Origin of the sequence: Spirillospora sp. CA-128828 (assembly GCF_050945415.1) — a bacterium.
In the GTDB taxonomy this organism is placed as follows: Bacteria; Actinomycetota; Actinomycetes; order Streptosporangiales; family Streptosporangiaceae; genus Spirillospora.
In genome coordinates this window covers 3,120,472-3,232,873 of sequence record NZ_CP191986.1, presented here as the reverse complement: position 1 = coordinate 3,232,873, position 112,402 = coordinate 3,120,472, and the positions used below count along the sequence as shown (strand labels likewise).

The window sequence follows — 112,402 nt, the reverse complement described above, 5'->3', positions numbered from 1 at the left end:
CGCACGAGGGCCTCCTGCGCCGCCGCCAGCTCCGCGTCGAACCCGCTCATGTGACGGGTTCCAGACCGGAGGCCTCGGCGATGGCGTCCAGCTCGGCCTGGAGTTCGCGGGCGGCCGGGTAGCGGCCGTCGCGCTCCAGCAGGAACCCGGGCGGGCGTCGCCGCGCGCACAGCTCCGCTATCAGGTCCAGGACCTCGGACGGGACGGCCGCCGCATGGGTGTCGTGGTACCGCCCGCCCGCCTCGGAACCGCCCGCGACGTGGCAGTAGGCGACGCGTTCGAGGGGCAGGCGGTCGACAAGGTCGATGGGGTCCTCGCCGCGGTTGCGCGCGTTGGCGTACACGTTGGCGACGTCCAGCAGCAGGAGGGCGCCGGTGCGTTCCAGCAGCTCGGTCAGGAAGTCCGCCTCGGTGTACTCGGCGTCCGGCCAGTCGAAGAGCGTGGCGATGGGCTCGACGGCCAAAGGAACCGGCAGCTCCGCCTGCGTCCGGCGGACGTTGGCGGTCAGCGCGTCCAGCGCCGCCCGGGTGCGCGGCACCGGCAGCAGATGCCCCGCCTCGATCCCGCCCGCCCGGACGAAGGCGACATGCTCGCTCACCAGCGGCGCACCGAGCGCCTCGGCACAGGTGGCCAGGTGCGCGACCCGCTCGGCGGCCACAGGCTCGGCGCCGCCGAGCGACAGCTTCACCCCGTGCGGGACGATCTTCACGCCGCGGGCGCGCAGCTCCAGCAGGCCGTCCGCGGGATGCGTGGGATGCACCGATTCGGCGACCACCTCGGTGAAGCGCAGCCCGGGCAGCGCGCCGACGAACCCGGCGATCTCGGGACGCCACCCGATCCCCACCCCCAGATCCGGCACATCAGCCTCCGCCGCCACCACAGCCGCCGCCTCCTCCCCCGCAGCCCCCGCCGCCACCGCAACCGCCGCCACCACCGCCGCAACCGCTCCCGCCACCACCGCACGAACCGCCGCCACCGCAGGACGACGACGAGCACACCGAGGCGGTGGACGAGCAGGAGGAGCCCGAGAATCCCCCGGAGGAGGCCGTGACCCCGCTCATCTCCAGGTACCGGCCGAGCCCGACGGTCTGGGCGAACATCGAGTCGAACGCCATCAGCGCGGCGGTGCCGAACAGCGCCACGCCCAGCAGGATCTCGGCATGGGCGAACCCGGCGTAGGACGTCGCGTGCGCCGGGTCGAGGTGGGGGGTGGACTCCTTGATCCGCTCGACGGCCCGCTCGCCCTCCTTCGTCCGCTCACCGCCCGAGCCGAGCGTGACGCCGGCGACGTAGAGGGCCATCAGGCACGCGATCGGGAGCAGAACGCCGGGGAAACCGTCGAAGACATCACCCACGATGAAGCCGAAGAAGCCGACGGCCAGCCAGACGTTGTAGACGACCCGCCAGGTCTTCAGCCGGCGGCGCCCCTCCGGCGGGACCACCATGCCCTGGGCAGACAGCCCGTCGCGGAGCTGGTCGAGGGCGGCGCGGACGCCCGCCTCCGCGGTGAGCGCGGCGAGCGTCCCGCCCCGGCCGCCCGCGATCGCCCCGAAGACCGCCGCGTCCAGCGGTGTCCCGGCCGCGCGCGGCCCGGCGCCGGACGGCCCGGTGGCGATGAGCCGGCCGTCGGCGTAGGTGTCGACCGCGCGGTCCAGCCGCAGCGCCGTGATCGATGCCGCGATCGCGTGCCGCCCCCCGCCGTGCAGGTAGGCGACCTCGTAGGGATGGAGGTCCCGCGTCTGGGGGCTGCCCCCGCGCACCTTGGCCCGCACGTCGCGCAGGACCTTCAGCAGGGCCAGCCCGACCAGGACGTGGGCCGCGAGGAACCCCAGGCCGGGGCCCACAATCTCGTCCACCATGGCGTGCTCCCGTTCCGTCGCACGTTCTCCGTGATCAGACGCGTGGGGCGACGCCCGGGTTCATCCCGTCCCGCTACTCCTCGTCGTCGAGGCCCTTCTCGATGGCGTAACGGACGAGCTCGACGCGGTTGTGGAGCTGGAGCTTGCCGAGAGTGTTCTGCACGTGGTTCTGCACCGTCCGATGGGACAGGACGAGACGCTCCGCGACCTGTCTGTACGTCAGGCCCTTGGCGACGAGGCGCAGCACCTCGGTCTCGCGGTCGGTCAGGCGCGGCGCGTCGTCGTCCTCGCGGGCGGGGGCGGCCGCGAGGCGCCGGTACTCGCCGAGGACGAGCCCGGCGAGGCCGGGGGTGAAGACGGCGTCGCCCTCGCCGGTCCGCCGGACGGCGTCCAGGAACTCCTCGCGGGCGGCGGACTTGAGCAGGTATCCGGTGGCGCCCGCCTTGACCGCCTCCAGCACGTCCTGCTGCTCGCCGCTCGCCGACAGCACCAGCACGCGGACGGGCGGGTCGGCGGCCGCCAGCCGCCGGGTCACCTCGACACCGCCGATATCGGGAAGCTGGAGGTCGACCACGGCCACCTGCGGCCGCGCGGCGGCGGCGATGCGCACCGCGGCGCGCCCCTCCCCGGCCGTCGCGACCACGTCGTGGCCGGCCTCGGCGAGGTCGCGGGCCACGGCCTCGCGCCACATCGGATGGTCGTCCACGACCATGACTCGCAGCGGTTCGGTCACGGTCACACCCTAGTCCGCGGCACGGTCATCTCGATCTCGGTCCCGTCGCCCGCCGCGGACCAGATCGCGACCGTGCCGCCGAGGTCGGCGATACGGCCACGGATCGACTGGGCGACGCCGAGCCGCCCGTCCGCCGCCGCCTCGTCCAGCCGGCCGGCGGGCATGCCCGGGCCGTCGTCGCGGACGCTGACGGTGACCTCGCCCGCCCCCTCCTCCAGCAGGACCCAGGCGCGGGCGCCGCCGCCGCAGTGCCGCCGGACGTTGTCGAGCGCCGCCGCCACCGCCGCCTCGACCTCGCGCGCGGCGTGCGCGGGCAGCCGCACCTCCGTCGCCGGGGTCGAGACCGTGACGGACGTGGACGCGTGCCCGGTCAGCAGGGGGCGCAGATCCGCCTCCGCTCCGGCGTCGGAGGCCAGGGCGGGCGGGGCCGTGCCGGTGCCGATGAGGGAGCGCAGCGCCGCCTCCTGCTCGCCCGCCAGCCGGCCCAGCTCGGCCGCCTCGCCGCCGAGCTCGCCGCCGCGCCGCTGCACCATGGCGAGGACCTGCAGCACCGAGTCGTGGATGCGGCGGGCCAGCCGCTCGCGTTCCCGGGTGGCCGACTCCAGCTCGACGGCCCGCGCGAGCCGCGCCTCCGCCTCCAGCGCCAGCCGGACGACGTGCCCGACCACGAGCCCGGCGAGGAACAGCAGCACGATGCCGTTGAACGTGGTGCTGCCGATCCCGCCGCTGCTCCTGGCGGCCACGTGCACCATCAGGTTCGCCGCGGCGAGGACGAGCGCCGCGGCGATGCCGAGCCGCCGGCCGCCCGCGACCGCCCACGACAGCACCGCGGCCGCCACCCACGACACCGGCAGCGTCGGCCGTCCGGCGCCGATGTTCGGGGCCGTCTCCACCCACGCCGTCGCGAGCACGCAGGCCGCCGCGACGGAGAGATCGGCGACCAGCAGCGGCCATCCGCGCCGGCGCGGGTCGCTGAACGCGATCACGGTATAGCCCGTCCACCCCGTCATGACGGCGAGGACGGCCCAGCCGCCGACCGGGTGGGCGTACCCGTCGAAGTTCATGGCGATCACGACGGCGGCGTAGACCAGCGCCAGGCCGCGGTAGACCGCCACGGCCCGCCACAGCGCGGCCTCCAGCCCCAAGCTCCGTGCCCCCCGTTCGCCGCCGCTCATCCGTGCCCCCTGTGGGGGCGCCCCCACGCCCCCCGGTTCGCCGCCGCTCATCCTTGGTCGCTCAGGCCTCCGTCGTCCTCGGCCGGTTGTACCTCCTTGCCGGCCATCTCGGCCTTGACCTCGGCGGCGTACCGGTCCACGTACTCCTGCCCGGAGAGCTCCTGGATCGCCTTCATGATCTCGTCGGTGATCTCCCGCAGCACCTGGTGGTCGTCCTCGCGCCCGTAGTGGCGGGAGAAGTCCATCGGCTTCCCGAACCGGACGCCCGGCCGGACGCCGAGCCGCGGGTACGGCTTACCGGGCGGCATCAGCTCGAACGTGTTGATCATCGCCATCGGGATCACCGGGACACGGGACTTCAGCGCCAGCCGCGCCACCCCCGTCTTGCCGCGGTACAGCCTGTCGTCGGGCGCCCGGGTGCCCTCAGGGTAGATGCCGAGCAGCTTGCCCTCGCCGAGGATCCGCAGCCCGGTCCGCAGCGCCGCCTCGGCCGCGTCCCCGCCGGTCCGGTCGACCGGCACCACGCCCACACCGGTGAAGAACCCCTTGCTGATCAGCCCCTTGAACCCCTTGCCGGTGAAGTACTCGCCCTTGCCGATGAAGAAGATCGGGCGCATCAGCGGCAGCGGCCCGAAGAAGTGGTCGGCGAACGAGAGGTGGTTGCTCACCATCAGCGCCGGCCCCCGCTTCGGGACGTTCCGCCGCCCCCGGTTCCGCGGCCACCACCCGAGGTACAGGATCGGGGAGAGAACGATCCTGAGCAGGATCCAGAACCAGAGCATGCGGGCACCTTCCTCGGACCGGACGCCCTGGGGGCGGGCGCGCTCCGATCCTGGCCGACGGGAGATGATGGGACATCCTCCCACTCTCCGTCCCACCGATCTACCGGCCGGTACCCGCGACCGGAACCCGGCGGCGGAGCGCCGGAGGGCCGGGAATGAACGTAGGCTCTGAGCGGTAAATCTCAATCGGGTGCACCCGGGGACTTGTTCCGGGCGGCGCAGCGAATACCGTGGGACACACGTTTCGGGGTGTCCGGGAGTGTCTCCGCTCGGGGGGCGCGACCGGACACCACATGTCAATGGGGGGAGCGGAGGCCGTCATGCCGGTGCTGTCGGTCACGCCGGAGTCGTCGAAGGAGCCGGCCCCGTGAATCGCCGTGGCAATGGACTGTCAGCGGAGACCTACGCCCCACTGGTCGATCTCGCGCCGCATCTCGCGGACGCGATGCTGGCGGCCCTCGGCGAGGCGGGCGTCGCGGCCTATGCCGCGTCGCCGTCCGACCTGCCGGAGATCGGCGAGCCGCCCGTGGAGCCGGTCGCCGGCGACGTCCTCGACCGGCTGTACGTGGACGTCGACATGAAGCCGGCGGCCGAGGGCATCCTGCGCGCCCATCTCGCCCGGCTGCGCGACGCGTCCGCCCGCGGCTCCGACCCCGAGACGGAGCGCCCCGACACCGTGGAGCGCGCCGAGACCGGCCTCGCCGACCCCGGCGGTGACGCCGAGGACACCGGCGGCGCCGCCGAACGCGACGAGGACGCCATCTGGGCCGAGATCGTCGCCGGGTTCGACAAGGCCCCCGAGGGCGACGAGGTGCCCTGGCCCGACGAGGAGAACATCCGCGAGCCCGACGGGCCCCGCGACGAGGGCGAGGACCGCACCGGCCGGCTCCCCCGGGCACGCGTGATCAAGCCGTCCGAGGCGCCCGATTTCCCGCCGGACGACGACGAGGAGGGCCACTACGTCCCGCCCCCTCCCCCGCCGCTGCCGAGCGCCGACCCGCTCACCAAGAGCGCCTGGATCGCGCTGATCGGCGGGCCCGTCTACCTGCTGGTCACCGTCATCCTCGACTGGGAGGTCCCCGGCTGGGCCGCCTTCCTCGCCGTCGCCGCCTTCATCGGAGGTTTCGTCACCCTCGTCCTCCGCATGGGCGACGAGCCCCGCGACCCCGACGACGGAGCCGTCGTCTAGGGCACCGTCAGATCGGCCGCCAGGGGGCGGTGGTCGGTGGCCCGGACATGGTCGCCGGCGTCGTCGTCCGGAACGCCGCAGGCGGTGATCCGGACCTCCGGGTCGGTGAAGACCGCGTCGATGCGGCGGCGGGGGTCGCGGGCGGAGAAGGTGAACTCCCCGCCCGCCGGTGCGACCGCGTGGGCGTCCTGGAAGTGCTCGGTGAGCAGTGACCAGGACCGGCCGCCCGGTTCCTCGTTGACGTCGCCCGCCAGGATCACCGGGGCGCCGTACCGGTCACGGGCCCTGTCCAGATGGGCGAGGATCTCGCCGACGTGCCGCAGGCGCGGGCCGTCCGCCAGGTCCAGATGGGTGCTCGCGGCGATGAGGCGGGATCCGTGGACGTCCAGGACGGCGATCGCCAGCGCGCGGCGGTGCAGGCCGCGGTCCGGGGTGAGCAGGTGGAACTCGCGGGCCACCCGGCCGGCGTCCGGCGCGGCCAGGACGGCGAGCCCGCAGGCCCGCCGTCCCGCCGCGATCCGCAGGCCGCAGGCCCGCGCGAGGCGGCGGCGCCGCAGCCGCCAGGCCCGGAAGCGCGGGACCTCCTGCAGGCACACCACGTCCGGGGCACCGGCACGGACGACGCGGGCCACGGCGGCCGCGTCGTCGCGCAGCGACCGGATGTTGTAGCTCAGCAGGCGGACGGCGGCCACGCCTAGACGATCACGCCCTGGAAGGAGCGGAGCCGGGCGAGGTCCGCGGCGCCGACGATGCCCGCCGCGGAGCCGAGCTCGGCGATCCGGATGTCGGGCAGCGGGCGGTGGCCGCGGCCGGTCAGCGCGTCCTCGAACGCGGCCCGGATCGGGTCGATCAGCAGGTCGCCGGCGTCGGAGAGGCCGCCGCCGATGATGAACGCGCCCGGGTCGAGGATCGCGCTGAGGTCGGCCAGCCCCTGGCCCGCCCAGTGCGCGATCGTCCGGAAGCACTCCAGGGCCGCCTTGTCGCCCTCCCGGGCCGCCTGCGACACCTCGGGGCCGCTGATTCCCTCCGGGCGGCCGTCGCCGAGCTCCAGGAGGCGTCCCGCCATCGCGGGCGCCACCCGGGCGAGGTCGCGGGCCTCGTGCACGAGGGCGTTGCCGCTGGCGTACTGCTCCCAGCAGCCGCGGTTGCCGCAGCCGCAGCGGCGCCCGTTCGGGACGACCCGGAAGTGGCCCATCTCGGCGCCGATGCCGAACCGGCCCCGGTACAGCTCGCCGTTGATGATGATGCCGGCCCCGATGCCGGTGCCGAGGGTCACCAGGACGATGAAGTTCTCCCCGCGCCCGGCGCCGAACCGGGCCTCGCCCCACGCGGTGGCGTTGCCGTCGTTCTCCACGACGACCGGCAGCCCGACGAGGCTCTCGACCTTCTCCTTGATCGGTTCGTCGCGCCAGGCCAGGTTCGGCGCGAACAGCACGGTGGAGCGGTCCTCGTCGACGAAGCCCGCGGTGCCGAGCCCGACCGCCGAGACCTCCTCGTACTTGCCCTTCAGCAGGTCGACGACCTCGGCGATGGTCTCGGCGGTCTCCTTCGGGTTCGTCGACGGAGTCGGCCTGCGGACCTTCTCCAGGATCGTCCCCCGTTCGTCGACGACCCCCGCGGCCACCTTCGTGCCGCCCACATCCACGCCGATGGTCAGGGCCATGTAACGCTTCCTCCTCCTCGCATCGCCCCGGCCGAAGCCGATGACCGAACTATCCGATGTCGATGGGGCCGCCGCCGGTGGCGGCCGACCACGGCTCGCCGGGCTCGGCGGGTCCCGACCGATCGGACGTACCCGCCCGGGCGCGCTCCGACGCCTCCCGCGGCCGGTTCTCCCGCGCGGGGGGCGGCCGAGTCCGGTCGAACGCGCCCAGCACGTCCAGCGCGGCGGCGAACAGCGACTCCCCGGCCTCGCGCAGGTGCCGGCCCACGTCCCCGCCGGACTCCCGCTTGATCGCGATGGCCCTGCAGACCGGGCAGTCCCGGCACTCGGGGGCACCGGTGGCGATGTGCGGCCCCCGGTCCTCGCCGGCGCCGGGCTCCGTGCCGGGCTCGCCGGCCGTCGCACGGTCCCACACGTCGCCGTCACGCTCGTCCCGGTCCGCGCGCTCGTCCCGGCCGCCGCCCCCGCCCACCCGCCTGATCAGCGCGTCGAGGAGCTTGGCCGCCTCATCCAGGACGTCGCCGGGTTGCTCGCTCATGACTCCATCTTCCATCCGTCGTCGGCGTGCACGGTATCTCCTCCGTGCCGGTGCTCTGCTCGCGAACGCCGTGCTCAGCGCTCCACGTGGCGCTTGAGGCCCTTGAGCGCGGAGTCGATGATCCGCTTCTCGCCCTTGCGCTTCACCATGCCGATCATGGGGATGCGGACGTCTACGGCGAGCTCGTAGGTGACCTCGGTGACACCGCCCTCCTCCACCAGGCCGTAGGTGCCGTGCAGGCCGGTGACGACCGTGCCGGCCTCCACCAGCTCCCACGTGACCCGGTCGTCGCCCTCCCAGGTGTAGGCGAGGCCGACGGTGTCGCTGAACGGGCCGCCGTCGAACGTCAGCCGGGCGCGGCCCGCCCTGCCGTCCGCACCCGTCTCCTGCACGGTGAACTCGCGGATGCCGCTCGCCCACCGCGGGTAGGCCTCCAGATCGGCGATCACCGCCATGATCTCGGCCTTCCCCGCCTTGACCGTGATGGTGGAACTCGTGCGGTCCGCCATCTGCGTCTCCCTCCGGCTCGCCGCGGGCCCCTGCAGGCCCGCTGTCCTAGAGAAAAGTACCTTCACACGGTCAGGACGTACGGCACCCCGCGGGCGCGGAAGTGCCCGACGTTCACGCATTCGGTGCGGCCGATGCGGATCCGGTTCGCGAGCGGCTGGTGCACGTGCCCGAACAGCACGTACCTCGGCTGCGTCCGGTGGATCGCGTCCAGGATCGCCTCGCTGCCCCGCTCGAACCTTCGTGCCACCGTGTCGTACAGCAGCTCGGGCACGGCGGGCGGGATGTGGCAGCACAGCACGTCCACCTCGCCGACGGCAGCCACCTTGGCGGCGTAGGTGTCGTCGTCCAGCTCATTGGGGGTGCGGTACTCGGTGCGAAGGCCGCCGCCGACGAACCCGAACCGGAGCCCGCCGATCTCGGTGGTCTCGCCGTCCAGGACGCGGTGGCCGTCGCGCAGGTGCGCGCCCCACATGCGCGGGACGTCGACGTTGCCGTAGGTCAGGTACGCCGGGGACGGCATGGCGGCGAACAGCTCCGCGTACTGCCGGTCGACGGCGCGCTCGATGTGCGGCCAGGCGTCCCCTTCGAGCGAGGCCCACAGGCCCCGGGAGAACTCGCGGGCCTCGTCGAAGCGCTTCTCCGTCCGCAGCGCGATGAAGCGGTCGGCGTTGTCCTGGCCGAAGAGGTCGGCGAAGATCCCCTGCCCGTGGTCCTGGTAGTCGACGAAAAGGATCAGGTCGCCCAGGCAGATGAGCGCGTCCGCGCCGTCCGCCGCGCCCGCCAGCGCGTCCGCGCGGCCATGGACGTCGCTCACCACGTGGATCCGCATGAACAGACTGTAATAGTGCGTACCGCCCCCGAAAACGGCCGGGGCGAACCGGGGCCGCCCCGCGGAACCCGCGCGGGCGGATCACCCGGCGGCGGCCGCCACCAGGGTGCGCCACTCCCGCACCAGCGCGGCGTCGACGGGGGCGTCCCAGTCGCCGTCCGGCCGGACGGCCGTGCCCACATGGAACGCGGTGACGCCCGCGGCGGCGAGGGCCGCGACGTGCCTGCGGCGCAGCCCGCCCCCAGCCATGATCATCTTGGCCGCGTCAGGGTCGTCGGCCGCGCGCCGGACGAGCACGTCCACCCCGGAGTCAACGCCACGCGCCGAGCCGGCCGTGAGGACGGTGTCCAGGCCGCCGCCGAGATCGCGGACGATCGGCCACGCCTGGACGGGGTCGGCGGCGTGGTCCAGCGCCCGGTGGAACGTCCAGGGCAGCGGGGCGGCGTCGGCGGCGAGCTTGCCGGTGGCGCCCGCGTCGATGTGGCCGGCCGAGTCGAGGAAGCCGAACACGAACCCGTCCGCGCCCGCTTCGGCGAGGCCGGCGGCGGCGCGGCGCAGCCGGTCCAGTTCGGCTCCGGTGGTGCGGAACCCCGCGTTGGCGCGCAGCATCACCCGCATCGGCAGGGAGGTGGCCTCCCGGATGGCGGCGACGAGGTCGGGATCGGGGGTGAGCCCGTCCGCGGCCATGTCGGCGACGACCTCGATCCGGTCGGCACCGCCGTCCTGCGCGGCCCGCGCGTCCGCCGCGGTCAGCGCGATCACTTCGAGCAGCGACATGGCGTTCCCCCGAACCGCGTCCATTGTGCGACCGGGCCCAAGCGTAGGCGACCGGACGGCTCCCGCCAGGACCGGCGTCCGGTCTTTGCCGTGCCGTTAACCAGCGGATCGGGCGGCGAAATTCCTACTCGTGGGTATCATGCGGCTTCGGAGAAGTCTTCCTTCCCCGCCGACCTCGAAGATCGACTACAGGAGTGGGCCGTGCGCGAGTTCAGCGTCCCCGCGATGGTGGAGGTCCCCGACTCCGCCACTCTGACCGACGCGCCCTTCACCCGGGCCGAAGAAGAGCCCGGCACCATCGTGGCGCGCCGCAAGAGCGGCTCCGCCGACACACCGGCCTGGAGCGCCGTCACCGCGGCGGAGTTCGCGGCCGAGGCGGCGGGCGTCGCCAAGGGCCTCGTCGCCGCCGGGATCGGACCCGGCGACCGCGTCGGCCTGCTGTCGCGGACCCGCTACGAGTGGACGGTCCTCGACTACGCGATCTGGGCGGCGGGCGCGATCTCCGTCCCCATCTACGAGACGTCCTCCGCCGAGCAGATCGAGTGGATCGCCGGCGACTCCGGCGTGAAGGCCGTGTTCGCCGAGACCGCCGAGCACGTCGCGACGGTCGAGGGGCTCCGGGACCGGCTTCCGGAACTCGCGAACGTCTGGGGCATCGACGCGGGCGGCGTCGACGAGGTCACCCGGCTCGGCTCGGACGTCGGCGACGACGTCGTCGAGGAGCGCCGCCGGTCCCGGACCTCGGCCGACACCGCCACCCTCATCTACACCTCCGGCACCACCGGGCGGCCCAAGGGCTGCGAGATCACGCACGGGAACCTGGTGTCGACCGCCCGCAACGCCGTGCAGGGCGCGATCGCCGAGATCGCCGTCGAGGGCAGCTCCACCCTGCTGTTCCTGCCGCTGGCGCACGTGTTCGCCCGGCTGATCGAGGTCGCCACCATCGAGGGCGGCATCGTCCTCGGGCACAGCGACGTCCCGAACCTGCTGCCCGACCTCGCCTCGTTCCAGCCGACGTTCCTGCTGGCCGTGCCGCGCGTGTTCGAGAAGGTCTACAACGGGGCCGAGCAGAAGGCCGCGGCGGACGGCAAGGGCAAGATCTTCAAGGCTGCGGCCGAGACCGCGATCGGCTACAGCCGGGCACTGGACGACGGCGGTCCCGGCCTCGGCCTCAAGGTCAGGCACAAGGTCTTCGACGTGCTCGTGTACAAGAAGCTGCGCGCCGCCGTCGGAGGCAGGGTCCAGTACGCGGTGTCCGGCGGCGCCGCGCTGGGCGAGCGCCTCGGGCACTTCTTCCGCGGTGTGGGCATCACGATCCTGGAGGGTTACGGCCTCACCGAGACGACCGCGCCGGCCAGCGTCAACCGCCCCTCCGCCATCAGGATCGGCACGGTGGGGCAGCCCATCCCCGGCGTGGACGTCCGCATCGCGGAGGACGGCGAGGTCCTCGTCCGCGGCATCAACATCCTGCACGGCTACTGGAACAACGAGGCCGCCACCAAGGAGGCCATCGAAGACGGGTGGTTCCACACCGGCGACCTCGGCTCCCTCGACGCCGACGGCTTCCTGAAGATCACCGGCCGGAAGAAGGAGATCCTGGTCACCGCGGCGGGCAAGAACGTCGCGCCCGCCCCGCTGGAGGACCGGCTCCGCGCGCACCCGCTGGTCAGCCAGTGCCTCGTCCTCGGCGACGGCCGCAAGTTCATCAGCGCACTCGTCACGCTGGACGAGGAGGCGCTCGGGCCGTGGAAGGCCCGGCACGGCAAGGCCGAGGCGATGCCGCTGGACGAGCTGCGCCGCGACCCCGACCTCGTCGCCGAGATCGAGGCCGCGGTCGCCGACGCCAACAAGTCGGTGAGCCACGCGGAGGCGATCAAGAAGTACGTGATCCTCGGCGTCGACTTCACCGAGGAGGCCGGCCACATGACGCCCAGCCTGAAGGTGAAGCGCAACGTCGTGATGAAGGACTTCGCGGACGAGATCGACTCCCTCTACGCGGCCTGAACCGCCGCGGGCCGGCCCCGGCTACTCCGGCCGGCCGCCGCCGAGGGCCGGGCGCAGCGCGGCGACGGCGTCCGCGATCCGGGTGGGGCCGTTGAGCAGGTCCAGCGTGCGGCGGCGGACGTCGCGGGCGTCGAGCAGCGCCACGATGACCGCCGCCACGTCGTCGCGGGTGACCACGTCGTGCCCGATCGGCGGCTCGGCGAGCGTCACGAGGCCGGTGGGCGGGTCGTCGGTCAGGCGGCCGGGGCGCAGGATCAGCCACTCCAGGGCGTCGCGGCGCTTCAGGTCGTCCTCGGCCTCGCCCTTGGCCCTGAGGTAGGCCTCCCAGACCTCGCCGCGCCCCGGCGCGGACCGCTCCCCCGCGCCCATCGCGGAGATCTGCACGAAGCCGGGGACGCCCGCGCGCTCCGCCGCGTCCGCCGTCAGCACGGAGGCGGCCCGGTCGACGGTGTCCTTGCGCGCCACGCCGCTGCCAGGCCCCGCCCCGGCGGCGAACACGACGGCGTCCGCCCCGGTCAGGTGGTCGGCGACCTCGCCGAGACCGGCCGACTCCAGGTCGCACACGACCGGCCCGGCGCCGGTGTCCCGGACGTCGCCGGCATGGCCGGGGTTGCGGATGATGCTCAGCACGGTGTCCCCCCGTGCGGCCAGCAGCCGGGACAGCCGCAGCGCGATCTGCCCGTGCCCGCCCGCGATCACGATGTTCATGCCGTGATCGTAGGACGCCGGAGACCCGGCCGCGCGGGGGCGCGACCGGGTCCGCGGTTCGGGGGACCGGTTCAGCGGCGGCGGGGCCGGGGCCGCTTGATCTTGGTTCCGGACTTGGCGCCGGAGCCGGCGTTGATCGCGTTGACCGCCTTCTGCATCAGCTGCTCGTCCATCACGTTGATGAAGTCGCCGTGGTCGGTCAGCGGGTCATGGCCCGACTCGGGGAAGCTGTCCAGCGCGAACACCAGCGGCTTGGCGGGCACGTTGTAGGCCAGCGTCATCCGCAGCTGCGGCACCGCCTTCGTGCCCTGCGGGCACTGCCCGGTCGCCTTGTCGGCGAACTTGATGTGGTCGCGGTGGTTGGCGCTGTCGGTGTTCTGCCCGTCCCAGCAGCTCGGGAAGTTCAGCACGCGCTCCACCTGGCTGCCCTGGGGGCAGAGCGGGTACTTGTCGGTGAACGCCTGCTTCTCGAAGCCGCTGCACGTCCAGCTCGCGTTGGCGTTCGCCGGGCCGTTCGTCACGGCCTTCGCGTCACCGGCGACGACCCGGATGAACCGCGGCATCGCCGTCACCTTGCTGCGCGGGTTGCCCATGAACTGCAGCTTCACGCTCGACGGGGTGACGATGCTGCCGACGTTGCCGTCCTTCGTGCTCTGCTCCGCCCGCTCCGAGTCGTCCTGGCCGTTGCGGAGGCGGATCACCGGCCAGAAGTAGGCCGACTTGTCGCCGTTGGTGCAGGTCGTCCCGGCCGCCGCGAAGGTCTCATCGGTCGAGAACGCGTTGGTGTCGAGGTTCCCGACGTAGTCGTGGATGTGGTGCGCGCCGTTCACGACGCCGGGCGCGGCGAGGACGTTGTCGGGGTTGCTGTGCGCCTGCCCCTCGTTCACACCGCAGCTGGACGCGAACACGCCGGTGGACCCTCCGCGGCTGGGGGCCGCCTGCTGGACGCGCGGCGCCTTGCGGATGTCGACGTACTGGTCCGCGCGCAGCTCGGGTATCTCCACCTCGCCCTGGTCGCCCTGGCCGTTGCCCTGCCCGCCGTTCTGCCCGTTGCCCTGGTCGCCCTGGTCGCCCTGGTCGCCCTGCCCGTTGCCCTGGTCGCCCTGCCCGTTCCCCTGGTCACCGTTCTGGCCGTCGCCCTGCTGACCGCCGTTCTGCTGACCGCCGTTCTGCTGGCCACCGTTCTGCTGGCCGCCGTCGCCGATCGGGCCGCCGTCGCCCATTCCGCCCTGCTGACCACCGTTCTGCTGACCGCCGTCCTGCGGGGCGCCGGTCTGCTGGCCGCCCTGAGGTGGGGCCGTGGGGTCGCCCTGGCCGCCCTGGAGGTACGGAGTGCCGGTGCCGCCGTCGGTCGGCTGGGCCGGGTAGGCGGCCGGGTTCGCCGACTGGGTGGTCGCGGGAGTGTACGGCTGGGCCGCGGCTCCGGGCGTCTCCTGGCACGCCGTCGCGACAAGGGCGAGCGCCGGGATCAACGCGGCGAATGCTTTTTTCTTGCTTCCCATGGAAAGTGCTCCCTTTGCGGGGGTGGGATGTGGATGTCAGTGCAGCGCGCGCCTGGGGACCAGGCCCGTGCCCTCCAGCAGAGAAATGTGCGTGTTGACGATTTTCAGGGCGCGTTCGGAGAACTCGCGGATCAAGGTGTTATTGGTCTGCGCACGAACCTTGGAGATGAGCTGGGACACCTTCCGGTCCGCGGCGTGGAGCCGCTGCACGAACGTCTTGTCGTAGTCGGCACCGAACTTGCCCGACAATTCCCTCAGCCAGTTCCTCTGCGTGCCGTCGGGCTCGTTGGGAATCAGCACACCGAGTTGCTCCGCCACATAGCGGACATCAGGGTCCGTACTCTGCAAGTGCTGCGTCGAGATGGTCTCCCCGACCTTCTGCACCCGGGCGGACTCGGAATGCTGCTGAGCCTGCTGACCCGTGGGCATCTCCCACAGGGCGGTCTTTCTGACCTCGACGAGCAGCCCCCTGTCCGGCGCGCTCAGCGGTCCCCACTTGGTGTTCACGGTGCCACCGGTATTCGCCACACCGCTGGCGGGGGCTCTGATCGGATTCATGATGGCCACAAGGGCGGCCGTTATGGCGACCGCGGTCGCCAGAATCATGAGCGCGCGCCCCCGGCCAAGGCGCGAGAGCCATCGCACTTCAGTCATTCCGTAGGAATTCTTCATGGCTCTTCCTCCGCCTCCTCAGTGCAAAGCGCGCCTGGGAACCAGGCCCGTGCTCTCCAGCAGCGAGATGTGGGTGTTGACGAATTTCATCCCGGCTTCGATGAAGGGGCGCATCTTCGTGTTCTCGGTCTGCGCGCGGGCCTTGGCGAGAAGCTGGAATACCTGCCCGTGGGCAGCGCGGAGCCGCAGCACGAAGGTCTTGTCGTAGTCGGCGCCGTACTTGGCCGACATTTCTCTCAGGTAGCTCTTCTGCGCCCCGTTGGGTTCGACGGGAAGGAGCACGCCGAGCTCCTCCGCGACGTCCCTGGTGGCAACGTCCAGCTGTATGTGCTGGCTCGAGATGATCCCGGCGACCTCCCGCACCCGCGGGGAGGACGCACGCTGCTGAGCCTGCTGGCCCGCGGGCATCTCCCACAGATTGGCCTGCCTGACCTTGACGAGAACCGTCCTGTCCTGGCTGCTCAGCGGTCCCCACTTGGTGTTCACGGTGCCGCCGAGGTTCGCCGCGCCGCTGGCGGGGAGGCCGACCGGATTCATGACGACCCCGACGGCGGCCGCCACGGCGCCGCCGGCCCCCACGAGCAGGAACCCCCGCCTCTGGAGAAGGCGCGGCCTGCGCGTTTCATCCATTCCGTAGGAGCTTTTCACAATTCCTCCTCCGTCTCTCGTGGTCTCCGTCGCCCACAGCACGGAGTCCATAGGAAATACGCACCGCGTCGACGACGGGTTCAACAGTGTCCACTTGAATTCGTTTTCCCGCACGGCCGCAATTCACCGCCTCAACGGTGCTCCCGGGACGCCGTCGACGATGCGCAGCGCCAATGCCGGGCACATCGCGACCGCCTTCTGGACGTCCTTCTCCATCCACGACGGAATGTCGGTGCCGAGCACCACGGGGAAGCCGTACCGGTCGAGCTGGATCAGCTCGGGGACGAGATAGGCGCACAGGCCGTGCCCGTCGCACCGGCTCCAGTCGATCGCCACCCGCCCCTCCGTGCCGTCGGGCACCGGGAGCGGCAGCACGCCGTAGGTCGACATGCCGCAGCCGGCGCCCCACCGGTGCGCGTCGATGTCGGGGCCGAACGCCTCCATCGCGGACAGGACGAACCTGGCCGTCCCGTCCGGGTGGGTGCAGGCGCCGCGGCCCCGGCCGACGCCGGCGGCACGGCGGACGTCCTCCACCGTCCCGGCGCCCTCGGTCAGCGCGTTCAGCGACCGGACGACGTCGGGCAGCCCGAGCCGGCACGGCCCGCACTGCCCGGCGGACTGCGCGGCCAGGTAGGAGGCGATCCGGGTGACCTCGCCGAGCGGGCAGGTGCCCTGGGTGAGCGGCAGGATGATCCCCGCGCCCACCGTCGCGCCGACCCGCCGCATCCCGGCGCGCGACAGCACCGCCCTCGACACGCCTGCCGGGTCGAGCCACATCCCGTGGTAGCCGCCGACGAGCACGCCCGGGGACGGCGGCACGTCGCAGTGGTCGAGGACGGCCTGCAGGGGCGTGCCCAGCGGCGCCTCGACGACCTGGGTCTTGCCGATGGTGAGCAGCGTGGTGCCCGGCTCGTCCTCCGTCCCGGCCGAGGCGTAGAGGTCGGAGCCGAGCGAGACCAGCACGGCGAGCTGCGCGAACGTCTCGGTGTTGGACAGCAGCGTCGGGTAGCCGTCCACCCCGGCGTCGGACGCGCGGACCTTGACGCCCGGCGGGATCGGCGTCTCCCCGTTGATGGCGCGGATCACCGCGCCGCTCTCCCCGGAGATGAACCGCTCGGTCAGCCGCACGACCCGGGCCGGCATCCGCCGCTCGCTGATCGCGGCGCGGACCGACCGGGCCGCCTCGTCGCTCTCGACGGCCAGCACGATCCGCTGGGTGCCGAGCGCGTTCGCGGCGATCTGGGCGCCGTCGAGCACCAGGTGCGGGGCCCGGCCGAGCAGGACCTTGTCCTTGGAGCTGCCGGGCTCGCCCTCGGCGCCGTTCACCACGACGACGACGTCCTCGCTGGACCCGCGCTCGCCGCCCTTCTCCCCGGGCAGCAGCGCGGTCTGGTCCGCGGTCGGGTAGTTGACCCGCGCGGCGACCGCCATCAGCTTGCGGGCGAACGGGAAGCCCGCACCGCCGCGCCCCCTCAGGTCGATCTGCTCCGCCATGCGGACCAGGTCGTCCAGCGCCGGCGCGCGGAGCTTGCCGTGCACCGCGAGGTGCCGGTCGAGGTCCAGCCGGTCGAACCGGTCGAACCCGAGCGTCAGCCGGGGGCCGCCGATGTTGGAGACGGTGACGGTCGAGGTCATCGGATGACCTCGGTGTCACCGCCCTGCCCGGTCACGGGCATGCCGCGCAGATCGGAGACGGTCCGGCGGGGGTCGTCGTAGCCGCGGGAGCCGAAGTCCCTGTCGTCGAAGTTCCGGTTCCCGAAGTCGCGGGCGTCGCCGAAATCGCGCGAGTCGTCCAGACCGCGCGGGTCGTCGAACACGCCGCGGGGGTCGTCTCCCGCCCTGGCCCGCGCCATCGCGGCGACGCGTCCCTCCTCGTGCTCCCGCTCCGCCATGGCGCGCCGGTCCCGGCGGCGTCCGGCGCCGTCGGGCACCGAGAACGGGTCGATCTCGTCGCCGGCGCGGGACAGCTCCCGCGGCTTGAACACCACGACCATGCGGGTGACCAGGGCGAGCACGACGAGTACGACGCTCATCACGTAGCTGAGCACCACCCAGTTCGCCGCGGGCCGCCCCGTGATCAGGCCGTGCACGATCGCCATCGGCCAGGCCGCGTAGACGAGCGCGTGCATCGACCGCCACACCCAGGCTTTGCCGCGGGACACGAACCGCGCTCGCACCGCACCGGTGATCAAGGTGAGGAACATCAGCCAGGCGGCGACCGTGCCCAGTCCGACCGCCCCCCGCGGGACGACGATCTGGATCGGCGCGGCGATGCCGTTCATCACCTTCACCGAGATGTGCGCGACCAGCATCGCCGTTCCCATGGTCGCGGCCGCGCGGTGTACGGCCTGTGCCAGCACCCGGTGCCGGATCTCCAGGATCAGCCTGTCGGTGGCCAGCACTCCGACCATCACCGCGGTGGTGTAGGACACGAGCGCGAAGACGCCCGCGTAGAAGTTGAGGAAGTACTGCACGTTCGCGACCGCGACGGCACCCTGCGGGGTCGCCGCGCCGACGAGCACCAGGACCGCGCCGGCGAGCACCAGCCGAAGCGCCCAGCTGGGCACCACGGGATCATCACTGTTGCGAATTCGCACCGCTCGGACTCCTCTTCTATGTTGCGGCCGGCGCCGGGGCGGCGGCCGGTCCGGCGCCGTCCTCCGGCGTGGCGCGGGGGGACGGCGATGACGACGGCGGGTCGTCCGCCGCGGGGACCGGGCCGAGGTTGGCCAGCAGGGCCCCGGGAAGCACCTGGAGAACGCCGCGTTCGGCGAAGCCGAGGAGCGGCTTCGCGCGCTCCCGAAACGTCCAGCCGCCGATCACGGCGCCGTCGAGCGCGATCGGCGCGGCGCCGCGGCGCAGCCCGAACGCGACCTCGGCGCGGGGTGCGGGAGCGCCGCCGCAGGGCCGGGAGGTGCCGGTGCGCCCGAGGACGTCGCCCTGCTCGACGACGCTGCCGTCGCGCAGCTGGGTCACGTTCCGCATGCCGTAGTAGGTGGTCGCGAGGCCGCTCGGGTGGATCAGCATGACGAGCGCGCCGGCCTGGCTGGAGCAGAACCGGTAGAGGCGCCCGAGGCCGGACGCGACGACGCGGCCGTCGCCGCCGGAGAACGCCAGCGACGCCAGCGGACGCGCGGACGGGGAGTCGTCGGAGGTCGTCAGCGACCATGCCTGGCCGATCTTCCACGGCAGCATCAGCTTGTCGCCGGTCCGCGTCCCGTTGACGAGGGCGGTGGCCTGCGCCGCGGTCAGCGCCCCGTACTTGCGCAGGAGGCGCGCCTCCGACGCCGACATCATGTTCGCGGGGAGCGTCCCGAGCATGGCGGCGAACGCCCTCCCGCCCGAGAGGCCGACCTGCCACTCCTTGCCCGTCCAATGGGCGGTGTAGAACGCGATCTCGGGGTTGGCGGAGCTGGCGGCGGGGACGGGGATCGCGGTGGTGCCGAACACCCACGTCCGGTCGGCGCTCGTGCGGGTGGCGTCCACGAAAGGGTTCCGCGTCAGCGCGGCCCCGTAGGCCTGCCTGGCGGCCGTTCCGCGCTGCGCCAGGGTCAGTTTCCGGACCTGGGCGGCGAGCACCGCGAGGTCGGGACCGGCCGGGGCCGTGGCGGTGCCGCCGCCACCGGGCTGCTGCGACGGCTGCTGCGGCCGCGCGGACGTGCCGGTGCCGGGCTTCGGCGGCTGGATCGCGCGCTGCGAGCCGACGGGACCGGACGAGCCGCCGATGGGGCCGCCGTCCAGCAGCGCCCGCTCGACGATGCCGAGCAGGGACAGGCCGACGGCGGTGGACAGCACGATCGCGCCGATGCCCATCCGGTCGGTGCGCCGCCGCCCGCGGCGCGGCGTGGCCTTCGGGCCCGGGCGCGGCGGCGTCTGGCGGCCCCGGGGCTCCGGGCGTCCCTGCGGCCGGCGCTCGGGCCCCCGCTCCGAACGGCCGCGTTCCCGGCGGCGCGACCGTCCGCCGGGCGGCGGGAAGTCGCGGGAGCGGTCCCTGCCGGAGCGTCCTCCAGCCGCACCGTAACCCTCGGCGCGCGCGTCGAACCGCTCCGCCCGGCCCCCCGGACGCTCGTTGCGCAGGTCGAACTGCCGCGTGCGCGCATCGGGACGCTCGCTGCCCGGGCCGGAAGGCCGCGCGCGACCGCCCGGCCGCTCCTCACGGGCATCGAACTGCCGTGTGCGGGCGCCGGGCGGCTCGTTCCGCGTCCCGAACTGCGGCGTAGGCGGCTCGGAGCGCACGTCACGGGCGTCGAACTGCCGCGTGCGGGCGTCGGAAGGCTCGTTGCGCGTCCCGAACTGCGGCGTGCGCGTGTCGGTACGCTCGTCGCGCGCGTCGTAGGGCCGCGTGCGGGCGCCGGGACGCTCGTTGCGGGCCTTGAAGCCGCCGCCGCGGGGGTCGGAACGGTCCGTTCCCGCGTCAGAGCCTCCGTTGCGGGCACCGAAAACGTCGGAGCGCTGTGCGGGCGGCTCCGGCCGCCGCGCACGTGCCCGCGGCCGCTCGGCGCCCTCGCCGGAGCGGCGCGTGCGAGCCCTGCCCTCGCGCCGCTTCATCTCGCGCCGGGACGGTTCGCGCCGGGACGGCCGTCCCCGCTCGGACCAGTCCGGCTGCTCCGACCACCAGGACCCTTCGGGCCACTGGGGCTCCTCGGACCAGAGCCCGCGCTTGGGCTCGGATCGCGAGCTGGGGCGCCCAGGCGTTTCCGCCCACGGTGCAGCATGCGTTTGGCTCCGGGACGCATGCCCGTAATCGCGTCGCGCCATGCCCTCTCCTGTGGAGGAGACGGAGGGCTCGGCGAACGCCGGTAGGCTCCGCGCCGCCGGGCCTGTCGCCCGGCGGCGGTCCCGCTGAGACATGTCGGGACCGCGATGTAGGAGCCCGCTCGCTCCCACCACGATCCCTGAACGGATTCTCGCGAATCCGCTCGATCACTCCGGGAGCATACGCCCCAAGAGCCACTCGGATGCTAGTCGGTTCCAGAAAAAAACCTGCGGCCCCTCCCCCGCGGAGGTTCCGCTCTCCAGAGGAGTACGCGCGAAATCCGAAACATGTTCACGCATCCGGACGACGGATTCCGAGCCCGTGACCAGGCGCGCCGCGCGCCACAGGCCGTCCGCCGCGAACTCGCGCATGGTGTCCGGGTCCCCGCATGCATGGCTTGCCGGTTTTCCTGGGCGAACGTGGAGGGCGGCTTAGCGACGGCTGATCCGCTCCTTAAGCGCGCTTTAACGTGCTGCCGCCGGCGCCGTCCGGGCTCTAGCTTCGGGAATGTCAGCGACCGCGGACGCAAGCAGCAGCAGCAGGAGGTGGCCCCAATGACACGATCACCGCGACACGGGATCAGCCCAGGGGCCGTTCACCCCTCCTGCGCGTCCGCGGCCGGGCACCGTCGCGGGGCCGGGCCCCACGGTGCCGGATGCCGGGGTCGTGCCCCGCGCTCCCGTCCACGCGGACTCGATCCGGGCCTGCGGGCCGTCCCAAGCGGCGCGCCCATCTCCAGGTTCTCCCCCACAGGGGCGCCGGGCCGGCCGGCAGCGGATCAAAACAACCCCACCTCGGCAGGGGCGTCCGCGTGGAACTGGTCTCCGGGGGCGGGGCACGAGCCCATGGCGTTGTTCCGGGCTCGGGCGTTCAGGGCGCCCGAGCCCGGAACAACGCGCCCGCCGGCGGAGCGGGCGCTCACCCGGCCGGTGTACCGGCTGATGTAGCCGGAACGGCCGGGCCGGTCCGTGCCGACCGGTCCCGGCCGCCTCTGGTCCCCGAGGCGAGGACCCGCCTACGGCGCGGGGGCGGGTCCTCGCCCCGGATCACTTCTCCGGCCTCCGGACCCGGGCGCGAGCAGGTCTCCCAGGCGGGCGGCCTGGACGTCCCAGCGCCATTCGCGTTCGATCCAGGCACGGCCCTTCTCACCCATGGCCCGGGCCCGTTCCGGGTCCGACAGCAGGCTCGTCACGGCTTCGGCGATCCTGGGGATCGAACGGCCCGGGACGACGGCGCCGGTCTCGCCGTCCAGGACGGCATCGGGTGCGCCGCCGGAGTCGCCGGCGACAACGGGCAGTCCCGTGGCCGACGCCTCCAGGTAGACGATGCCCAGACCCTCCACGTCCAGGCCGCGACGCCGGGTGCGGCACGGCATCGCGAAGACGTCGCCCGCGTCGAAATGCGCGGGCAGCTCCTCCCAGGGGACGCCGCCGGCGAAGACGACGGAGCGCTCCACGTCGAGGGAGACGGCGAGGCGTTCGAGGTCGCGCCGGTAGGGGCCGCCGCCGACGAGCAGCAGGGCGGCGTCCGGGATCGCCCTGAGGACGCGCGGCCATGCATGGATGAGGGCGTCCTGCCCCTTGCGCGGCACCAGGCGGGACACGCAGACCGCCACGGGACGGTCGGTCAGCCCGTGCCGGGCGCGGATGTCCGCGCCTCCGGCGCCCGCCCGGAAGAGCTGCTCGTCGACGCCGGGGGCCAGCCGGGCCAGCCGGGCCGCGGCGGCCGGCGACAGGGCCCTGGCCATCCGGGACCGCGTGTACTCGCCCAGGTAGGTCAGGACGTCCACGCCGTCCCCGATGCGGCCGAGCAGGCTCCGCGCCACCGGCAGCGCCGCCCAGCCCGCCTCGTGCCCGTGCGTGATCCCGACGAGCCGCCCCGCCCCGCGCCGCCGCAGCGCCGGGGCCAGCAGGCCGAGCGGCGCCGCCGCCCCGAACACGACCGAGTCGCAGCGCTCGCCGCGCAGCACGTCCGCCGCCCGGCGCAGCACGCCCGGCTCCGGCAGCATCAGCGTCCCCGGATGCCGGACGACCGGGAACGGCTGCGCCGCGTCGAACTCCGCCGCGCCCTTCCACGCGGGGGCGTACACGACGACCGAGCCGGGCGGGCGGCGCACGGCGAGGCCGTGCACGAACGCCTGGATGCCGCCCGGACGGGGCGGGAAGTCGTTGGTGACGAACAGCGTCGTGGTCATCGTCCGGCCAGCATACGAACCGCCCGGCGCGCGGAAGGGCCCGCCACCGGCGGTGCGGTGACGGGCCCTGCGGAACCGGTCGCGATCAGCGGCTGATCTCCTGCGACGTCTTGCCGCCCTCGATCTCCCGCTGCTCGCCGTGCTCGTGCTCGTGCTCCTCGACGGGGACGTCGTCGAAGGTCCACGCGCGGTTGAGCCGCGAGCGCAGGTGCCCGAGCGGGCCCTTGGTGCTGGGCGCCGGGATGCCCCTGGCGTCGCGGGCGGGCGCCTCCGGCCGGTTGTTCTCCTTGGACAGGATGACGACCTTCTCCTCCTCGCGCGCGGCCTCGTGCCGCTCGGAGAACGCGCCCTCCGGCGACATCATGATCACGCCGCTCTCCACGCCGTGCCCGATGACGGCGGCGTCCTTGCGCTGGAGGCCCAGGCAGATCCGCTTGGTGATGACGAACGCCAGGAAGGGGCCGACGAAGAACGTCACCCGGAAGAACCACGTCGTGGCGAACAGCGACACGTGGAACTTGTCGGCGAGGACGTCGTTCGCGCCGGCGAGCCACAGCAGGCCGTAGAAGGTGACCGCCGCCATGCCGGTCGCCGTGCGGACCGGGGCGTTGCGCGGCCGCGTGTTCACGTGGTGGTGCCGCTTGTCGCCGGTCACCCACTGCTCGATGAACGGCCAGGCCCCCGCGCCGCCGAACACGATGCCGAGCGGCACCAGCGCCGGGATCAGCACGTTCAGGCTGAGCGTGTGGCCCCAGGCGGTGATCTCCCAGTTCGGCATGATGCGCAGCGCGCCCTCCAGGACGCCCATGTACCAGTCGGGCTGGGAGCCCGAGGAGATCGCGCCGGGGTCGTACGGGCCGAACAGCCAGATCGGGTTGATCTGCGCGAACGCGCCCAGCAGCGCGACCACGCCGAACGTGAACATGAAGTACGCGCCCGTCTTCGCCATGAAGACCGGGTAGAACGGGTAGCCGTACACCTGGTGCTCGGTCTGGTTCTTGACCGGCATCGCGGTGTGCTTCTGCACCCACATGATCATCATGTGCGCGGTGACCATGCCGAGCAGCAGGCCGGGGATCAGCAGGATGTGCAGCATGTACAGGCGCGGCACGATGTCCTGGCCGGGGAACTCACCGCCGAACAGGAACATGTAGATGTAGGTCCCGACCAGCGGGATCGACTCCGCCACACCCTGCGTGATGCGCAGGCCGGTGCCGGACAGCAGGTCGTCCGGGAGCGAGTACCCGAACAGGCCCTCCAGCATGCCGAGCGTGAACATGCCGATGCCGATCAGCCAGTTCAGCTCGCGCGGCTTGCGGTAGGCGCCGGTGAAGAACACCCGCAGCATGTGCGCCAGGATCGAGGCCATGAACAGGACCGCGGCCCAGTGGTGGATCTGCCGCATGAGCAGCCCGCCGCGCACGTCGAAGCTGATGTGCAGCGTCGAGGCGTACGCCTCGGACATCCGCACGCCGTTCAGCTTCGTGTACGAGCCGTCGTACACGACCTCCTTCATGCTCGGCTGGAACCAGAGCGTCAGGAACGTCCCGGTCAGCAGCAGGATGATGAAGGAGTAGAGGGCGATCTCGCCCAGCATGAAGGACCAGTGGTCCGGAAAGACCTTCTTCATGTTCCGCTTGAAGAAGGTCGTCGAGCCGAGGCGGTCGTCGAGGAACGTCAGCGGGGCCTCGACCGCCTTCGGAGCTGTCGCCTCGCTCATCCGCGCTCCCAGAAGCTCGGGCCGATCGGTTCGTGGTAGTCGCTCGTCGCGATGAGGTACCCGTCCTCCACCGCCAGCGGCAGCTGCGGCAGCGGTCGCGCCGCCGGGCCGAAGATGACCTTCGCCGCGTCGGTGGCGTCGAAGGTGGACTGGTGGCACGGGCACAGGATGTGGTGCGTGGTCTGCTCGTAGAGGGCCGCGGGGCAGCCGACGTGCGTGCACACCTTGGAGTAGGCGACGATCCCGTTGACGTGCCAGTTCTCACGGCCCTTGGCGGGCTTGAACTGGTCCGCGGGGATGTTGATGAGGATCGTGACCGCCTTGGCGTTCTGCGTGAGCACCTGGTCCTCGGGGACCTCCTCCTCGATCCCCTCGGGCAGGACGGTGATCATCGAGCCCGGGGAGGAGAAGTCGCTGACCCGCAGCGGCCTGTTGGTGCCGTCCACCACCAGGCGGACGCCCTTCTTGCCCTCCGCCTGCGCCTTCTTGACGGCCTCGCCCCAGAAGGTGTGGCGGAGCCGCTTCTCGGGCAGCGGGCCGAGGTCGCGCAGCAGCACGAGCGGGGCCAGGCCGAGCGGCGCGGCCGCCAGCAGCAGCGTGCGGCGCAGCAGCGGCCGCTTGGTGATGCCGCTGTCGCCGGCGCCCTCCAGGAAGTCCTCGGTGAAGGCCGCCCGGGTCTCCTCGTCGGCGGCCAGCTCGTGCCGCTCCTGGACGATCGGCTTGCTGGTCATCAGCCGGCGCACCCAGATGGTGATGCCGACGGCCATCGCGAGGAACGACAGGGCCATCATGCCGCCGAGCCACAGGTTCGACTCGCGGGCCCGTGTGACGCCGTGCATGCCGCCGTCGCGGCCGCTCCAGCCGATGAAGTACGCGATGAACGTCACGCTCGCGGCGAACGCGAGCAGGAAGAACGTCGCGACGATCCGCTCGGCGCGCTTGGCCGACGCCTCGTCCAGCTGCTCCCCCACGCCCGCGGGCGCCGAGATGTCGTCCTCGGCGAGGAGCGCCTTCTCCCGCGCCGGGGACGGCGTGCCGATCACGCGTTCGCGGCGGGCCGCCCCGTCGCGCGGGCCGTTCTGGCCCGCCGTGTCCTTGTCGTCGTCGCTCATGACTTCTTCAGCTTCTTCGGCTTCTTCGCGGTGATCCACATGGCCGCCAGGACCAGCAGGCCGATGCCGATCAGCCAGCCGGCCAGGCCCTCGGTCACCGGGCCGATGCGGCCGAGGCCGTTACCGCCCGGGTTCGGCTCCTCGCGCGTCTGGACGAGGTAGGAGATGATCGCCTGCTTGTCCTGCGAGGTGAGCGTGGTGTCGTTGAACACCGGCATCGCCTGCGGACCCGTCAGCATGGCCTCGTACATCTGAGTGGGCGTGACGTCGCTGTTCGACAGCGGAGGCGCGTACTTGCCACCGGTCAGCGCGCCGCCCTGGCCGGTGAAGTTGTGGCACTGGGCGCAGTTGGTGCGGAACAGCTTCCCGCCGAGCGCGACGTTGCCCTTCTCCGGGTCCACGGCCGACGCCGGGGGGACCTCCGGCCCGCCGCCGAGCGAGGCGACGTAGGCGCGCAGGTCGGCCAGGTTCTTCTCGGCCTCCGCCTTCTGCTTCTCGGCCTCCGCCCGCTCCTTCGGGTCCTCGTAGTCGGTCTTGATCGAGGTGTCGAAGGCGGGGATCGGCGTCTTGCGCGGCACCTGGGCGCCAGGGTTCATCGCGGGCATGCGGCCCGTGCTGACCTGGAAGTCGACGGCCGCGGCGCCCACGCCGATCAGGCTGGGGGCGATCGAGTTGCCCTTGGCGTCCTTCGTGCCCTCGGCGTTCAGCCCGTGGCAGCTCGCGCAGTTCTTGTTGAACAGCTGCTGGCCGTTCTTCAGATCCTGCGCCGCCTGGGCGGCACTCTGCGCCTCGGCGCGGTCAGTCCGCGGCGAGAAGCCGGCGTAGATCACGCCGATCGCCGCCAGGGCCGCCAGCACGACGGCGTAGCCCGCCCACGGGCGCCGTCGCCATGCGGTGATCCTTTTCACGGAAATCCCCGTTCGGGTCATGTCGTCGGGTAGGTCGGGGTGAGGTCAGTGGTCGAGCAGGTAAACGACCGAGAACAGGCCGATCCACACCACATCGACGAAGTGCCAGTAGTACGAGACGACGATCGCGCTCGTCGCCTGCTCGTGCGTCCACCTCTTGGCGGCGTAGGTGCGTCCGAGAAGGAACAGGAACGCGATGAGGCCGCCGATGACGTGCAGGCCGTGGAAACCGGTGGCCAGGTAGAACACCGAGCCGTAGGCCGAGGACGAGAAGGTGAGCCCGTCCTTGGAGACCAGCTGCGAGTACTCGTAACCCTGGCCCGCGACGAAGTAGGCGCCCATGAGGAACGAGAGCACGTACCACTCGCGGAGACCCCAGCGCGCCACGTTCAGCAGGCCGCCGTCACGTCCGACCTTGCCCGCCTCGGCCTTGAACACGCCCATCTGGCAGGTCACCGAGGACAGCACCAGGACGGTCGTGTTGACCGCGGACAGCGGCAGGTCCAGCGGGGCGCCCGGCCACGCGTCGTGGCCGGACTGGCCGATCGTCACAGAGCGGATCGTGAAGAACATCGCGAACAGCGCCGCGAAGAACATCAGCTCGGACGACAGCCAAACGATCGTCCCCACGCTGACCAGATTGGGACGGTTCGCCCGTGCGTGAGGTGTTGTCTCTATCGCGGATGCTGTCACGGGCAGCATTATTGCGCCCCCATCCAGTGAGTGACGCATGACCCCCCTCCTAGGGTTCCCCGAGCGTGTCTCCGGCGCCCCGACCCGGTACTCTTCACGTCCATGAGCACCGCCCCGGAGAGCCCGATGAAGGTTCTCGTCTACAGCGACGACGCGAACACCCGCGCACAGATCCGGATGGCGATCGGCCGCCGCCCCGCAGCCGACCTCCCGAAGGTCGAGTTCGAGGAGTGCGCGACCCAGCCGGCGGTCGTGGCGCGGCTCGACCAGGGCGGCGTCGACGTCCTGATCGTGGACGCCGAGGCGCAGCCCGCGGGCGGTCTCGGCGTGTGCCGGCAGGCCAAGGACGAGGTGTACGACTGCCCGCCCGTCCTCGCCGTCATCGGCCGCCGCGACGACGGCTGGCTCGCCACCTGGTCGCGCGCCGACGCCGTCGTGAGCCTGCCCATCGACCCGATGGCGCTCGCCCAGGCGCTCGCCGGCCTCATGCGCCACCGCCTCCAGCACCGCCTCCCGGCCCTGTAGGCCCGCGCGACGCAGGCCCGCACGACCCGGCAGACCCGCACGACCCGGTAGGGGACATGGACGCGCGCACCAACTGGCCCGCACTGCTCAACGCCCTTGTGTCGGGCGACTCGCTGTCCCGCCAGGAGACCTCCTGGGCCATGAACCGCATCATGGCCGGGGAGGCCACGGACGTGCAGATCGCGGGCTTCGCGGTCGCGCTGCGCGCCAAGGGGGAGACGGTCGAGGAGGTCACCGGCCTCGCCGAGGGCATGATGGACAACGCCACGCCCATCGACGTGCCGGGGCCCATCGCCGACCTCGTCGGGACGGGCGGCGACCGCGCCCACACCGTCAACGTCTCCACGATGGCCGCGGTGGTCGCGGCCGCGTCGGGCGTCCGGGTCGTCAAGCACGGCAACCGCGCCGCGTCGTCCTCGTGCGGCGCCGCCGACCTGCTGGAGCACCTCGGCGTCGCCATCGACCTCCCCCCGGAGGCGACCGCGCGGGTCGCCGGGGAGATCGGCATCACCTTCTGCTTCGCGCCGCTCTACCACCCCGCGCTGAAGTACGCCTCGCGCACCCGCAGCGAGCTGGGCACGCCCACGGTGTTCAACTTCCTCGGCCCGCTGACGAATCCCGCCCGTCCCTCTTCCCAGGCGGTGGGCGTGTTCCACCCGCGGATGGCCGGCGTGATGGCGGGCGTGTTCGCCTCCCGGGGCTGCTCGTCACTGGTGTTCCGCGGCGACGACGGCCTGGACGAGCTCACCACCACCGGCACCTCGACGGTGTGGGTCGTCCGCGACGGCACGGCGACCGAGACGACCTTCGACCCGGCCGACCTCGGCATCCCGCCGGCGAAGCCGGAGGACCTGCGCGGCGCCGACGCCGAGTTCAACGGGCGCGTGGCGCGCGAGACGTTCGGCGGGCGGCAGGGCCCCGTCCGCGACATGGTGCTGCTGAACGCCGCCGCGCTCATCGCCGCCTACGAGGGCGCGCCGCCCCCGGCCGAGCTCACCCGGACCCTGGCGGACGCCTACGAGCGCGCCGCGGTCGCCGTCGACTCCGGCGCCGCGAGCACCCTCCTCGACCGCTGGGTCGAGACCACCCGGCGCCTGCGCGCGTAAACAGGGCCCGACCGCGCGGCCCGGCACGACCGCGCCGCCCGGCGCGATCGGAGCGGTCAGACCCTCTGGGCGCCGGCGGAGAGGCGCTGGGCCATGTAGATCGGGATGATCGACAGCACGATCAGGGCCGCGGCCAAGACGTTGACGACCGGGGCCTGGTTCGGGCGGAACAGGTTGTTGAAGATCCAGATCGGCAGCGTCTCCGCGCCCGGGCCGGCCGTGAACGTCGTCACGATGATCTCGTCGAAGGACAGCGCGAACGACAGCAGCCCGCCGGCGAGCAGCGCCGAGCGGAGCGCCGGGAACGTCACGTACCAGAACGTCTGGAACGTGTCCGCCCCGAGGTCGGCCGACGCCTCCTCCAGGCTGGAGCCCGTCCGCCGGAGCCTGGCGAGGACGTTGTTGAAGATGGTGACGACGCAGAACGTCGCATGCCCGACGATGACGGTGAACAGGCCGAGCCCGATCCCGAGCGGCTTCAGCACGACCTGGAAGGCGTTGCTGAGCGCGATGCCGGTGACGATGCCCGGCAGAGCGATCGGCAGCACGACGACCAGCGAGACGGTCTCCCGCCCGAAGAACCGGTACCGCGCCACCGCGAACGCCGCCATCGTGCCGAGCACGAGGGCGGCGGCCGTCGCGCCGAGCCCGGCCTTGACGCTGGTGAGGACGGCCTGCCGGGCGCCCTCGTTCTCCAGCGCCTGCGACCACCACCGCCCGGTGAACCCGGACGGCGGCCACCCGAACGTCTTGTCCGCGTTGACCGAGTTGATCAGCACGACGAGGAGCGGGACGTAGATGACGGCGAGACCGAAGGCCATGAGGACGCGCAGCGCGATCCGCGCGGCCGGCGAGAGGGTCATCACAGCTCCCTGAGGGCGCCGGTGCGGCGGGCCGCGGCGAGATAGCCGAGCATGACCACCACCGGGATCGTGGCGACCGCCGCCGCGAACGGCAGGTTGTTGGCGGCGCCGATGTTGTCGTAGACGACGTTGCCGAGCAGTTGGCTCCGGCCGCCGACGATCTTCACGGTGATGTAGTCGCCGAGCGACAGCGAGAACGTGAAGATCGACCCGGCCACCAGGGACGGGAACACCAGCGGCAGCATCACGGTGCGGAACGTGCGCAGCGGCCGGGCGCCGAGGTCGCCGGACGCGTCCAGCAGCGAGTCCGGGAGCCGCTCCAGGCCCGTGTAGACGGGCAGGATCATGTAGGGCAGCCAGAGGTAGGACAGGACCAGCACGGTCGCCGTCAGCCCGTAGCCCGGGCCGGACAGGCCGAACGGCTTGAGCACCTCGTCGACCAGGCCGCCCTGCGACAGCATCACGCGCCACGCGTACGCCTTGACGAGGTAGGCGGCCCACAGCGGCGCCAGGATCGCGATCATCAGGTACGGCCGGTACTTCGGCTTGGCGACCTTGGCCATGTACAGCGCCATCGGGAACCCGATCGCGGTGTCGATGACGGTGACGGCCACCGCGACGCCGAGGCTGCGCAGCGCCACCGTCCGGTAGACCGGCTCGTCCAGCAGCGTCTGGAAGTTGGAGAGGGTGAACTGCCGGACGACCTCGCCGGTGAAGACGTCGGTCGACCAGAACGCGGTCAGGAAGATCGCGGCGAGCGCCCCGAGGTAGACGACGACCAGCCAGGCGAGCGGCGCCGACAGCAGCAGCGAGAGCCGCAGCCGCGGCCGGCGGTGCAGCAGGGCCGCCGCCCGGCGCCGGGGACCCGGCGCCGGGCGGACGTCCGTCCCGCCCGCCTTGGCGGTGACGGTCATCCCTTGATCGTGGTCCACGCCTGGGTCCACTTGGAGTAGTCGACGCACTTGACGTTCGTGCGCCCGTCGAGGCACTGCGCGATCGGCGTCGTCCAGAAGTGCACCTTGGAGAAGTAGTTCTCGTCGGTGGCGTGGAAGGTGTCGCAGAACTTCTTGTCCGAGGTCTCCGCGCACGCCTTGGCGTTGGCCGGGGCCTCACCGAACCACTCGGCGACCTGTGCGTTCGTCTTCGGGGAGACGATCCAGTCCAACCACTTGTAGGCGCAGTTGGGGTGCTTGGACTTGGCGCCGACCATCCAGGTGTCGGACCAGCCGGTGGAGCCCTCCTTGGGCAGCGTCACGTTGACCGGCGCCTTCTCGGCCTGGGCGAGGTTGGCGATGACCTGCCACGTCGTCCCGAGGACGGAGTCGCCGCTCTTGAACGCCTGCACCTCCTTGGTGTAGTCCGACCAGTACTCGCCGATGAGCCCCTTCTGGGTCTTCAGCAGCCCGACGGCCGCGTCGAACTGCTTCTGGTCGAGCGCGTACGGGTTCTTGATGCCGAGTTCGGGCTTGGCCGACATCAGGTAGAGGGCGGCGTCGGCGATGTAGATCGGCGAGTCGTACGCGGTGACCTTCCCCTTGTACGGGGAGTTCGGGTCGAACACCGCGCCCCACGAGTCGGGGGCGGTCTTCACCTTGTCGGTGCGCCACATCAGCAGGTTCGCGCCGCGGCCGTGCGGGATGCCGTAGGAGACGTTGTTCACCGAGTTCCAAGGCTTCATCTTCAGGCCGGGGAACACGTCGGCGTAGTTCGGGACGAGCTTGGTGTTGACCGGCGCGACCGTCCCGGAGGCGATCAGCCGCAGCGACGCGTCACCGGAGGCGGAGACCGCGTCGTACTCGCCGGTCTTCATCAGCGTCACCATCTCGTCGGACGTCCCGGCGACCTTGGTGTTGACCTTGCAGCCGGTCTGCTTCTCGAACGGGGTGACCCAGTCGACCTTGGGGTCGTTGGAGCCGTCCTCGGCGTACCCGGCCCAGGCGACCAGGTTGACCTGGCCCTCGCCCTGCCCGACCGACTGCTGCATCGGAACCTTGGGGACCGTGAAGCCGCCCTGCCCGGCGGCGGTCGCCTTGTCGCCCGAGTCGCCGCCGCAGGCGGCGGCCGTCAGTCCGATCGCCAGCGTCGCCGTCGCGGCGAGCGCCATGCGCGTGGACCACATGGGGAACTCCTTATTTTTCGGGGGTTTCGGAGATTCTTGCGGGGTTGGTTCAGGAAGCGGGCGCCGGCGCGGGGCCGGTGCCCGAGACATGGAACTCGTGTGCTTCGTGCCAGCTGATCCGGACGCGCGCGCCGCGGTGGCCCATCACGTCCATGGAGGAGGTGCGCAGGTTCTGCTGCAGCGCCACGACCCGGTCCCCCGACTCCAGATCGATGACGAACCGGGTCACCGCGCCCGCGTAGACGACCTCGGCGACCGTCCCGCGCGCCTGCCGGTCTCCCGTGCCCGGCCCGCCCGCCGTGTCCGCGCCGTCCCCCGTGTCGACGTGGATCTTCTCCGGCCGGACGCAGACGTCGCCGATCCGGTTGGAGGTCCCCACGAAGCCCGCCACGAACTCGGTCGCGGGACGCTCGTACACCTCGGCGGGCGTGCCGACCTGCTGGACCCGGCCGCGGTCGAGCACGGCGACGCGGTCACTGAGGGTCAGCGCCTCCTCCTGGTCGTGGGTGACGAACACGAACGTGATGCCGGCCCGCCGCTGGATGCTCTTCAGCTCGACCTGCATCTCCTCGCGCAGCTTCAGGTCGAGCGCACCGAGCGGCTCGTCCAGCAGCAGCACCTTCGGCTCGTTCACCAGGGCGCGCGCGAGCGCGACCCGCTGGCGCTGGCCGCCCGACAGCTCGCCGGGACGGCGCGACCCGAGGCCGTCGAGCCGGACGCTGTGCAGCGCCTCCAGCGCCCGCTCACGGCGCTTGGCCTTCGGCACCCGCCGCACCCTCAGGCCGTACTCCACGTTGCGGAGCACGTCCATGTGCGGGAAGAGCGCGTAGTCCTGGAAGACGGTGTTGACGTCGCGGTCGAACGGGGCGAGCCCCGTCACGTCCCTGCCGCCGAGCTCGACCGTCCCGGAGGTGGGCCGCTCGAAGCCCGCGATGAGCCGCAGCACGGTCGTCTTCCCGGACCCGGACGGGCCGAGCATCGAGAAGAACTCGCCGTCCCCGATGTCGAGGTCGACGCCCGCCACCGCCTCGACGGTGCCGAAGGTCTTGCGCAGATCGCGGATCCTCACCGCTGAAGCCGGCATGACACGAAAACATATGGAGTCATAGGTTTCAGTTCAAGTGATGTTCCGGTATCACTGTGTCAATACCGGGAGGGGGCCCATGGAAAGCGCGCACCGCGTCGTGTTCGCTCCGGTCGACAACACCGCGCGGGTGCACGCGGTCGTCCGGCGGCTCAGCGACGCGATCGCGCTCGGTCTCCTCGGCGACGGCGAGCATTTGCCGAGCGAGACCGACCTGGCGGGACATCTCGGTGTATCAACGGTCACACTACGCGAAGCGCTGATGGCCTTGCGTCAGCAGGGCCTCATCGAGACCCGCCGCGGACGCGGCGGCGGCAGCTTCGTCAGGGCTCCTGCCAGGCAGTTCGACCTCGACGAGCGGCTGCGTTCGCTCAGCGCTGAAGAGCTCCGCGACCTCGGCGACCACTACGCCGCCATCGCCGGCGCCGCCGCGCGGCTCGCCGCGGCGCGGTCGCTGCCCGGCGACGTCCGGCGGCTGCACCGGTCCCTGGAGGAGATGGCGGGGACGGAGCCGGGCGACGGCATGTGCCGGCTGGACGGCCGGCTCCACCTGGAGGTCGCCGCCGCGTCCCAGTCCGGGCGGCTCACCAGGGAGGAGATCCGGCTGCAGGCCGAGATCGGGCCGCTCATCTGGGCCGTGCACGACCTGCCCGACCGGCGCGGCCGCGTCGACGCCGAGCACGCCGGGATCGTGGACGCGATCGAGGGCGCCGACGACGCCCGAGCTCGCGATGTGGCCGAAAGTCACGTCCTGAATGCGGTAGAACGTCTGATTGAGCGACGGCTCGCACTCTGAGACCCCGAGGGGGACCCATGTCCACCGATCCCCCGGCCGTCGGCGCGGCGGCCGCACACGTCCGCGCCACCCTGGACGGCGTCTTCACGACCGTGGCCCAGGTGCGCGACGCGACGGCCCGGTGCCTGGAGGACGTCCGGCGCACCGGCCGCGCCCCCGTCCGCGCCGACCTCGAACGGCTGCGCCCGCTGCTGTTCGCGCGCCTCGGCCCGCTCATCTGCGGCCTCGGGTTCATCGCCGCGCCCGGGCTGCTCGCCGACGCCGCCTGGTACCTGGAGTGGTGGCAGACCGGCCCGGCCGGCCGCCCGGCCCAGCTGCTGCGCGACCTGAACCCCGAGAGCAGCGCCCTGTACGACTACACGCGCTGGGAGTGGTTCACCGGCCCGGAGGGCGGCGCGGAGAAGACCGTCTGCGGCCCGTACGTCGACTACCTGTGCAGCGACGAGTACGTCCTCACACTGTCGGTGCCGGTGCACGTCGCCGGGACGTTCGTCGGCGTCGCCGCCGCCGACGTGTTCGCCCGGACGTTCGAGAACGAGGTCGTCCCGGCGCTGCGGGAGATCCCCGCCCCCGCGTTCGTCGTCAACGCCCCCGGCCGCGTCATGGCCTCCAACAGCGCCAGCTGGCCCCCCGGCGCCGTCTACCGCGGCACCCCCGGCCACGCCGTCCGCCCCTGCGGAGACCTCTCCCTCTCCGTAGTCACAGCGGCGGGCTAGTCGGCATCAGGAAGACCCAGGGCGAAGGCTTGTTCCAGGTCGTGCTGGGAGTAGGTGCGGAACGCGATGTGGGTCTCGGTGCCGACGATGCCGGGGACCTTGTTGAGGCGGCCCGGGATGACGTCGTTCAGTTCCTCGTGGCGGCGCACCCGGACCATCGCCATGAGGTCGTGGTCGCCGGTGATGGAGTACACCTCGCTCACGCCGTCCAGCGCGGCGATCGTCTCGGCCACCTCGTGGATGCGCGCGACGTCGGCCTTGACGAACACGATCGCAGTGACCACTTCACCCTCCCCTGGGAATCGGACACTCCGACCCTACCGGGGCCCGCTCGCGTCACTCTGAGGGGACGACCCCCGGCCGCCGCGAGAACCGCTCAGCCGCGGCTCAGGGCCGCGAGGCGGCGGGCGGGGCCGGCGCGGCGGGCGAGGAGCGCGAACAGGACGCCGGCGACGAAGCCGTAGATGTGCGCGGTGTAGGCGACGTTGCTCTTCTCGTCGCCCAGCGACAGCCACTGCAGGACGAACCAGTACCCGAGCACCACCCACACCGGCAGCCGGATCACGATGACCGGCGGCACCCAGCTGACCACGCGGCCCCGCGGGTTGAGGATCACGTAGGCGCCCATCACCCCGGCGATCGCCCCTGACGCGCCGATGAGCGGGACGGTGGAGTCGGGCGACGTCCACGCGAACCCGTAGACGGCGACCAGGCCGAACACGAGATAGGCGAGCAGGTAGCGCCAGCGGCCGAGCCGGTCCTCCACGCCCATGCCGACGACGAACAGGAAGACCAGGTTGCCCAGCAGGTGCAGCGCGCCGGAGTGCAGGAACATCGAGGTGAACGCCGACGTCCAGGGGGCCTTGCCGTAGTTCGCGGGCCCGCAGTCGTGCACGACGTCGGCCGGCAGCGGCTGCCGGTCGCCGGTCGTCAGCTCCTTCGGCACCGCGCCGTACTCGAACGTGAACTCGGCGGCCTTGCACTCGCGGACCTTGCCCTCGCCGTACCAGGCGGCGAAGTTCGACATCGGGGTGAGCAGGAAGACCACCACGTTGACGGCGATCAGCAGGTAGGTCACCCAGGGGACGCGCCGCGCCGGCTGGCTGTCATAGAGAGGCAGGGCCACGTCGTCACCTTAGTGGGCGGCCGGGCCTGGAGTGGGACGGCTCCCGCCGCTCGAACGGCCTCTCGTAGGCCTTGTCGATCCACTCGCGGAGGCCCTCGGCGCCGTGCACGGGGCACGTCCACGGGCCGTCGACCTCGACCAGGCGGACGCCCGGCAGGTCGAGCCAGCGCAGCACGCACTCCATCTCCTCGGCGGTGGCGCCCGCCGAGGGGGGCGCGCCGAGCGCGACGCCGCCGGGCGCCTCGCCCGACGGCGGGAACACCGTCTCGGCCGTCGCGACCAGGGCGTCGACATAGGGCCGGGGGCGCGCGTTCGGCGGGACGGTCCCTGCGGCGGCGAGCCGGCCGTACCGCACCACCGACAGCTCCCACCCGCCGTCGAACGCGGGCCGGGCCGCCACCAGCTCGGGCAGCCGCGCCAGCGCGGCGAGCCGCTGCCCGCGCGCGGCGGCGCGGACGAACGCGGCGAGCCGGTCGCGCTGGGCGGCCGCCTCCTCGTAGCGCAGCTCGGACGCCAGCCGGTCGATGCGCACCTGCGCGGCGGCCACCACGGGACGGACGTCGCCCTCCATGATCGAGCGGGCCGTCCCGGCGTGCACGGCGTACGCGTCGGCGGACTCGCGGCCGTCGCAGGGCGCGCCGCAGCGGCCGATCTCGGCGAGCGCGCACGCGCGCGTCTTGCCGCGCTCGATCAGCCGGAGCGTCAGCCGCTGGGTGCACTGCCGCAGCGGGACGGCCTCGTGCAGCGCTGCGCGCGCCTCCTCGGCCTGCCGGCGCGACGAGATCGGCCCGAGGTAGCGGGCGCCGTCGGCGCGGCACTCCCGGACGATGGACAGCCGGGGGAACGGCTCCACCGTGAGCTTCAGCCAGATCGCCCGCTCGGGGAACTTGGAGCGGCGGTTGTAGCGCGGCTTGTGCTCGGCGATCAGCCGCAGTTCCCGGACCTCGGCCTCCAGCCCGGTGGCGCACACGATCGTCCGGACGTTCTCGGCGAGGCCGACCATCTCGCGGACCCGCCACCGCGTCTCGGAGCCGGTGAAGTAGCTGCGGACGCGCGAACGCAGGTCGCCGCTCTTGCCGACGTACAGCACCTCGCCTTCGTGGTCTTCGAACAGGTACACGCCCGGGGTGGACGGGACGTCGTCGGCGAGGTGGCGCTTGCGGCGCTGCTCGGGGGTGGGGGCCTTGGCGAAGCCGCGCATCTCCTCCAGCGAGGTGACGCCGAACGAGCCGATCCGCTCGATCAGGCCGTGCAGGACCTCGACGGTGGCGCGGGCGTCGGCGAGGGCCCGGTGCGTCGGCTCGTTGGACGTCCGGAAGAAGCGCGCCAGCGTGCCGAGCTTGCAGTTGGGCACCTCGTCACGGGACAGCACGCGCCGCGCCAGGTCCACGGTGTCGACGACGGGGAACGCGGGCCAGGCGTAGCCGTTCGCGGCGCACGCCGCCTTGAGGAAGCCGATGTCGAACGAGGCGTTGTGCGCCACCAGCACGCAGCCGCGGGCGAACTCCAGGAACGCCGGCAGCACCGACTCGATGCGCGGCGCGGCGGTCACCATCGCGGTGGTGATGCCGGTCAGCGCGGTGATGAACGGCGGGACGGGCCCGCCCGGATCGACCAGCGTGCCGAGCTCGCCGAGCTCCTCTCCCCCGCGCACCTTGACCGCCCCGATCTCGGTGATGGCCGAGTCGGCGGCCGAGCCGCCCGTCGTCTCCAGGTCGACCACCACGAAGGTGACCTCGCTGAGCGGGGTGCCGAGGTCGTCCAGGGTTCCCTGTACACCGGCCCCTTGGACACCGTGCGCAGCCGTCATGTGCGCGACCGTAGAGGACCCCACCGACAGAACCCCGGGCCGCTAGGGTTGGGGTGCGCCGGCACGTCCCGCCGGGCGGGGGCCACGGGGCGGCACGGGGGAACCCGGCGCGAACCGTCCGACCACGACGTTCGCCCTGGTTAAGGCGCAGAGCGCTCGGGAACACACAGCCCACCGGCGGCGCAGCCCGGAAGGAGCGGGATCATCGACAGCGGCCCCGAAGCGACCCCCGGCGGCGCGGAGTCCGCGGAGAAGCTCGGCCGCCCGCTGCCCGAGGCGGTGCGGCAGGGCGTGGTGGAGGTCGCCGCCGAGCTGATCGGGTCGCTGCCCCCGGACGAGGTCCCCGTGCCGCTGCGCCGGTTCGCGCGGTTCGAGCGCCGCAAGCGCGCCAAGCTCGCGGGCCAGCACATCGCGGCGGTGCTGGAGAAGGACGCGGGGTTCCGCCGGCGGGTCGCCGAGCCGCTCCGCGCGGCGCAGGCCGACCTGGTGGAGGCGGTCGAGGGCGGGGACGTGCCGCCGGCCGCCGACCCGGTCCGCGTCGCGGTGCTGGCCTACCTGCTGCGCCCCGCGGGCTGGACGGAGCTCGTCGAGGCCGCCCGCGAGGAGCTGGAACGCTCCGCGACCGCGTCCGAGGAGGAGGCGGCCGAACGCCGCGTCGCCGCGCTGAAGGAGGAGCTGGCCGCCACCCGCTCCGCCCGCGGCGCCGAGCTGGACAAGCTGCGGGGCGAGCTGCGCGAGACCAAGGCGGAGGTGGCGGAGCTGCGCCGCAAGCTGCACGAGGCGCGCACCCGGTACCGGGCGGCGGAGGACCGCGCCGGCGCGGTCGCGGCGGAGGCCGAGCGGGAGCTCGCCGCCGCGCGCGAGTCGACCGCCGCGTCCGAGAAGGAGCTGCGCAGGCTGCGCGCCCGCGCCGTGCAGGCGGAGGCCGCCGCGGAGGCCGCCAAGCGGGCCGCGCGCGAGGGGCGCAACGTCGACGACGTCCGGCTGCGGATGCTGCTCGACGCGCTCATGGACGCGGCGCAGGGCGTCCGCCGGGAGCTGGCCCTGCCCTCCACGATCGGCCGCCCCGCGGACGCGGTCGGCGGGGCGGAGCCGGACCGGCCGGCGCATCGCGCGCTCCCCGGCCGGGCGCTGTCCGACAGCGATCCGCAGCTGCTCGACCGGCTGCTCACGCTGCCGCAGGTGCATCTGGTGGTGGACGGCTACAACGTGACGAAGACCGGGTACGGCGAGCTGCCGTTGTCGGACCAGCGCAACCGGCTGCTGTCCGGGCTCGGCGGCCTGGCCGCGCAGACGCGCGCCGAGGTGACGTGCGTGTTCGACGGCGCGGAGCTGGACGCGCCGGTGGCCATCGCCGCGCCGCGCGGCGTCCGGGTGCTGTTCAGCCGGCCCGGGCAGACCGCGGACGAGCTGATCGGCGAGCTGGTGCGGGCGGAGCCGCCGGGCCGGTCCGTCGTGGTGGTGTCGTCCGACCGGGAGGTCGCCGACGCGGCGCGGCGCGCCAACGCGCGCCCCTGCCCGTCCTCGCTCCTGCTGCGCCGGCTGGGCCGGTCCTAGGGCCGCCGGTCATAAGACCCTCATAAGGCTGTCATAAGGGAAGCCTCGCATTAAGTGATCATGACGTCACGAAAAGTGGACAATGTCCAAGGATGTCAATCAAAGAGTGACGAATCGGTTGTGGCAGCTGTTGCCCGTCGCTAGTGTCGTCCGCTGACGTCGTGGACGAGAGGGGCGAGACCGACCGTGGCCAATGATCTCATCGGGGAAAGAGCGCAGGAGCGTGACCGGAGGGGCGGCTCGGCGACCCGAGGCGTCTCCCGTCGCCTGGCGGCCGTCGCCTGCCTGACCGTGACGGTCTCCCTGGCCTCCGCCCCGGTGGTGGCGCACGCCGAGCCCAAGCCGACCAGGGCGCAGGCCCAGAAGAAGCTCGACAAGCTCAACGACCAGATGGACCAGAAGGTCGAGCAGTACAACCAGAACATGGAGAAGCTCAAGGTCGCCAAGAAGAAGCTCGACGCGGCGACCAAGGCGAGCAAGCAGGAGCAGGCGACCTTCGAGGAGCAGCGCTCCGCGATCGCCAAGATGGCGGCCGCCGCCTACAAGAACGGCGACTCGACGGACGTGACGGGCTTCGTCGGCAGCAACGACCCGCAGGCGATCCTGGACCAGGCCGCCGTGTTCTCCCACCTCTCGCAGGAGCGCAGCTCCCAGCTCACCCAGTTCCTCGCGACCGCCCAGCGGCTCCGCCGTGAGCAGGCCCAGGCCAAGACCTCCTACAACGAGGTGAAGTCCAAGCAGGACGACCTGAAGAAGCAGAAGCGGGAGCTCGACAAGCAGGTCGCCAAGCAGAAGGCTCTGGTGCGCCGGCTCGGCGGCGGGACGCCCAGCGGCTCGGGCCCCACCGGCGGCTCCTACAACGGCCCGGCCAGCGGCTCGGCCCGTGTGGCCCTCAACTTCGCCTTCGCCCAGAAGGGCAAGCCGTACGAGTACGGCGCCACGGGTCCGAACACCTACGACTGCTCCGGCCTGACGATGAAGGCGTGGGCCGCCGCGGGCGTCAACATCACCCGCACCACCAACTCCCAGTTCGCGGCCACCAAGCGGGTCGACAAGGCAGACCTGCAGCCCGGCGACCTCGTGTTCTTCAGCGGCCTCGGCCACGTCGGCATGTACATCGGCAACGGGCAGATGATCCACGCCCCGCACACCGGCGACGTCGTGAAGATCTCGTCCGTCGACGGCCACGGCAGTTACTACGGCGCCGGGCGTCCCTGACGCCCCACCGTGGCCCCGCACGGGGCTTCCATCAACAACGGACCGGGCTTGACCTGGTCCGTTGTTGATTTTGGGGGGGTTTGCCTTCTGTTGGGGCTTTGGTACCTTGTCACCACTCACGGCGCTCCCCATGCGCCATGGCCCCGCGGCGCCCACCAGGCGCTTCGGTCACACGCGGCGCATCCAGCGGCCGCGTGACGGCGGCGCGAGCCACGCGCCGCTCCCCCAGGACGGCGCGATCCACGTGCCGTTCCGCGGCACCGGAGAGTGCCGCGTGGGTCTGCACGCAGACCCATGGCCGGCCCGGCCCACCGTGCGCACGCCCACAGCGTGCATGGCGCTGAGAGCGCTGCCACGGCTTCACGGGTCAGGCCCCGGACGGACCCCGGGACGGGGACGCCGTCCGCACACAACACAGGCGCCGCTCTTTCGCACGCGGGAGACAGGTCCCGCGCCGGGCCCCATCTCGCCCCCAGGATCGCAGCGGCAGCGCCGAGTCCGCCTCAGCGCGGAACCGGGGACCCACATCGGCCGGAGTCCGGGGAACCTCCCTGGACGGGTGGTTCCGGCACCCGGGGTGAATCGGTGCGACTCTCCCGGCCCCGTTCCGGTGAGAGCCCGCCGTAGGGCTACTTCCACGCCCGAACCCGTCAGCTAACCCGGTAGGCGTCTGGAAGAAGCGAAGGAGTGAATTCCGCAGCGTTACCTGGGCGTGGCCGCCCATCGTGCGGCCACGCCCCACCACCCCCTGCGCTCCGCGGGCGCCCCCGCCCGCCGAGCCCCCCATCCGAACCGGCGTGCCCCGTGCACGTCACCGCCGAGTCCGCGGACCGTCCTGCGCGCATGCGCGGCGGGCGCGGAGCCGGGGACCCACTGTGTCCTTCTTCGGGGTGAATCGGCCTGCCCGCGGGCCGTAGGGCGCCTTCCATGCCCGAACCCGTCAGCTAACCCGGTAGGCGGCATGGAAGCCGAGGAGAACCCCCGTGCCAGGCACGCACCGCAAGAAGCTCCCGGGCAAGCACCGGAAGCCGAACTCCCTGTCCATCACGTGGCGGACGACCGGCGGCGTCATCGTCGGCGCCGCCGTGCTCGGCACCGCCGCCGCGACCGCGCAGGCGTCGGTCCTGCCGTTCGGTTCCGGCCCCGCCTCGTCCGCGGCGGCCGACCTGACCGCCGGGAAGAAGACGCACGGCGGCTCGTCCGAGAGCAGGTCCAAGGACGGGCCCAAGACGTCCCACGGCAAGGACCAGCCGAGGGGCCGGCCGAAGAAGCCGTCCGGGAGGTCGTCGAAGTCACGGCCCACCGCCGCGCAGGCCATCGAGCTCGCCCGGTCCCAGGTGGGCGTCGGAGAGGACGGCGGCGGCGAGACCAAGTTCCAGAAGTGGTACATGGGCACCTCCCGGGCGCAGCAGACGCTCGCGCGCGACGGCGGCTCCCTCAGCGGCTACAGCGACGCGAACTGGTGCGACATGTTCGTCTCCTGGGTCGGCGACCAGATCGGCTTCAGCGACCAGGTCGGCAGCGACGCCTGGACGATCGCGCACGCGCGCTGGTTCCAGGACCACGGCCGCTGGGGCACCGAGCCGAAGCCCGGCGCGATCGTCTTCTATGCCTGGGACGGCGGCAAGTCCGTCGACGACATCCGGCACGTCGGCATGGTGATCAAGAAGGTGGGCGACGGCACCATCGAGACCGTCGAGGGCAACACCGGCAACGCCGTCAAGATCAAGGAACGCCCGACCGGCGACGTCGTCGGCTACGGCTATCCCGACTACAAGCCGTGATGCCGCCTCCTCCCCCTCCGGCTGCATAGGATCGCGCCCATGAAGGACGGTCCCGGGCAGGACGGCTCTGTGCAGGACGCCCCCGTGCCGGACGACGCCGTGCCCGACGAAGCCGCGCCCGACGACGCCGTGCCCGACGACGCGGCGCCGGACGGCGCTGTGCTGGAGAACGCCGTTGCGGACGGTGGGCAGGACGGCCCCGTGACGCGGCGCAGGGTGCTCGCCCTGGGCGCGGGCGGGGCCGCCGTGCTGCTCGCCGGAGGCGCCGGCCTGCTCGGCTCGCGGTCCGCCGGGAGCGGGACCGCGGCCGCGGGCGCGTCCGGCGCCCGTACCTCCCGGGCCGCGGGGACGTTCAGCCCGGAGGGGGCCGCCACCGTCCTCGCCAACCGGGCCCGCGCCGTCCGGAACGGCGACCGCATGGCGTTCCTCGCCACGGTGGGCGACGCCCCTCCCGCGTTCCAGGACGCCCAGTCCCGCATGTACGACAACCTCCGGAAGCTTCCGCTGGAGGGCTGGCAGGAACGGCTTCTCACCACCCAGGCCATGGACGGGAAGAGCGCCGTCGTCCGCGTCGAGATGCGCTACCGGCTGCGGGGCTTCGACAAGGGCTACGTGGGCCGCACCCGCTACCTCACGCTGACCCCGCGCGCCGGGACGTGGACGATCGCCGGCGACGGGACGTCCCACGGGCTCACCGACGACGCCGACATCTGGGACGCCGGCCCCCTGACCGTGGTCAGGGGGCGCGCCGGCCTCGTCATCGGCGACGCCGCCGGACTCGACGGCATCGCCGCGCGGCTGGACGCCGCCGTCCCGGTCGTCACGAGCGTCGTCGGAAAGGGATGGGCGCAGCGGGTCGTCGCGCTCGTCCCCGCCGACGCGAGCCTCGCCTCCGCGCTCGCCGGCCCCGGGCAGAGCCTCGGCGAGATCGCCGCCCTCGCCACCGTCGCGCCGCCGGCGCGGTCCGCGGGGGGAGGATCCCCCGCACCCTCCGGGGCGGCTTCGGCCGCGGGCGGCCGCGGCGAGGACCGCGTCATCATCTCCCCCGGCACGTTCGGCCGCCTCAACGAGCTCGGCCGCGACGTCGTCCTGACGCACGAGCTCACCCACGTCGCCACGGGCGGCGCCCGGGACCGGCGGACCCCGCTGTGGCTGATCGAGGGCTTCGCGGACTATGTCGGCTACCGGCGCGTCAAGATCGGTGTCCGGTCCGCGGCGGGCGAGCTGCACCGCGAGATCGCCGCCGGGCGGGTGCCGTCCGCGCTCCCGGCAGCCGCCGAGTTCTCCGGTGGCTCCCCGCGCCTCTCCCAGGCGTACCAGGAGGCATGGCTCGCCTGCCGGATGGTGGCCGACCGGTACGGTGAGGCGACGCTCGTGCGGCTCTACCGGGCCGCCGGGCGCGTCCCGGAGGCCACCGCGCTGCACGACGTGCTGGGCCTCACCCGGGACCGCTTCACCGCCATGTGGCGTGACTATGTGAAGAAGGAGCTCGGATGAGCGAGACGGAGGCCGGCGAGAGCCGCGCCGACACCACGGCCCGGGCGCCGTCCGGGCCGGACCGGACACGGCGGCCCCGGATCGCCGCCGCCGTCTCCGCCGCCGTGCTCTTCGCCGGGGTCGCGGCCGTCCTGGCCCTGACCACCCCGTGGAACCCGCTGCCCGGGCACGTCCCCGGCGGGCATGTGAAGGCCGACCCCGCCCTGGACTTCTCCCCCGCCGAGATCGCCCGCTCCAAAGCGTTCGACTCGGCCGTCAACCCGCCCGCCTACGCGGGACTCGCCGTCGGCCTCGTGCTCATCCTCGTCCTCGGCCTCACCCCGCTGGGCGCCCGTCTCCTGGGCCGGGTCACCGCCCGCCGCCCCCGCCCCCTGTGGCTCCGCGTCATCGTCGCCGCGTTGGCGCTGACCACGCTGCTGCGCATCGCCGGACTGCCGTTCGACATCTGGAGCGAGTCGGTGCTGCGCCGGTATGGCCTATCGACGCAGAGCTGGCCCGCGTGGCTCGTGGACCAGCTGAAGTCCCTCGGTGTCACCTGGGTCATCTACGCGATCGCGCTGCTGCTCCTCTACGCCCTCGTCCGCCGCTTCCCGCGCTACTGGTGGACCGGCGCCGCCGCAGGCGGGTTCGTCCTCGTCGTCCTCGTCTCGTTCATCTACCCGATCGCCGTCGAGCCGCTGTTCAACAAGTTCCACTCGCTGCCGCAGGGGCGGCTGCGCACCGAACTGCTGGACATGGCCGCCCGGGACGGGGTGCCTGTCAAGGACGTCCTCGTCGCCGACGCGTCCCGCAGGACGACGTCGCTCAACGCCTACGTGTCCGGATTCGGCTCCACGCGCCGCATCGTCCTGTACGACACGCTGCTCAAGTCGCCGCGCCCGCAGGTCGAGTCGATCGTCGGGCACGAGCTGGGCCATGCCAAGCGCAACGACGTCCTGTGGGGCACGCTCGTGGGCGCGCTGGGCATCTCCGGGGCGCTGTGCCTGCTCTACCTCCTGATGACGTCTCCGCGCCTCCTGCGGCACGCCGGGCTCGACCCGGGCGGCGGCCCGGAACCCGCGCGCGGCGGCGGCGCGGCCGACCCGCGGTCCGTCGCGCTCCTCCTCGCGCTGGTGACGGCCGGGACGACGCTCGCGGCGCCCGTCCAGAACCTCGTGAGCCGCCGCATCGAGGCCCGCGCCGACGCGCACGCGCTGAACCTCACCCGCGACCCGTCGACGTTCGTGTCGATGCAGCACGAGCTGTCGGTGCGCAACATCTCCGACCTGAGCCCGGACGCCATGGAATACCTGCTGTGGCTCACGCACCCCTCGGGCCCTGACAGGATCGCCATGGCCCGCGACTGGGCCCGCATGCACCACGTGAGGGTCCCCCCGCCGCTGCGCTGACCTCGTCGCGACGCCGTGGGACGCCCGGCGCCCCACGGCGTCGCGACGACTCAGTTGCCTTCCGCCCGCTGCTTCTCCGGGGCCTTGGGCTTGGCGCCCTGCTGCTTCTGCTGCGCGGACAGCGTCGCGGCGTCCACGTGCGGGGCCGTCGTCACCGACCGCTTCAGCGCGCTGCCCTTCACCCAGTCGTTCCATTTCACCTGCCAGTAGCCCCAGCCGTTCTCCGGCTCCAGCTCCCGGCTGCTCCCCGTCACCCTCACCGGGTCGCCCCGCAGGGACATCTTGTAGAACCACTTGGCGTTGGAAGGGCTGATGTTGATGCAGCCGTGGCTGACGTTCACGGAGCCCTGGCTGCCGACCGACCAGGGCGCACTGTGGACGAACTCGCCGCTGTTGGAGATCCGCACCGCCTTGTAGACGGTCAGGCTGTAGTACCCGGGGCAGCCGGGGCCGCAGCCCATCCAGCCCGACGTCATGACCGTGGGGTCCTGTTTGTCCATCGTCAGATGGACACCGTTGGTGGTGGTGAACATGCGGGAACCGCCCCGGCCCATGCTCGTCGGAATGGTGCGGGCCTTCTTGCCGTTGATCTTCACCACCATTTTGTGGCTGTCCTCGCCGGCCGTGGACACGTGCGAGTCCCCGATCTTGAAGGCGACGCCGTAGTTCTTGCCGCCGTAGACGCCCGTACCGGTGCGCACACCGGCGAGATGGGCCTTGAACGACACCTTCGTGTGCGCCGGCCAGTACTTCTTCGTCCGGAACACGACCTCCTGGTCGCCGAACCAGCGCCAGGCGCCCTCGACCGTCCGGTCCGCGGTGACCTCCAGGGCCCGCTCGACCGCCGCCCTGTCCTTCACCCGGCGGGCGAAGCGCATGATGATCGGAATGCCGACGCCGACGGTCTCCTTGTTGTACGGCGCCTCGATCATGACCTTGTTCGTCTTCCGCACCCCGGCCGTGGAGAAGGTGCTGCGGACGGTGCTGGTCCGGCCGTCCTTCCCGAGGGCCGTGGCGTCGACGGTGTACGTCGTTCCCGGTTCGAGCGTCCACCTGGACCGCCACCGCGTCCGGTCGGCGTTCAGGTCGCCCTCGACCTCGCCCCTGTTCGCCGACACCCGCACGTTCTCGATCGTGCCGCGCTGCGCCTCGACGGCGATGGGGCTGTCCGGGCGCAGCTTCCCGCCGCCTCCGCCCGGCGACACCGCCAGCTTCACGGCGTCCGCGCCCTCCGGTGCGCTGTCCTCCGAACACGCCGCGGCGCCCGCGACCACGCTGGCGCCGACGAGGACGGCGGCGGCGCGCCGTCCCCGGTCTCCCGGTCGTGAGCCACTCACCCGCATGTGGACCCCCCGGTCGTCCTCCTGGGCGATCGGTCCGCCTGCCCAGCCCGGTCGCTGGAACGGCGCCCAGTATGTGAAAGGGCCGGTACCCGCAAAAAAGCGGACACCGGCCCCCGATGGGGTTCTTTTACTGATCAGTGGGCGAAATGACCCCGGTAGTACTCGAAGACCAGACCGATCGTCGTGAGAATTGCGGCGGACACGCCGAGAATGACCAGCCACCAGCCGAACACGATGCCGAGCGCCACGGCCGTGGCCGACAGCGCGACGAACAGCGGCCACCAGCTGTGCGGGCTGAAGAAGCCCAGCTCGCCCGCCGCGTCCGCGATCTCGCCCTCCGGGTCGTCCTCGTACAGCGGCCCCGCGTTGGCGCGCTCAAGGCGCCGGACGGTGAAGTGGACGTAGAACCCGATCAGCCCGGCGAGGCCCACCGCGAGCGCGAGCGCCGTCGTGCCCGTCCAGTCCTTGGACCAGAGCCAGTACACGACGTCGGTGGCGAGGAAGAAGACCGCGCACCCGTAGAACATGAACGCCTGGACGCGCATCGGCTACTCCCCCTTCGTCCCGGCCAGCTCGCCCTTGGCACCCACGTGCGGGTGGTGCAGGTCGAACGCCGGCCGCTCGGAACGGATCTTCGGGATCGAGTTGAAGTTGTGCCTCGGCGGCGGGCAGGACGTCGCCCACTCCAGGGAGGCGCCGTAGCCCCACGGGTCGTCGACCTCGACGCGCTTGCCCCGCTTCCACGTGATGTAGACGTTGTAGAAGAACGGCAGCATGGAGGCGCCGAGGAGGAACGAGAAGACGGTGGAGACCTCGTTCATCCCTTGGAACTCGCTGGCGTAGTCGGCGTACCGGCGCGGCATGCCCGCGGCGCCCAGCCAGTGCTGGATCAGGAACGTCCCGTGGAAGCCGATGAACAGCATCCAGAAGTGGATCTTGCCGAGGGTGTCGTTCAGCATCTTGCCGGTCCACTTCGGCCACCAGAAGTAGAAGCCGGCGAACATCGCGAACACCACGGTGCCGAAGACGACGTAGTGGAAGTGCGCCACCACGAAGTAGGAGTCCGACAGCTGGAAGTCCATCGGCGGCGACGCCAGGATGACGCCGGTGAGCCCGCCGAACAGGAACGTCACGAGGAAGCCCAGCGACCACAGCATCGGCGATTCGAACGTCAACTGCCCTCGCCAGATCGTCCCGACCCAGTTGAAGAACTTCACCCCCGTGGGCACGGCGATGAGGAACGTCATGAAGGAGAAGAACGGCAGCAGCACCTGGCCGGTGACGAACATGTGGTGCGCCCACACGGTGACGGACAGGCCCGCGATGCTGATGGTCGCGAACACCAGCCCGATGTAGCCGAAGACGGGCTTGCGGCTGAAGACCGGGAGGATCTCGGTCACGATGCCGAAGAACGGCAACGCGATGATGTAGACCTCCGGATGCCCGAAGAACCAGAACAGGTGCTGCCAGAGCAGCGCGCCTCCGTGCGCGGCGTCGAAGATGTGCGCGCCGAGCTTGCGGTCGGCCTCCAGCGCCAGCAGCGCGGCGGCGAGCACCGGGAACGCCAGCAGCACGAGGATGGACGTCAGCAGGACGTTCCACGTGAAGATCGGCATCCGGAACATCGTCATGCCCGGCGCCCGCATGCACAGGATCGTGGTGATGAAGTTGACCGCGCCCATGATGGTGCCGAAGCCCGACATGGCCAGGCCGATCACCCACATGTCGCCGCCGACGCCCGGGGACCGGACCGCGTCCGACAGCGGGGCGTAGGCGAACCAGCCGAAGCTGGCCGCGCCGCCGGGGGTCAGGAAGCCCGCGATGACGATCAGGCTGCCGAACAGGAACAGCCAGTACGCCAGCATGTTCAGCCGGGGGAACGCCACGTCGGGCGCGCCGATCTGCAGCGGCATGATGACGTTGGTGAAGCCCGCGAACAGCGGCGTCGCGAACATCAGCAGCATGATCGTGCCGTGCATGGTGAACAGCTGGTTGAACTGCTCGTTGCTGACGAACTGCAGCCCCGGCCTGAACAGTTCCGCACGCATGACCAGCGCGAGGACGCCGCCGAACAGGAACATCAGGAACGAGGTGATCAGGTAGAGGTAGCCGATCACCTTGTGGTCGGTGGACGACATCCAGGAGGCGATGATGCGCCCCTTGCTCGTCCGCGGCGCGGCGATCGACTCGCTCGGTGCGTGACTTGTCGCGGTCACTTGGCACCTCCCGCGGCCAGTGCTTGCTTCGAATCGGCGATGAACCTGTCGTACTGCTGGGGCGACACGACCTTGAGCTGGAACAGCATCCGGCTGTGGTCCACGCCGCAGAGCTCGGCGCAGCGGCCCTCGTACGTGCCGGTCTTGTTCGCCGTGAACTCGAACTCGTTGGTGTAGCCCGGCATGACGTCCTTCTTGTAGATCAGTGCCGGAACCCAGAACGAGTGGATGACGTCGTTGGAGTGGAGCCGCACGCGGACCGTCTCACCCGAGGGGATCGTCATGACCGGCTTGGCCGGCGCGGGCCCGTTCGGAGCGACGGGCTGGCCGACGACGGAGGCGACCGTCTGCTCCTTGCCCGTGGCGTTCTTCTCCTTGTAGTCGAACTGCCAGCTCCACTGGAACGCGGTCACGTCGACGACCACCTGAGGGTTCTTGGTGGTCTTCTCGACGAAGTTCTCGTCCCGGGCGGTGAAGTAGAACAGGACCGCGATGATGACGAACGGGACCGCCGTATAGAGGATCTCGATCGGCATGTTGTAGCGGACCTGCGGCGGCAGGTCGTCGGAGCGCTTGCGGTGGAACAGCACCGCCCAGATGATGAGGCCCCAGACGACGGCCCCGACCGCGAACGCCGCGATCCAGGAGCCCTGCCAGAGCTTCAGCATGCGCTCGCCCTGGACGCTGATCGGCTCGGGCATGCCCAGGCGGCTGCCGCTGCACGCGGTCGCGGACAGCGCCAGCAGGCTCAGCGCGCCGGCGCTTTTCAATGCGCGGCGACTGCGCACAGGCGTACGCCGCTCCCTAGAGCGGGTCGGACTCACGGAATGCCTTCCCCACAGATGAAAGCCCGGTCTGCCGGGCGGTGAGATCAGTCTTCACACGTGTGGTGGAAACCCTAGCGTGAGGGTCGCGCGAACCCCCGATCGGGTGCCCGGTTAGTGTTTTCGCGTGGCCCCATCGAGCGCACCGGGCGGCTACTTCGACGCCGCGTCCACCGAACCGCCGCATCCCGCGGCCCGGTCCGCGCTGCTGGAGGCGCTGGACGCGGCCTGGGCCGATCCCGCCCGGCTGTACGGGACGGCCCGCGGCACCCGCGTCCTGCTCGACCGGGCCCGCGCGCGTGTCGCCGGTGTCCTGGGCGCCCGTCCGGGCGAGGTGTCGTTCACCTCCTCGGGCACCCAGGCGGTGCACCTGGCGGTCCTCGGGGGGCTCCAGGCGCGCCGGCGCACCGGGCGGCACCTCGTGGTGAGCGCGGTGGAGCACTCCAGCGTGCTGCACGCCGCCGAACGGCACGAACAGGACGGCGGTGAGGTCACCGTCGTCGGCGTCGACCGGACGGGCCGCGTCGACCCGGCGGAGTTCGCCGCCGCCCTGCGTTCCGACACGGCGCTGGCGTGCCTGCAGTCGGCCAACCACGAGGTCGGCACGGTCCAGCCCGTCGCCGAGGTGGCGGAGGGCTGCCATGCCGTCCGGGTCCCGCTGTTCGTCGACGCGGCGCAGTCGCTGGGCCGGGCGGACGTCCCGGGTGGCTGGTCCCTCCTCGCCGGCAGCGCCCACAAGTGGGGCGGCCCCGCCGGCGTCGGCGTCCTCGCCGTCCGCAAGGGCACCCGCTGGCGGTCGCCGCTGCCCGCCGACGAGCGGGAGGCGCGCCGCGTCCCCGGGTTCGAGAACGTTCCGGCCATCGTGGCGGCGGCGGCCGCGCTGGAGGCCTACCGCGCCGACATGGCGGCGGACGCGCCGCGCCTCTCCGCCCTGGTGGACCACATCCGGGCGGAGGTCCCGCGTACCGTGCCCGACGTCGAGGTGGTGGGCGACCCGGTCCGGCGGCTGCCGCACCTGGTGACGTTCTCCTGCCTGTACGTGGCGGGCGAGGCGCTGCTCACCGAACTCGACCGGCTGGGTTTCGCGGTTTCGTCCGGCAGCTCGTGCACGGCGGATACGCTGCGTCCAAGCCACGTGCTCGAGGCGATGGGAGTGATTACCCATGGGAACGTGCGGGTATCGCTGCCGCGTGGCGTCGGTTCGGAGGATGTCGGACGGTTCCTCGCCGCGCTCCCCGATGTCGTCGCCCGCCTCCGCCGGACGACGATGAACACCTTCGAGACAGGGAGGCGGTCGAGCCCATGAGGTTCCGAGGCCGCGCCAAGACCGGCCCGCCGCCCGGCGACGCTCCGCCGCGCCCGGCGGAGCCGGACGGCCCGCCGCCCGTGCTCGTCATCGACGCGCTCGGCCGCAAGTGCCCCATCCCGATCATCATGCTCGCGGAACGGATCCGGGAGGTCCCGGTCGGGCAGGTCGTCGCCGTCCTCGCCGACGACGCCGCCGCCCGCACCGACGTCCCCGCCTGGTGCCGCATGAAGTCGCAGGACTTCGTGCGGGAGGAGACCCTCCGGCAGGGCGGCTGGGGTTTCCACATCCGCCGCACGTACTAGCCGCGCGTGCTCGTCCCGTACCGGGACGGGTGAGAAACGCGCGCGGGGCCGCGCCGTGCCGGCGCGGCCCCGCTGCGTACCGTCCGCTACGGCGTCGGGCAGGACACCTGGGCGGCGATCTCCGCGCCGGCGTCCGCGCCGTAGGCGCTCGTGAACCGGTCGAGGAACGCCTGGCGGCCCAGCGTGTACTCCTGGGGCCCGGCGGCTTCGAGGGCGTGGGCGGCGATGGCGTTGCCGACCTGGGCGGCGCGTTCGAGCGGCAGGTTCCAGGCGGTCGCCGACAGGAAGCCGGCCCGGAAGGCGTCGCCGACGCCCGTCGGGTCGACGACCGTCTCGACCGGGACGCAGGGGACGTGCACGCCCTCCTCGCCCTCGCGGTCGATCACCACGCCCTTCGCGCCGAGGGTGGTGACGCGGACGCCGACGCGGGACAGGATCTCCTCGCCCGACCAGCCGGTCTTCTCCTCGGCGAGGGCCTTCTCGTACTCGTTGCTGAACAGGTAGGCGGCGCCGTCGATGAGGCGGCGGACGTCGGCGCCCTCCATCCGGGCGAGCTGCTGGGACGGGTCGGCGGCGAACGGGATGCCGCGGGAGCGGCACTCGTCGGTGTGCCGCAGCATCGCCTCGGGGTCGTTCGGGCTGATGACGACGAGGTCGAGGCCGCCGACCCGGTCGGCGACCGGCTGGAGCTCGATGGAGCGGGCCTCGCTCATGGCGCCGGCGTAGAACGTGGCGATCTGGTTCTGGTCCTGGTCGGTGGTGCACAGGAACCGCGCCGTGTGGTGGATCTCGGACACGTGCACGGACCCGGTGTCGACCGCGTGCCGTTCGAGCCAGGAGCGGTAGTCGGCGAAGTCGTCGCCGACGGAGCCGACGAGGATGGACTCCTTGCCGAGGCTGCCCATGCCGAAGCAGATGTTGGCGGCGATGCCGCCGCGGCGGATCTCCAGCTCGTCCACCAGGAAGGACAGGGACACCCGGTGCAGCTGGTCGGGCAGGAGCTGGTCGGTGAACCTTCCGGGGAAGGTCATCAGATGGTCGGTCGCAATGGAACCGGTCACGGCGATGCGCACGGCGTCGCTCTCCTCGTCGTGGTCGTCCGGCTGTTTCACCGGCTGTTCGAACCCGGACAGGGTACTTCCCATCGCACCATAGATCGCGGCCGCGCGGCGGCCGGGGGAGCGAAAAGGGGCGGCCCGGGCACCCTGGCCCGGCCCGCCCCTCGCGAGTCTCGCGCTCGGCCGCTCAGTTGAAGGAGTCGCCGCAGGCGCACGAGCCCGACGCGTTCGGGTTGTCGATCGTGAAGCCCTGCTTCTCGATCGAGTCGACGAAGTCGATGGTGGCGCCGGTGAGGTAGGGCGCGCTCATCCGGTCGACGCGGACCGACAGGCCGCCGAAGTCCTGGATCTGGTCGCCGTCCATCTCCCGCTCGTCGAAGAAGAGCTGGTAGATCAGGCCGGAGCAGCCGCCCGGCTGCACGGCGACACGCAGCGCAAGGTCGTCGCGGCCCTCCTGCTCGAGCAGGCCCTTGGCCTTCTCGGCGGCGGCGTCGGTGAGGATGACGCCCTGCTGCGTGGTCTCCTGCGTGGTCTCGCCTGAAACCGTCATGTGTTCAGCTCCCGGGTCTCGCTGCGCCGCGGTGCGGCGGACTGTGCATGTCCTGGCGGACGTCTCCAAAGAGACAACGTACCTCGCCACAAGGCCATTCCGCGTATCGGCCATGTTTAACGCCAGGGGACGGTGCGGTCTACGTCACATCACCAATCCCGCCCGGGATGTGCCATCATTAGTCGTCAAAGCGACGATAAGCCCCGTCGTGGAGGGAGAGACCGCCGTGACCACCCCGGTAAGCGACCTTCCGCTGCTGCTGCTCGGCAGCGGCGCCGACCCCGCGAGCGAACGCGGCGTGGACTGCCCCGGCGACCTGCCGCCGGCCTCCGACCCCGCGCTGGTCGAGCGCGCCCGCGCCGCCAAGGCGTCCCTCGGCGACCAGGTGTTCGTCCTCGGCCACCACTACCAGCGGGACGAGGTCATCCGGTTCGCGGACGTCACCGGCGACTCGTTCAAGCTGGCCCAGCAGGCGGCCGCCCGCCCGGAGGCGCCCTACATCGTGTTCTGCGGCGTCCACTTCATGGCGGAGTCGGCCGACATCCTGACCGCCGCGCACCAGCGGGTGATCCTGCCCGACCTCGGCGCCGGCTGCTCGATGGCCGACATGGCGACCTTCGACCAGGTCGAGGAGTGCTGGGACGTCCTGGAGGACGCCGGCATCGCCGACGACGTCGTTCCCGTCACCTACATGAACTCCTCGGCCGACATCAAGGGGTTCGTCGGGCGGCACGGCGGCGTGGTGTGCACCTCGTCCAACGCCAGGCGCGCCCTCGACTGGGCCTACGGCAAAGGCAAGAAGGTCCTTTTCCTGCCCGACCAGCACCTCGGCCGCAACACCGCCGTCCTGGAGATGGGCCTCTCGCTGGACGACTGCGTCGTCTACAGCCCGCATCGCCGCGAAGGCGGCCTCACCCCGCAGCGCCTGCGGGACGCCAAGATGATCCTCTGGCGCGGCCACTGCTCGGTGCACGGCCGCTTCAGCAAGGAGTCGGTGGACGACGTCCGGGCCCGCGTTCCCGGCGTGAACGTCCTGGTGCACCCCGAGTGCCGGCACGAGGTCGTCACGGCCGCCGACCAGATCGGCTCGACCGAGTACATCATCAAGACCATCGAGGCGGCGGCGCCGGGCACGTCCTGGGCGGTCGGGACGGAACTGAACCTCGTCCGGCGGCTGGCCAACGCCCACCCGGACAAGAACGTCATGTTCCTCGACAAGACCGTCTGCTACTGCTCGACGATGAACCGGATCGACCTGCCGCACCTGGTGCTGTCGCTGGAGTCGCTGGCCGCCGGCACCGTGGAGAACGTCATCGAGGTGGACGAGGAGACCGCGCACTACGCCCGCGTGGCCCTCGACCAGATGCTCGCCCTCCCGTAACCGCGGCCCGCGCCGCGGAGGAGCGGGCCTCAGAGGCCGGGGGCGCCCCAGACGGGGAACCACCGGCCGAGGTCCTCCTCGAACGGGAGGTCCGCGCCGATCGCGCCGCGCACCTGGAGTTCCAGCGCGTTGTCGCGTTTGTCTCCGGGGAGCGGCGCGAACGGGTAGAACGTGCCGCGCTTGTACAGGTAGACGAGCGCGAGCCGGCGCCCGTCCGGCCCCTGGAAACCCGCCAGCGAGCACAGCAGGTGCGGGCCGAACCCGCCCGCCTCCAGCGTCGCGTTCACCGCGTGCAGGTCGGTGACGAGTTCCGGCACCTCCTGCGGCGGATGCGTGGCGAGCAGCCAGGTGTAGCCGTAGGTGTCGGTGCTGATCTCGACCTTGGGGCCCGCGTCGGCGTCGAGCAGCTCCCGGACGTCGGCCTGCAGCCGCGCGAACGCCCCGCCCTCGGCCGCGCGGAAGCACACCGAGCCGAGCCCGGTCGGGGTGAAGCCGGTCGCCGCCTCCAGCGTGACGGCGGCCGTCGACAGCCCGAAGATCTGGTCGAGGTCGGGCTTGGCCGGCTTGGAGCGGCCGAGGAGGGTGTCCAGGAAACCCACGGATCAGACTCCCCTGCTGAGCTGTTCGGAGATCTTCGAGAGCTGGGCGAGGCGCCTGTCGAGGGTCGGGTGGGTGGAGAACAGCGACGAGACGCTGAAGCCCTTGCCGAACGCCGGGGTGAAGAAGAACGCGTTGAACGCCTGGGCGGACCGCAGGTCGTTCGTCGGGATCCGCGCGATCTCGCCGGTGACCTTCGTCAGCGCGCTGGCGAGGGCGGACGGGCGGCCGGTGAGCAGCGCGGCGGCCCGGTCGGCCGACAGCTCGCGGTAGCGCGACAGCGCCCGGGTGAGCAGGAAGCTGACCGCGTAGGCGAGCGCGCTCGCCGCCACGACCGCGAGCAGGATCAGCCCCGTGTTCTGGTCGTTGCTGCGGCGCCCGAACCCGCCCCACAGCCCCCACTGGAGGCCGAACCGGGTGATCAGGCCCGCGCAGATGCCGAGGAACGAGGCGATCGTCATGACCGCGACGTCCTTGTGCGCGACGTGCGCCATCTCGTGCGCGAGCACGCCCTCCAGTTCGACCGGGTCGAGCCGGCGCAGCAGCCCGGTCGTCACGCAGACCACGGCCTTCTTCTGGTTCCGGCCGGTGGCGAACGCGTTCGGCACGTCGGTGTCGGCGATCGCGACCCGAGGCTTCGGGGCGTCCGACATCGCGCAGATGCGGTCGATGACGCCGTGCAGCTCAGGCGCCTCCTCCGGGGAGACGACGCGGCCGTGCATGGCGAACAGCGTCATCCGGTCGGAGAAGAAGTACTGGGCGAGGAGGAACACCACGGCGATGGCCAGCGCGACGCCGGCCCACTGGGGCACGAAGACGAAGAAGGCCCCCACGAAGACGACGTAGACCAGCCCCAGCAGGAACATCGTCACGAGCATCCGCGATGTGAGCCCCCGGTCGGAGGCATAGCGCGTCCTGGCCATGCGGCCACCCCCAGTCATTCCAGATTCAATTGTGGAAACGCGCGAGACCCGGGTTTTGTGCCTGGATGTCCATAACACCCCGTCAACACCCCCACCCCGGGGCCCGGCCGGTCAGTCCGGGATCAGCCCCTCGTCGCCGAGCATCGAGCGCACCTCGTCGATGTGCGCGTCGGCCGGCGGCAGGATGAGCTCGGACGGCTCCAGGCTGTCGGCCGGAAGCGGCTTGCCCACCTTGCGGACGTTGTCCAGCAGCGCGTGCAGCGCCGCGCGGAAGGCCGTCTCGTCGCCCGACTCGATCGCCGACTCCAGTTCGGCGTCGAGGGTGTTGAGGGAGGACAGGTCGTCGTCGGCCACGTCCAGCTGGCCCTCGCCCATCAGGCGGACGATCACTGGGCACCCCCCGGGTTCTGCGGCCACGGGGCCTGCTGCGGGGTGTCCTGCTGCTGTTGCGGCTGCGCGGTCGGCGTGCCCTGGTTCAGCTCCTTCGGGGCGGGGCCCTGGCCGAGTTCGGCCTTGAGGCGCTCCAGCTCCATGTCGACGCCGGGACCGGAGCCCATCCGGTCGAGCTCGGCCTGGATGTCGTCCTTGGGACCGGAGAAGTCCTCCAGGGCGCCGGAGGCCAGCAGCTCGTCGATCGCGCCGGCGCGGGCCTTCATCGTGTCGGTCTTCTCCTCGGCGCGCTGGATCGCGAGGCCGACGTCGCCCATCTCCTCGGAGATGCCGGAGAACGCCTCGTTGATCTTCGTCTGCGCCTCGGCGGCGGTGTAGGTCGCCTTGATCGTCTCCTTGCGGGTGCGGAAGGAGTCGACCTTGGCCTGCAGCCGCTGGGAGGCGAGCGTGAGCTTCTCCTCCTCGCCCTGCAGCTGCTGGTACTGCCCGCGCAGGTCGTTGAGCTGGCTCTCCAGCCCGGACCGGCGGGTGAGCGCCTCGCGGGCCAGGTCCTCGCGCCCCACCTGCAACGCCTTCTTGCCCTGGTCGGTCAGCTTGCTCTGCTGCTGTTCGAGCTGGTTGATCTGGAGCTCGAGACGCTTGCGCGAGGTGGCGACGTCGGCGACCCCCCGACGGACCTTCTGCAGCATCTCCAGCTGACGCTGGTAGGAGTAATCGAGGGTCTCCCGAGGATCTTCCATCCGGTCCAGAGCCTTGTTCGCCTTGGACTTGAAGATCATCGACATTCGCTTCATCACGCTCATCGCGCGGCGCCGGTCCCTTCGTGCTGTCGCCTCAGTCGTGAACTGGGCTCAATGACCACTGCTGGGGTTCTTATCACCCTACGCGTTAACGCGCGAGGCAGCCACGATGTTCGCAGCCGGTAGGCTGATCCCGTGTTCAAGCGTCGTACCCCGGAGGCTCCGGCGGATCCTCCTCAGGTAGTAAAGCCCGGCGGCAAGGGCCGTCCCACCCCGAAGCGGCGGGACGCCGAGAAGCTCCGCCGCCAGCCGATCACCGCTCCGGCCTCCCGCAAGGAGGCGTACAAGAAGGTGCGGGAGCGGCAGGCCACCGAGCGCGGCAAGGCGCGCGAGGGAATGGCGAAGGGCGACGAGAAACACCTGCTCAAGCGGGACAAGGGCCCCGTCCGCAGGCTCGCCCGCAATTATGTGGACGCCCGCCGCACGGTCGGCTCCTATCTGATGTACGCGATGTTCGCGATCGTGCTGCTGAGCATGCTGCCGATTCCGGCCGCGCGGCTGCTGGTGCTGTTCGCGCCGCCGCTGCTGCTCGTCGTGGTGTTCGCGGAGGGGTTCATGCTCAGCCGCGGCATCAGGCGGCTGGCGTCGGAGCGCTATCCCGGCGAGGACTCCAAGGGCGTCGGGATGTACGCGGCGATGCGCGCGATGCAGATCCGCCGGCTGCGGATCCCGAACCCGCAGGTGCGGGTGGGCGAGAAGGAGAAGGTCTGACCCGGGGGCGGTGACGACGGCCGTGCCGCGTCCGGTCGGGCGCGGGCTAGGGTCGGTGCCATGGAGTTCCGAAACCTGGGCCGGAGCGGTCTGAAGATCAGCGAGATCGCGTACGGCAACTGGCTCACCCACGGCTCCCAGGTCGAGGAGGACGCGGCGCGCGCGTGCGTGCGGACCGCCCTCGACGAGGGGATCACCACCTTTGACACCGCGGACGTCTATGCCGGTACGCGCGCCGAGGAGGTCCTCGGGCGCGCGCTGGAGGGGCAGCGCCGCGAAGGGCTGGAGATCTTCACCAAGGTCTACTGGCCCACCGGCCCCGGCGTGAACGACCGGGGTCTTTCCCGCAAGCACATCTTCCAGTCGATCCACGGCTCCCTGCGCCGCCTCGGCACCGACTACGTGGACCTCTACCAGGCCCACCGGTTCGACTACGAGACGCCGCTGGAAGAGACCATGCGGGCGTTCGACGACCTCGTCCGGCAGGGCAAGGTCCTGTACGTGGGCGTCTCGGAGTGGCGGGCCGAGGAGATCGAGCGCGCCCTCAAGATCGCCGACGAGATGGGCTTCGACCGGATCGTCTCCAGCCAGCCGCAGTACTCGATGCTGTGGCGGGTCATCGAGGAGGAGGTCGTGCCGCTGTGCGAGCGTGAGGGCGTCGGGCAGATCGTCTGGTCCCCGATCGCGCAGGGCGTCCTGACCGGCAAGTACAAGCCGGGTCAGCCGTTGCCGGAGGGATCGCGCGCCACCGACGACAAGGGCGGCGCCGACATGATCAAGCGCTACCTGAACGACGACCTGCTGACGCGCGTGCAGAGCCTGAAGCCGATCGCCGACGACCTCGGGCTGTCGATGGCGCAGCTCGCGATCGCGTGGACGCTGCAGAACCCGAACGTGTCGGCGGCGATCGTGGGCGCCTCCCGTCCCGAGCAGGTCACCGACAACGTGAAGGCGGCCGGGGTGAAGCTGGACGCCGACGTGCTGAAGCGGATCGACGACATCCTCGGCGAGGTCGTCATCCGCGACCCGGCCAAGACCGCCAGCCCGCGCCGGCGGCCCTGACTCCGGATCCCGTCGCCAGGGCCGCGGGGCACGAAGCCCCGCGGCCCTGGCGTTCGTTCAGGCGGGCGGATCACTCCGGGTCGTGCAGGCTCATCCCGTACACGACGCTCTCGCCGTCCAGCAGCGTCACCTTGTCGACCTCGTCGGCGCGCAGGCCCCGCCAGTTCTCCCCCAGCCAGCTCTCCGCGTCCGCCTGGGTGGAGAAGGTCTCCTCCGACATGCCGACCATGCTCCCGTCGGCCTTCTCCAAACGCCAGCTCCACGCCATCCGCTCGACCTCCCTCGTCGCGGTGAGACTAGCGGCTCGGCCGGGTCAAGAGGCGGCTTCGATGGCGCGGCGCAGCGCGTCGGCGGTCTCGGTGTCGGACGTGCTGAGCGTGCGCCCGTTGACCCGCACGCTGGGCGTGCCCTGGATCCCGGACGATATGTAGCCCTGGCTCACGGTCTTCACGCTCTCGGCGTAGCGCTGGCTCTCCACGCAGGACTTGAAGTCGCCGCTGGTCAGCCCCAGGGGTTCCGCCAAGGAGACCAGCTGGCTCGTGGTGTAGCCCGTGGAGCTCTCGGTCGCGGGCTGATGGGCGTAGAGGGCGTCCTGGTAGGAGAGCCAGTGCGCGCCGTCGCCGACGCAGCGCAGGGCGGCCGCTGCGCGCAGTGAGTTGTCGTGCGCCGGCTGGTTGCTCTCACCGAAGATCAGCATCGGGTGGAACACGACCTTGGCGCGCCCCTCGACCGCCAGCTGCTTCAGCATGGGGTCGTGCCTGGTGTCGAACTGGCCGCAGGGCGGGCAGGCGAAGTCCTCGTAGATGTCGACGACGGGCGTGGTGACGCCCGGCCGTGCCATGGCGAGGCTTCCGTCCTCAAGTGGCGTGGCCTCCGCGCCACCGGCGATCTTGCCGACCTTCAGCTGGGCCTCGCCGCCCTTGCCGTCGCCGCCGCTCTGAACGACCAGCACGATGACCGCGGCCACGATGAGCACCAGCACGAGGCCGCCGACGAGCAACGCGATCAGCAGGCCGCCGCCCTTGCGTCCGGGCGGCGGCATCCCGGGCCCGCCGGGGAGCGGCGGGCCGGGCTGCCAGCCGGGGCCTCCGGGCGTTCCGGGCCCGGGTCCGCCCGGCGGGACGGGTGGCGGTCCGTAGGGCGGCTGCTGCCCTCCTTGGCCCGGCTGCTGGGGCCATGGTGCGTTCGGGGGGTTGCCCACCGGGACTCCTCCTGACGGGTACGTCGTGATCCTTCCAGGTGAGCGTAGCCGTAGAGTGCCGCCCAAGATGAACATGGAGGTTCGCGGCATCGCGGCCGCACAGGGCTGGCCGGCGCCGGGTTGCCGCTGCGCGTCGTGCAACCGGCTGCGCGCCTCGGGCGAGCGGTACGAGCCGTTCGCCGTCGTGGTCGACGGTGTGCCGCTCGCGGATCTGCCGCGCACGGACGTGCCCGGCGGATACGAGGTGCGCGGGGGCGGCAGAGGACGTGCGCTGGTGGCGTCGGGCCCGGGCGCCAGGCCGGAGCCGCCGGCCGGCGTGGAGTACGAAGCCGTCCTCCTGGACTTGGCGGGCTCCCCGGAACATCTGGGATACCTGCGCCACACCGGGGCGGTGACACCGGGCACGGAGGTCTTCGCCGTGCACGTCGACCATCGCCTGTCCTCGCCGTCCGAGTTGGAGCGGCGCCTAGCCTTCTGGGGCCGTCCCCAGGACGGCCCGTTCCGGACGTTGCTCCTCGGCGGAAGCCGTTCGGGCAAGTCGGCCGAGGCCGAACTGCGTCTGGCGGCATGCTCAGACGTCCTCTACGTGGCGACGGGCCCGGTCCGGGATGACGACCCGGAGTGGACGGAACGCGTCGCCGCGCACCGGCTTCGCCGTCCGGCGTGGTGGCGGACCGTCGAGACGACCGACCTCGCAGGCGTGCTCAGATCCGCAACCGGCCCCGTTCTGGTGGACGGCATCGGCACCTGGCTCACGGCCGCCATGGACGAAGCCGATGCCTGGGAAGAGCCGCTGCGGGCGCGACCGCTCGTGGACGACCTGGTGGCCGCCTGGCGCGGCACACTGGCGCGGGTGGTGGCGGTGAGCGACGAGGTCGGGCTGTCGCTGGTGCCGACGACGGCGTCCGGGCGGGCGTTCCGCGACATGCTCGGCCAGGTCAACCAGCGGCTGGCGGCCGAGTCCGAGGAGGCGGCGCTGGTCGTGGCCGGACGCGTCATGGAGCTCCCGTGATCGCCGGTCTGCGGCTGGCGGTCACGCTGCTCACCGTCGTCCCGCTGGGCACGGACCGGGTCGACCGGGGCACCGCGCGCTCGGCCATGCTGCTCGCCCCGTCCGCCGGCCTGATCACGGGCGGCGCCGCGGCCCTGGTCCTGCTGGCGGGCGATCCGCTCGGCCTGTCCGGGCCGCTCGCCGCGGCGCTCGCGGTGGCCGCGACGGCGGCGGTCACCCGGGCCCTGCACCTGGACGGCCTCGCCGACCTCGCGGACGGCCTGGGCAGCGGGCGCCCGGCGGACGAGGCGCTGGCGATCATGAAGCGGTCCGACATCGGCCCGTTCGGCGTCGTCACCCTGCTGCTGACCCTGCTCGTCCAGGTCACCGCCCTGGCCTCGGCCCCGCAGCCGGCCGTCGCCGTGCTTACCGCCTCGGTCTCCGGCCGCCTGGCCCTCCCCTGGGCGTGCCGCACCGGCGTGCCGTCCGCGCGTCCCGGCGGCCTCGGAGCGCTGGTGGCGGGTACCGTCCCGGTACGCGCGGCGCTGATCGTCACGGCCGTCGTCCTGGCCGCCGCGGCGGCGGCGGGAGCGGCCGCGGGCGGTCTCGGCGGCGCCCTGCACGGCGCGGCGGCGGTGATCGCCGGTCTGGCCGCCGCCCTCCTGCTGCTGCGGCACGCCGTCCGCCGCCTGGGCGGGGTGACCGGCGACGTGTTCGGCGCCCTGGTCGAGATCGCCACGACGGCCGCCCTGGTCGCCCTCACGGCGCTGCGCTGAGGGCGCGGCGGGCGTAGGCGCGGACGTCGGCGTCCGGGTCGCTGCGCGCCCGGCTCAGGGCGTCCGCCGCCTCGGGGACGTCCCGGAAGGCGGCCAGCGAGATCACCGCGGCCTTGCGGACGTCCAGGTGCGGATCGTCCAGGGCCTTGACGAGCGGCCCGGACGCGGTGTCCGGGGACGCGGCGGCGAGACCCCGCGCGGCCCCCGTCCGGACCTGCCAGGCCGGGTCGTGCAGGGCGCCGGCGGCGTCGGCGTCGAGCGGGGGCGGGCACCCGATGCCGGCCAGGGCTTCGAGGGCGGCCGCCCTGACCAGGTCGTCCCCGTCCCTGATGAGGCCGGCCAGCGCCCCGGACGCCGCCGGGTCGCCGACCGTGCCGAGGCCGTGCGCCACCGCCACCCGCACCTCGCGGGACGCGTCGGCGGCGGCACGCGCGATCTCCTCCGCCGCGTCGTGGGCCACCAGTCCCCGGACGGCCTGGAGCCGCACCCGCTGGTCGGCGTCGCCCAGCGCGCCGGCGAAGACGGCCCGCGAGCCGAGCCGGAGGGCGCGCAGGACGTCCAGGACGGCGGCCCGCACGAGGGCGTCGTCGCTGCCGAGGGCGGGCGCGAGATCGTCCCGCACACCGCCGGTCGCCGGGAGGACCTCGACCAGTTCCCGGAGCGCCGTCGCCGCGGCGTGCCGGACGGAGCCGTGCGCGTCGGCGAGCGCGGTCGCCAGGGCGCCGGCGACGCCGTCGGGCGCGACCTCGGTGAGCGTCGCGACCGCCGCGCGCCGCACCTTCGGGTCCGGGTCGGCGAGGTAGGGGGTGATCGCGCCGACGGGCGGCCCGGTCTCGGCGAGCTCCTGGAGTTCGAGAAGCCTCGGCGAGCGCCCGATCGCCATGGCGGGACGCGCGGCCGCCGCGGGACGGGCGGGCGCGGCGGCCGGTGCCGCGTCGCCCGCCGGGGTCAGCACGACCGGCTCGCCCGGCTCCGGGACGGCGAACTCCTCGACCGGCACCAGGTACGGCTGGACCGGCCGCTTGACGAACTCCATCGCCCCGTCGCGCCGCCGCAGGTTGAGGTGGTACATCCAGGACGCGTCGTCGCGTTCGGGGAGGTCGGCGCGGTCGTGGTAGAGGCCCCACCGGCTCTCGGTGCGGGTCAGGGACGACCGCGCGGCCATCTCGGCGCAGTCGCGGATGAAGGTGACCTCGGCGCAGCGCATCAGCTCGTGCGGCGTCCGCGCCCCCATCGCCGCGATCTCGGTCTCCATGCGGGTGAACGTCTCGACCGCGATGTCCAGCCTGGACCGCGTCTTGGGCGGCGCGACGTAGTCGTTGACGAAACGGCGGAGCTTGTACTCGACCTGCGGCTGGGGCGGGCCGTCCGGGTGGCGGAGCGGCCGGTAGATCAGCTCGTGCGCCGCGGCGATCTGGTCCTCGGGCAGCGCGGCCGGCGCACCGGGACGGGCGGAGGCGTGGGCGCCGGCCAGATCCCCGAAGACGAACGCGCCGATCATGTAGTTGTGCGGGACGCAGGCCAGGTCGCCCGCCGCGTACAGTCCGGGGACGGTGGTGCGGGCGTTCTCGTCCACCCACACGCCGGACGCGGAGTGCCCGCCGCACAGCCCGATCTCGGAGATGTGCATCTCGACGTCGTGGGTGCGGTAGTCGTGGCCGCGTCCCGCGTGGAAGGTGCCCCGGGTGGGGCGCTCGGTCGTGTGCAGGATGCCTTCGAGCGCCGTCAGCGTCTCGTCCGGCAGGTGGGTGAGCTTGAGGTAGATCGGGCCGCGCGCGGAGTCGATCTCCCGCTTCACCTCCGCCATCATCTGGCCCGACCAGTAGTCGCAGTCGACGAACCGCGTCCCCTCGGCGTTCACCTGGTAGCCGCCGAAGGGATTGGCGACGTAGGCGCAGGCGGGGCCGTTGTAGTCCTTGATGAGCGGGTTGATCTGGAAGCACTCGATGCCGCTGAGCTCGGCCCCGGCGTGGTAGGCCATGGCATATCCGTCGCCGGCGTTGGTGGGGTTCTCGTACGTCCCGTACAGGTAGCCGGACGCGGGCAGGCCCAGACGGCCGCAGGCACCGGTCGCCAGGATCACCGCACCGGCCGAGACGGTCACGAACTCCCCGCTGCGGGTGTCGAACCCCACGGCCCCTACGGCGCGCCCGCCGGAGGTGAGGACCCGCACAGGCATGACGCGGTTTTCTATCTGCACCTTCTCCCTGATGGAACGCTGCCTAAGCACGCGGTAGAGAACCTTCTTGACGTCCTTGCCCTCCGGCATGGGGAGGACGTAGGAGCCCGAACGGTGCACCCTCCGTACCGCGTACTCGCCGTGCTCGTCCTTCTCGAACTTCACGCCGTAGCGTTCGAGACGCTTCACCATGGCGAAGCCGCGCGTGGCCGTCTGGTGGACGGTCCGCTGGTTCACGATGCCGTCGTTGGCCCGGGTGATCTCGGCGACGTAGTCCTCGGGCGTGGCCTTGCCGGGGATGACCGCGTTGTTCACGCCGTCCATGCCCATGGCCAGCGCCCCCGAGTGCCGGACGTGCGCCTTCTCCAGGAGCAGCACCGAGGACCCGTGCTCCGCGGCGGTGATGGCGGCCATCGTCCCGGCGGTGCCGCCGCCGATGACCAGCACGTCACAGCTGAGCTCGCGGCGCGCGGTGACGGAAGGGACCTCCATCAGACGACCTCCTTCGTACGGGCGCCCAGCGCCGCGAGCACCTCGTCGCGGGACGTGGGAACGGGGAACTCGGCGGCGACCCCCGCAGGGCCGAGGACGACGACGCGGTGGCCGAGCAGCAGCGCCTCGTCCACGTCGTGCGTGACGAACACGACGGTCGCGGGCGCGTCGGAGAGCACGTCCACGAGGAGTCGCTGCATGGAAGCGCGCGTCTGCGCGTCCAGGGCGCCGAACGGCTCGTCCATCAGGACGGCGCGGGGCCCGGCGGAAAGCGTCCGGGCGAGCTGGACGCGCTGCCGCATCCCGCCGGACAGCTCGCGCGGGAGGCGCCCGGCGGCGTCGCCCAGCCCCACCCGGTCGAGCCAGCGCAGCGCCGCCGCACGGCGTTCGGCACGTGGGACGCCCCGCAACGCGAGAGCCAGCTCGACGTTGCGTCCGGCGGTGCGCCATGGCAGGAGCGCGTCGTCCTGGAACATCAGCGCCCGGTCGGCGGACGTCCCGGTGACCGGCTCCCCGTCCGCGAGGACGCGCCCGGACACGACCGGGAGCAGCCCGGCGAACGCGCGCAGCAGCGTGGACTTCCCGCAACCGGACGGCCCGAGGACGACGAGGATCTCCCCCGCCGCCACGTCCAGGTCGAGCCCTCCGATGACCGTCCGGCCGCGATACCCGAGCGTCGCCCGTTCGGCCCGCAGGACCAGCCCGTCACCGCTCCGCCCCCGGGGGCGCTCGTCCCTGCGTGCGTCACGGCTCATGCCCGCTCCTCCCTCGGCAGCCAGCGCGTGAGGCGGCGGCCGGCCAGCTCCACCGACGCGGAGGTGAGCCAGCCGAGCAGCCCGATGGTGGCCATCCCGACCAGCACGCCCGGGTAGTCGACGATCGTGTACGCCTGCCAGGTCCGGTAGCCGACGCCGAAGTCGCCGGAGATCATCTCGGCGGAGATCACGCAGATCCACGCCACGCCCATCCCGATGGACAGGCCGCCGAACACCCCCGGCAGCACTCCCGGCAGGACGACCTGGGCGAGCACCCGCCGGCGGCCCCCGCCGAGCGTGCGCACCGCGTCCTCCCAGACGACCGGCAGCGCCTTCACCGCGTGCCGCGTACTGACCAGGACCGGGAAGAACGCCGCCGCGAACGTGATGAACACGATGCCCTGCTCGTTCGCCGGGAAGAGCAGGATCGCGACCGGGACCAGCGCGATCGCCGGGATCGGCCGGGCCACCTCGAACAGCGGCTGGAGCAGGTCGCCCGCCCACCGCGACCGGGCGGTGGCCACGCCGAGCGCGACGCCGAGTACGGCGGCCAGGGCGAACCCGGTGAGAATCCGCACGAGGCTCTGCGCGACGTCCTGCCAGAACTGGCCGTGCTCGATCTGGCGGCCGAACTCGTGCACCACGTCGAGCGGGCCTGGAAACCTGTCGAACCGCACCCACAGCCGCAGGTTCGCCGCGGTCACCAGTTGCCAGACGGCCAGCGCGGCCACCAGGGACGCCAGCCGCACCGGCCAGCGAAGCAGCCCGTTCATGCGCGCCGCACCGCCTCGTCATACGGGACGACCTTCGCGCCGGAGTGGGCGGTGACGTACTTGTCGGCGCCCTCCTGGGTCGCGAACGGCTTGAACCGCTGCGCGGCCTTCGCGGACGGGTCGTCGACCCAGATCTCCTTGTCGGCGAACCATCGCGTCCCCGCCGATGTGTCGGGAACGTAGACGGCCCTGATCCGCTTGCCCTCGCCTTGGAGCGACCGGACGTTCTTCAGCAGGCAGACGGGGTCGGCGACAGGACGCGTCCTGGACTCGCCCTCCACCCACACCTCGCCGGCGGTCTCGGGATCGTCCACCTTCTTCTTGCAGACCTCGTCCGTCCCGGTGATGGCGGCGGGGTTCGCCGTGGACGCGGCCTGCCGGTCGTAGGAGGAACCGACGGCCTCCCTGATGTAGGCGTCATTGACGAACGGGTCCACCTTCAGCGGCGTCTGGATGACACCGATCGACTTCAGGAAGGGGACGTCCTGGACGAACGCGTCCCGCAGCCCCTTCTTGATGGTCGGGTCGAAGGTGGCCACGCCGCCCGCGCCGTTGTAGAGGTACACGGTCTCGACGGGCAGGCCCGTGGTGGACGCGACCGACTCGGCGGCCTCCAGCGGGTGTTCGTGCAGGTAGTTCGTCGCGTCGATCTGCGCCTGAAGGAACGCCTGAAGGATCTCGGACTTCTCCCCGGCGAACTGCTTGCGGACGACCACGCCGTGGAACGTCGGCACGTTCAGGTCACCGCCGTCGTAGAGCAACTTGGCCTGGCCCTTGTTCACCAGCAGTCCCGGCCAGGCGACGAACTGCGCGAACGCCGCCGTCCTCCCCGACTGGAGCGCTGCAGCGCCGACGGTCGGCTGCTGGTTCTCGACCTTGACGTCCTTGGCCGGGTCGAGCCCGTACTTGCGCGCCGCCTGGACGAACGTCCCGTGCCCTGCCGACCCGACGCTCGTGGAGACCGTCCGGCCCTTCAGGTCACGGAGCGTCTTGGCCTTCGAGTCCGGCGCGACGACCACGCTGTTCAGCGAGCCGCGCAGGTTGTAGCCGGTCACCGAGACCCACTCCGTCTGCGCGTCCCCGCCCTGCGCCTGCGACCGGGACCCGTTGATCAGCAGCGGGTAGTCGCCCATCGAACCGATGTCGATCTTCCCGGCGAGCATCTGCGCGGTGATCGGCGCGCCCGTGTCGTAGTCGCGCCAGACGACGGAGTACTTCCCGTCCAGCCGCTTGAGGCGCTTCTCGAAGTAGCCGAGCGAGCGCAGCAGGGTCCCGGCGGTCACGGTGTTGATCGTCTTCGACTGGTAACCCACGACGATCTGGCCGGAGCCGCCGCCGCTGGAGGCGTTGCCCGCCACGGTGCAGCCGGCGAGCAGCGGTACCAGGGCGGCTGCCATCGTTCTTCTCATCGGACGTCCTTCATCGCAGGAGATACGGCATGTTCACGGTCACGGCGCCGGTGGGACAGCGGTCCGCGCACGGGCCGCAGTACCAGCACTCGTCGACGTGCATGTACGCCTTGCCGGTCTCGGGGTGGACGGCGAGCGCGTCCAGCGGGCAGACGTCGATGCACAGCGTGCAGCCGTCGATGCAGAGGGCCTCGTCCACCGTCACGGGCACGTCGGCGCGGTTCTGCACTAGTGACATGGGTTCTCCTGTCAGGGATGGAAGCGGCGCAGCGTGCCGCTCATCGCGATGCGGTCACCGCGGAACCGGACGAACTCCAGGTCGACCGGGCGCCCGTCGGCGAGATGGGTGAGGCGCTCCAGCATCAGCAGGGCGGTGCCGCGCGGGGCGTCGAGGGTGGCGGCCGAGTGCGCGTCGGCGTTGACCGCTTCGAGGGTGACCTCGGCCGTCCCGAGCGGCTGCCCGGCGATCCGTTCGAGCAGGACGAAGATGTCGTTGCGCGCGAGGTCCTCGGCGAGCAGCGGCTCCCCGAGGTCGCGGGCGACGTAGGTGAGGTCGAGGGAGAGCGGCAGGCCGTTCAGCCGCCGGATCCGCTCGATGTAGACCACGGGCTCGCCCGGGGGCCGCCGCAGCCGGGACGAGACCTCGCGGGACGGGCTGATCAGCCCGGTCGTGCGGACCTCGTTCTCGACCTCGCCGTGTTCGCGCATCGTCTCCGCCAGTCCGAGCAGGCGCTCCAGCCCGTGCGGGTACTTCTCGGCGACGGCGAGCGTCCCGACGCCCGGGCAGCGTTCGATCAGGCCCTCGGCGCGCAGCAGGTCGAGCGCCTCCCGGACGGCGTTGCGGGACGCGCCGAACTCCCGGACGAGGTCGGCCTCGGAGGGCAGCGCGCCGCTGCGGAAGTCCCCGTACAGCACCTGCCGGCGCAGGACGTCCGCGATCTGCCGGGCGCGGTCGGCGCGCAGCCGCCGCGCCTCCGCGAGCGTTGCCGGCGCGGCACTGTCTCTGCTGGTCACGGGCATTAACCTACTAAATCAATCGGAATAGGTGAATAGTGGTCCCGATGCGCCACCCGCGACATCCGGCGCACCCTCCTCCACCTGCGCCGCGGCATCGGCACGGCGGCGTTCCGCCACCTCCGCGGGCCGGCCGGCGCGTCCGGCACCCCCGGCCAGGCGGGTCCCCGGGCCGGGCAATGCTTGATCCAAAAGGACGAAACCGGTCACCGGGAGGACTAACATCGGGCTACGTGACGAGCATCAGCCTTGACAGCGCAGACCTGGCCGGCCTGGACACCGACGCGATCGTGATCGGGGTCGTCCCGGGAGATGCGGGTGCCGCCCCGGCCGCCGGAGCCGACGCGATCGACCGCGCGATGAACGGCGGGCTCGCCGGCGCGCTGGCCGCGCTCGGCGCCACCGGCAAGGCCGGCGAGGTCACCAGGCTGCCGTCGCTCGGCACCGTCACCGCCAAGGTCATCGTGGCCGCCGGGCTGGGCGAGAACCCGTCCGCCGAGGACGCCCGCCGCGCCGCCGGCGCCGCCGTCCGCGCCCTCGCCGGCACCGCCCGGGTCGCCGTCGCGCTGCCCGCCGACGGCGCCGACGGCGTGGAGGCCGTCGCGCTGGGCGCCCTGCTCGGCGCCTACTCCTTCGACGCCTACCGCACCGGAGACGGCCACAAGAGCCCGGTCGAGGAGATCCGCCTGATCGCGCCCGCGTCCGAGGAGGCGGCCGTCGAACGGGCCCGGACCCTCGCCGCCTCCGTCAAGCTCGTCCGCGACCTGGTCAACACCCCGCCGTCCCACCTGTCCCCCGAAGACCTCGCCGGGGAGGCCGAGCGCGTCGCCGCCGAGGCGGGCCTCGCCATCGAGGTGCTGGACGAGAAGGCCCTCGTGGAGGGCGGCTACGGCGGCATCGCCGGTGTCGGGCAGGGCTCGGTCAACCCGCCGCGGCTCGTCCGCCTCGCCTACACCCACCCCGAGGCGTCCAAAACCCTCGTGCTGGTCGGCAAGGGCATCACCTTCGACTCCGGCGGCCTGTCCCTCAAGCCGACCGACGCGATGGACTGGATGAAGTCCGACATGGGCGGCGCGGCCGCCGTGCTCGGCGCGCTCGCCGCCATCGCCGAGCTCGGCCCCAAGGTCGACGTCGTCGGCTACCTCGCCATCGCCGAGAACATGCCGAGCGGCACCGCGCAGCGCCCGTCCGACGTGCTGCGCATCTACGGCGGCAAGACCGTCGAGGTCCTCAACACCGACGCCGAGGGCCGGCTCGTCATGGCCGACGCCCTCGTCCGCGCGGGCGAGGACTCCCCCGACCTGATCGTGGACGTCGCCACCCTGACCGGCGCGCAGCTCGTCGCGCTCGGCACCCGGACGACCGGCGTCATGGCCAACGACGACGACGTCCGCGAGAAGGTGGTCGCGGCGGCCGACCGCGCCGGCGAGCCGTCCTGGGGCATGCCCCTCCCGGCGGAGCTGCGCAAGGGCCTCGACTCGGCGGTCGCCGACATCGCCAACATCAGCGGCGAGCGGTGGGGCGGCATGCTCGTCGCCGGGACGTTCCTGAAGGAGTTCGTCCCGGACGGCGTGAAGTGGGCGCACCTCGACATCGCGGGCCCGTCCTTCAACAAGGGGGAGCCGTACGGTTACACCCCGAAGGGCGGCACCGGCGCCGCGGCCCGTACGCTGGTCCAGATCGCCGAGGACGTCGCCGCGGGCATTCTGTAGAGCCGCAGGAATTCTGTGGTGGCCCCGCCCGCTGTGACCGGGTGGAGAGCAGAATAGGTTTTCTCGTGGCGGTGGGGGCCCGGGCACCGGTGCGCCCCGTCCCGCCCAGGACGCCGCGGCCCACGCGGCGCCACAACCGGGGAAAGGGAGCGTCCAGTGGCCAACAACGGCCCCTTCGACATCGTCGTCCTGGGTGCCGGCAGCGGCGGATACGCGTGCGCGCTGCGCGCCGCCGAGCTCGGCAGGTCGGTCGCGCTCATCGAGCGCGACGAGTCCCTCGGCGGGACGTGCCTCAACCGCGGCTGCATTCCCACCAAGGCGCTGCTGCACGCGGCCGAGGTGGCGGACCAGTCCCGCGAGGCGGCCAAGTTCGGCGTGAAGACCACCTTCGAGGGCATCGACGTCGCCGGCGTGAACGCCTACAAGGACAAGGTCGTCTCGACGACCGTCAAAGGCCTCACCGGGCTGATCAAGTCCCGGGGCATCGAGGTCGTGCACGGCACCGGCCGGCTCGCCGGCCCGACCACGGTCGAGGTCGACACCGCCGGCGGGCTGCGGACGATCGAGGCCGGGCACATCGTGCTCGGCACCGGATCGGCACCGAAGTCGCTGCCCGGCCTGGAGATCGACGGCGAGCGCGTCATCTCCAGCGACCACGCACTGCGGCTGGAGCACGTCCCGGGCTCGGTCGTCATCCTCGGCGGCGGCGTCATCGGCGTCGAGTTCGCCAGCGTGTGGCGCTCGTTCGGCGCCGAGGTCACGATCGTCGAGGCGCTGCCCCACCTGCTGCCGCTGGAGGAGGAGTCCAGCTCCAAGCGGCTGGAGCGGGCGTTCCGCAAGCGCGGCATCAAGTTCGAGGTCGGCACCCGCTTCGAGAGCGCCAAGCCGACGCAGGGCGGCATCTCCGTCACGCTCGAAGGCGGCAAGACGATCGACGCGGAACTGCTGCTGGTGGCGGTCGGGCGCGGCCCGATCTCCGACGGCATCGGGCTGGCCGAGGCCGGCGTCGAGACCGAGCGCGGGTTCGTCAAGGTCGACGAGTACTGCCGGACGAACGTCCCCACGATCTCGGCGGTCGGCGACCTGGTCCCGACGCCGCAGCTGGCCCACGTCGGCTTCGCCGAGGGCATCCTCGTCGCCGAGCGGCTGAGCGGGCTCACCCCGCCGCCGATCGACTACGACGGCGTCCCTCGCATCACCTACTCCGACCCCGAGGTGGCCTCGGTCGGCATCACGTCCGCCGTGGCCCGCGAGCGCGGGTACGAGATCAAGGAGGTCACCTACGACCTCGCGGGCAACCCCAAGAGCAAGATCCTGGGGACGCAGGGCGAGGTCAAGGTGATCGCGGCCGCGGACGGTCCCGTCCTCGGCCTCCACATGGTCGGCGCACGCGTCGGCGAGCTCATCGCGGAGGGCCAGCTCATCTACAACTGGGAGGCCCTGCCCGGCGAGGTCGCCCAGCTGATCCATCCCCACCCGACCCAGTCCGAGGCGGTCGGCGAGGCACATCTCGCCCTCGCCGGCAAACCACTGCACGTGCACGGCTGAACGTCGCACAAGTAATACGAAGGAGTCGCTGAGACATGCCGGTCTCCGTCACCATGCCCCAGCTCGGCGAGAGCGTCACCGAGGGCACCGTCACCCGCTGGCTGAAGAAGGAGGGTGAGCGCGTCGAGACCGACGAGCCGCTCCTGGAGGTGTCCACCGACAAGGTCGACACCGAGATCCCCTCCCCCGCCTCGGGCATCCTGACCAGCATCACCGTCGCCGAGGACGAAACCGTCGAGGTCGGCGCCGAACTGGCCGTCATCGGCGACGAGGGCGAGGCGCCGTCCGGCGGCGGCGCCCCGGCCGCGGAGGACGCCCGCGAGGAGGCTCCCGCCGCCCCGCCGCAGGCCGAGCAGGCACCCCCGCAGCAGGCGCCCCAGCAGCAGGCGCCGCCGCCCGCGGCGTGGCCGCCGCCGGCGCAGCAGCAGCCCGCGGCCCCGCCGTCCCCGGCGCCCGCCCCGGCCCCGCAGCCGCCGGCCCCGCCCGCGCGGCCGCCCGCGCCGGCCCCGGTGTCGCAGCAGCCGGCGCAGCCGCAGGCGGAGCCGGGCGAGGGCCCGTACGTCACGCCGCTGGTCCGCAAGCTGGCGGCCGAGCACAACGTGGACCTGGCCACGGTCAAGGGCACCGGCGTCGGCGGCCGCATCCGCAAGCAGGACGTCCTGGAGGCGGCCCGCACGGCCCAGCAGGCCGCCCAGCAGCAGGCCGCGCCCGCCGCCCCGCCCGCCCCGGCGCCCGCCCCGGCCCAGGCCCCGGCGGGCCGGCACGCGGCCCCGGCGCCCGCCGGCGCCCCCGCCGAGCAGCTCGCGCTGCGCGGCCGGACCGAGAAGATGTCCCGCATGCGGCAGACGATCGCCCGCCGCATGGTCGAGTCGCTGCAGGTGTCCGCGCAGCTCACCACCGTGGTCGAGGTGGACATCACCAAGATCGCGCGGCTGCGGGACCAGGCCAAGGCCGACTTCCAGGCGCGCGAGGGCGTCAAGCTGTCGTTCATGCCGTTCTTCGCGCTGGCGACCGTCGAGGCCCTCAAGGCGCACCCGAAGCTGAACGCGGTCATCAACGGCGAGACCAACGAGGTCACCTACCACGAGGTGGAGAACCTCAGCATCGCCGTGGACGTGCCCGAGCGCGGCCTGATGGTCCCGGTCGTGCACAACGCGGGCCAGCTGAACCTCGGCGGCCTCGCGCAGCGGATCGCCGACATCGCCGAGCGCACCCGCACCAACAAGGTGAGCCCGGACGAGCTGGCCGGCGGCACGTTCACGCTGACCAACACCGGCAGCCGCGGCGCGCTGTTCGACACCCCGATCCTCAACCAGCCGCAGGTCGGCATGCTCGGCACGGGCGCCGTCGTGAAGCGCCCGGCCGTCATCGACGACCCGGAGCTGGGCGAGGTCATCGCGGTCCGGTCGATGGTCTACCTGGCGCTGACCTACGACCACCGGCTGATCGACGGCGCGGACGCCGCCCGCTTCCTCGCCACGGTCAAGCACCGCCTGGAGGAGGGCAACTTCGAGGCCGAGCTCGGCCTCTGAGCACGCCACCGGGACCCCGCCGCGCCGCAGGCCGGCGGGGTCCCGCGCGTCCGGGGAAACGCGGGACCCCGATGAGAATCTCAGCGTTCGGTGGCGTCGTCGTCCTAGGCTGGGAGCATGAGGGTCACCGTCACGGGCTCGTCGGGCCTCATCGGCTCGGCGCTGGTGCGATCGCTGCGGGATGACGGCCACGAGGTCGTCCGGCTGGTGCGGCGGGAGCCGTCCAGATCCGACGAGGCGCGCTGGTCCCCCGCCGACGGCTGCGTCGACAAGGGGGCGCTGGAGGGCGCGGACGCCGTCGTGCACCTGGCCGGCGCCGGGGTCGGCGACCGGCCGTGGACGAAGGCGTACAAGCGGAAGATCTACGACAGCCGGGTGGTCGGAACCCGGACCCTCTCAGAGGCGATCGCGGCCGCCGATCCGCGCCCCGGCGTGCTGGTGTGCGGGTCGGCGATCGGCTACTACGGCGACACCGGCGACCGCGAGGTCGACGAGAAGTCCCCCGCCGGGCAGGGGTTCCTGGCCGGCCTCGTCCGCGACTGGGAGGCCGCCGCCGCACCCGCGCGGGAGGCCGGGGTCCGGGTCGTCCATCCGCGGACGGGGGTCGTGCTGGCGCGCGAGGGCGGGATCCTCGGGCGCACCCTGCCGCTGTTCCGGCTCGGCCTCGGCGGCGACCTCGGGGACGGCCGGCAGTGGACGAGCTGGATCTCCATCGGCGACCTGGTCTCGGCACTGCGGTTCCTCATCGGCCACGAGATCGCCGGGCCCGTCAACATGACCGCGCCGACCCCGGTGACCAACGACGCCTACACGAAGGCGGTCGGCCGGGTCCTGCACCGGCCGACCCGGCTGGCCGTCCCGAAGTTCGCGCTGCGGGCGGCGCTGCTCGGCTTCGCCGACGAAGGGCCGCTGGTCAGCCAGCGGGTGCATCCGCGCCGGCTGGAGGAGGCCGGGTTCCGGTTCGCGCACGAGGACGTCGAGTCGGCCATCGCCGCCGTCCTGTGAGTCCCAAGAATCGTCAAAGTCCTGCCCGATCCCGTTCGGTAGTCATACGGTGACATTGAGACAACATGGCCTACGAGGGGGATGAATGAGCACCGACGGACAGCCGCACATCCTCGCGATCGGCGGGGGCACGTTCGTGCCCGACGGCCGGGACGGCCTCGAACCGAGCCCCCTGCTGCGCTACGCGTTCGACCTGACCGGCCAGGACCGGCCGCGCGTCTGCGTCATCACGACGGCCATGGGCGACGGCCCCCAGTACATCGCCCGCTCCTACGCCGCGTTCTCCTCCATGGACGCCGAGGTCAGCCACCTGGCGCTGTTCCCGATGCCGAACATCGCCGACATGCGGGCCCACCTGCTCACCCAGGACCTCGTCTACGTCGGCGGCGGGAGCGTCGCGAACCTGCTGGCCCTGTGGCGGCTGCACGGGCTCGACGAGATCCTGCGGGAGGCGTGGCAGGAGGGCGTCGTGCTGTCCGGGCAGAGCGCGGGCGCGCTGTGCTGGCACGCCGGCGGCAACACCGACTCCTACGGGCCGCAGCTGCGCCCGCTGACGGACGGGCTGCGCTTCCTGCCGTTCTCGTGCGGGGTGCACTACGACAGCGAACCGCAGCGCCGCCCGCTGCTCCAGCAGCTCGTCGGCGAGGGGTCCCTGCCGGGCGGGTACGCGGCCGACGAGGGCGCGGCGCTGCACTATGTCGGCACCGAGTTCGTCCAGGCCGTCTCCTACCGGCGGGAGGCGGGCGCCTACCGGATCGAGCCCGACGGGCCGGGGACGGCGAAGGAGTACCGGCTGGAGCCCCGGCTGCTCGCCGCCCTCTGAGGAGCGGTCCGGCCGTCCACGGCATAAGCTGGCTCGCGTGAGCGATGTGGACGTACGCGAGCTGGTGGTGGTGCACGCGGGGTTCGGCACGGCGGCCGTCCCCTACGAGGCGGGATGGGAGCTGCAGAAACGCACCCATGCGCTGCGGGTGGACGACCTCGTCCCCGACACCGTCCTGCTGATGGAGCATCAGCCCGTCTACACCGCGGGCAAGCGGACCGGGGCGCTCGACCGCCCGTTCGGCGACCCCGGCGCCCCGGTCGTGGACGTGGACCGCGGCGGCAAGATCACCTGGCATGGTCCGGGGCAGCTCACCGGCTACCCGATCGTCCGGCTGCCCGACCCGGCGGACGTCGTCGGCTACGTGCGGCTGCTGGAACAGATGATGATGGACGTCTGCGCCGAGCTCGGCCTGGAGACGGTCACCGTCGAGGGGCGCAGCGGGCTGTGGGTGCCCGGCGCCCCCGACCGCAAGATCGGCTCGATCGGGATCCGGGTGGCGCGGGGCGTCGCGATGCACGGCTTCATGCTCAACTGCGACAACGACATGGGCTGGTTCGACAAGATCGTCGCCTGCGGGATCCGGGACGTCGGGTCCACCAACCTGAGCCGGGAACTCGGCCGGGAGGTCACGGTCGCCGAGATCGTCCCGCTGGTCGAGCGGCACCTGGCCGCGGCGCTCGGCGCGGCGGAGACGCTCCACCGCACCACGGCGCAACTCGGCGTCTGACCGGCGTCCTCCCGGAGCGGCCCCGGGAAGACGCTCGGGGCCGCCGGTCGGTCAGGCCATGACCTTGTAGACGGCCTGGCCTTCGGTCGCGGCGACCCGGAAGAAGTCCGCCAGCCCCTTGTAGGCGGGCTTGAAGACCTTGTCGCGGGCGGCGCCGTCCAGCCGTCCCGCGTCCTGGACGCCGGCCCTGCCCATCGCCGCCGGGTCGAAGCGCCGGGCGACGTCGGCGAACGGGGTCGCGGCCAGGTGGTCGGCGGCCGGCTTCACCCGGTCAGGCGCCAGGTAGATCACGTCCATGCCCAGCTCGTCGGCGCCGTCCTCGGTGAGCAGCCGCCCGCCGCACACGACGTCGGCCTCGGGCTGGCGGCCCTCCCACGCGTCGCCGGTGACGAGGAAGTGCATCGCCTGCCACGCCCAGCCGAGCTCGAACAGTTCCCTCGCGCCGCGCCGGCGCCAGTTCGCGTCGCCGAAGACGTGGCGCGCGATCCGGCCGGGATCGGGCTCCCCCTCCAGCACCGGCGGCACCCTGAGGTACGACATTGCCAGACCCACGGTGGTCCTCCTGCTGACGCTGTTGCGTGACGACAGGGAGTCACCTTAGAGAGATCCTCTGTTGAAGATGGCCGAAACACGCGAATCGGCTGCACGAACGGGGTACCGTCATGCGTTCGAGATCGCTCCGATACGGCTTTGAGGCCCCCGCCACACGTCGGGCCGCGGTGTGCCGGCACCGGAGATCGGGACGTACCCTGGGATCCGTGACGACGGTGACACCTGAGGGACGGAAGCTCCTGCGCGTCGAAGCGCGCAACAGCGAGACCCCGATCGAGCGCAAGCCCGAGTGGATCAAGACACGGCTGAAGATGGGGCCGCAGTACCGCGAGCTCACCGGCCTGGTGAAGTCCGAAGGCCTGCACACGGTGTGCCAGGAGGCCGGCTGTCCCAACATCTACGAATGCTGGGAGGACCGCGAGGCCACGTTCCTCATCGGCGGCGACCAGTGCACCCGGCGGTGCGACTTCTGCCAGATCGACACCGGCAAGCCCGCCGAGTTCGACCGGGACGAGCCGCGCCGCGTCGCCGAGTCCGTCGCCACGATGGGCCTGAAGTACGCGACCGTCACCGGCGTCGCCCGCGACGACCTCGAGGACGGCGGGGCCTGGCTGTACGCCGAGACCGTCCGGCAGATCCACGCTGCGATTCCCGGCTGCGGCGTCGAACTGCTCATCCCGGACTTCAACGCCGTCCCCGAGCAGCTGGCCGAGGTCTTCTCGTCGCGGCCGGAGGTGCTGGCGCACAACGTGGAGACCGTGCCGCGGATCTTCAAGCGGATCCGGCCCGGGTTCCGGTACGAGCGGTCCCTGGAGGTCATCACCCGCGCCCGCGAGGACGGCCTGGTCACCAAGTCGAACCTGATCCTCGGCATGGGCGAGACCCGCGAGGAGATCTCGCAGGCGCTGCGCGACCTGCACGAGGCCGGCTGCGAGCTGGTCACGATCACCCAGTACCTGCGGCCGAGCCCCCGCCACCACCCGGTGGAGCGGTGGGTGAAGCCGGAGGAGTTCGTGGAACTGTCGGCGGAGGCCGAGGAGATCGGCTTCGCGGGCGTCATGTCCGGCCCGCTGGTGCGTTCCAGCTACCGCGCCGGCCGCCTCTACAAGCAGGCGGTCTCAGCGCGAGGCTGATCGTTTCCTTCTTGTGCGCGGGCGGGGGTTGTCGGGTTCGGGCCCCGACCCGACTATCCTTGGATTCATGTCGAAAAAGCCCACGGACGGGGCCCAGGACAGTCCAGGGCGCCTCAAGCAGATCCGCATGGTCGCCCAGGTGCTGCGCAAGGCCGACCCGAAGGCCCTGCCGATCGTGTTCGCCGCCGCGCTCGGGACCCTGGTCGTCGTCATCCTCATCGGGCTGATCATCGGCCAGCTGTGGTTCTTCATCCCGCTGGGCATCCTGGCCGGGCTCGCCGTCGGCATGATCGTCTTCGGGCAGCTGGCGCAGCGCGCGCAGTACAAGGTGATCGCCGGGCAGCCGGGCGCGGCCGCCGCGATCCTGAAGAACATGCGCGGCAACTGGACGGTCACCGAGGCGGTCAGCGGCAACCGCAACCTCGACATGGTGCACCGCGCGGTGGGACGCGCCGGCGTGGTGCTCGTGTCGGAGGGCCCGCGCAACCGGGTCGGCCAGCTGCTCGGCGCCGAGAAGAAGCGCATCTCCCGCGCCGCCCAGCAGGTGCCGATCTATGACGTCCAGGTCGGGGACGACGAGGGCCAGATCCCGGTCGACAAGCTGCAGCGCCATCTGATGAAGCTGCCCCGCAACCTCACCAAGGGACAGGTCGCGGACCTCAACGACCGGCTCCAGGCTCTGCCCCGGTCGATGCAGATGCCGAAGGGCCCGATGCCGCGGGGCGCGAAGATGCCCAAGGGCCCGAAGCCCAAGATGCGCTGACGCCCGAAGAGGCCCAAAAGAAGAAGGCGCCCCCGCCGGGGGCGCCTTCTCGTGTTCTGGCTACATGTTGACGACGACGGTGTTGCCGGCGCGGTCGTGCATGCCCCGGTAGTCGCGGTCCCAGATCAGCGCGGGAATGACCAGGAGCAGCAGGACGGTCCTGGCGAGCGCCCAGCCGAGCCCGACCGGGCGTCCGTCCAGCCGCGCGACGCGGATGCCGCACAGCCGCTTGCCGATCGTCGTGCCGAGGAACGCGGTGAGCACCCACGCCTGGAGGCCGAAGACGGCGAGCGTCACCAGGCTGCGCTGCGCCGGCTCCCAGTCGAACGAGCGCGCCAGGAGGCTCGCGACCAGCATCGACAGGCCCCAGTCGACGAACAGCGCGATCAGCCGCCGGCCGTAGGGCGCGACGGCGCCGCTGCCGCTCTCCGGGAGGCCGATGCGCTTGCCCGGCTCGCCGAGGTCGGCCCCGGCCGAACGGGCGCCGCCGAGCCAGGTCTGCGTCCACCGCGGCCCGGCCGCCTCCTGCCGCCCCTTGCCACCGCTCATGGCCCCTACGCTATCCGGTCCCCCCGGAGGTCCCGACGCGGCTCCCCCGGGCAGGCCGGAAGTGACGCGTAACACAGCGGAAACATACGAGACATGGCCGGGAAACGGCGCGCCCGTAGCGTGCTGGGAGCCAAGAACCGCCCTGAGGAGGCTGGATGTTCAGCAGCGCCGAAGAGGTCCTGAGCTACATCAGGAACGAAGGTGTGCGTTTCGTCGACTGCCGGTTCGTGGACCTGCCGGGCAAGATGCAGCACTTCACGTTCCCCGTCGAGAGCTTCGGCGAGAGCGTCTTCACCGAGGGGCTGATGTTCGACGGCTCGTCGGTCCGCGGGTTCCAGGAGATCCACGAGTCGGACATGCTCCTGCTCCCCGACCCCGGTACCGCCGTCGTGGACCCGTTCCGGCAGCACAAGACCCTGAACCTGAACTTCTTCGTCCACGACCCGCTGACGGGCGAGCCCTACAGCCGCGACCCCCGCAACGTGGCCAAGAAGGCGCAGGACTACCTGCGCGGCACCGGCATCGCCGACACCTGCTACTTCGGCCCCGAGGCCGAGTTCTACATCTTCGACGACGTCCGCTTCGAGACGAAGCAGAACGCCGGCTACTACTACCTCGACTCGGTCGAGGGGGCGTGGAACACCGGCCGCGAGGAGGCCGGCGGCAACCTCGGCGCCAAGCCCCCCTACAAGGGCGGCTACTTCCCCGTCCCGCCGATGGACCACTACACCGACCTGCGCTCGGAGATGGTGGCGCAGCTGCTGTCCGCCGGCATCCACGTCGAGATGCAGCACCACGAGGTCGGCACCGCGGGCCAGGCGGAGATCGACTTCCGCTTCGACACCCTGCTGAAGACCGCCGACCAGCTGCTGCTCTACAAGTACATCGTCAAGAACGTCGCGCGCGCCGCCGGCAAGACCGTCACGTTCATGCCGAAGCCGATCTTCGGTGACAACGGCTCCGGCATGCACTGCCACCAGTCCCTCTGGAAGGACGGCGCGCCCCTCTTCTACGACGAGGTCGGCTACGCGGGCCTGTCCGACAACGCCCGCTACTACATCGGCGGCCTGCTCAAGCACGCCCCGTCCCTGCTGGCCTTCACGAACCCGACGGTGAACAGCTACCACCGCCTGGTCCCCGGCTTCGAGGCCCCGGTCAACCTGGTCTACTCCCAGCGCAACCGCTCGGCCTGCATCCGGGTGCCGATCACCGGCTCGAACCCGAAGGCCAAGCGCATCGAGTTCCGTGTCCCGGACCCGTCCTGCAACCCCTACCTGGCCTTCTCCGCCATGCTCATGGCCGGCCTGGACGGCATCAAGAACAAGATCGAGCCGGCGGAGCCGGTCGACAAGGACCTCTACGAGCTGCCGCCCGAGGAGGCCCGCGCGATCCCGCAGGTCCCCGGCTCGCTGCCCGAGGTCCTCGCGGCCCTGGAGGCCGACCACGACTACCTCCTCGAAGGCGGCGTCTTCACCCCGGACCTCATCGAGACCTGGATCTCGATGAAGAACGAGTTCGAGATCGACCCCATCCGCCTCCGCCCCCACCCCCACGAGTTCGAGCTCTACTACGACATCTGACAGGGAGGCGGGGGCCCGGCGGCGGTGCCGCCGGGCCCCCGCGTCTGCGCGGGTCCGGGATCGACGCGCGCCGCCCGCCGTTGCCGGGCCGGTGGGTCACTCGCGGGCACCGCCGCGCAAGGCGTCGATCGGGCGGGCGCCGAGCACCAGGACCGACGCCGCCAGGCTCGCGGCCAGGCTCATGGCGGCGACGCCCGCGAGGAGAAGCGGGTACTGCGGGAGGGGCAGGCCGGTCAGCCGCATCGTGCCGGAGAGCGCGCCGTTCGCCCCGGCGAGCGCCACGCAGGCGATGGCGCTGCCGCCCAGGACGCCGATCACCGTGGTGATGACCGTCTCCCAGGTGATCATGCGGATCAGCTGGCGGCGGCCGGCGCCCACGGCGCGGAGGAGCGCGAACTCCCTGACCCGCGCGGCCGTCCCCATGACCAGGGTGTTGACGAGCGACACGGCGCTGAACGAGACGAGGACGGCGAGCACCAGGTACGTCCCGAACGAGTTCTGCTGGATCGAGGTGTGCGCGGCGTCGCCGTAACCCGCCCGGTCCACCACCCGCACGGCGGGCTGGTCGCGCCGCAGGGCGCGCAGTGCGCGGTCGAGTTCGGCGGTGGCGCCGGGACGTGCCCGGATCAGGACCGCGTCGTCCATATCGGTGCGCATGTGAGCGGCCAGCGCCGTCTCGGAGAAGACGATGTCCGCGAAGCCGAGCGAGCGGTCGAAGATCCCGCCGACCCGCAGGTCCGCCGGCGTCCCGTCCGGCAGCCAGCCGCGGAAGCGCGACCCGACATGCCAGCCGTGCTCACCCGCGTGGGTGCGGCTGACCAGCACCGTCCCCGGCGTCCTGAGGCTCTCCAGCGAGCCCTCGCGGAAGCCCAGGTCGAGGACCCGTCCCGCCGTGGCCGGATCCACGGCCTGCGCCGGAAGGGTGTCGGGGGTGCCCAGGACGTACGAGACGACCTCGGTGCCGCGCACCGCGGAGACCGTCTCGGCGCCCGGCAGACGCCGCGCCGCCTCCGCCGCCTCCGCCGGGAGCCCTCCGCCGGCGCGCGGCAGCAGGATCCGGTCGGCGACGACCCGCTCCCGTCCTTGAGCGGCGGTGGTGTCGTCGAGGACGGCCGTCACCAGCAGCGCGTACCCGGCCATGGCCACACTGATCAGGATGGCGGCGGCCGCCGCCGAGACCCGGCGGACCGCCGCGGCCGAGCCCGCGTGGGCGAGCCATCCCGTCGTCCTCGTGACCGCGCCGATCGCGGCCCCGATCGGCGGTTCGAGCAACCGGGTCGCCGGCGGCGCCAGCAGGGCCGCCGCGCCCATCAGCAGCATGACGACCAGGGCCTGGAACGCGACGCCGACCTGGCCGCCCACATGCTGGCTCAGCATGAGGATCGCGAGGCCGCCCCCCAGCATGGTGAGGGCGAGCAGGACGCGCGGGACGGTCACGAGCCGCCGGGGCCGCGCCGCCTCCTGCAGCGCCTCGGCGGGACGGAACCGGGAGGCCTGGCGCACCGCCGTGAACGCCGACAGCAGCGTGAGCACCAGCCCGGCCGCCCCCGCGACGAGCAGCGGCAGCGGGCCCGTCACCACCGCGAACTCGGGCGGGGCGAGCCCCCGGTCGACGAGCAGCCCGCGCAGCAGGCGGGCCAGCGGGATGCCCAGCAGGTATCCCGGCGGCGCGGCGAGCAGCGCCAGCACCACGGCCTCGGCGGCGATCATGCGCCTGATCTGCCCGGACGTGGCGCCGATGGCCCGCAGCAGCGCGATCTCCCGGCGGCGCTGCAGGACCGACAGGCCCAGCGTCCCGCCGATGACGAACACGGCGAGGAAACCGCCGATCCCCGCCATCGGGCCGAACAGCAGCGTGGAGTACTCCAGCTTCTCCGCCGTCTCGGGTGCGCCCGCCCGTGCCCGCTCGTCGCCGGTGAGCACCTCCTGGCCGGTGCCGCGCACCGCCGCGCGCAGCCTCCCGGCCAGCTCGGCGGCCGGGATCCCGGGCCGCGCGATCACGCCCGCGACGTCGGCGGTGCCACCCGCTCCGGACAGCCGCGCCGCGGTCGCCTCGGCGAAGAAGAGCGTGGCCTGGGACGGCAGCGCGGCCCGTCCGCCACGCGGCCGGACGATCCCGCTCACCGTGAACGGCCGGGTCCCCGCGGCGGTGACGACCCGGATGCGGCTCCCGGAGCGCACGGAGGCCCGGCGCGCCAGGTCGGCGTCGATCGCGACCTCGGTGCCGGTCACCGGGGCCCGTCCGGCGGAGAGGGTGAACGGCGTGAGCCGCGCGGCCTGCCAGCCGTGTCCGAGCGACGGCCCGCCGCCGCCCCCGGACAGCGGCTCGCCGTCCTCGCCCAGGGCCTGCGCGTTGAACGGCGTGTCCCCGACGACGGCGGCGACGCCCGGCACGGCGCGCAGCGTCGCCAGCCGCTCCGCCGTCAGCCGGGGCGGCGCCTTGAGCGGGACGACCTCCTCGTCCTCGCCCGAGCGGACGCGCAGGTTCGGGTCGGCGCGCACGACGGCGGCCGTGGCGCCGAACCGGTCGACGGCCGGCGTCGCGCGCACCCCGGACTGGATCATCGTCACGCAGGCCGCGACGAGCGTGACCGCCACCAGCACGGCGGCCAGCGAGCCGAAGAAGCCGATCTTGCGGGTGCGGATCGTGCCCAGCGCCAGACGCAGCACGCCGTCACCCGCCGAGCCGGGCCAGCCGCGCGGCGACGCGGTCGGCGGTGGGACGGTCCATGCCCTCGACGATGGAGCCGTCGGCGAGGAAGAGCACCCGGTCGGCATAGGACGCCGCGACCGGATCGTGCGTGACCATGACCAGCGTCTGGCCGAGGGTGTCGACGACCTCCCGGAGCAGCGTGAGGATCTCCCGGCCGGTGGCCAGGTCCAGCGCCCCCGTCGGCTCGTCCCCGAAGACCACCGCGGGCCGCGTCAGGAGGGCGCGGGCGATCGCGACCCGCTGCTGCTGCCCGCCCGACATCTCGCTCGGCCGGTGACCGGCCCGCTCGGCCAGCCCGACGCGCTCGATGAGCTCGGCGAGCCAGGCGCGGTCCGGCCGCCGCCCGGCCAGCCGCAGCGGGAGGACGATGTTCTGGGTGGCGGTCAGTGCCGGGATGAGGTTGAACGACTGGAAGACGAAGCCGATCCGGTCCCTGCGCAGCCTGGTGAGCCGGGACTCGCCCATCGTCGTCAGGTCGTCGCCGCCCAGCAACACCCGCCCCGACGTGGGCCGGTCCAGCCCCGCGGCGCACTGGAGCAGCGTGCTCTTGCCGGACCCCGACGGGCCCATGATCGCGGTGAAGGACCCGGCGGGCAGGTCCGCCGATACGCCGCGGAGCGCCTCCACGGCGCTCCTGCCGCGGCCGTAGCGCCGGGTGAGCCGGTCCAGCCGGATGGCGGGCGGCACTGATGCCGTCGCCGCCTCCGGCGCGAGGGCGGGGTCGAAGATCTCCACCCCGGAAAGCCTGGCAAGGCCGCGCCCGCCCGCCCACCGGGCAGTCCCTTGATCTTTTCAGGGGTGGCCCTGAGCGCCCGGGTCATGGCCCGCACCGAGCCGCCCGGGACTCGGTGAGCCTAAGCTGTCGATCACCATGCGGGTGATACTTGCGGAGGACAGCGCGCTTTTCCGGCAGGGGCTGGCCCGGCTGCTCACCGACTCCGGGATCACGGTCTCCGCCGAGGTCGGCGACGCCGACGCGCTGCTGGCGGCGGTCGCGGCCGATCCGCCGGACGTGGTGATCGTGGACGTGCGGATGCCACCCGGTTACGGCGTCGAGGGCCTGGACGCGGCGCGGCGCATCCGCGGCGGGCATCCCGACGTCGGCGTGCTCGTCCTGTCCCATCACATCGAGGCGCATCACGCGATACGGCTGCTCGGCGACGACGCCCGCGGCATCGGCTACCTGCTCAAGGACCGTCTCTCCGACGTCGCGGAACTGACCGACGCCCTCCGCCGCGTACACGGCGGCGCCACCGTCATCGATCCCGACGTGGTCGTCAGGCTCGTCGGGAGGCGGCGCAGGGACGCACCCCTGGAGCGGCTCAGCGAGCGGGAGCGCGAGGTGCTGGCGCTCATGGCCGAGGGCCGCTCCAACCAGGCGATCTCCGGGCGGCTGCGGCTGAGCCCGAAGACCGTGGAGACGCACGTCCACAACATCTTCGAGCGGCTCGGCCTCGCGGTGGCCGGGGACGACCATCGCCGGGTGCTGGCGGTACTCGCCTACCTGCGTTCTTGAGGCTCCCCGCGGCCGGGCTCCGCGCGTTCGGGCTCCGCGCGTTCGGGCTCCGCGCGTTCGGGCTCCGCGCGTTCGGGCTCCGCGCGTTCGGGCTCCGCGCGTTCGGGCTCCGCCGGGGCCGGACGGCCGAGCGGGATCTCGGCCGTCACCCGGGTGCCGCGTCCCGGTGGGCTGTCGACGCGAAGGTCGCCGTCCAGCGCCGCCACCCGGTCCGCCAGACCGCGCAGGCCGGTGCCCGACTCCGCCCGCGCGCCGCCCACGCCGTCGTCGCGGATCTCCAGTCGCAGCCGTGTGCCGTCCCCGGCCGCCGGCAGGGCCGCCGTGATCGACACGTGCGCGGCCCCGGCGTGCTTGGCCGCGTTGGCCAGGGCCTCGGCGGCGACGAAGTAGGCGGCCTGCTCGGCCGCCGCCGGGAGCCGTCCCTCGGGCGCCTCCACCGTGACGGGGACCGGCGACCGGTCGGCCAGCGAGGCCAGCGCCGCGCGGAGGCCCGCTTCGCGGAGGATCGCCGGGTGGATCCCGCCGGCCAGCTCGCGGAGTTCGGTCATGGCATGGCGCAGGTCGGCCGCCGCCTCGTCCAGCAGTACGGCCAGCCCTTCATCGGAGTTGCGGGCGCGGGCGAGCCCCAGCGTGGTGGTCAGCCGGGCCAGCCGCTGCTGCGCGCCGTCGTGCAGGTTGCGCTCGATCCGGCGCCGTTCGGCGTCCCCCGCGGTCACGATCCGGGCCCGGGACTCCCGGACCTCGGCCAGCCGCGCTGCCAGCCTGGCGCGCATGCGCTCGTTCTCCATCACGAGCCGGACGATCGCCGCCGCGGACCGGATCGGTTCCGGGTCGTCGTCGAGCGCGGCGTCGTACGACAGGACCGCGGCGGGCTCGCCGTCGACCTCCAGCAGGGCGGCCGAACGTCCGTGCGCGGCGTCGGGCCACCGCACGGGCCGCCCGGCCGCGTCGGCGTAGCCGCCGTTCTCGTCGGGGTGGCCGAGGCGCAGGGTCGGATCGCGCAGCACGGTCGCGAGCGTCGCCTCCAGCATCCCCGGGTCCGGTGGGAGGCTCGCCGCGATGCGCGCCACTGCGGCGTGGTCGAGCCGGGCGCGCAGGATCCCGGCCAGCACCCCGAGCGGCCACAGCACCAGCGTGGAGAGCTGCAGGAAATGCAGGATCGTCTCCAGCGGGGACCGCGTCACTGAGCCCCCGAGCCAGAGGTAGACGCCCTGCCGGCCCCAGGTGGCGAGCAGCATCAGCGCGCCGGCGAGCGCCACGGGGGCGAAGGTGTGCCGGCGGGGTGCGGACATCCGGACCAGCCACCGCCGTACGAGCACCCCCGCCAGCACGAGCCCGAACACCCACAGGAACCCGGCCACGCCACGCGTCAGCAGGCGAGACGGTCCCTCGCCGCCCGGAAGGGCCGGCAGACAGACGCAGCTCCCGTCACCGAGCCTGCCGAACCGCAGCCACACCGCCAGCGCGATCGCCAGGCCGAGATAGCCGGCGGCGACCATGGCGCGCTCCGCCCGGCCGACGGCCCGGCCGTCGGGGACCACCAGAACGAGATGGGCCAGGACGGCCAGCGCGGCCCAGCCGAGGACGTTCCCGGCCAGCATGGCCGGCCGCGCCGGGTGGTAGTTCACGCCCGACAGCAGGAGGGTCGTCCCGACCACGGTCATCAGCGTGCCGGTGCGGCCGGCGGGCCGGATGGCACGGGTGACCAGCCCGCCGGCGACGAACGACCACCCGCCGCCGAGGCCGAGGGCGAGCATCGCGAGCGCGCTCCCGGACGACGCCAGGCCCGGCAGCCGGAACGCCCAGATCACATCGGCCGCGGTCGCCAGGGCGGCGAGCGCGACGACGAGGACCCGGTTCATGACGTCATCAAGATCACTGTACGTCCTGGAGGCCGGTGCGGAACTGGCATCATGTGCGCGGAACCGCCCGCGGAGGATCGGCATGACGCACGAGGCCAAGGACGTCCTGCGGGACGCGCATTCCCTGCTGAGCGCCGCGCGGGAACTGCTGGTCGACCACCGGCAGGCCCTTTCCGATGTGCATGAGGCGCTGACGCCGTTGCGGAGGGAGGCGGCTCGGGAGCAGCTCGGGTCGATTCCGATCGCGAGGCTGAAGGACGTCACGGACGGGCGGCTTCGGCTCGGGCCGCTGGAGGAGGCGGGGTTCACCAGCGTCGGCGACGTGCTGGACGCGACCCCGTACCGGCTTCAGCTGCTTCCCGGGATCGGGCCCCAGACGGCGCGGCAGCTCCACGCGGCGGCGGGCAGCCTGGCGGAGGCGGCCGAGCGTTCGGCGGGCGTGCGGATCGACGTCGACCGGCGGGACGAGGCGATGACCCCCGTGGTCGTCGCGCTGCACCGGCTGGTGAACGCCGGGCCGGAGCTGCCGAGGGCGCGCGCGGCCGCCGACGCGGTGGACGGAAGGCTCGGGCCGCTGGTGCGTGACGCGCGGCCGGCCGGGGCGTGGTGGCGGAGGGTCTTCGCGCGGCCGTCGCGGCGGGAGCGGGCACGGGAGGCGATCGGCGAGCTGGCGGAGGCCCTCGGCCAGGAAGAGGGGCAGAGCACCCGGCTGCTGCTCTCGCAGGCGTCGGTGGACCTGCTGCGGCCGCATGTGTCACCGGACGAGGCGTGGATCGACTTCGAGTTGCGTGCGTCCGACTACCAGACCCTGCTGGCCGAGCTCGCGGCGCTGGGACCGGAGCGGGAGGCCGCCGAGGGCTTCCTGCCCGGTGATCTCGCGGCGAGGGTCAAGGCCCAGCCTCTCGACGACGGGTTCCGGCGGGTCTCCCTGCGCGGGTACCAGTCGTTCGGGACGCGGTTCGCGCTCGTCCAGCGGCGGGTGATCCTGGGCGACGAGATGGGACTCGGGAAGACGATCCAGGCGATCGCGGCGATCGCCCATCTGCGGGCCCAGGGCGAGACCCGCTTCCTGGTGGCCTGCCCGGCGAGCGTGCTGATCAACTGGGTGCGGGAGATCGAGACGCGCAGCACGATCGCCGCACACCCGCTGCACGGGCCGGGACGCGGGAAGGCGCTGGAGAAGTGGGCCGAGGACGGCGGGATCGCCGTGACGACGCTCGCCACGCTGCACACGCTGAACGTCCCGGGTGATCTGAAGCTCGGCATGTTCGTGGTGGACGAGGCCCACTACGCCAAGAACCACGAGACCCGCCGTTCCCGGGCGGTCGCGCACTGGTGCCGGAGGACGGACCACGTCCTGTTCCTCACGGGAACGCCGATGGAGAACCGCGTCGAGGAGTTCCGCAGCCTCGTCGCGCACCTGCGGCCCGAGGTGGCGGAGAAGGTCCGTCCCAGCGACGCGGCGATGGGTGCACAGGCGTTCCGGTCCGCGGTGGCGCCGGTGTATCTGCGGCGGAACCAGCGGGACGTGCTCGTCGAGCTCCCGGAGGTCGTACATGTGGACGAGCTGGAGGAGTTCAGCCGGGCGGACAAGGCGGCCTATCGGGACGCCGTGGCGGAGGGCAACTTCATGGCGATGCGCCGCGCCGCGTACGCCGTCCCCAAGAAGTCGGCCAAGCTCGACCGGTTGAGGGAGCTGGTGGTCGAGGCCGCCGAGAACGACCTGAAGGTCGTGATCTTCTCCTACTTCCGGGACGTGCTCGCCACCGTGCAGGACGCGATCGGGCCGGCGGCGCGCGGGCCCGTCTCCGGGGACGTGCCGCCGGCGCGGCGGCAGGAGATCGTGGACGCCTTCACCGCCGCGCCCGGCCACGCCGTCCTGCTCGCGCAGATCCAGGCCGGCGGGGTCGGGCTCAACCTGCAGGCGGCGTCGGTGGTGATCATCTGCGAGCCGCAGGTCAAGCCGACCATGGAGACGCAGGCCGTCGCCCGCGCGCACCGGATGGGGCAGGTGCGCACCGTGCAGGTGCACCGGCTGCTCACACCCGGCGGCGTCGACGCGCGGATGCTGGAGATCCTCCAGGCCAAGACCAGGCTGTTCGACGAGTACGCGCGGCGCAGCGACCTCGCGGAGCGGACGCCGGACGCGGTCGACATCTCCGAGCAGGCCCTGGCGCGCCGGATCGTCGCGGAGGAGCAGGAACGGCTCGGGACCTAGCGCGCCCGCCGGCGTGTCAGGCCCGCAGGAAGTCCAGCAGGTCCCGGTTGAAGCGGTCCTTGTCGCCCGGGACCATCGCGATGCCGTGTGAGCCGCCCTCGTACACCTTCAGCGTGGCGTCGGGGATGATCTCGGCGGCCTTGCGGGCGGTGGCGTCGATCGGGACGATCTGGTCGTCGTCGCCGTGCACGATGAGCGTCGGGATGTCGAACCTGCTCAGGTCCTCGGTGAAGTCGGTCCCGGCGAAGGCCGTCACGCAGTCCACCGCGGCCTTGATGCTCTCCTGCATCGCCATGAACCAGAACGCGTCCCGGTTGCCCTGGGTGGCCTTGGTGCCCGGCCGGGCGGCGCTGAAGAAGGCCTCCGAAGTGTCCTTCCAGAACTGCGACCGCTCGTTCAGGATGCCCTTCTTGATGTCCTCGAACACCTGGGCGGGCACCCCTTCGGGGTTGGCGTCGCTCTGGAGCATCATCGGCGTGATCGCCGACAGCAGCACCGCCTTGGACAGCCGCCCGGTGCCGTGCCTGCCGACGTAGCGGGCCAGTTCCCCGCCGCCCATCGAGTGCCCGACCAGGACCACGTCCCAGACGCCGAGCGCGTCGATCAGATCGTTGAGGTCGTCGGCGAAGGTGTCGAAGTCGTACCCCTCCCAGGGCTGGGACGAGCGGCCGTGTCCGCGGCGGTCGTGCGCGATGGCCCGGTGGCCGGCGTCGGCGACCGCCTTCATCTGGTCCTCCCAGGCATCGCCGTTCAACGGCCATCCGTGGATGAAGATGACGGGCTGTCCCCGGCCCCAGTCCTTGTAGTGGATCTCGGTGCCGTCGCGTGTCTTGATGTGACCCATCGTTCCCCCGAAGCGATGATGACGTGGCTTCCGGCGGCTCCGGCCCGCGGCCGCCTCACCAAGCCGGATACCCCGTCCGCCCTCGTGAAACGCCTCGAACCGGCCGGGAAGAACACGGCGGCGCGCCGCGTTCACGCAGGCGGACACCGGACGATCAAAGGAGAGGCCATGGCCGAGGTCAGGGTGGAGCGCACCGAGGACGGCTTCCGGGCCGTCAACGACCGGGGCGCCGAGGTCGCCGTCGGCGACGGGGAGGCCGAGGGCGTCTTCACGCCCGTCGAGCTGCTGCTGGCGGCGCTCGGCGGCTGCGAGCTGGTCACCGTCGAGCCGCTGACCGCCAAGCGCGGGCACCGGATGGCGCGGCTCGCCGCGACCGTCCAGGCCGACAAGATCGCGACGAGCACGCTCGGCACGATCACGGTCACCTATGACGTCGAGCTCCCGGACGGGGACGACAAGGCCGAGGACGTCCTGAAGGCCGTGGCCGGGCGCGTCCACGCGAAGTACTGCACCGTCGGCAGCGCCCTCCGCGAGCCGATGAAGGTCGACCAGATCGTCTAACCGCAGGTGGCGCCCATGGCGGGCACGGTGGCGCGCAGGAGGTAGGCGTCGACCGCCTTGCGGACGCAGGGGTCGCCGCTGTCGTAGGAGCCGTGCCCCTGGCCCTTCAGGGTGAGGAGCGTGGCCTGCCCGCCGAGCGCCTTCGTCAGCGCGGGCGCCCACGCGTACGGGGTGGCGGGGTCGCCGGTGTTGCCGACGACGAGGATCGGCGCGGCGGACGGGGCGGACACCTCGCGGGCCGTCCCGTCGCCCCGCACCGGCCAGCCCGTGCACTCCAGCAGCCCCCACCCCATGGACGTCCCGAAGATCGGCGAGGCGCTCCGGAACCTCGGCAGCAGCCGCCGCACGTCGGCGACGGTGTACCGGTCGGCGCCGTCCGCGCAGGTGATGGCGGTGTTGGCGGCCTGGAGACCGGTGTAGGTCCCGTCGTCCTTCCGCCCGTTCTGGATGTCGGCGAGCATGAGCAGCAGCGTCCCGTCGCGGCGCTTCACCGCGTCGACGAGGCCCTGGGCGAGGTACGGCCAGGCGTCCCGGGAGTAGAGCGCGGTGGCCACCCCGGTCGTGCCGAGGCTCTGGGTGAGCCTGCGGCCGGACGACGTGGGGAGCGGTCTCCGGTCGAGCCCGGACAGGATCCGGCCGATGGACGCGACGACGGAGGGGCCGTCCGTGCCCATCGGGCAGCCCTTCGGCCCGAGCCGGGCGCAGGCGGCGCCGAAGCCGCCGAGGGCGCGCTGGAACGCGGCGGCCTGCTGGAGGGCCAGGTCCGCGCTGCTGATCCGGGTGTCGACGGCCCCGTCCAGGACGGCCCGTCCCACCCGGCCGGGGAACTGGTGGGCGTAGCTGCCACCGAGCCAGGTGCCGTAGGAGACGCCGAAATAGTGCAGCCTGTCGTCGCCGAGGGCGGCCCTGATCATGTCCAGGTCGCGGGCCGCGTTCACGGTGCCGACATGGGGAAGCAGCCGCCCCGACCTCGCCTGGCACTGCCGCACGTAGCCGGCGCGGGCGTCGAGGTACGCCCGCTCCTCGGCCGCGGTGTCCGGACTGTCGTCCAGGGCGAGGATCTTGTCCATGCGGGCGGCGTCCACGCAGGTCACCGCAGTGCTCCGGCCCACACCCCGCGGGTCGAAGCCGACCAGGTCGTAGCGGGCGCCGAGGCCGGCGTACTCGCCGGCGGACTGGGCGAGCGTGTCGACGCCGTCCCCGCCGGGCCCGCCGAAGTTGAACACCAGCGAGCCGATCCGGTGCCGCCGGTCGGTCGCGGGCACCTTGATCAGGGCGATTTCGATCTTCTCGCCGGAAGGTCTCGCGTAGTCCAGCGGCACCCCGAGCGACGCGCACCGGACCCCGGCCGGAGGCGGGCCGGCTCCGGGCGGAGGCGACGGCAGCCCGGTGCATCGCTTCCATTTCAACGGTGGAACGCCGGCGGAAGGGGTAGTGAGAACGGGAGAAGGGGTACTTATCGCCGCACGGGGTTCGCCGGCGGTCGTGCGGCGAGGGTCCGTCCCTCCCGCGAGGGAGATCAGTCCGATAGCGGCCAACGCGGCGGCAGCAACCGGAAGAGTGCCGGGAATGCCCCGGTACCTGGCCATTCGTCCCCCCGTTCGATCACGGGGGGCGATCGGGACCTACCCACGGCCTCCTATGCTGACTCCTGATCAACTCCATAGGCTCCGCGCAGAGCGGGGAAGGGGACGGGAGACCCACCCGGCGACCCCGAGGTCCTCCCCCGAAAGTCCGGATACCGCATCAGGGTCGTACTACTCAAGTCTGAGATGAAGACCATTCGCCGCGGTGATCTCATTCAGGGGCCCTGCGGCAAAGATAGGTAACATGGCTCAATCCGCCCCCCCGACGACTCGCAGAGGCGAGGCCGGCGCCACCAGGATGCGGCGCCGGGTCCTCACCGCGCCCCCGGTCTGGCGCGAGCTCCTGCTGGTCGTTCTCTTCTACACCGGCTATACGCTGACCCGCGTCGTCCTGGTTCAGGGCGGGACGGGACCGGCGTTCGCGCACGCCGACGAGATCCTGCGCGTGGAACGCTATCTGGGGCTGGACGTCGAGCTGCACCTGAACCAGACGCTGCTGACCGTGCCGTGGCTGGCGCGCACCGCCAACGTGTTCTACGCCACGATGCACTTCATCGCGACGCTCGGCGTCGTCATCTGGCTGTACAGATACCGGCCGCAGCACTACCGGTGGCTCCGCACCTCCATCATGACCGCCACGGCCGTCGCGCTGATCGGCTTCTGGCTGTACCCGCTGGCGCCGCCGCGGTTCCTCCACAGCGAGGGCTTCGTCGACCCGGTGACCGCGCTGCACTCGCTCGGCCTCTACGCGAGCGACGCGTCCGGAAGCCTGACCAACCAGTACGCGGCCATGCCGTCCATGCACGCCGGGTGGTCGCTGTGGTGCGGGCTCATCCTGTTCAAGCTGGCGTCCCAGAAGTGGGCCAAGGCCCTGGGAGTGCTCTACCCCGCGACGACCGTGTTCGTGATCCTTTCCACCGCCAACCACTACCTGCTGGACGCGGTGGCCGGCATGGCGCTGATCAGCGGCGCGCTGTGGGTCTCCTGGATCCTGTACATGAGGTGCCCGGCGCCGATCATCATCGCCCGGGCCCGGGTCACTCACCGGCTCGCGCAGCGGTCGGGCCGGAGCACGGGCGGCTCCGGCGCCGGATCCGCCGCGACCGGCGGCGCCACCCGCTCCTGAGCGGCGTACGCCTCAGGACGACCCGCGTACATCTCCGGGATTACCCGGCCCCGTAGAACACACGGTCGACGACGGCGCGGGCACGGCGGGCGTGCCCGTGGTAGTCCTCCAGAAGGTCACCCGTCCCGGGATAGCCGAGGACACGGGTGACCGCGCTGCGCTCCCGGTGGTGGTCGGTCGGCAGCAGGTCGGACGCGCGGCCCCGCACCAGCATGATCGAACCGCGGATCCGGGTCGCCAGGCACCACGCCTCCGCGAGGACGCCGGCGTCGCCGGCGTCCAGGAGGCGGGCCTCGACCGCCGCGTCCAGCGCGTCCAGCGTGCGGGTGGTGCGCAGCCCGGGGACGTCGTGGGCGTGCTTGAGCTGGAGCAGCTGCGCGACCCACTCCACGTCCGCGAGGCCGCCGGGCCCGAGCTTGGTGTGCAGCCGGCGTTCGACGCCGCGCGGGAGCCGCTCGGACTCCATCCGCGCCTTCAGCCGCCGGATCTGCCGGACGGCGTCCTCGCCGATGCCGCCCCCCGGCCAGCGGACGGGGTCGATCAGCGCCCGGAACCGGTCGCGCAGGCCCGCGTCGCCGATCAGCGGGTCGGCGCGCAGCAGCGCCTGCGCCTCCCAGGGCTCCGACCAGCGGGCGTAGTAGGCGGCATAGGACGCGAGGGTGCGCACCAGCGGCCCCTGCCGTCCCTCCGGGCGCAGGTTCGGGTCGATCTCCAGTGGCGGGTCCGGGGCCGGCAGCGCGAGGAGGCGGCGCAGTTCCTCGGCGACGGCGTGCGCGGCGCGCCCGGCGGCCCGTTCGTCCGCGCCGGGCAGCGGGTCGTGGACGAACATCACGTCGGCGTCGCTGCCGTAGCCGAGTTCGTGTCCGCCGAACCGCCCCATCGCGACGACCGCCATCCGGGTCGGCAGCGGCTCGCGCGCCTCCATCTCGATCTTGTTGACGGCGGCCTGGAGCGCGGCCTCGACCGTGACGGTGGCGATGCAGGTCAGGGCCTCCCCCACCGCCCGGACGTCCACGAGGCCGAGCAGATCGGCGACCGCCACGCGGAACAGCTCCCGGCGGCGCAGCCCGCGCACCACCCCGACCGCCTCCTCGGCCGGGCGGCCGCCCGCCGTCTCCCCCTGGGGGGACGGCCCCCCCGGCCCTCCGGGCCCCTTCTTGTGCCGCCGCACGGCGGCGAGGGCCTCCGAGCGCAGCACCTCGCACGGACGCGGGGTGAGATCCCCGTCGGCGCCGAGCAGGGCGACCGCCTCGGGGGCGCGCAGCAGGAGATCGGTGGCGTACCGGCTGGAGCCGAGGACCCACGCCATCCGCTCGGCGACGGTCACCTCGTCCCGCAGCAGCCGCAGGTACCAGGGCGTGGTGCCGAGCGCGTCGCTGACCTGCCGGAACCCGAGCAGGCCGGCGTCAGGGTCGGGCGCGTCGGCGAACCAGCCGAGCATGACCGGCAGCAGCGTCCGCTGGATCGCGGCGCGCCGCGACACGCCCGACGTCAGCGCCTCGATGTGCCGGAGCGCGCCCGCCGGGTCGGCGTAGCCGAGCGCCTCCAGCCGGGTCCGGGCGGCCTCCGGGGTGAGCCGGGCCTCCACCCCCGGCAGCCGCGCCACGGCCCGCAGCAGCGGCCGGTAGAACAGCTTCTCGTGGATGCGGCGGACCTCGCGGGCGTGCCGCCGCCACAGCGCGGTGAACTCGCCGACCGGGTCGGTGCGCAGGCCGAGGGCGCGGCCGAGGCGGCGCAGGCCGTCCTCGTCGTCGGGGACGAGGTGGGTGCGGCGCAGCCGGTGCAGCTGGACGAGGTGCTCAACCCTCCGCAGGAACCGGTACGCCGACGCCAGCGCCGCCGCGTCGTCGCGTCCGACATAGCCGCCCTGCGACAGATCGCTGAGCGCGACCAGCGTGGTCGGGCTGCGAAGCGTCTCGTCGGCCCGGCCGTGGACGAGCTGCAGCAGCTGCACCGAGAACTCGACGTCGCGGAGCCCGCCGGGGCCGAGCTTGAGCTGCCGCTCGGAGTCGGCGGTGCGCTGGTTCAGGTCGGCCTCGACGCGGCGCCGCATGTGCTGGACGTCCTCGACGAAGCTCTCGCCCTCCGCGGCCTTCCACACGATCGGGGTGATCACGTCGAGGTAGCGGGCGCCGAGACCCGCGTCGCCGGCGACGGGGCGGGCCTTCAGCAGCGCCTGGAACTCCCACGTCTTCGCCCAGCGCTCGTAGTAGGCGCGGTGGCTGGCGAGGGTCCGCACGAGCGGCCCCGCCTTGCCCTCGGGGCGCAGCGCCGCGTCCACCTCCCAGAGGTCGCCCTCCCGCGTCGACGCCGAGCAGGCCCGCATCATCGCCGACGCCAGCCGGGTCGCGGTGCGCAGCGCCGCGACCTCCGGCTCGCCCGCGCGCGCTTCGGCCACGAAGATCACGTCGACGTCGCTGACGTAGTTCAGCTCGCGGCCCCCGCACTTGCCCATGCCGATCACCGCGAGCCGGCAGGTGCCGTGCTCGGGGACCTCGGCGCGGGCGATCGCGAGACCCGCCTCCAGCGCGGCCGCGGCGAGGTCGGCCAGCTCGGCGGCGACCTCGGCGACGTCCGCCACGCCGATCAGGTCGCGTCCCGCCAGGGCGAGGAGCCTGCGGCGGTAGGCGACACGGAGCGCGAGGAGCGGATCCGGGGCTGCGGCCACGGGGTCCTGCGCGGCCGGGTCGGCGCCCACCGCGGCCAGCAGATCGTCGCGGGCGGGCCCGGCCGGAACCGCCGGGCCGTCCCGCAGCATCCGCCAGTGCTCCGGGTGGCGGGCCAGGTGATCGCCCAGCGCCGCGCTCACCCCGAGGACGGCGGTGAGCCGCTCCCGCGTTCCCGGCTCCCCGGCGAGCGCCCCGCGCAGGTCGCCGCCCACGCCCCGCTCGTCCGCGGACGCGAGGAGCCGCAGCAGGCCGTCCAGCGCGAGATCGGGATCGGCGGTGCCGCCGAGGGCGTCGAGCAGGCCGGTGCCGGGCATGGCGCCGGTCTCCCGTTCCGCGTCCGCCAGCAGCCGCTCCGCCCGGGCCGCGTCGGTGAAGCCGAGCCGCGCCAGGCGCCCGGCGAGCGAGGGACGGCGGTCGGGAGTCCAGGACTCGGTCACAGGTCAACCGTAATCCCGCCGGGCGTCGAGCGGAGCTCGTCCGTTGAATGGCGGTGGGTGGGGGCTGGAGGACGGCTTATAGAACGGCCAAAAGCCGCTTGCGCTCGAACGAGGTGACCTCGCGCCGGTACTCCTCCCATTCTTGGCGCTTGTTGCGCAGGAAGAAGTCGAACACGTGCTCGCCGAGGACGTCCGCCATCAGCTCGCTGCGCTCCATCGCGCGGATCGCCTCGTCCAGGTTCTGCGGCAGCGGCTCGATGCCGAGGGCGCGCCGCTCGGCGACGGTGAGCGCCCAGACGTCGTCCTCGGCGCCCGGCGGCAGCTCGTAGCCCTCCTCGATCCCCTTGAGCCCCGCGCCGAGGATCGCCGCGAACGCCAGGTAGGGGTTCGCGGCCGTGTCCAGCGACCGGAACTCGATGCGGGTCGAGTGGCCCTTGTGCGGCTTGTACATGGGGACGCGGACGAGCGCCGACCGGTTGTTGTGCCCCCAGCAGATGTAGGACGGGGCCTCTCCCCCGGCGCCGGCGGCCGAGCCGACGTTGCCCCACAGCCGCTTGTAGGAGTTGACCCACTGGTTGCACACGGCGGTGATTTCCGCGGAGTGCCGCAGCAGCCCGGCGATGAACGCCCGTCCGGCCTTGGACAGCTTGTACTCGGCGCCCGGCTCGTAGAAGGCGTTGCGGTCGCCCTCGAACAGCGACATGTGGGTGTGCATGCCCGAGCCAGGGTGCTCGGTGAACGGCTTCGGCATGAACGAGGCGTGCACGCCCTGCTCCAGCGCGACCTCCTTCATGACGAGCCGGAACGTCATGATGTTGTCGGCCGTGGTCAGCGCGTCGGCGTACCGCAGGTCGATCTCCTGCTGGCCGGGGGCGCCCTCGTGGTGGCTGAACTCCACCGAGATGCCCATCGCCTCCAGCATCATGATCGCGTTGCGGCGGAAGTCGTGCGCGGCGCTGTGCGGGGTGTGGTCGAAGTAGCCGGCCGCGTCCGCCGGCTCGGGCTCGCGGCCGTCCTCGGGCTTGTCGTTGAGGAGGAAGAACTCGATCTCGGGGTGGGTGTAGAAGGTGAACCCGAGGTCGGCGGCCCGGGCCAGGGAGCGCTTCAGGACGTACCGGGGGTCGGCGAAGCTCGGCGTCCCGTCCGGCATCAGGATGTCGCAGAACATCCGGCCCACGCCGGGGGACTCCGACCGCCACGGCAGCACCTGGAACGTGGACGGGTCCGGCTTGGCGATCATGTCGGCCTCGTACACCCGGGCGAAGCCCTCGATCGCGGAGCCGTCGAAGCCGATGCCCTCGCCGAAGGCGCCCTCCAGCTCGGCGGGGGCGACGGCCACCGACTTCAGGAACCCGAGCACGTCGGTGAACCACAGCCGGATGAAGCGGATGTCGCGCTCCTCCAGGGTGCGGAGCACGAACTCCTGCTGACGGTCCAATGCCCTCTCCCTCGGTGCTGCCCTCGTCGCTGACGCGGGGCCGGGTATGCCGGCCTGCATGCCGGCCGTGGCGCCGGTCCGGCTACGTTTTGCAGTATGCCCCGCCGCTGTTACCGCGACGTTACGCGCCCGGGGCCGGTGAACGGAACATATACGACTACTCGCCCTCCCCGACCCGCGCCGCGGCCGGGTCGAGGACGCGGGACAGGAACGTCCTGGTCCGCTCGTGCGCGGGGTCGGCGATCACCCGCGACGGCGGGCCCTCCTCGACCACCACGCCGCCGTCCATGAACACGACCCGGTCGGCCACCTCCTGGGCGAAGCTCATCTCGTGGGTGACCACGAGCATGGTCATCCCCGCCTCGGCCAGCCCGCGCATGACGCCGAGGACGTCGCCGACGAGTTCGGGGTCAAGCGCGGACGTCGGCTCGTCGAACAGCATCACCTCGGGGCCCATCGCGAGCGCGCGGGCGATCGCCACGCGCTGCTGCTGCCCGCCGGACAGCTGTGCCGGATAGGAGGCGATCTTGTCGGCCAGCCCGACCCGCTCCAGGTTCTCCCGGGCGACGCGCTCGGCCTCCGCCTTGTCCCGCCTGAGCACCTTGCGCTGCGCGATCATCACGTTGCCGAGCGCCGTGAGGTGCGGGAACAGGTTGAACGACTGGAACACCATGCCGATCCGGCGGCGGACGGCGTCGATGTCCACCTCGGGGTCGGTGACGTCCGCGCCGACGACCCGGATCGTCCCCGCCGACGGCTCCTCCAGCAGGTTGACGCAGCGCAGCAGCGTCGACTTGCCCGACCCGGACGGGCCGATCACGCAGACGACCTCGCCCGGCTCGACGTGGAAGTCGATGCCGCGCAGCACCTCGTTCGTCCCGAACGACTTGCGCAGGCCGCTGATGTCGATGGCGTTCCCGCCGGTCTTCCCCTTGCCGAGGCTCGTCATCGCTGCCCCCTGCGCTGCCGCGCCTCCAGCCGCCGGGCCAGCAGGCTCAGCGGGATCGTGATGATCAGATAACAGATGCCGGCCACGATGATCGGGGTGGTGTTGCCCTGCTCGCCCGCGAGGTCGCGGCCGAACTTGGTGAGCTCCCGCTGTTCGAGGGTGATGCCGAGGAACAGCACGAGGGAGGAGTCCTTGCAGAGCAGCACCAGCTCGTTCGTCAGCGGCGGGATGATGATCCGGAACGCCTGCGGAATGATGATCGACCGCATCGCGCGGGCGTGCGACATGCCGAGCGAGCGGGCCGCCTCCAGCTGCCCCTTCGGCACGGCCTCGATCCCGGCCCGGATCGTCTCGGCCATGTAGGCGCTCGCGGCGAGCCCGAGGGCCAGCCCCGCCTGCCCCGCGGCGCCGCCCGGGATGTTCGTGCCGGGGAAGGCCAGCGGCACGCCGACGCCCACGAAGATGAAGATCAGCAGCAGCGGCAGGCCGCGGAAGATCTCGATGTAGGTGGTGGCGAACCACCGGTACGGGGGGACGGACGACAGCCGCATCAGCGCGACGACGAGCCCGCCGCCGAGGCCGAGCCCGAAGCCGACCGCGGTGTAGAGCGCGGTGTTGCGCAGCCCGACCGTGATGATGTCGGGGAAGAGCTCCTTCGCCACGCTCCAGTTGGCGAAGTTCAGCCGCAGCGTGTGCCAGTCGGCCAGTACCGCGACCAGCACGACGACGACGGCGAAGAGCCCGTACTGCCCGCCGAGCGAGAGCTGCCGGCGGCGCCGGCGGGACAGCCCGCCCGGCGCCGCCGTGTCGACCGGCTCGGAGGTCACGAGCCGCCGCCGGTCTTCGGCATCGTGCCGATCCACTTCTCGTAGATCTTCTTGTAGGTGCCGTCCGACTTGGCCTGCGCGATCACCTGGTTGGTGATCTTGACCAGTTCGGGGTTGTTGCCCTTGCGCATCCACATTCCGTACTGCTCGCCGGTGTTCAGGTTCGCGACGATCTCGTACTGCGCGTTCGCCGGGTCCTTCAGCCAGCCCTTGACGACCGGGTCGTCCTGCACGATCACGTCCACCTGGCCGGTGCGCAGGCCGCTCAGCTCGGCGTTGGAGTTGTCGAACGAGCGCGGGTCGAAGCCCTTGCCCTTGACGTAGTCCTCACCGGTGGTGCCGGCCTGCGAGCCGAGCTTGATCTTCTTGGACTTGACGTCGTCCAGCGAGGTGATGCCGCTGCCCTTCTTCGCCATCAGCGCCTGCGTGGCGTCGAAGTAGGGGTCGGACACGTCCATGAACCTCTTGCGCTCGGGCGTGATCGTCATGCCGCCCATCTGGATGTCGCACTTGCCGGCGTTCAGCGCCGAGCCCGTCTTCATCGTCTCGAACGGGGTGTCGACGACCTTCTGGGTGACGCCGAGCTTCTTGGCGACGAGATCGATGATGTCGACGTCGAAGCCGACGACCTTGCCGGTCTTCTTGTCCTCCGACTGGAATGGCGGGTAGGGCAGGTGCGTGCACGAGGTGAGCGCGCCCTTCTCGATGAGCTTCACACCCTGCACGGTGGCACCCTTGTCGCCGCCGCACGCCGAAGCGGTCAGCGCCAGGGCCGCCAGCCCCGCGCCCAGTGCCCACCGCGTGGTCCGTCTGGACACGTTTCCTCCTGATTGAGCTGCTTCTCGATCATCGAACTATCCCACGTCCGCCCACGTGAGCGGCAGTGGCCGACGACGAGCCGTCCTCCAGCCCCCGGATATCCGTTTCCCGAGATTTGACGTGGCGATCATGGTCGCCGCACACGGTGATCGTTAACGTGGGCAGGGTCGTGGACATCTCACTTCTTCTCTCGATGACCGACCGGGTGGCCGCCCTGGGCACCCCCTCGGCCATGCACCCGGAGTCGTGGCAGCTGTGCGCGCAGGTGGAGACCTGGGCGCGCGGCCGCGGGCTGGTGCTCGGAGATCCGGACACCTCCCCGCTCGGCCGGGCCCGCTGCGAGCGGCTCGCCGCCCGCGTGTTCCCGGACGCCGACCTCGCCGCCGTGGACCTGTTCGCCCGCTGGCTGACGTGGACGCTCGCGCTGGACGACACGATGGACCACCCGCCGCTCGCCGACAGCGGCAGCGCCGTGCACGCACTGTACGACGACCTGACGCGCGCGATGCGGCGCGGCCACGCCCGCCCGGGTGCCCGGCCGCTGGAGGCCGCGCTGGTGGAGCTGTGGCACGCCACGTCCAAGGGCATGAGCCGCGACTGGCGCCGCCGGTTCATGCTGCACCTGGAGGCGCACCGGGACGGGTGCGCGGAGGAGGCGGTCAACCGGAGGATCAGGCACGTCCCGACGGAGGCCGAGTACGCGCCGCTGCGCCGCCGGGCGTGCGGGCCGTTCCTCTACGACCTGGTCGAGCCCGTCCTCGGCGTCGAACTGCCGGCGCGGCTGCTGCGCACGCCCCGGTGGAAGACCCTCGCGCACAGCGTCGCCGACGTCGTGGCCTGGTCCAACGACCTCGCCTCACACGACCTGGAAGCCGACCGCGGCGACGTGCACGACCTGCCCGCCGTCCTCGGCCGTGCACAGGGGCTCGATCCTCCGGAGGCCGCGGCCGCGGTCGCCGCCCGGATCGCCGACCGGCTCGACGAGGCGTGGACGGCGGCGCGCAAGCTGCCGGAGATGCTCGACCGGCTTGAGCTGACCGTGGCGCAGCGCGCCGCCGCCGCCCAGGTCGTCAAGGTCCTGCTGGACACGCCGCGGGCGCATATGGACTGGCTCGCCGAGTCCGGACGCTACGGCCCCGGCGGCACGCCCGCGCCGCCGCGGCTGGACGCTCTCGCGTCGCTGCGCTGAGCACCGGCGAGGGCGTCCCCGGCCGCGGTGCGGACGTAGAGGACGCGGCGGCCCATCCGGTGCCCGCTGACGAGGCCGCAGGCGCGCAGCACACCGAGATGCTGGCTGACCGCGCCGGCGGTGACGCCGGTCCGGCGCGCCAGGTCGGTGGTCGACGCGGGGGTCGCGAGCGCGGAGAGCAGTTCGGCGCGGCGGCGTCCGATCAGCGCGGCGAGCGCGCCGGCCCGGTCGTCGTCCGGCCGCCCGGTCTCCCAGAGCGTCGCCGCGCCGCGCGGCGGATAGCTGAGCATGGGCTGGTAGGGCGGCACCATCACCGACACCTGCGGCCACACGAACGCGCTGGGGACCAGCAGGATCCCGCGTCCGGCCAGCTCACCGCGGAATCGCCAGGGGCGGTCGACGGTCAGCGTCCCGGCGCGCCAGGTGACCGCCCCGTGCAGGTCGCCGAAGACTCCGGCCGCGCCCTCGGCGGTGAGCGCGCCCGCGCGGCGCAGGACGTCCCCATCAAGGAGGTCGCGGACCCGCGGCCAGAACGGCTCCATGGCGACCTCCCAGTACCGTTCGAGCAGGTCGGCAAGGTGCGCCAGGGTGCGCTCCGGGTCGGCGGCCATGGCGAGGCGGGCCGGAGCCGGATGGCTGCCGCGCGTCGCCCACCGCAGCTCCGCGGCGACCACCTCGGGAGGCGTGGCCCGGACGATCTCCAGTTCGGCGCCGAGCTCGGGCAGCGGGGTCCCCGGCGGCGGGGTGAGGAAGTCCGGGATGTACCCGGCGGGCAGGACGACCTCCTGGAGCGGCTCCAGGCCGAGCCCGCGCAGGCGGGGCCGCACGGTGCGCACCCACGGCAGGTGCAGGGCGTGGCCGGACGGGTCGGCGAGGACCCGCAGGCTGCGCACCATCTCCCACAGCGGCGAGAACGCGAACCGGACCCGCGCCACGTCCTCCGGCGCGAACACGAACTCGATCATTTAGTTCAGGCTAAATGATTATCCCGGAGCGTGCGGAGCCCTCACCATCGGGCGAGTGACCACTCTGGGAGACACTCCTGTCGGCACCGAACCCGGCAGGCTCGCGGCGTTCCTGCGACCCCGGGTCGGCGGCTTTCCCCGGACGTTCTGGGTGCTCTGGGCGGGGACCCTGCTCAACCGGCTCGGAACCATGGTCGAACCGTTCCTCGGCCTGTACCTGACGACCGTTCGGGGGCTGTCGCTCACCCAGGCCGGCCTGGTGATGGCCGTGCTGGGCACCGGGTCGCTCGGCGGGCAGCTCGCGGGCGGTGCGCTCGCCGACCGCCTCGGCCGCCGCGTGACGCTGACGTCCGCGACCGTCGGCACCGGCGCGGCGATGCTCGCGCTCGGCTACGCGCAGGGCCTCGCCGCGATCGTCGGCGCGGCGCTCCTGCTCGGCCTGCTGCTGGACATGTACCGGCCCGCCTCGCAGGCGATGGTGGCGGACATCATCTCCCCCGCGGACCGCCCGCGCGCGTTCGGGCTGCTGTTCTGGGCGGTCAACCTCGGCTGGGCCGTCGCCATGGTGCTCGGCGGGACGCTCGCGCAGCAGGGCTTCCTGTGGCTGTTCTGGATCGACGCCCTCACCTGCGCCGCGTTCGGCCTGCTGGTGTGGCGGGCCGTCCCCGAGACGCGTGCACGGGAGGCCCGTGCGGAGCGGGCGGGCGGGTTCGGCCGCGTGCTCCGCGACCGGGTCATGGTCGCCTACGTGCTGATCACGCTGGTCTACACGTTCGTGCTCATGCAGGGCATGACGACGATGCCCCTGGCGATGAGGCTGGACGGGCTCGGCCCGCGGTCCTACGGCCTCGCGATCGCCGCGAACGGAGCCCTGATCGTCATCGTGCAGCCGCTGGTGAACGCGTGGCTGGCGCGGCGCGACCACAGCCTGGTGATGGCGGCTGGGTTCGCGCTGGTCGGGGTCGGGTACGGGCTCACGTCGCTCGCCTCGTCCGCGGGCGCCTACACCGCGACGATCCTGGTGTGGACGCTCGGGGAGATCACCGCCGCGTCCGTCCTGCAGGCCGTCGTCGCCGACCTCGCGCCCGCCGGCCTGCGCGGCCGGTACGGCGGCCTGTACGGCGTGGCGTGGTCGGGCGGCTTCCTGCTGGCGCCGCTCGGCGGCACGCAGCTGCTCAATGCCGGCGGGACGCCCGCACTGTGGCTGAGCTGCGCGGCCCTCGCCCTCTCCGCCGCCGCGGCGCAGCTCGCGCTCGGCCCCGCGATCAGGCGGCGGCGCACAGTGGCGCTCGACACACCCTTCTCGTCAAAGTGACGAAACTGGCTCCGTCGTTTTACCCTTGGAGCGTGGCACAACTCAGGATCGCGCTCGCGCAGGTGAACCCGACCGTCGGCGACCTCGAAGGCAACGCCGGCCTGATCGTGGAATGGAGCCGCCGCGCCGCGGACGCGGGCGCGCACCTGGTCGCCTTCCCCGAGATGGCGCTGACCGGATACCCGGTGGAGGACCTCGCGCTGCGCACGTCCTTCGTCGAAGCGTCCCAGCGGGCCCTGGAACGGCTCGCCCGCCGGCTCGCCGACGAGGGCCTCGGCGACCTGCCGGTCATCACCGGCTACCTCGACCGGCGGACGGTCGGGCTCCCCGTGCGGTCGAGCCGCTCCGGGCAGCCCGCCGGCGCGCCGCTCGACGCCGCCGCGTGGCTGCACGGCGGCGAGGTGCTGGTCCGCTCGGCCAAGCACCACCTGCCCAACTACGGCGTCTTCGACGAGTACCGCATCTTCGTGCGCGGCGACCGGCTGCCCGTCGTCCGCGTCCACGGCGTCGACGTCGCCACCGTCATCTGCGAGGACCTCTGGCAGGACGGCGGCCCCGTCAGCGTCACCGGCGGATCCGGCGCCGGGCTGCTGCTGGCCGTCAACGCCTCCCCGTACGAGCGCGACAAGGACGACGTCCGCCTCGACCTGTGCGCCGAGCGCGCCCGCGAGGCGGGCTGCGCCCTCGCCTACGTCAACATGGTCGGCGGCCAGGACGAACTCGTCTTCGACGGCGACTCGGTCATCGTCGGCCCGGACGGGGCCCTGCTCGCCCGCGCCCCCAAGTTCACCGAGCACCTCCTCGTCGCCGATCTGGCGCTGCCGGCCGCCGGCTCGCCCGCCGAGCCGGGCCGCACCCCGGTCGACGCCCCGGACGGCACCACGATCACGATCGACCGGCACGTCCTGTCGCCCGGCACGCTGCCCGCCTACCCGGTCGAGCCGCAGGCCGTCGCCGAGCCCTTGGACGACCTCGCCGAGGTGTACGCGGCGCTCGTGCTCGGCACCCGCGACTACGTCCGTAAGAACGGCTTCCGCTCCGTCGTCCTCGGCCTGTCCGGCGGCATCGACTCCGCCCTCGTCGCCACGATCGCCTCCGACGCCATCGGCCCGGAGAACGTGCACGCCGTCCTGCTCCCGAGCCGCTACTCCTCCGAGGGCTCCGTCGTGGACGCCGAGGACCTCGTCAAGCGGCAGGGCCTCAACTCCCGCATCGTCCCGATCGCCGACATGGTGGAGGCGTTCGAGAAGCACCTGGACCTGCACGGCCTCGCCGACGAGAACCTCCAGGCCCGCATCCGCGCCAACGTCTGGATGGCCCTGTCCAACGAGCACGGCCACCTCGTCCTCACCGGCGGCAACAAGAGCGAGCTCGCGACCGGCTACTCCACCCTCTACGGCGACTCCGCGGGCGGTTTCGGCCCCATCAAGGACGTCTTCAAGCTCACCGTGTGGGAGCTGGCCCGCTGGCGCAACACCCAGGCCGGCGTGGTCTCGCCCTTCCTGCACCCGTTCGCGCAGGAGCCCATCCCCGAGGCGATCATCGTCAAGGAGCCGTCCGCGGAACTGCGTCCCGGCCAGCGCGACCGCGACACCCTGCCCGAGTACACCGTCCTCGACCCGCTCCTCACCGACTACGTCGAACGCGACATGGGCCGCGACGCGCTCGTCGCCGCCGGGCACGACCCGTCCCTGGTCGAACGCACCATCCGTCTCGTCGACCTCGCCGAGTACAAGCGCCGCCAGTACCCGCCCGGCCCCAAGATCACCCCGAAGAACTTCGGCCGCGACCGCCGCCTCCCCATCACCAACGCCTGGCGCGAAAGAACCTGACCCCCCGACAGGGCGCCCACGGGCCGGGCGGCCGGGGGGCGCTCCAGCGCCCGGAGGCCGCACGGCCCGTCGAGCCGGGCGACCGCAGCGACGCGTCACCGCCCCGCACGGTCACAAAGGCCTCAGCCGCGTCGTGAGGATCGACCGGCTCGCAACGGGGGTTCCAGGGGGCGCCCCCCTGGGCGAACACAGCTATTCCCGATGGTGGTTCTCGCCGGGCCAGGCTTCGTCGGGCCAGGAGGGGACCTCTTCGGAGGCGTCGGGGTCGACGCCGGGGACGATCTGCTCGCACCAGACGACCTTGCCGGCGGCGGTGCGGCGGCTGCCCCAGCGGTGGGCGAGCTGGCTGACGACGAGGAGGCCGCGGCCGTTCTCGTCGTCGTCCTCGGCGCGGCGCAGGCGGGGCAGCGCGGCGGAGCGGTCCAGAACCTCCAGGACGAGGGTGCGTTCCAGCAGGAGGCGCAGCTCGATCGGGCCGGGCGCGTAGCGGAGCGCGTTGGTGATGAGCTCGGACGCCAGCAGCTCGGTGGTGTAGTCGAGCTCCTCCAGGCCCCACTCCTCCAGCCGGGTGCTGACGAGGCCGCGGGCGCGGCGGACGGCCGCCGGGTCGGCGGGCAGCGTCCAGGAGGCGTAGCGGTCCTCGGGGAGGCGGCGCAGCCGGGCGATGAGGACGGCGATGTCGTCGCGGTGCTGGTCGGCGTAGACGCCGGCGAGGGTGGCCTTGGCGAGGTCCTCCATCGGGCGGTCGACCGAGTCGGGACCGAAGATGCCCTGCAGCCGGGCGAGGCCGTCGTCGATGTCGCGGCCCCGGTTCTCGACGAGGCCGTCGGTGTAGATGACGAAGAGGCTGCCGTCCTCGACGGTGAACTCGCGGCTCTCGATGGCGGCGCCGCCGGCCACGCCGAGCGGCGGGGCGGGCGGCACCTGGAGGTACTCGTTCTCCCCGGTCGGGCCGGCGAGCAGCGGCGGCAGATGCCCGGCGGACGCGATCTCGATCGTGCCGGTCGTCGCGTCGTACACCGCGTACACGCAGGTGGCGAAGTGCGGCTCCTGCTCGCCCAGCTCGATCATCAGCTCGTGCATGACGTGCAGGGCGTCGGCGGGCGGCAGCTCCAGGTTCGCGAGCGTGTGCAGGGCGGTGCGCAGCCGACCCATCGTGACGGCGGCGCGGACGCCGTGCCCGGCCACGTCCCCGACGATCAGCGCGACCCGGGCGCCGGGCAGCGCGATCGACTCGTACCAGTCGCCGCCGACCTCGACAAGCTTGCTGCCCGGCAGGTAGCGGTGCCGGACCTCGACCGAGGACGGCGCGGACAGCCGCATCGGCAGCAGGCTGCGCTGCAGCGCCAGCGCGGTCGCGCGCTCCCGGCTGTACCGGCGGGCGTTGTCGATGACGATCGCGGCGCGGGCGGCGAACTCCATGCCGATCTCGACGTCGTAGGCGTCGAACTTGCGGAAGCCGGGGATGCGGGTGCAGGCGATGAAGCCGAGCAGCGTGTCGCGGGCGATCATCGGGAGCAGCACCATCGACACGTTGGACAGCAGCTCGCCGGCCGGGCCGCGCCGCCACAGCCGGCCGATCTCGCCGGCCGCGTCCACGGCGATGTGCGGCAGGTGGACGGGCCGGGCCGTCTCCATGACCTGCCGGTACGGGGTGCCCTCCGGGAAGACGAGCACCTCGCCGACGGGGAACGTGGACGTCCACGCCGGGTTGCCGTCGTCGGAGGTGACGGCGATGCGGCGCAGCACCGCCCCGCCGGACTCGGTGTGCACCTCGTCGGCGGCGACCAGGCTCTCCAGCACCAGAACGGACGCGACGTTGCAGAAGTGCGGGACGATCACGTCGACGAGCCCGCGGGCGGACTGGTCGAGGTCGAGGGTGGCGCCGAACCGGGTGAGCGGGTCGTCCATCAGGGCGCGCCGCATGAGGGCCGGGTCCTGGTAGCGCTCGCTCGGCGGCAGCTCGACCCGGACGAACAGCAGCGCCGCGGGCGCGGATCCGGCGGCGCCACCGACCATCGGCTGCACGGTGACCAGCGCGCTGGTGGCCGCGGCGTCGTCGCCGCGGAGCACGGCCATCACGCCGTTGCGCTCCTGGCCGGCGTCGTTGGCCTCTAGCAGCGCCTCCAGCTCGGCCTTCGCCTCGTCCCCGACCAGGTCGGTGGCGGGACGGCCGATCAGGTCCCCGGGGACGCGGCCGAGGACCGCTTTGGCGTTCGGCCCGCACTGCACGATCTGCCGGACCCCGTCGATGCCCAGGACAAGCGTCCGGGACGCCGAATCGGTGGCGGGCGCATCGCCTCGCGGCGCCATGACGGATCTCACCTGACGCGCTCCAGACAGCCGGTCGTCTCAGCACTACCCAGCGACAGTATGGGGCATGACACCGCGCCGGGGGGAGAAGATCACGCTTACCACGCCGAAATCCGCTCGGATCGTTCGTCCGGACGTCAGTGCGGAGTGGTTCCGATGCCCCGCAGGAGGGTGCCGACGACGGCCTCGGCGTAGCCGTCCGGGAACCCCTCCTGCGGCCGCTTGGCGGTCAGCGTGCCGAGCAGCAGCGCCATCGCGACCTCCACGTCGAGGTCGGCGCGCAGCTCCCCGCTCTCGATCCCGCGCCGGAGCACACGGCGGACGACGTCGCGCCGCGGCTCGATGACCTCCTGCCGGTAGCGGGCGTACAGCTCGGGATGCTTCTCCGCGCCGCCGACGACGTTCCAGAAGCACCGGGAGTACCTGCTGACCGGGCCGGCGGCGAGCGTCCGCGCGATCTCGGTGAGGTCGGCGCCGGCGGTGCCGCCGGACGGCTCGGGCAGCGGCTCCTTCACCGCGCCGAGCGCGTGCACGATCAGCGCGTCCTTGCTGGGCCAGCGCCGGTAGATCGTCGTCTTGCCGACGCCCGCCCGGGCGGCGACCGCCTCGATGGAGACGCCCGCCACCCCCGACTCCTCGGCGAGCAGGTCGAGGGTCGCCTCGACGATGGCCTTGTCGGCGCGTTCGCTGCGGGGCCGCCCCGCCTGCCGCTGCCCGGTCTCGGTCATAGTGCCCATCACGCTCTCACACGGCTGCCTTCTCCGGCCGCTGCACCTCGGTTTCCGCAACGGGACCGGCGGCGGCGCGGCCCGGCATCCACTTCAGGACGACCAGGGCGCCGAGGAAGGAGATGACGGCGGCGGCGATGGACGCGGCGTGCATGGCGTGCACGAACGCGGCGTCCGCGGGGCCGATGAGGTTCTGCCCTGCCGGGCCCAGCTGGGCCGCGACGGCGTGCGCCCCCTCGATCGACTCGCCGGCCGCCTCCCGCGCGCCGGCGGGCAGCGCGGCGAGGTTCTCGCGGAGGTCGCCGCGGTAGACGGACGCGACGACGGAGCCGAGGACCGCCACGCCCATCGCGACCGCCACCTGCCGGGCGGTGTTGTTGATGGCCGACCCGGCGCCCGCCTTCTCGCGGGGCAGCGCCGACATGACCGACTCGGTGGCGGGCGGCATCACGTTGGCCATCCCGACGCCCTGCACGAAGAAGATCGCGCCGAGGATCCACATGGAGGTGTGGACGCCGACGAACTGGTAGCTCGCCAGCGCGACCGTGACGAGCAGCAGCCCGGTCGTGCAGACCGCCTTGGCGCCGAAGCGGCGGACCATCGCCGCGCTGCGCGGGGCGAAGGCGAGCTGCGCGACCGCGAACGGCAGCACCATCGCGCCGGACTCCAGCGGGCTCAGGCCGCGCACCGACTGCATGTAGAAGTTGGCGAAGAAGAACACGCCGGTCGCGGCGAAGAAGCACAGCGCGATGGACGCGACGGCGGCCGACATCCGCGCGTCCTTGAAGAGCCGGACGTCGAAGGCCGGGGACGCGGTGCGGGCCTCGTACCACACGAACAGCGCGAGGACGGCGGCGCCGGCGAGGATCGGGCCGAGCACGGAGAGCTCCAGCCAGTTCCCCTTCTCGCCGCCCTGGATGATGCCGTACGACAGGACGACCAGGCCGACGACCGACAGCACGACGCCGACCGGGTCGAGCCGGCCGGGCGCGGGGTTGCGGGACTCGGGCACCAGGACCGCCATGAGCGTCACGCCGAGGGCGATGACCGGCACGTTGATGAGGAAGACCGAGCCCCACCAGAAGTGGGCGAGCAGCAGGCCGCCGGTGAGCGGGCCGATGGCGACGCCGAGGCCGACCGCGCCGGCCCAGATGCCGATGGCGCGGGCGCGCTCGTGCGGCTCGAAGACGTTGGTGATGATGGACAGCGTCTGCGGCATGACCGCCGCGCCGCCGAGGCCCATCAGGGCGCGGGCGTAGATGAGCTGCTCCGGGGACTGCGCGTACGCCGACAGCAGCGAGGCGAGGGCGAACACCGCCATGCCGCCGATGAGCACGCGCTTGCGGCCGATCCGGTCGCCGAGCACCCCGAAGGTGAACAGCAGGCCGGCGAAGACCAGCGTGTAGGAGTTGATCGCCCATTCGAGCTGGCTCTGGGTGGCGCCGAGGCCCTTGTCCGGGTCGGCGATGGTCTTGAGAGCGACGTTGAGGATGGTGTTGTCGAGCACCACCACCAGGAGGCTCATGGTCAGGACGCCGAGGATGTACCACCGGCGCCGCTGGATCGTTCGGGGGTCCATGTCGATACGCAACGGTATCGTTTCGGAATTCATTCCCCGCACGACCGACCGAGAGCCCGGAGGGCGTCGTGCGCCTTGCGCGGGGGTGCGGGGGTCGCCCCCCACAGGAGGCACACCGGAGAAAAATCCGGAATCGCGAGGGGTATCCGAAACGTTTGCCAAGTGGCACGATCGGTTCCGTCTGGGTACGCCACCGTGGCGCCTCAAGACCGGAGGTTTCTCGCATGTCTTCTTCTGCCGCACCCCCAGCACAGCCGACCGCACTCTACGGCGGTACGAGCGGGCGAAGGGTGACCGTACGCGACATCGCCGCCGCCAAGGAGCGGCACGAGAAGTGGCCGATGCTCACCGCGTACGACGCGCTCACCGCGCGGATCTTCGACGAGGCCGGCATCCCCGTGCTGCTCGTCGGCGACTCCGCCGCCATGGTCGTCTACGGGTACGACTCGACCATCCCCGTCACCGTCGACGACCTGGTCCCGCTCACCGCGGCCGTCGTCCGCGGCTCCAAGCGCGCCATGGTCGTCGCCGACCTGCCGTTCGGCTCCTACCAGACGGGCGTCGCGGAGGCGCTGACCACCGCCACCCGGTTCATGAAGGAGACCGGCGCGCACGCCGTCAAGCTGGAGGGCGGCCGCCGGAACATCCCGCAGGTCGAGGCGATGGTCGCCGCCGGCATCCCGGTGATGGGGCATCTCGGCCTCACCCCGCAGTCGGTGAACGCCTTCGGCGGCTACCGGGTGCAGGGCCGCGGCCAGGACGGCGACGAGCTGATGACGGACGCGAAGGCGCTGCAGGCCGCGGGCGCGTTCTCCGTCGTCCTCGAATGCGTGCCCGAGGACCTCGCCGCCCACGTCACCTCGTCCCTGTCCATCCCGACGATAGGCATCGGCGGCGGCAACCAGACCGACGCGCAGGTCCTCGTCTGGCAGGACATGGCGGGCCTCACGCCGCACACCGCGAAGTTCGTCAAGAAGTTCGCCGACATGAACACCCTGCTCGGCGAGGCCGCGCGCACCTACGCCGACGAGGTCGTCAGCGGCGTCTACCCGGCGCCCGAACACTCCTACCACTAAGCCCCGCCCCGCACGGCCGCGCCCTCCCGGCGCGGCCGTGCGCCGTTCCCTACTGGTCGGGGTTGGAGCGGGCCGGCTCGGGGCGGGCCTCGCCGTTCTCGCGGGCCTGGCCGTCGCGCGGCGGCGGGACGGGGCGCGGGACGGGCTCGTCCGTCATGATCTCGGCGCGCAGCGTCTCCACGGCCGAGCGCAGCACGTCCGGCCCGGCGACGTTCATCAGCAGCAGCCCCAGGTTGAGGGCCATCTGCCCGTCGGTCATCTCGCTGCCGGCGAGGGCGTCCACGGCGGTGCGCAGGTCGGCCTGGTCCTCGGCGGACACGTTCTGCAGCAGTCCGAGGCAGTACGTCGGCAGCGCCAGCCGGGACTTGACGAACGAGACGCCCCGCATGATCTCGCCCGCCTCCTGCGCGCGGGTCTTGGCCTGCATCCGGTCGACGCCCCGGTCGGCGGCGGCGAGCAGCGAGGTCAGCAGCGTGCTCGGCCCGACCGCGACGTCCTCGTCCCCGACCCGGACGGTGAACACCGCGCTGCGGAACACCATCATCGAGCCGAGGCTCGCCACCAGTATCTGCGTCGCCCCGGCGACGTCCGGCGACTGCACGCCGAACCGCCAGTCGAAGGTGTGCAGGAGCAGCAGCGAGCCCGCGCCCGCTCCCCCGTTGATCAGCACGTACGCCCAGGTGCTCGGCACCCGGACCAGCGTGGTGGGCCGGTCCCGGTAGCGGCTGACCAGCTCGGCGATGCCGACGAGGCAGCTCAGCGAGACGGCGACGAGGTATCCGGTCATCGGGCCCCGGTCACTCCCCGGTCAGCCGGACGACCTCGTCGATCTCGCGCTCCACGGCGACCAGGCCGCGCTCGCGCAAGGTGTCCACGGCGTCGGCGACCTCCATCAGCCCGAGCCGCGTCGCGTGGTGGATCTGCTCCAGTGACAGCGGGCCGTTCGCCGCCCTCAACTGCGCCAGCACGAGGCGGCACGCGTCCTCCGCGCCGGCCACGGCATACTCGGCGGCACCGCGGGGCTCACCCGCCGGCGCCGCACCCGGCCGAACCCCGGCGTCCCTGCCCGAAGGGGCCAGGAACGCGCTCCACGGATCTGCCGACCGGATCTCTCTCATCTCCACCCCGCCTGTCGCCACCCCGATGATATGTCAGCCCTTGGACGCGGCGAAGGCGGAAACCGCTCCCCGGTCCCGTGCGGTGTCTCGCCGGGGCGGACGCCGGTCAGCACTCCCTGGGGGGCGCCCCCCAGACCCCCCAGAGGGGTCTGACCGTCGTCCTCCGTTCCGCTGGCGCTCCACTCCGGACGCCGGTCAGACGTCGGTGATGCGGAGTCCGGCGTGGGCCTTGTAGCGGCGGTTGATGGAGATGAGATTCGCGGTGAACGCCTCGATCTGGTGGGCGTTGTGCAGCCTGCCGCCGTAGACGCCGCGCATGCCCGGGATGCGTCCGGCGAGGGCCTGGACGAGGTCGGTGGCCTCCCGGTCGTTGCCGAGGACGAGGACGTCCAGTTCCATCTCGTCAACGCCGGGGTCGAGCAGCAGCCTGGCCGACACGTGGTGGAACGCGGCGACGACCCGGCTGTCCGGCAGGACGGCGGCGGCCTGCTCGGCGGCGCTGCCCTCCTCGACCGGCAGCGCGAACGCGCCCTTGCCCTTCTCGAAGCCGAGCGGGTTCACGCAGTCGACGACGATCCTGCCCGCCAGCTCGGCGCGCAGCGACTCCAGCGTGGCCTTGTGCCCCTCCCACGGAACCGCCACGATCACCACGTCGGACTCCCCGGCCGCCACGGGGTTCTCGGCACCGGAGACCGGCAGGTCGGCCCCGAGGTCGTCGGCGGCGGCCTGGGCGCGCTCCGCCTTGCGCGATCCGATCGTCACCCGGTGCCCGGCGAGCGCGAACCGGCGCGCGAGGCCCTTGCCCTGGTCTCCCGTCCCGCCCAGGATGCCGATGGACAGGCCGCTCGCATCGGGAAGGTCGTAGGGCGTCTTCTGCTGCTGCTCAGTCATGCGGCCGAGTCTGCCAGGCGGGCGTCCCGGCACGTCGCGCCGGGCTCGCGCATCGCGAAAACGGCCTGTCCAGGGCGCCCGGTGCGGCACCATGGTGGCCGTGGACGCCGAGCAGATCACGATGTTGCGCGAGGTCCTGTCGACGACGGGCTGGCTGGAGCGGACCCAGGAGTTCGGCCGCGCGCTGCGGGTCACGTCCCGCACCCCGGGCGGGCTGCTGCTGGTCGGCACGCCGGCCGGGGACCCGTGGCATCTGGCGGCGCACCTCGACGACGAGAGCCGGCTCG

104 protein-coding genes and 2 riboswitches (2 of these 106 running past the window's edge) are annotated in these 112,402 nt (G+C 72.5%); of the genes, 36 read left to right on the top strand and 68 right to left on the bottom strand.

The genetic code is table 11. From position 1 onward, the window contains the following. The 6 genes from ACQPXG_RS16015 to ACQPXG_RS15990 form a co-directional block, all read right to left on the bottom strand. On the bottom strand, positions 1–50 hold the start of the coding sequence (locus ACQPXG_RS16015; RefSeq protein WP_433468475.1) for a hypothetical protein. The gene continues 400 nt to the left of window position 1, outside the view; the window shows 50 of its 450 coding nt (coding positions 1–50); it begins with the start codon at positions 48–50; its stop codon lies beyond the left edge, outside the window. Next, the gene (locus ACQPXG_RS16010; protein ID WP_433468474.1) at positions 47–859 is read right to left on the bottom strand and encodes a DUF692 domain-containing protein; all 813 of its coding nucleotides are present in this window, start codon (positions 857–859) and stop codon (positions 47–49) included. Before ACQPXG_RS16010 ends, ACQPXG_RS16015 begins: the two co-directional genes overlap by 4 nt. 1 nt (position 860) lies before the next feature. Continuing rightward, positions 861–1,859, bottom strand: coding sequence for a TIGR04222 domain-containing membrane protein (locus ACQPXG_RS16005; protein ID WP_433468473.1), 999 nt, complete (start codon positions 1,857–1,859; stop codon positions 861–863). Between the two features lie 73 nt (positions 1,860–1,932). Beyond that, positions 1,933–2,571, bottom strand: a complete 639-nt coding sequence (locus ACQPXG_RS16000) for a response regulator (protein ID WP_433469976.1) — start codon at positions 2,569–2,571, stop codon at positions 1,933–1,935. Between the two features lie 23 nt (positions 2,572–2,594). Further along, a complete protein-coding gene (macS, locus tag ACQPXG_RS15995) occupies positions 2,595–3,767 on the bottom strand; it encodes a MacS family sensor histidine kinase (protein WP_433468472.1) in 1,173 nt (390 codons plus the stop codon). A 47-nt stretch (positions 3,768–3,814) separates the two neighbouring features. Then, the gene (locus ACQPXG_RS15990) at positions 3,815–4,549 is read right to left on the bottom strand and encodes a lysophospholipid acyltransferase family protein (protein ID WP_433468471.1); all 735 of its coding nucleotides are present in this window, start codon (positions 4,547–4,549) and stop codon (positions 3,815–3,817) included. 367 nt (positions 4,550–4,916) lie between these two features. On the opposite strand from ACQPXG_RS15990, the gene ACQPXG_RS15985 reads away from it, so the two are divergent. After that, positions 4,917–5,738 carry a hypothetical protein gene (locus ACQPXG_RS15985; RefSeq protein ID WP_433468470.1) on the top strand — a complete coding sequence of 274 codons (822 nt, stop codon included), beginning with the start codon at positions 4,917–4,919 and terminating at the stop codon, positions 5,736–5,738. Here the strand turns inward: ACQPXG_RS15985 and ACQPXG_RS15980 are convergent. The 6 genes from ACQPXG_RS15980 to ACQPXG_RS15955 form a co-directional block, all read right to left on the bottom strand. Continuing rightward, positions 5,735–6,430: an endonuclease/exonuclease/phosphatase family protein gene (locus ACQPXG_RS15980; protein WP_433468469.1), complete on the bottom strand. Its 696-nt coding sequence runs from the start codon at positions 6,428–6,430 to the stop codon at positions 5,735–5,737. The genes ACQPXG_RS15985 and ACQPXG_RS15980 overlap by 4 nt on opposite strands. A 2-nt stretch (positions 6,431–6,432) precedes the next feature. Next, complete coding sequence (locus tag ACQPXG_RS15975) at positions 6,433–7,401, bottom strand: ROK family glucokinase (RefSeq protein ID WP_433468468.1); 969 nt, start codon at positions 7,399–7,401, stop codon at positions 6,433–6,435. Positions 7,402–7,450: 49 nt separating this feature from the next. Further along, the gene (locus ACQPXG_RS15970; protein ID WP_433468467.1) at positions 7,451–7,939 is read right to left on the bottom strand and encodes a hypothetical protein; all 489 of its coding nucleotides are present in this window, start codon (positions 7,937–7,939) and stop codon (positions 7,451–7,453) included. Between the two features lie 74 nt (positions 7,940–8,013). Continuing rightward, the gene (locus ACQPXG_RS15965) at positions 8,014–8,448 is read right to left on the bottom strand and encodes an SRPBCC family protein (protein ID WP_433468466.1); all 435 of its coding nucleotides are present in this window, start codon (positions 8,446–8,448) and stop codon (positions 8,014–8,016) included. A gap of 62 nt (positions 8,449–8,510) precedes the next feature. Beyond that, positions 8,511–9,278 carry a metallophosphoesterase family protein gene (locus ACQPXG_RS15960; protein WP_433468465.1) on the bottom strand — a complete coding sequence of 256 codons (768 nt, stop codon included), beginning with the start codon at positions 9,276–9,278 and terminating at the stop codon, positions 8,511–8,513. Positions 9,279–9,359: 81 nt separating this feature from the next. Beyond that, positions 9,360–10,055, bottom strand: coding sequence for a copper homeostasis protein CutC (locus ACQPXG_RS15955; protein WP_433468464.1), 696 nt, complete (start codon positions 10,053–10,055; stop codon positions 9,360–9,362). A 201-nt stretch (positions 10,056–10,256) separates the two neighbouring features. Between ACQPXG_RS15955 and ACQPXG_RS15950 the strand changes: the two genes are divergently transcribed. Further along, positions 10,257–12,059, top strand: a complete 1,803-nt coding sequence (locus tag ACQPXG_RS15950; RefSeq protein ID WP_433468463.1) for an AMP-dependent synthetase/ligase — start codon at positions 10,257–10,259, stop codon at positions 12,057–12,059. 21 nt (positions 12,060–12,080) lie between these two features. Here the strand turns inward: ACQPXG_RS15950 and ACQPXG_RS15945 are convergent, their stop codons facing one another. From ACQPXG_RS15945 to ctaE, 12 genes are all read right to left on the bottom strand, one after another. Further along, the gene (locus ACQPXG_RS15945) at positions 12,081–12,767 is read right to left on the bottom strand and encodes an SDR family oxidoreductase (RefSeq protein ID WP_433468462.1); all 687 of its coding nucleotides are present in this window, start codon (positions 12,765–12,767) and stop codon (positions 12,081–12,083) included. A gap of 71 nt (positions 12,768–12,838) precedes the next feature. After that, complete coding sequence (locus ACQPXG_RS15940; RefSeq protein ID WP_433468461.1) at positions 12,839–14,269, bottom strand: DUF1996 domain-containing protein; 1,431 nt, start codon at positions 14,267–14,269, stop codon at positions 12,839–12,841. Positions 14,270–14,305: 36 nt separating this feature from the next. Then, positions 14,306–14,941 (bottom strand): DUF4142 domain-containing protein, encoded by a 636-nt coding sequence (locus ACQPXG_RS15935; protein WP_433468460.1) that lies wholly within the window; start codon positions 14,939–14,941, stop codon positions 14,306–14,308. Between the two features lie 18 nt (positions 14,942–14,959). Then, on the bottom strand, positions 14,960–15,640 hold the full coding sequence (locus ACQPXG_RS15930; protein ID WP_433468459.1) for a DUF4142 domain-containing protein: 681 nt from the start codon (positions 15,638–15,640) through the stop codon (positions 14,960–14,962). 72 nt (positions 15,641–15,712) lie between these two features. Continuing rightward, on the bottom strand, positions 15,713–17,224 hold the full coding sequence (locus ACQPXG_RS15925; RefSeq protein WP_433468458.1) for a ferredoxin: 1,512 nt from the start codon (positions 17,222–17,224) through the stop codon (positions 15,713–15,715). Continuing rightward, positions 17,221–18,156, bottom strand: coding sequence for a hypothetical protein (locus tag ACQPXG_RS15920; RefSeq protein WP_433468457.1), 936 nt, complete (start codon positions 18,154–18,156; stop codon positions 17,221–17,223). Before ACQPXG_RS15920 ends, ACQPXG_RS15925 begins: the two co-directional genes overlap by 4 nt. Before the next feature lie 46 nt (positions 18,157–18,202). After that, positions 18,203–20,347, bottom strand: coding sequence for a hypothetical protein (locus ACQPXG_RS15915; RefSeq protein ID WP_433468456.1), 2,145 nt, complete (start codon positions 20,345–20,347; stop codon positions 18,203–18,205). Positions 20,348–21,360: 1,013 nt separating this feature from the next. Further along, complete coding sequence (locus tag ACQPXG_RS15910; protein ID WP_433468455.1) at positions 21,361–22,539, bottom strand: glycosyltransferase family 4 protein; 1,179 nt, start codon at positions 22,537–22,539, stop codon at positions 21,361–21,363. A gap of 85 nt (positions 22,540–22,624) precedes the next feature. After that, positions 22,625–24,259 (bottom strand): cytochrome bc1 complex cytochrome b subunit, encoded by a 1,635-nt coding sequence (gene qcrB, locus ACQPXG_RS15905; RefSeq protein WP_433468454.1) that lies wholly within the window; start codon positions 24,257–24,259, stop codon positions 22,625–22,627. Continuing rightward, positions 24,256–25,371, bottom strand: coding sequence for a cytochrome bc1 complex Rieske iron-sulfur subunit (gene qcrA, locus ACQPXG_RS15900; RefSeq protein ID WP_433468453.1), 1,116 nt, complete (start codon positions 25,369–25,371; stop codon positions 24,256–24,258). The genes qcrB and qcrA overlap by 4 nt, the downstream gene beginning before the upstream one ends. Beyond that, complete coding sequence (qcrC, locus tag ACQPXG_RS15895) at positions 25,368–26,279, bottom strand: cytochrome bc1 complex diheme cytochrome c subunit (RefSeq protein WP_433468452.1); 912 nt, start codon at positions 26,277–26,279, stop codon at positions 25,368–25,370. Before qcrC ends, qcrA begins: the two co-directional genes overlap by 4 nt. A 45-nt stretch (positions 26,280–26,324) precedes the next feature. Continuing rightward, entirely contained in the window at positions 26,325–26,981 is a 657-nt protein-coding gene (ctaE, locus tag ACQPXG_RS15890; protein ID WP_433469975.1) for an aa3-type cytochrome oxidase subunit III, read from the bottom strand. A 93-nt stretch (positions 26,982–27,074) separates the two neighbouring features. On the opposite strand from ctaE, the gene ACQPXG_RS15885 reads away from it, so the two are divergent. Then, positions 27,075–27,497, top strand: a complete 423-nt coding sequence (locus ACQPXG_RS15885; protein ID WP_433468451.1) for a hypothetical protein — start codon at positions 27,075–27,077, stop codon at positions 27,495–27,497. Between the two features lie 56 nt (positions 27,498–27,553). Further along, positions 27,554–28,603, top strand: coding sequence for an anthranilate phosphoribosyltransferase (trpD, locus tag ACQPXG_RS15880; protein ID WP_433468450.1), 1,050 nt, complete (start codon positions 27,554–27,556; stop codon positions 28,601–28,603). Positions 28,604–28,659: 56 nt separating this feature from the next. On the opposite strand, the gene ACQPXG_RS15875 is transcribed toward trpD, so the two are convergent. The 4 genes from ACQPXG_RS15875 to ACQPXG_RS15860 are packed head-to-tail and all read right to left on the bottom strand — an operon-like array spanning position 28,660 to position 32,669. Continuing rightward, a complete protein-coding gene (locus tag ACQPXG_RS15875) occupies positions 28,660–29,466 on the bottom strand; it encodes an ABC transporter permease (RefSeq protein WP_433468449.1) in 807 nt (268 codons plus the stop codon). Further along, positions 29,466–30,380 (bottom strand): ABC transporter permease, encoded by a 915-nt coding sequence (locus ACQPXG_RS15870; protein ID WP_433468448.1) that lies wholly within the window; start codon positions 30,378–30,380, stop codon positions 29,466–29,468. Before ACQPXG_RS15870 ends, ACQPXG_RS15875 begins: the two co-directional genes overlap by 1 nt. Then, positions 30,377–31,585 (bottom strand): ABC transporter substrate-binding protein, encoded by a 1,209-nt coding sequence (locus ACQPXG_RS15865; RefSeq protein ID WP_433468447.1) that lies wholly within the window; start codon positions 31,583–31,585, stop codon positions 30,377–30,379. Before ACQPXG_RS15865 ends, ACQPXG_RS15870 begins: the two co-directional genes overlap by 4 nt. A 49-nt stretch (positions 31,586–31,634) precedes the next feature. Continuing rightward, positions 31,635–32,669, bottom strand: a complete 1,035-nt coding sequence (locus ACQPXG_RS15860) for an ABC transporter ATP-binding protein (RefSeq protein ID WP_433468446.1) — start codon at positions 32,667–32,669, stop codon at positions 31,635–31,637. Between the two features lie 79 nt (positions 32,670–32,748). Here ACQPXG_RS15860 and ACQPXG_RS15855 point away from each other — a divergent pair, with 79 nt between their 5' ends. Both ACQPXG_RS15855 and ACQPXG_RS15850 read left to right on the top strand, forming a co-directional pair. Beyond that, a complete protein-coding gene (locus ACQPXG_RS15855) occupies positions 32,749–33,465 on the top strand; it encodes a FadR/GntR family transcriptional regulator (RefSeq protein ID WP_433468445.1) in 717 nt (238 codons plus the stop codon). Positions 33,466–33,482: 17 nt separating this feature from the next. After that, a complete protein-coding gene (locus ACQPXG_RS15850; RefSeq protein WP_433468444.1) occupies positions 33,483–34,181 on the top strand; it encodes a cache domain-containing protein in 699 nt (232 codons plus the stop codon). Here ACQPXG_RS15850 and ACQPXG_RS15845 read toward each other — a convergent pair. The 3 genes from ACQPXG_RS15845 to ACQPXG_RS15835 form a co-directional block, all read right to left on the bottom strand. Then, a complete protein-coding gene (locus ACQPXG_RS15845; protein ID WP_132199018.1) occupies positions 34,178–34,465 on the bottom strand; it encodes an Lrp/AsnC family transcriptional regulator in 288 nt (95 codons plus the stop codon). The two genes, ACQPXG_RS15850 and ACQPXG_RS15845, sit on opposite strands and share 4 nt — an antisense overlap. Before the next feature lie 92 nt (positions 34,466–34,557). Next, a complete protein-coding gene (locus tag ACQPXG_RS15840) occupies positions 34,558–35,307 on the bottom strand; it encodes a rhomboid family intramembrane serine protease (protein ID WP_433468443.1) in 750 nt (249 codons plus the stop codon). A gap of 4 nt (positions 35,308–35,311) precedes the next feature. Continuing rightward, on the bottom strand, positions 35,312–37,117 hold the full coding sequence (locus tag ACQPXG_RS15835) for a DEDD exonuclease domain-containing protein (protein WP_433468442.1): 1,806 nt from the start codon (positions 37,115–37,117) through the stop codon (positions 35,312–35,314). Positions 37,118–37,408: 291 nt separating this feature from the next. Here ACQPXG_RS15835 and ACQPXG_RS15830 point away from each other — a divergent pair, with 291 nt between their 5' ends. The 5 genes from ACQPXG_RS15830 (at position 37,409) to ACQPXG_RS15810 (ending at position 44,561) form a co-directional block, all read left to right on the top strand. Continuing rightward, positions 37,409–38,674: an NYN domain-containing protein gene (locus tag ACQPXG_RS15830; RefSeq protein WP_433468441.1), complete on the top strand. Its 1,266-nt coding sequence runs from the start codon at positions 37,409–37,411 to the stop codon at positions 38,672–38,674. Positions 38,675–38,860: 186 nt separating this feature from the next. After that, positions 38,861–39,892, top strand: coding sequence for an NlpC/P60 family protein (locus tag ACQPXG_RS15825; RefSeq protein ID WP_433468440.1), 1,032 nt, complete (start codon positions 38,861–38,863; stop codon positions 39,890–39,892). 480 nt (positions 39,893–40,372) lie between these two features. Beyond that, positions 40,373–40,576, top strand: a riboswitch (cyclic di-AMP (ydaO/yuaA leader). A gap of 121 nt (positions 40,577–40,697) precedes the next feature. Next, positions 40,698–40,867, top strand: a riboswitch (cyclic di-AMP (ydaO/yuaA leader). An 8-nt stretch (positions 40,868–40,875) separates the two neighbouring features. Then, positions 40,876–41,676, top strand: coding sequence for a CHAP domain-containing protein (locus ACQPXG_RS15820; RefSeq protein ID WP_433468439.1), 801 nt, complete (start codon positions 40,876–40,878; stop codon positions 41,674–41,676). 39 nt (positions 41,677–41,715) lie between these two features. Next, on the top strand, positions 41,716–43,173 hold the full coding sequence (locus tag ACQPXG_RS15815) for a hypothetical protein (RefSeq protein ID WP_433468438.1): 1,458 nt from the start codon (positions 41,716–41,718) through the stop codon (positions 43,171–43,173). Then, positions 43,170–44,561 carry a M48 family metallopeptidase gene (locus ACQPXG_RS15810; protein WP_433468437.1) on the top strand — a complete coding sequence of 464 codons (1,392 nt, stop codon included), beginning with the start codon at positions 43,170–43,172 and terminating at the stop codon, positions 44,559–44,561. Before ACQPXG_RS15815 ends, ACQPXG_RS15810 begins: the two co-directional genes overlap by 4 nt. Positions 44,562–44,611: 50 nt before the next feature. On the opposite strand, the gene ACQPXG_RS15805 is transcribed toward ACQPXG_RS15810, so the two are convergent. The 4 genes from ACQPXG_RS15805 to ctaC form a co-directional block, all read right to left on the bottom strand. Further along, entirely contained in the window at positions 44,612–45,898 is a 1,287-nt protein-coding gene (locus ACQPXG_RS15805) for an Ig-like domain-containing protein (protein WP_433468436.1), read from the bottom strand. A gap of 140 nt (positions 45,899–46,038) precedes the next feature. After that, entirely contained in the window at positions 46,039–46,449 is a 411-nt protein-coding gene (locus tag ACQPXG_RS15800) for a cytochrome c oxidase subunit 4 (protein ID WP_433468435.1), read from the bottom strand. A gap of 3 nt (positions 46,450–46,452) precedes the next feature. Beyond that, positions 46,453–48,120, bottom strand: a complete 1,668-nt coding sequence (gene ctaD, locus ACQPXG_RS15795; protein ID WP_433468434.1) for an aa3-type cytochrome oxidase subunit I — start codon at positions 48,118–48,120, stop codon at positions 46,453–46,455. Then, a complete protein-coding gene (gene ctaC / locus ACQPXG_RS15790; protein ID WP_433468433.1) occupies positions 48,117–48,890 on the bottom strand; it encodes an aa3-type cytochrome oxidase subunit II in 774 nt (257 codons plus the stop codon). The genes ctaD and ctaC overlap by 4 nt, the downstream gene beginning before the upstream one ends. 181 nt (positions 48,891–49,071) lie before the next feature. Between ctaC and ACQPXG_RS15785 the strand changes: the two genes are divergently transcribed. Beyond that, a complete protein-coding gene (locus ACQPXG_RS15785; RefSeq protein WP_433468432.1) occupies positions 49,072–50,250 on the top strand; it encodes a cysteine desulfurase family protein in 1,179 nt (392 codons plus the stop codon). Then, positions 50,247–50,555 (top strand): sulfurtransferase TusA family protein, encoded by a 309-nt coding sequence (locus ACQPXG_RS15780; protein WP_433468431.1) that lies wholly within the window; start codon positions 50,247–50,249, stop codon positions 50,553–50,555. The genes ACQPXG_RS15785 and ACQPXG_RS15780 overlap by 4 nt, the downstream gene beginning before the upstream one ends. Positions 50,556–50,641: 86 nt before the next feature. Here ACQPXG_RS15780 and ACQPXG_RS15775 read toward each other — a convergent pair whose 3' ends face one another. Both ACQPXG_RS15775 and ACQPXG_RS15770 read right to left on the bottom strand, forming a co-directional pair. Further along, positions 50,642–51,628, bottom strand: coding sequence for a carbohydrate kinase family protein (locus tag ACQPXG_RS15775; protein WP_433469974.1), 987 nt, complete (start codon positions 51,626–51,628; stop codon positions 50,642–50,644). A 172-nt stretch (positions 51,629–51,800) separates the two neighbouring features. Continuing rightward, complete coding sequence (locus tag ACQPXG_RS15770) at positions 51,801–52,163, bottom strand: HesB/IscA family protein (RefSeq protein WP_141577183.1); 363 nt, start codon at positions 52,161–52,163, stop codon at positions 51,801–51,803. 226 nt (positions 52,164–52,389) lie between these two features. Between ACQPXG_RS15770 and nadA the strand changes: the two genes are divergently transcribed. Beyond that, positions 52,390–53,544 carry a quinolinate synthase NadA gene (nadA, locus tag ACQPXG_RS15765; RefSeq protein WP_433468430.1) on the top strand — a complete coding sequence of 385 codons (1,155 nt, stop codon included), beginning with the start codon at positions 52,390–52,392 and terminating at the stop codon, positions 53,542–53,544. Positions 53,545–53,573: 29 nt separating this feature from the next. Here nadA and pspAB read toward each other — a convergent pair whose 3' ends face one another. From pspAB to ACQPXG_RS15745, 4 genes are all read right to left on the bottom strand, one after another. Further along, positions 53,574–54,143, bottom strand: coding sequence for a PspA-associated protein PspAB (gene pspAB / locus ACQPXG_RS15760; protein WP_433468429.1), 570 nt, complete (start codon positions 54,141–54,143; stop codon positions 53,574–53,576). A gap of 3 nt (positions 54,144–54,146) precedes the next feature. Further along, positions 54,147–55,064: a zinc metalloprotease HtpX gene (gene htpX, locus ACQPXG_RS15755; protein WP_433468428.1), complete on the bottom strand. Its 918-nt coding sequence runs from the start codon at positions 55,062–55,064 to the stop codon at positions 54,147–54,149. Positions 55,065–55,175: 111 nt separating this feature from the next. Next, positions 55,176–55,454, bottom strand: coding sequence for a PspA-associated protein PspAA (pspAA, locus tag ACQPXG_RS15750; RefSeq protein WP_433468427.1), 279 nt, complete (start codon positions 55,452–55,454; stop codon positions 55,176–55,178). Further along, a complete protein-coding gene (locus tag ACQPXG_RS15745; protein WP_433468426.1) occupies positions 55,451–56,257 on the bottom strand; it encodes a PspA/IM30 family protein in 807 nt (268 codons plus the stop codon). Before ACQPXG_RS15745 ends, pspAA begins: the two co-directional genes overlap by 4 nt. Before the next feature lie 132 nt (positions 56,258–56,389). Here ACQPXG_RS15745 and ACQPXG_RS15740 point away from each other — a divergent pair, with 132 nt between their 5' ends. Together ACQPXG_RS15740 and ACQPXG_RS15735 are read left to right on the top strand one after the other, a co-directional pair. After that, a complete protein-coding gene (locus ACQPXG_RS15740; protein ID WP_433468425.1) occupies positions 56,390–56,965 on the top strand; it encodes a DUF3043 domain-containing protein in 576 nt (191 codons plus the stop codon). A gap of 60 nt (positions 56,966–57,025) precedes the next feature. Further along, positions 57,026–58,027: an aldo/keto reductase family protein gene (locus ACQPXG_RS15735; protein WP_433468424.1), complete on the top strand. Its 1,002-nt coding sequence runs from the start codon at positions 57,026–57,028 to the stop codon at positions 58,025–58,027. A 70-nt stretch (positions 58,028–58,097) separates the two neighbouring features. On the opposite strand, the gene ACQPXG_RS15730 is transcribed toward ACQPXG_RS15735, so the two are convergent. Then, positions 58,098–58,295, bottom strand: coding sequence for a hypothetical protein (locus tag ACQPXG_RS15730; protein ID WP_433468423.1), 198 nt, complete (start codon positions 58,293–58,295; stop codon positions 58,098–58,100). 45 nt (positions 58,296–58,340) lie between these two features. Then, complete coding sequence (locus tag ACQPXG_RS15725; RefSeq protein WP_433468422.1) at positions 58,341–59,228, bottom strand: DsbA family protein; 888 nt, start codon at positions 59,226–59,228, stop codon at positions 58,341–58,343. A gap of 67 nt (positions 59,229–59,295) precedes the next feature. Between ACQPXG_RS15725 and ACQPXG_RS15720 the strand changes: the two genes are divergently transcribed. Both ACQPXG_RS15720 and ACQPXG_RS15715 read left to right on the top strand, forming a co-directional pair. Further along, entirely contained in the window at positions 59,296–60,240 is a 945-nt protein-coding gene (locus ACQPXG_RS15720; RefSeq protein WP_433468421.1) for a bifunctional adenosylcobinamide kinase/adenosylcobinamide-phosphate guanylyltransferase, read from the top strand. Beyond that, positions 60,237–60,995, top strand: coding sequence for an adenosylcobinamide-GDP ribazoletransferase (locus tag ACQPXG_RS15715; protein ID WP_433468420.1), 759 nt, complete (start codon positions 60,237–60,239; stop codon positions 60,993–60,995). The genes ACQPXG_RS15720 and ACQPXG_RS15715 overlap by 4 nt, the downstream gene beginning before the upstream one ends. Here ACQPXG_RS15715 and ACQPXG_RS15710 read toward each other — a convergent pair. The 6 genes from ACQPXG_RS15710 to ACQPXG_RS15685 are packed head-to-tail and all read right to left on the bottom strand — an operon-like array spanning position 60,979 to position 67,617. Next, entirely contained in the window at positions 60,979–63,666 is a 2,688-nt protein-coding gene (locus ACQPXG_RS15710; protein ID WP_433468419.1) for a fumarate reductase/succinate dehydrogenase flavoprotein subunit, read from the bottom strand. The genes ACQPXG_RS15715 and ACQPXG_RS15710 overlap by 17 nt on opposite strands. Then, positions 63,666–64,421, bottom strand: a complete 756-nt coding sequence (locus ACQPXG_RS15705) for an ABC transporter ATP-binding protein (protein WP_433468418.1) — start codon at positions 64,419–64,421, stop codon at positions 63,666–63,668. The genes ACQPXG_RS15710 and ACQPXG_RS15705 overlap by 1 nt, the downstream gene beginning before the upstream one ends. After that, on the bottom strand, positions 64,418–65,194 hold the full coding sequence (locus ACQPXG_RS15700; RefSeq protein ID WP_433468417.1) for an ABC transporter permease: 777 nt from the start codon (positions 65,192–65,194) through the stop codon (positions 64,418–64,420). Before ACQPXG_RS15700 ends, ACQPXG_RS15705 begins: the two co-directional genes overlap by 4 nt. Further along, positions 65,191–66,591 carry an ABC transporter substrate-binding protein gene (locus tag ACQPXG_RS15695; protein ID WP_433468416.1) on the bottom strand — a complete coding sequence of 467 codons (1,401 nt, stop codon included), beginning with the start codon at positions 66,589–66,591 and terminating at the stop codon, positions 65,191–65,193. The genes ACQPXG_RS15700 and ACQPXG_RS15695 overlap by 4 nt, the downstream gene beginning before the upstream one ends. A gap of 22 nt (positions 66,592–66,613) precedes the next feature. Next, positions 66,614–66,841 carry a 4Fe-4S dicluster domain-containing protein gene (locus ACQPXG_RS15690; protein ID WP_433468415.1) on the bottom strand — a complete coding sequence of 76 codons (228 nt, stop codon included), beginning with the start codon at positions 66,839–66,841 and terminating at the stop codon, positions 66,614–66,616. Positions 66,842–66,852: 11 nt separating this feature from the next. Beyond that, positions 66,853–67,617: a GntR family transcriptional regulator gene (locus ACQPXG_RS15685; RefSeq protein WP_433468414.1), complete on the bottom strand. Its 765-nt coding sequence runs from the start codon at positions 67,615–67,617 to the stop codon at positions 66,853–66,855. Between the two features lie 179 nt (positions 67,618–67,796). Here ACQPXG_RS15685 and ACQPXG_RS15680 point away from each other — a divergent pair, with 179 nt between their 5' ends. The 6 genes from ACQPXG_RS15680 to lipB all read left to right on the top strand — a co-directional run bounded on the left by ACQPXG_RS15680 (position 67,797) and on the right by lipB (position 74,967). Continuing rightward, a complete protein-coding gene (locus ACQPXG_RS15680) occupies positions 67,797–69,329 on the top strand; it encodes a leucyl aminopeptidase (protein WP_433468413.1) in 1,533 nt (510 codons plus the stop codon). A gap of 156 nt (positions 69,330–69,485) precedes the next feature. Next, entirely contained in the window at positions 69,486–70,877 is a 1,392-nt protein-coding gene (lpdA, locus tag ACQPXG_RS15675) for a dihydrolipoyl dehydrogenase (protein WP_433468412.1), read from the top strand. Positions 70,878–70,912: 35 nt separating this feature from the next. Beyond that, the gene (gene sucB / locus ACQPXG_RS15670; RefSeq protein WP_433468411.1) at positions 70,913–72,409 is read left to right on the top strand and encodes a 2-oxoglutarate dehydrogenase, E2 component, dihydrolipoamide succinyltransferase; all 1,497 of its coding nucleotides are present in this window, start codon (positions 70,913–70,915) and stop codon (positions 72,407–72,409) included. Between the two features lie 117 nt (positions 72,410–72,526). After that, positions 72,527–73,414 (top strand): TIGR01777 family oxidoreductase, encoded by an 888-nt coding sequence (locus ACQPXG_RS15665; RefSeq protein WP_433468410.1) that lies wholly within the window; start codon positions 72,527–72,529, stop codon positions 73,412–73,414. Between the two features lie 85 nt (positions 73,415–73,499). Further along, the gene (locus ACQPXG_RS15660; RefSeq protein ID WP_433468409.1) at positions 73,500–74,237 is read left to right on the top strand and encodes a Type 1 glutamine amidotransferase-like domain-containing protein; all 738 of its coding nucleotides are present in this window, start codon (positions 73,500–73,502) and stop codon (positions 74,235–74,237) included. A gap of 37 nt (positions 74,238–74,274) precedes the next feature. Next, positions 74,275–74,967 (top strand): lipoyl(octanoyl) transferase LipB, encoded by a 693-nt coding sequence (lipB, locus tag ACQPXG_RS15655; protein ID WP_433468408.1) that lies wholly within the window; start codon positions 74,275–74,277, stop codon positions 74,965–74,967. Positions 74,968–75,018: 51 nt separating this feature from the next. On the opposite strand, the gene ACQPXG_RS15650 is transcribed toward lipB, so the two are convergent. Further along, the gene (locus ACQPXG_RS15650) at positions 75,019–75,519 is read right to left on the bottom strand and encodes a DUF1877 family protein (protein ID WP_433468407.1); all 501 of its coding nucleotides are present in this window, start codon (positions 75,517–75,519) and stop codon (positions 75,019–75,021) included. 206 nt (positions 75,520–75,725) lie between these two features. On the opposite strand from ACQPXG_RS15650, the gene lipA reads away from it, so the two are divergent. Together lipA and ACQPXG_RS15640 are read left to right on the top strand one after the other, a co-directional pair. After that, positions 75,726–76,652, top strand: coding sequence for a lipoyl synthase (lipA, locus tag ACQPXG_RS15645; RefSeq protein ID WP_433468406.1), 927 nt, complete (start codon positions 75,726–75,728; stop codon positions 76,650–76,652). A gap of 67 nt (positions 76,653–76,719) precedes the next feature. Continuing rightward, a complete protein-coding gene (locus ACQPXG_RS15640) occupies positions 76,720–77,415 on the top strand; it encodes a DUF4191 domain-containing protein (protein ID WP_433468405.1) in 696 nt (231 codons plus the stop codon). 60 nt (positions 77,416–77,475) lie between these two features. Here ACQPXG_RS15640 and ACQPXG_RS15635 read toward each other — a convergent pair whose 3' ends face one another. Then, positions 77,476–77,964, bottom strand: coding sequence for an RDD family protein (locus tag ACQPXG_RS15635; RefSeq protein ID WP_433468404.1), 489 nt, complete (start codon positions 77,962–77,964; stop codon positions 77,476–77,478). Positions 77,965–78,119: 155 nt separating this feature from the next. Between ACQPXG_RS15635 and glnA (ACQPXG_RS15630) the strand changes: the two genes are divergently transcribed. Then, complete coding sequence (gene glnA / locus ACQPXG_RS15630) at positions 78,120–79,544, top strand: type I glutamate--ammonia ligase (RefSeq protein WP_433468403.1); 1,425 nt, start codon at positions 78,120–78,122, stop codon at positions 79,542–79,544. A gap of 96 nt (positions 79,545–79,640) precedes the next feature. On the opposite strand, the gene ACQPXG_RS15625 is transcribed toward glnA (ACQPXG_RS15630), so the two are convergent. Next, a complete protein-coding gene (locus ACQPXG_RS15625; protein WP_433468402.1) occupies positions 79,641–82,214 on the bottom strand; it encodes an ABC transporter permease in 2,574 nt (857 codons plus the stop codon). A 4-nt stretch (positions 82,215–82,218) separates the two neighbouring features. Beyond that, positions 82,219–82,992: an ABC transporter ATP-binding protein gene (locus tag ACQPXG_RS15620; protein ID WP_433468401.1), complete on the bottom strand. Its 774-nt coding sequence runs from the start codon at positions 82,990–82,992 to the stop codon at positions 82,219–82,221. Between the two features lie 136 nt (positions 82,993–83,128). Between ACQPXG_RS15620 and ACQPXG_RS15615 the strand changes: the two genes are divergently transcribed. Then, positions 83,129–83,773 carry a response regulator gene (locus ACQPXG_RS15615; RefSeq protein WP_433468400.1) on the top strand — a complete coding sequence of 215 codons (645 nt, stop codon included), beginning with the start codon at positions 83,129–83,131 and terminating at the stop codon, positions 83,771–83,773. Here the strand turns inward: ACQPXG_RS15615 and ACQPXG_RS15610 are convergent. Next, positions 83,758–85,635, bottom strand: a complete 1,878-nt coding sequence (locus tag ACQPXG_RS15610) for a histidine kinase (protein ID WP_433468399.1) — start codon at positions 85,633–85,635, stop codon at positions 83,758–83,760. The two genes, ACQPXG_RS15615 and ACQPXG_RS15610, sit on opposite strands and share 16 nt — an antisense overlap. 82 nt (positions 85,636–85,717) lie before the next feature. Here ACQPXG_RS15610 and ACQPXG_RS15605 point away from each other — a divergent pair, with 82 nt between their 5' ends. After that, positions 85,718–87,853 carry a DEAD/DEAH box helicase gene (locus ACQPXG_RS15605; RefSeq protein ID WP_433468398.1) on the top strand — a complete coding sequence of 712 codons (2,136 nt, stop codon included), beginning with the start codon at positions 85,718–85,720 and terminating at the stop codon, positions 87,851–87,853. Positions 87,854–87,869: 16 nt separating this feature from the next. On the opposite strand, the gene ACQPXG_RS15600 is transcribed toward ACQPXG_RS15605, so the two are convergent. Beyond that, the gene (locus ACQPXG_RS15600) at positions 87,870–88,697 is read right to left on the bottom strand and encodes an alpha/beta fold hydrolase (protein WP_433468397.1); all 828 of its coding nucleotides are present in this window, start codon (positions 88,695–88,697) and stop codon (positions 87,870–87,872) included. 168 nt (positions 88,698–88,865) lie between these two features. Here ACQPXG_RS15600 and ACQPXG_RS15595 point away from each other — a divergent pair, with 168 nt between their 5' ends. Then, on the top strand, positions 88,866–89,258 hold the full coding sequence (locus tag ACQPXG_RS15595; protein ID WP_433468396.1) for an OsmC family protein: 393 nt from the start codon (positions 88,866–88,868) through the stop codon (positions 89,256–89,258). On the opposite strand, the gene ACQPXG_RS15590 is transcribed toward ACQPXG_RS15595, so the two are convergent. Continuing rightward, positions 89,255–90,667, bottom strand: coding sequence for an alpha/beta hydrolase (locus tag ACQPXG_RS15590; RefSeq protein WP_433468395.1), 1,413 nt, complete (start codon positions 90,665–90,667; stop codon positions 89,255–89,257). The two genes, ACQPXG_RS15595 and ACQPXG_RS15590, sit on opposite strands and share 4 nt — an antisense overlap. 421 nt (positions 90,668–91,088) lie before the next feature. Here ACQPXG_RS15590 and ACQPXG_RS15585 point away from each other — a divergent pair, with 421 nt between their 5' ends. Next, positions 91,089–91,970, top strand: a complete 882-nt coding sequence (locus ACQPXG_RS15585) for a phosphatase PAP2 family protein (RefSeq protein ID WP_433468394.1) — start codon at positions 91,089–91,091, stop codon at positions 91,968–91,970. Positions 91,971–92,010: 40 nt separating this feature from the next. Here ACQPXG_RS15585 and ACQPXG_RS15580 read toward each other — a convergent pair whose 3' ends face one another. From ACQPXG_RS15580 to ACQPXG_RS15560, 5 genes are all read right to left on the bottom strand, one after another. Then, positions 92,011–95,076 carry a bifunctional [glutamine synthetase] adenylyltransferase/[glutamine synthetase]-adenylyl-L-tyrosine phosphorylase gene (locus ACQPXG_RS15580; protein ID WP_433468393.1) on the bottom strand — a complete coding sequence of 1,022 codons (3,066 nt, stop codon included), beginning with the start codon at positions 95,074–95,076 and terminating at the stop codon, positions 92,011–92,013. A gap of 76 nt (positions 95,077–95,152) precedes the next feature. Then, positions 95,153–96,514: a type I glutamate--ammonia ligase gene (gene glnA, locus ACQPXG_RS15575; protein WP_433468392.1), complete on the bottom strand. Its 1,362-nt coding sequence runs from the start codon at positions 96,512–96,514 to the stop codon at positions 95,153–95,155. A gap of 157 nt (positions 96,515–96,671) precedes the next feature. Next, positions 96,672–97,463, bottom strand: coding sequence for an amino acid ABC transporter ATP-binding protein (locus ACQPXG_RS15570; protein ID WP_433468391.1), 792 nt, complete (start codon positions 97,461–97,463; stop codon positions 96,672–96,674). Then, the gene (locus ACQPXG_RS15565) at positions 97,460–98,326 is read right to left on the bottom strand and encodes an amino acid ABC transporter permease (RefSeq protein ID WP_433468390.1); all 867 of its coding nucleotides are present in this window, start codon (positions 98,324–98,326) and stop codon (positions 97,460–97,462) included. The genes ACQPXG_RS15570 and ACQPXG_RS15565 overlap by 4 nt, the downstream gene beginning before the upstream one ends. Beyond that, positions 98,287–99,108, bottom strand: coding sequence for a substrate-binding periplasmic protein (locus ACQPXG_RS15560; RefSeq protein WP_433468389.1), 822 nt, complete (start codon positions 99,106–99,108; stop codon positions 98,287–98,289). Before ACQPXG_RS15560 ends, ACQPXG_RS15565 begins: the two co-directional genes overlap by 40 nt. 170 nt (positions 99,109–99,278) lie before the next feature. Here ACQPXG_RS15560 and ACQPXG_RS15555 point away from each other — a divergent pair, with 170 nt between their 5' ends. Further along, positions 99,279–100,298, top strand: coding sequence for a terpene synthase family protein (locus ACQPXG_RS15555; protein WP_433468388.1), 1,020 nt, complete (start codon positions 99,279–99,281; stop codon positions 100,296–100,298). Here ACQPXG_RS15555 and ACQPXG_RS15550 read toward each other — a convergent pair. Continuing rightward, on the bottom strand, positions 100,238–101,263 hold the full coding sequence (locus tag ACQPXG_RS15550) for a DUF5937 family protein (protein WP_433468387.1): 1,026 nt from the start codon (positions 101,261–101,263) through the stop codon (positions 100,238–100,240). The two genes, ACQPXG_RS15555 and ACQPXG_RS15550, sit on opposite strands and share 61 nt — an antisense overlap. A 55-nt stretch (positions 101,264–101,318) precedes the next feature. Between ACQPXG_RS15550 and ACQPXG_RS15545 the strand changes: the two genes are divergently transcribed. Together ACQPXG_RS15545 and ACQPXG_RS15540 are read left to right on the top strand one after the other, a co-directional pair. Further along, complete coding sequence (locus ACQPXG_RS15545) at positions 101,319–102,578, top strand: MDR family MFS transporter (RefSeq protein ID WP_433468386.1); 1,260 nt, start codon at positions 101,319–101,321, stop codon at positions 102,576–102,578. Between the two features lie 32 nt (positions 102,579–102,610). Beyond that, on the top strand, positions 102,611–104,410 hold the full coding sequence (locus ACQPXG_RS15540; RefSeq protein WP_433468385.1) for an NAD+ synthase: 1,800 nt from the start codon (positions 102,611–102,613) through the stop codon (positions 104,408–104,410). A 192-nt stretch (positions 104,411–104,602) separates the two neighbouring features. Here ACQPXG_RS15540 and ACQPXG_RS15535 read toward each other — a convergent pair whose 3' ends face one another. The 3 genes from ACQPXG_RS15535 to ACQPXG_RS15525 all read right to left on the bottom strand — a co-directional run bounded on the left by ACQPXG_RS15535 (position 104,603) and on the right by ACQPXG_RS15525 (position 109,030). Further along, positions 104,603–106,723 (bottom strand): ATP-binding SpoIIE family protein phosphatase, encoded by a 2,121-nt coding sequence (locus ACQPXG_RS15535; protein WP_433468384.1) that lies wholly within the window; start codon positions 106,721–106,723, stop codon positions 104,603–104,605. Between the two features lie 137 nt (positions 106,724–106,860). After that, a complete protein-coding gene (locus ACQPXG_RS15530) occupies positions 106,861–107,460 on the bottom strand; it encodes a TetR/AcrR family transcriptional regulator (RefSeq protein ID WP_433468383.1) in 600 nt (199 codons plus the stop codon). A gap of 7 nt (positions 107,461–107,467) precedes the next feature. Beyond that, entirely contained in the window at positions 107,468–109,030 is a 1,563-nt protein-coding gene (locus tag ACQPXG_RS15525; protein ID WP_433468382.1) for an MFS transporter, read from the bottom strand. Between the two features lie 224 nt (positions 109,031–109,254). On the opposite strand from ACQPXG_RS15525, the gene panB reads away from it, so the two are divergent. Next, complete coding sequence (panB, locus tag ACQPXG_RS15520; RefSeq protein ID WP_433468381.1) at positions 109,255–110,106, top strand: 3-methyl-2-oxobutanoate hydroxymethyltransferase; 852 nt, start codon at positions 109,255–109,257, stop codon at positions 110,104–110,106. A gap of 49 nt (positions 110,107–110,155) precedes the next feature. Here the strand turns inward: panB and ACQPXG_RS15515 are convergent, their stop codons facing one another. From ACQPXG_RS15515 to npdG, 3 genes are all read right to left on the bottom strand, one after another. Further along, the gene (locus ACQPXG_RS15515; RefSeq protein ID WP_433468380.1) at positions 110,156–110,893 is read right to left on the bottom strand and encodes a hypothetical protein; all 738 of its coding nucleotides are present in this window, start codon (positions 110,891–110,893) and stop codon (positions 110,156–110,158) included. A 10-nt stretch (positions 110,894–110,903) separates the two neighbouring features. After that, a complete protein-coding gene (locus tag ACQPXG_RS15510) occupies positions 110,904–111,224 on the bottom strand; it encodes a hypothetical protein (protein WP_433468379.1) in 321 nt (106 codons plus the stop codon). A gap of 195 nt (positions 111,225–111,419) precedes the next feature. Then, complete coding sequence (gene npdG / locus ACQPXG_RS15505) at positions 111,420–112,115, bottom strand: NADPH-dependent F420 reductase (protein ID WP_433468378.1); 696 nt, start codon at positions 112,113–112,115, stop codon at positions 111,420–111,422. A 91-nt stretch (positions 112,116–112,206) separates the two neighbouring features. On the opposite strand from npdG, the gene ACQPXG_RS15500 reads away from it, so the two are divergent. Next, on the top strand, positions 112,207–112,402 hold the beginning of the coding sequence (locus ACQPXG_RS15500) for a hypothetical protein (RefSeq protein WP_433468377.1). It continues 401 nt past the right edge of the window; only the first 196 of its 597 coding nucleotides appear in the window; it begins with the start codon at positions 112,207–112,209; its stop codon lies beyond the right edge, outside the window.

What these genes read in the sequence shown, in the direction of transcription:
- ACQPXG_RS16005 (WP_433468473.1), bottom strand. Translation starts at nt 1,859, where the DNA reads ATGGTGGACGAGATTGTGGGCCCCGGCCTGGGGTTCCTCGCGGCCCAC.
- ACQPXG_RS16000 (WP_433469976.1), bottom strand. Translation starts at nt 2,571, where the DNA reads ATGGTCGTGGACGACCATCCGATGTGGCGCGAGGCCGTGGCCCGCGAC.
- macS (WP_433468472.1), bottom strand. Translation starts at nt 3,767, where the DNA reads ATGAGCGGCGGCGAACGGGGGGCACGGAGCTTGGGGCTGGAGGCCGCG.
- ACQPXG_RS15990 (WP_433468471.1), bottom strand. Translation starts at nt 4,549, where the DNA reads ATGCTCTGGTTCTGGATCCTGCTCAGGATCGTTCTCTCCCCGATCCTG.
- ACQPXG_RS15975 (WP_433468468.1), bottom strand. Translation starts at nt 7,401, where the DNA reads ATGGCCCTGACCATCGGCGTGGATGTGGGCGGCACGAAGGTGGCCGCG.
- ACQPXG_RS15970 (WP_433468467.1), bottom strand. Translation starts at nt 7,939, where the DNA reads ATGAGCGAGCAACCCGGCGACGTCCTGGATGAGGCGGCCAAGCTCCTC.
- ACQPXG_RS15965 (WP_433468466.1), bottom strand. Translation starts at nt 8,448, where the DNA reads ATGGCGGACCGCACGAGTTCCACCATCACGGTCAAGGCGGGGAAGGCC.
- ACQPXG_RS15960 (WP_433468465.1), bottom strand. Translation starts at nt 9,278, where the DNA reads ATGCGGATCCACGTGGTGAGCGACGTCCATGGCCGCGCGGACGCGCTG.
- ACQPXG_RS15955 (WP_433468464.1), bottom strand. Translation starts at nt 10,055, where the DNA reads ATGTCGCTGCTCGAAGTGATCGCGCTGACCGCGGCGGACGCGCGGGCC.
- ACQPXG_RS15945 (WP_433468462.1), bottom strand. Translation starts at nt 12,767, where the DNA reads ATGAACATCGTGATCGCGGGCGGGCACGGGCAGATCGCGCTGCGGCTG.
- ACQPXG_RS15940 (WP_433468461.1), bottom strand. Translation starts at nt 14,269, where the DNA reads ATGGGAAGCAAGAAAAAAGCATTCGCCGCGTTGATCCCGGCGCTCGCC.
- ACQPXG_RS15935 (WP_433468460.1), bottom strand. Translation starts at nt 14,941, where the DNA reads ATGAAGAATTCCTACGGAATGACTGAAGTGCGATGGCTCTCGCGCCTT.
- ACQPXG_RS15930 (WP_433468459.1), bottom strand. Translation starts at nt 15,640, where the DNA reads ATGGACTCCGTGCTGTGGGCGACGGAGACCACGAGAGACGGAGGAGGA.
- ACQPXG_RS15925 (WP_433468458.1), bottom strand. Translation starts at nt 17,224, where the DNA reads ATGACCTCGACCGTCACCGTCTCCAACATCGGCGGCCCCCGGCTGACG.
- ACQPXG_RS15915 (WP_433468456.1), bottom strand. Translation starts at nt 20,347, where the DNA reads ATGGCGCGACGCGATTACGGGCATGCGTCCCGGAGCCAAACGCATGCT.
- ACQPXG_RS15910 (WP_433468455.1), bottom strand. Translation starts at nt 22,539, where the DNA reads ATGACCACGACGCTGTTCGTCACCAACGACTTCCCGCCCCGTCCGGGC.
- qcrB (WP_433468454.1), bottom strand. Translation starts at nt 24,259, where the DNA reads ATGAGCGAGGCGACAGCTCCGAAGGCGGTCGAGGCCCCGCTGACGTTC.
- qcrA (WP_433468453.1), bottom strand. Translation starts at nt 25,371, where the DNA reads ATGAGCGACGACGACAAGGACACGGCGGGCCAGAACGGCCCGCGCGAC.
- ctaE (WP_433469975.1), bottom strand. Translation starts at nt 26,981, where the DNA reads ATGCTGCCCGTGACAGCATCCGCGATAGAGACAACACCTCACGCACGG.
- ACQPXG_RS15885 (WP_433468451.1), top strand. Translation starts at nt 27,075, where the DNA reads ATGAGCACCGCCCCGGAGAGCCCGATGAAGGTTCTCGTCTACAGCGAC.
- trpD (WP_433468450.1), top strand. Translation starts at nt 27,554, where the DNA reads ATGGACGCGCGCACCAACTGGCCCGCACTGCTCAACGCCCTTGTGTCG.
- ACQPXG_RS15875 (WP_433468449.1), bottom strand. Translation starts at nt 29,466, where the DNA reads ATGACCCTCTCGCCGGCCGCGCGGATCGCGCTGCGCGTCCTCATGGCC.
- ACQPXG_RS15870 (WP_433468448.1), bottom strand. Translation starts at nt 30,380, where the DNA reads ATGACCGTCACCGCCAAGGCGGGCGGGACGGACGTCCGCCCGGCGCCG.
- ACQPXG_RS15865 (WP_433468447.1), bottom strand. Translation starts at nt 31,585, where the DNA reads ATGTGGTCCACGCGCATGGCGCTCGCCGCGACGGCGACGCTGGCGATC.
- ACQPXG_RS15860 (WP_433468446.1), bottom strand. Translation starts at nt 32,669, where the DNA reads ATGCCGGCTTCAGCGGTGAGGATCCGCGATCTGCGCAAGACCTTCGGC.
- ACQPXG_RS15855 (WP_433468445.1), top strand. Translation starts at nt 32,749, where the DNA reads ATGGAAAGCGCGCACCGCGTCGTGTTCGCTCCGGTCGACAACACCGCG.
- ACQPXG_RS15850 (WP_433468444.1), top strand. Translation starts at nt 33,483, where the DNA reads ATGTCCACCGATCCCCCGGCCGTCGGCGCGGCGGCCGCACACGTCCGC.
- ACQPXG_RS15835 (WP_433468442.1), bottom strand. Translation starts at nt 37,117, where the DNA reads ATGACGGCTGCGCACGGTGTCCAAGGGGCCGGTGTACAGGGAACCCTG.
- ACQPXG_RS15815 (WP_433468438.1), top strand. Translation starts at nt 41,716, where the DNA reads ATGAAGGACGGTCCCGGGCAGGACGGCTCTGTGCAGGACGCCCCCGTG.
- ACQPXG_RS15810 (WP_433468437.1), top strand. Translation starts at nt 43,170, where the DNA reads ATGAGCGAGACGGAGGCCGGCGAGAGCCGCGCCGACACCACGGCCCGG.
- ACQPXG_RS15800 (WP_433468435.1), bottom strand. Translation starts at nt 46,449, where the DNA reads ATGCGCGTCCAGGCGTTCATGTTCTACGGGTGCGCGGTCTTCTTCCTC.
- ACQPXG_RS15780 (WP_433468431.1), top strand. Translation starts at nt 50,247, where the DNA reads ATGAGGTTCCGAGGCCGCGCCAAGACCGGCCCGCCGCCCGGCGACGCT.
- ACQPXG_RS15770 (WP_141577183.1), bottom strand. Translation starts at nt 52,163, where the DNA reads ATGACGGTTTCAGGCGAGACCACGCAGGAGACCACGCAGCAGGGCGTC.
- htpX (WP_433468428.1), bottom strand. Translation starts at nt 55,064, where the DNA reads ATGGCCAGGACGCGCTATGCCTCCGACCGGGGGCTCACATCGCGGATG.
- ACQPXG_RS15745 (WP_433468426.1), bottom strand. Translation starts at nt 56,257, where the DNA reads ATGAGCGTGATGAAGCGAATGTCGATGATCTTCAAGTCCAAGGCGAAC.
- ACQPXG_RS15735 (WP_433468424.1), top strand. Translation starts at nt 57,026, where the DNA reads ATGGAGTTCCGAAACCTGGGCCGGAGCGGTCTGAAGATCAGCGAGATC.
- ACQPXG_RS15730 (WP_433468423.1), bottom strand. Translation starts at nt 58,295, where the DNA reads ATGGCGTGGAGCTGGCGTTTGGAGAAGGCCGACGGGAGCATGGTCGGC.
- ACQPXG_RS15720 (WP_433468421.1), top strand. Translation starts at nt 59,296, where the DNA reads ATGAACATGGAGGTTCGCGGCATCGCGGCCGCACAGGGCTGGCCGGCG.
- ACQPXG_RS15710 (WP_433468419.1), bottom strand. Translation starts at nt 63,666, where the DNA reads ATGGAGGTCCCTTCCGTCACCGCGCGCCGCGAGCTCAGCTGTGACGTG.
- ACQPXG_RS15705 (WP_433468418.1), bottom strand. Translation starts at nt 64,421, where the DNA reads ATGAGCCGTGACGCACGCAGGGACGAGCGCCCCCGGGGGCGGAGCGGT.
- ACQPXG_RS15700 (WP_433468417.1), bottom strand. Translation starts at nt 65,194, where the DNA reads ATGAACGGGCTGCTTCGCTGGCCGGTGCGGCTGGCGTCCCTGGTGGCC.
- ACQPXG_RS15695 (WP_433468416.1), bottom strand. Translation starts at nt 66,591, where the DNA reads ATGGCAGCCGCCCTGGTACCGCTGCTCGCCGGCTGCACCGTGGCGGGC.
- ACQPXG_RS15690 (WP_433468415.1), bottom strand. Translation starts at nt 66,841, where the DNA reads ATGTCACTAGTGCAGAACCGCGCCGACGTGCCCGTGACGGTGGACGAG.
- ACQPXG_RS15680 (WP_433468413.1), top strand. Translation starts at nt 67,797, where the DNA reads ATGCTTGATCCAAAAGGACGAAACCGGTCACCGGGAGGACTAACATCG.
- sucB (WP_433468411.1), top strand. Translation starts at nt 70,913, where the DNA reads ATGCCGGTCTCCGTCACCATGCCCCAGCTCGGCGAGAGCGTCACCGAG.
- ACQPXG_RS15665 (WP_433468410.1), top strand. Translation starts at nt 72,527, where the DNA reads ATGAGGGTCACCGTCACGGGCTCGTCGGGCCTCATCGGCTCGGCGCTG.
- ACQPXG_RS15660 (WP_433468409.1), top strand. Translation starts at nt 73,500, where the DNA reads ATGAGCACCGACGGACAGCCGCACATCCTCGCGATCGGCGGGGGCACG.
- ACQPXG_RS15640 (WP_433468405.1), top strand. Translation starts at nt 76,720, where the DNA reads ATGTCGAAAAAGCCCACGGACGGGGCCCAGGACAGTCCAGGGCGCCTC.
- ACQPXG_RS15635 (WP_433468404.1), bottom strand. Translation starts at nt 77,964, where the DNA reads ATGAGCGGTGGCAAGGGGCGGCAGGAGGCGGCCGGGCCGCGGTGGACG.
- glnA (WP_433468403.1), top strand. Translation starts at nt 78,120, where the DNA reads ATGTTCAGCAGCGCCGAAGAGGTCCTGAGCTACATCAGGAACGAAGGT.
- ACQPXG_RS15615 (WP_433468400.1), top strand. Translation starts at nt 83,129, where the DNA reads ATGCGGGTGATACTTGCGGAGGACAGCGCGCTTTTCCGGCAGGGGCTG.
- ACQPXG_RS15610 (WP_433468399.1), bottom strand. Translation starts at nt 85,635, where the DNA reads ATGAACCGGGTCCTCGTCGTCGCGCTCGCCGCCCTGGCGACCGCGGCC.
- ACQPXG_RS15605 (WP_433468398.1), top strand. Translation starts at nt 85,718, where the DNA reads ATGACGCACGAGGCCAAGGACGTCCTGCGGGACGCGCATTCCCTGCTG.
- ACQPXG_RS15600 (WP_433468397.1), bottom strand. Translation starts at nt 88,697, where the DNA reads ATGGGTCACATCAAGACACGCGACGGCACCGAGATCCACTACAAGGAC.
- ACQPXG_RS15595 (WP_433468396.1), top strand. Translation starts at nt 88,866, where the DNA reads ATGGCCGAGGTCAGGGTGGAGCGCACCGAGGACGGCTTCCGGGCCGTC.
- ACQPXG_RS15585 (WP_433468394.1), top strand. Translation starts at nt 91,089, where the DNA reads ATGGCTCAATCCGCCCCCCCGACGACTCGCAGAGGCGAGGCCGGCGCC.
- ACQPXG_RS15570 (WP_433468391.1), bottom strand. Translation starts at nt 97,463, where the DNA reads ATGACGAGCCTCGGCAAGGGGAAGACCGGCGGGAACGCCATCGACATC.
- ACQPXG_RS15550 (WP_433468387.1), bottom strand. Translation starts at nt 101,263, where the DNA reads ATGATCGAGTTCGTGTTCGCGCCGGAGGACGTGGCGCGGGTCCGGTTC.
- ACQPXG_RS15535 (WP_433468384.1), bottom strand. Translation starts at nt 106,723, where the DNA reads ATGGCGCCGCGAGGCGATGCGCCCGCCACCGATTCGGCGTCCCGGACG.
- ACQPXG_RS15530 (WP_433468383.1), bottom strand. Translation starts at nt 107,460, where the DNA reads ATGGGCACTATGACCGAGACCGGGCAGCGGCAGGCGGGGCGGCCCCGC.
- ACQPXG_RS15525 (WP_433468382.1), bottom strand. Translation starts at nt 109,030, where the DNA reads ATGGACCCCCGAACGATCCAGCGGCGCCGGTGGTACATCCTCGGCGTC.
- panB (WP_433468381.1), top strand. Translation starts at nt 109,255, where the DNA reads ATGTCTTCTTCTGCCGCACCCCCAGCACAGCCGACCGCACTCTACGGC.
- ACQPXG_RS15515 (WP_433468380.1), bottom strand. Translation starts at nt 110,893, where the DNA reads ATGACCGGATACCTCGTCGCCGTCTCGCTGAGCTGCCTCGTCGGCATC.
- ACQPXG_RS15510 (WP_433468379.1), bottom strand. Translation starts at nt 111,224, where the DNA reads ATGAGAGAGATCCGGTCGGCAGATCCGTGGAGCGCGTTCCTGGCCCCT.
- npdG (WP_433468378.1), bottom strand. Translation starts at nt 112,115, where the DNA reads ATGACTGAGCAGCAGCAGAAGACGCCCTACGACCTTCCCGATGCGAGC.